The organism is Nocardioides agariphilus (assembly GCF_015352445.1).
Lineage (GTDB): Bacteria > Actinomycetota > Actinomycetes > Propionibacteriales > Nocardioidaceae > Nocardioides > Nocardioides agariphilus.
In genome coordinates this window covers 1-111891 of the sequence record NZ_JADKPO010000012.1, presented here as the reverse complement: position 1 = coordinate 111891, position 111891 = coordinate 1, and the positions used below count along the sequence as shown (strand labels likewise).

Annotated in this window: 114 protein-coding genes (1 of these 114 only partly in view); 32 read left to right on the top strand and 82 right to left on the bottom strand. The window is 70.1% G+C overall.

What is annotated here, in order from left to right; genetic code table 11:
• The 15 genes from nuoN to ISU10_RS10795 all read right to left on the bottom strand — a co-directional run.
• Nucleotides 1-738, bottom strand: partial view of an NADH-quinone oxidoreductase subunit NuoN gene (gene nuoN, locus ISU10_RS10865; protein ID WP_194696407.1) — the start only. It extends 852 nt beyond the left edge of the window; the window shows 738 of its 1590 coding nt (coding positions 1-738); the start codon lies at nt 736-738; its stop codon lies off the left edge, out of view.
• 1 nt (nt 739) lies between these two features.
• Nucleotides 740-2263 carry an NADH-quinone oxidoreductase subunit M gene (locus ISU10_RS10860; protein ID WP_194696406.1) on the bottom strand — a complete coding sequence of 508 codons (1524 nt, stop codon included), beginning with the start codon at nt 2261-2263 and terminating at the stop codon, nt 740-742.
• Nucleotides 2260-4194 (bottom strand): NADH-quinone oxidoreductase subunit L, encoded by a 1935-nt coding sequence (nuoL, locus tag ISU10_RS10855; protein ID WP_194696444.1) that lies wholly within the window; start codon nt 4192-4194, stop codon nt 2260-2262. The genes ISU10_RS10860 and nuoL overlap by 4 nt, the downstream gene beginning before the upstream one ends.
• Before the next feature lie 34 nt (nt 4195-4228).
• Nucleotides 4229-4522 carry an NADH-quinone oxidoreductase subunit NuoK gene (gene nuoK / locus ISU10_RS10850; protein ID WP_194696405.1) on the bottom strand — a complete coding sequence of 98 codons (294 nt, stop codon included), beginning with the start codon at nt 4520-4522 and terminating at the stop codon, nt 4229-4231.
• Nucleotides 4519-5313 carry an NADH-quinone oxidoreductase subunit J gene (locus ISU10_RS10845; protein WP_370865151.1) on the bottom strand — a complete coding sequence of 265 codons (795 nt, stop codon included), beginning with the start codon at nt 5311-5313 and terminating at the stop codon, nt 4519-4521. Before ISU10_RS10845 ends, nuoK begins: the two co-directional genes overlap by 4 nt.
• A complete protein-coding gene (gene nuoI / locus ISU10_RS10840; RefSeq protein ID WP_194696404.1) occupies nt 5310-5888 on the bottom strand; it encodes an NADH-quinone oxidoreductase subunit NuoI in 579 nt (192 codons plus the stop codon). Before nuoI ends, ISU10_RS10845 begins: the two co-directional genes overlap by 4 nt.
• The gene (gene nuoH / locus ISU10_RS10835; protein ID WP_370865159.1) at nt 5881-7263 is read right to left on the bottom strand and encodes an NADH-quinone oxidoreductase subunit NuoH; all 1383 of its coding nucleotides are present in this window, start codon (nt 7261-7263) and stop codon (nt 5881-5883) included. The genes nuoI and nuoH overlap by 8 nt, the downstream gene beginning before the upstream one ends.
• Entirely contained in the window at nt 7263-9659 is a 2397-nt protein-coding gene (locus tag ISU10_RS10830) for an NADH-quinone oxidoreductase subunit G (protein ID WP_194696403.1), read from the bottom strand. The genes nuoH and ISU10_RS10830 overlap by 1 nt, the downstream gene beginning before the upstream one ends.
• A 142-nt stretch (nt 9660-9801) precedes the next feature.
• A complete protein-coding gene (gene nuoF, locus ISU10_RS10825) occupies nt 9802-11112 on the bottom strand; it encodes an NADH-quinone oxidoreductase subunit NuoF (RefSeq protein ID WP_194696402.1) in 1311 nt (436 codons plus the stop codon).
• The gene (gene nuoE / locus ISU10_RS10820) at nt 11109-11813 is read right to left on the bottom strand and encodes an NADH-quinone oxidoreductase subunit NuoE (RefSeq protein WP_194696401.1); all 705 of its coding nucleotides are present in this window, start codon (nt 11811-11813) and stop codon (nt 11109-11111) included. The genes nuoF and nuoE overlap by 4 nt, the downstream gene beginning before the upstream one ends.
• Nucleotides 11810-13162, bottom strand: coding sequence for an NADH-quinone oxidoreductase subunit D (locus ISU10_RS10815; protein WP_194696400.1), 1353 nt, complete (start codon nt 13160-13162; stop codon nt 11810-11812). Before ISU10_RS10815 ends, nuoE begins: the two co-directional genes overlap by 4 nt.
• Complete coding sequence (locus tag ISU10_RS10810) at nt 13159-13848, bottom strand: NADH-quinone oxidoreductase subunit C (protein WP_194696399.1); 690 nt, start codon at nt 13846-13848, stop codon at nt 13159-13161. The genes ISU10_RS10815 and ISU10_RS10810 overlap by 4 nt, the downstream gene beginning before the upstream one ends.
• Entirely contained in the window at nt 13845-14399 is a 555-nt protein-coding gene (locus ISU10_RS10805) for a NuoB/complex I 20 kDa subunit family protein (RefSeq protein WP_194696398.1), read from the bottom strand. Before ISU10_RS10805 ends, ISU10_RS10810 begins: the two co-directional genes overlap by 4 nt.
• A gap of 8 nt (nt 14400-14407) precedes the next feature.
• Nucleotides 14408-14767 carry an NADH-quinone oxidoreductase subunit A gene (locus ISU10_RS10800; protein ID WP_194696397.1) on the bottom strand — a complete coding sequence of 120 codons (360 nt, stop codon included), beginning with the start codon at nt 14765-14767 and terminating at the stop codon, nt 14408-14410.
• 159 nt (nt 14768-14926) lie between these two features.
• A complete protein-coding gene (locus ISU10_RS10795) occupies nt 14927-15625 on the bottom strand; it encodes a demethylmenaquinone methyltransferase (protein WP_194696396.1) in 699 nt (232 codons plus the stop codon).
• 135 nt (nt 15626-15760) lie between these two features.
• On the opposite strand from ISU10_RS10795, the gene ISU10_RS10790 reads away from it, so the two are divergent.
• Complete coding sequence (locus ISU10_RS10790) at nt 15761-16909, top strand: L,D-transpeptidase family protein (RefSeq protein WP_228500472.1); 1149 nt, start codon at nt 15761-15763, stop codon at nt 16907-16909.
• 21 nt (nt 16910-16930) lie between these two features.
• On the opposite strand, the gene ISU10_RS10785 is transcribed toward ISU10_RS10790, so the two are convergent.
• Nucleotides 16931-17131, bottom strand: coding sequence for a hypothetical protein (locus ISU10_RS10785; RefSeq protein ID WP_194696395.1), 201 nt, complete (start codon nt 17129-17131; stop codon nt 16931-16933).
• A 204-nt stretch (nt 17132-17335) separates the two neighbouring features.
• Between ISU10_RS10785 and ISU10_RS10780 the strand changes: the two genes are divergently transcribed.
• Together ISU10_RS10780 and ISU10_RS10775 are read left to right on the top strand one after the other, a co-directional pair.
• Nucleotides 17336-17905 (top strand): hypothetical protein, encoded by a 570-nt coding sequence (locus tag ISU10_RS10780; RefSeq protein ID WP_194696394.1) that lies wholly within the window; start codon nt 17336-17338, stop codon nt 17903-17905.
• Nucleotides 17906-17999: 94 nt separating this feature from the next.
• The gene (locus ISU10_RS10775; RefSeq protein ID WP_370865146.1) at nt 18000-19250 is read left to right on the top strand and encodes an isochorismate synthase; all 1251 of its coding nucleotides are present in this window, start codon (nt 18000-18002) and stop codon (nt 19248-19250) included.
• 78 nt (nt 19251-19328) lie between these two features.
• Here ISU10_RS10775 and ISU10_RS10770 read toward each other — a convergent pair whose 3' ends face one another.
• Both ISU10_RS10770 and ISU10_RS10765 read right to left on the bottom strand, forming a co-directional pair.
• Nucleotides 19329-19979, bottom strand: coding sequence for an MBL fold metallo-hydrolase (locus tag ISU10_RS10770; protein WP_194696393.1), 651 nt, complete (start codon nt 19977-19979; stop codon nt 19329-19331).
• A gap of 10 nt (nt 19980-19989) precedes the next feature.
• The gene (locus ISU10_RS10765) at nt 19990-20901 is read right to left on the bottom strand and encodes a MerR family transcriptional regulator (protein WP_194696392.1); all 912 of its coding nucleotides are present in this window, start codon (nt 20899-20901) and stop codon (nt 19990-19992) included.
• Between the two features lie 125 nt (nt 20902-21026).
• Between ISU10_RS10765 and ISU10_RS10760 the strand changes: the two genes are divergently transcribed.
• The 3 genes from ISU10_RS10760 (at nt 21027) to ISU10_RS10750 (ending at nt 22466) form a co-directional block, all read left to right on the top strand.
• Nucleotides 21027-21347: a hypothetical protein gene (locus tag ISU10_RS10760; RefSeq protein WP_194696391.1), complete on the top strand. Its 321-nt coding sequence runs from the start codon at nt 21027-21029 to the stop codon at nt 21345-21347.
• Nucleotides 21348-21447: 100 nt separating this feature from the next.
• Nucleotides 21448-22068, top strand: a complete 621-nt coding sequence (locus ISU10_RS10755) for a LysE family transporter (protein ID WP_194696390.1) — start codon at nt 21448-21450, stop codon at nt 22066-22068.
• Between the two features lie 104 nt (nt 22069-22172).
• Nucleotides 22173-22466: a hypothetical protein gene (locus ISU10_RS10750; RefSeq protein ID WP_194696389.1), complete on the top strand. Its 294-nt coding sequence runs from the start codon at nt 22173-22175 to the stop codon at nt 22464-22466.
• Nucleotides 22467-22563: 97 nt separating this feature from the next.
• Here the strand turns inward: ISU10_RS10750 and ISU10_RS10745 are convergent, their stop codons facing one another.
• The 5 genes from ISU10_RS10745 to ISU10_RS10725 form a co-directional block, all read right to left on the bottom strand.
• Nucleotides 22564-24450, bottom strand: a complete 1887-nt coding sequence (locus ISU10_RS10745) for a Na+/H+ antiporter (protein ID WP_194696388.1) — start codon at nt 24448-24450, stop codon at nt 22564-22566.
• A 72-nt stretch (nt 24451-24522) separates the two neighbouring features.
• Complete coding sequence (locus ISU10_RS10740) at nt 24523-25455, bottom strand: helix-turn-helix domain-containing protein (protein ID WP_228500468.1); 933 nt, start codon at nt 25453-25455, stop codon at nt 24523-24525.
• 37 nt (nt 25456-25492) lie between these two features.
• Nucleotides 25493-27151: a 2-succinyl-5-enolpyruvyl-6-hydroxy-3-cyclohexene-1-carboxylic-acid synthase gene (gene menD, locus ISU10_RS10735; RefSeq protein WP_194696387.1), complete on the bottom strand. Its 1659-nt coding sequence runs from the start codon at nt 27149-27151 to the stop codon at nt 25493-25495.
• Nucleotides 27148-28104, bottom strand: a complete 957-nt coding sequence (locus ISU10_RS10730; protein ID WP_194696386.1) for an o-succinylbenzoate synthase — start codon at nt 28102-28104, stop codon at nt 27148-27150. Before ISU10_RS10730 ends, menD begins: the two co-directional genes overlap by 4 nt.
• Nucleotides 28097-29098 (bottom strand): AMP-binding protein, encoded by a 1002-nt coding sequence (locus ISU10_RS10725; RefSeq protein ID WP_194696385.1) that lies wholly within the window; start codon nt 29096-29098, stop codon nt 28097-28099. Before ISU10_RS10725 ends, ISU10_RS10730 begins: the two co-directional genes overlap by 8 nt.
• A 37-nt stretch (nt 29099-29135) precedes the next feature.
• Here ISU10_RS10725 and ISU10_RS10720 point away from each other — a divergent pair, with 37 nt between their 5' ends.
• From ISU10_RS10720 to ISU10_RS23535, 3 genes are read left to right on the top strand one after another with little or no spacing between them, the layout of a single operon-like run.
• Complete coding sequence (locus ISU10_RS10720; RefSeq protein ID WP_194696384.1) at nt 29136-30401, top strand: MFS transporter; 1266 nt, start codon at nt 29136-29138, stop codon at nt 30399-30401.
• Nucleotides 30402-30411: 10 nt separating this feature from the next.
• On the top strand, nt 30412-31305 hold the full coding sequence (locus tag ISU10_RS10715) for a 1,4-dihydroxy-2-naphthoate polyprenyltransferase (protein WP_194696383.1): 894 nt from the start codon (nt 30412-30414) through the stop codon (nt 31303-31305).
• Between the two features lie 43 nt (nt 31306-31348).
• Entirely contained in the window at nt 31349-31480 is a 132-nt protein-coding gene (locus ISU10_RS23535; protein ID WP_267239144.1) for a hypothetical protein, read from the top strand.
• Nucleotides 31481-31499: 19 nt separating this feature from the next.
• On the opposite strand, the gene ISU10_RS10710 is transcribed toward ISU10_RS23535, so the two are convergent.
• Entirely contained in the window at nt 31500-31760 is a 261-nt protein-coding gene (locus tag ISU10_RS10710; protein WP_194696382.1) for a DUF4229 domain-containing protein, read from the bottom strand.
• Between the two features lie 44 nt (nt 31761-31804).
• Between ISU10_RS10710 and ISU10_RS10705 the strand changes: the two genes are divergently transcribed.
• Nucleotides 31805-32035, top strand: coding sequence for a hypothetical protein (locus ISU10_RS10705; RefSeq protein WP_194696381.1), 231 nt, complete (start codon nt 31805-31807; stop codon nt 32033-32035).
• A 58-nt stretch (nt 32036-32093) separates the two neighbouring features.
• Here ISU10_RS10705 and ISU10_RS10700 read toward each other — a convergent pair whose 3' ends face one another.
• The 7 genes from ISU10_RS10700 to hemL are packed head-to-tail and all read right to left on the bottom strand — an operon-like array spanning nt 32094 to nt 39789.
• On the bottom strand, nt 32094-33770 hold the full coding sequence (locus ISU10_RS10700; protein WP_194696380.1) for a sulfatase family protein: 1677 nt from the start codon (nt 33768-33770) through the stop codon (nt 32094-32096).
• Nucleotides 33767-34777 (bottom strand): c-type cytochrome biogenesis protein CcsB, encoded by a 1011-nt coding sequence (ccsB, locus tag ISU10_RS10695; RefSeq protein WP_194696379.1) that lies wholly within the window; start codon nt 34775-34777, stop codon nt 33767-33769. Before ccsB ends, ISU10_RS10700 begins: the two co-directional genes overlap by 4 nt.
• The gene (gene resB / locus ISU10_RS10690; protein WP_370865138.1) at nt 34774-36417 is read right to left on the bottom strand and encodes a cytochrome c biogenesis protein ResB; all 1644 of its coding nucleotides are present in this window, start codon (nt 36415-36417) and stop codon (nt 34774-34776) included. The genes ccsB and resB overlap by 4 nt, the downstream gene beginning before the upstream one ends.
• 22 nt (nt 36418-36439) lie before the next feature.
• The gene (locus ISU10_RS10685) at nt 36440-37192 is read right to left on the bottom strand and encodes a cytochrome c biogenesis CcdA family protein (protein ID WP_194696378.1); all 753 of its coding nucleotides are present in this window, start codon (nt 37190-37192) and stop codon (nt 36440-36442) included.
• Nucleotides 37185-37790 (bottom strand): TlpA family protein disulfide reductase, encoded by a 606-nt coding sequence (locus ISU10_RS10680; protein WP_228500466.1) that lies wholly within the window; start codon nt 37788-37790, stop codon nt 37185-37187. Before ISU10_RS10680 ends, ISU10_RS10685 begins: the two co-directional genes overlap by 8 nt.
• Nucleotides 37787-38467, bottom strand: a complete 681-nt coding sequence (locus ISU10_RS10675) for a histidine phosphatase family protein (RefSeq protein ID WP_228500464.1) — start codon at nt 38465-38467, stop codon at nt 37787-37789. Before ISU10_RS10675 ends, ISU10_RS10680 begins: the two co-directional genes overlap by 4 nt.
• Nucleotides 38468-38472: 5 nt before the next feature.
• Nucleotides 38473-39789 carry a glutamate-1-semialdehyde 2,1-aminomutase gene (hemL, locus tag ISU10_RS10670; protein WP_194696377.1) on the bottom strand — a complete coding sequence of 439 codons (1317 nt, stop codon included), beginning with the start codon at nt 39787-39789 and terminating at the stop codon, nt 38473-38475.
• A 164-nt stretch (nt 39790-39953) separates the two neighbouring features.
• On the opposite strand from hemL, the gene ISU10_RS10665 reads away from it, so the two are divergent.
• Complete coding sequence (locus ISU10_RS10665) at nt 39954-41177, top strand: lytic transglycosylase domain-containing protein (RefSeq protein WP_194696376.1); 1224 nt, start codon at nt 39954-39956, stop codon at nt 41175-41177.
• Between the two features lie 114 nt (nt 41178-41291).
• On the opposite strand, the gene hemB is transcribed toward ISU10_RS10665, so the two are convergent.
• From hemB to ISU10_RS10630, 7 genes are all read right to left on the bottom strand, one after another.
• Nucleotides 41292-42308, bottom strand: coding sequence for a porphobilinogen synthase (gene hemB, locus ISU10_RS10660; protein WP_228500462.1), 1017 nt, complete (start codon nt 42306-42308; stop codon nt 41292-41294).
• A 2-nt stretch (nt 42309-42310) separates the two neighbouring features.
• Nucleotides 42311-43990: a bifunctional uroporphyrinogen-III C-methyltransferase/uroporphyrinogen-III synthase gene (locus ISU10_RS10655; RefSeq protein ID WP_194696375.1), complete on the bottom strand. Its 1680-nt coding sequence runs from the start codon at nt 43988-43990 to the stop codon at nt 42311-42313.
• Between the two features lie 3 nt (nt 43991-43993).
• Entirely contained in the window at nt 43994-44974 is a 981-nt protein-coding gene (gene hemC / locus ISU10_RS10650) for a hydroxymethylbilane synthase (RefSeq protein WP_194696434.1), read from the bottom strand.
• An 8-nt stretch (nt 44975-44982) separates the two neighbouring features.
• Nucleotides 44983-46281, bottom strand: coding sequence for a glutamyl-tRNA reductase (locus ISU10_RS10645; RefSeq protein ID WP_194696374.1), 1299 nt, complete (start codon nt 46279-46281; stop codon nt 44983-44985).
• A 70-nt stretch (nt 46282-46351) separates the two neighbouring features.
• Nucleotides 46352-47011 carry a redox-sensing transcriptional repressor Rex gene (locus ISU10_RS10640; protein WP_194696373.1) on the bottom strand — a complete coding sequence of 220 codons (660 nt, stop codon included), beginning with the start codon at nt 47009-47011 and terminating at the stop codon, nt 46352-46354.
• Between the two features lie 126 nt (nt 47012-47137).
• On the bottom strand, nt 47138-47392 hold the full coding sequence (locus ISU10_RS10635) for a glutaredoxin family protein (protein WP_370865134.1): 255 nt from the start codon (nt 47390-47392) through the stop codon (nt 47138-47140).
• Entirely contained in the window at nt 47389-49041 is a 1653-nt protein-coding gene (locus ISU10_RS10630; protein WP_194696372.1) for an AMP-binding protein, read from the bottom strand. Before ISU10_RS10630 ends, ISU10_RS10635 begins: the two co-directional genes overlap by 4 nt.
• Nucleotides 49042-49222: 181 nt before the next feature.
• Here ISU10_RS10630 and ISU10_RS10625 point away from each other — a divergent pair, with 181 nt between their 5' ends.
• From ISU10_RS10625 to ISU10_RS10615, 3 genes are all read left to right on the top strand, one after another.
• Complete coding sequence (locus tag ISU10_RS10625) at nt 49223-50098, top strand: HAD family hydrolase (RefSeq protein WP_370865133.1); 876 nt, start codon at nt 49223-49225, stop codon at nt 50096-50098.
• A 97-nt stretch (nt 50099-50195) separates the two neighbouring features.
• A complete protein-coding gene (locus ISU10_RS10620) occupies nt 50196-50981 on the top strand; it encodes a sigma-70 family RNA polymerase sigma factor (protein ID WP_370865131.1) in 786 nt (261 codons plus the stop codon).
• Nucleotides 50982-51128: 147 nt separating this feature from the next.
• The gene (locus tag ISU10_RS10615) at nt 51129-52307 is read left to right on the top strand and encodes a DUF5667 domain-containing protein (protein ID WP_194696369.1); all 1179 of its coding nucleotides are present in this window, start codon (nt 51129-51131) and stop codon (nt 52305-52307) included.
• A 2-nt stretch (nt 52308-52309) separates the two neighbouring features.
• Here the strand turns inward: ISU10_RS10615 and ISU10_RS10610 are convergent, their stop codons facing one another.
• The 5 genes from ISU10_RS10610 to ISU10_RS10590 form a co-directional block, all read right to left on the bottom strand.
• Nucleotides 52310-53479, bottom strand: coding sequence for a lysophospholipid acyltransferase family protein (locus ISU10_RS10610; RefSeq protein ID WP_194696368.1), 1170 nt, complete (start codon nt 53477-53479; stop codon nt 52310-52312).
• Nucleotides 53472-54515, bottom strand: a complete 1044-nt coding sequence (locus ISU10_RS10605) for an NAD-dependent epimerase/dehydratase family protein (RefSeq protein WP_194696367.1) — start codon at nt 54513-54515, stop codon at nt 53472-53474. Before ISU10_RS10605 ends, ISU10_RS10610 begins: the two co-directional genes overlap by 8 nt.
• Before the next feature lie 48 nt (nt 54516-54563).
• Nucleotides 54564-54665 (bottom strand): 30S ribosomal protein bS22, encoded by a 102-nt coding sequence (locus tag ISU10_RS10600; RefSeq protein ID WP_008356322.1) that lies wholly within the window; start codon nt 54663-54665, stop codon nt 54564-54566.
• Nucleotides 54666-54900: 235 nt separating this feature from the next.
• The gene (locus ISU10_RS10595) at nt 54901-55113 is read right to left on the bottom strand and encodes a helix-turn-helix domain-containing protein (RefSeq protein ID WP_194696366.1); all 213 of its coding nucleotides are present in this window, start codon (nt 55111-55113) and stop codon (nt 54901-54903) included.
• A 187-nt stretch (nt 55114-55300) separates the two neighbouring features.
• On the bottom strand, nt 55301-56485 hold the full coding sequence (locus ISU10_RS10590; RefSeq protein ID WP_194696365.1) for an acetoin utilization protein AcuC: 1185 nt from the start codon (nt 56483-56485) through the stop codon (nt 55301-55303).
• Between the two features lie 220 nt (nt 56486-56705).
• Between ISU10_RS10590 and trpS the strand changes: the two genes are divergently transcribed.
• Both trpS and ISU10_RS10580 read left to right on the top strand, forming a co-directional pair.
• The gene (trpS, locus tag ISU10_RS10585; RefSeq protein WP_194696364.1) at nt 56706-57686 is read left to right on the top strand and encodes a tryptophan--tRNA ligase; all 981 of its coding nucleotides are present in this window, start codon (nt 56706-56708) and stop codon (nt 57684-57686) included.
• A 17-nt stretch (nt 57687-57703) separates the two neighbouring features.
• Complete coding sequence (locus ISU10_RS10580) at nt 57704-58699, top strand: methyltransferase (protein WP_194696363.1); 996 nt, start codon at nt 57704-57706, stop codon at nt 58697-58699.
• A 3-nt stretch (nt 58700-58702) separates the two neighbouring features.
• On the opposite strand, the gene ISU10_RS24110 is transcribed toward ISU10_RS10580, so the two are convergent.
• Genes ISU10_RS24110 through ISU10_RS10560 form a run of 4 tightly spaced genes read right to left on the bottom strand, consistent with a single transcriptional unit; the run spans nt 58703 to nt 61870 of the window.
• The gene (locus tag ISU10_RS24110) at nt 58703-59419 is read right to left on the bottom strand and encodes an HPr family phosphocarrier protein (RefSeq protein ID WP_194696362.1); all 717 of its coding nucleotides are present in this window, start codon (nt 59417-59419) and stop codon (nt 58703-58705) included.
• A 10-nt stretch (nt 59420-59429) separates the two neighbouring features.
• A complete protein-coding gene (gene dhaL / locus ISU10_RS10570; RefSeq protein WP_194696361.1) occupies nt 59430-60107 on the bottom strand; it encodes a dihydroxyacetone kinase subunit DhaL in 678 nt (225 codons plus the stop codon).
• The gene (gene dhaK / locus ISU10_RS10565) at nt 60095-61093 is read right to left on the bottom strand and encodes a dihydroxyacetone kinase subunit DhaK (RefSeq protein ID WP_194696360.1); all 999 of its coding nucleotides are present in this window, start codon (nt 61091-61093) and stop codon (nt 60095-60097) included. Before dhaK ends, dhaL begins: the two co-directional genes overlap by 13 nt.
• Nucleotides 61094-61096: 3 nt before the next feature.
• Nucleotides 61097-61870, bottom strand: coding sequence for an MIP/aquaporin family protein (locus ISU10_RS10560; protein WP_194696359.1), 774 nt, complete (start codon nt 61868-61870; stop codon nt 61097-61099).
• Between the two features lie 179 nt (nt 61871-62049).
• On the opposite strand from ISU10_RS10560, the gene ISU10_RS10555 reads away from it, so the two are divergent.
• Entirely contained in the window at nt 62050-62817 is a 768-nt protein-coding gene (locus tag ISU10_RS10555; RefSeq protein ID WP_194696358.1) for an IclR family transcriptional regulator, read from the top strand.
• A gap of 166 nt (nt 62818-62983) precedes the next feature.
• Here ISU10_RS10555 and proC read toward each other — a convergent pair whose 3' ends face one another.
• Genes proC through ISU10_RS10535 form a run of 4 tightly spaced genes read right to left on the bottom strand, consistent with a single transcriptional unit; the run spans nt 62984 to nt 66239 of the window.
• The gene (proC, locus tag ISU10_RS10550; RefSeq protein WP_194696357.1) at nt 62984-63787 is read right to left on the bottom strand and encodes a pyrroline-5-carboxylate reductase; all 804 of its coding nucleotides are present in this window, start codon (nt 63785-63787) and stop codon (nt 62984-62986) included.
• 27 nt (nt 63788-63814) lie between these two features.
• Entirely contained in the window at nt 63815-64750 is a 936-nt protein-coding gene (locus ISU10_RS10545; RefSeq protein WP_194696356.1) for a proline dehydrogenase family protein, read from the bottom strand.
• Between the two features lie 35 nt (nt 64751-64785).
• Nucleotides 64786-65520, bottom strand: a complete 735-nt coding sequence (locus ISU10_RS10540; protein ID WP_194696355.1) for an ABC transporter permease — start codon at nt 65518-65520, stop codon at nt 64786-64788.
• Nucleotides 65517-66239 (bottom strand): ABC transporter ATP-binding protein, encoded by a 723-nt coding sequence (locus ISU10_RS10535; protein ID WP_194696354.1) that lies wholly within the window; start codon nt 66237-66239, stop codon nt 65517-65519. Before ISU10_RS10535 ends, ISU10_RS10540 begins: the two co-directional genes overlap by 4 nt.
• Nucleotides 66240-66399: 160 nt before the next feature.
• On the opposite strand from ISU10_RS10535, the gene ISU10_RS24105 reads away from it, so the two are divergent.
• Both ISU10_RS24105 and ISU10_RS10530 read left to right on the top strand, forming a co-directional pair.
• Entirely contained in the window at nt 66400-66921 is a 522-nt protein-coding gene (locus ISU10_RS24105; RefSeq protein ID WP_370865126.1) for a DUF6318 family protein, read from the top strand.
• Nucleotides 66922-66953: 32 nt separating this feature from the next.
• Nucleotides 66954-67730, top strand: a complete 777-nt coding sequence (locus ISU10_RS10530; protein ID WP_194696353.1) for a PKD domain-containing protein — start codon at nt 66954-66956, stop codon at nt 67728-67730.
• Between the two features lie 60 nt (nt 67731-67790).
• Here the strand turns inward: ISU10_RS10530 and ISU10_RS10525 are convergent, their stop codons facing one another.
• The 4 genes from ISU10_RS10525 to ISU10_RS10510 form a co-directional block, all read right to left on the bottom strand.
• Nucleotides 67791-68597: a DUF6299 family protein gene (locus ISU10_RS10525; protein ID WP_194696352.1), complete on the bottom strand. Its 807-nt coding sequence runs from the start codon at nt 68595-68597 to the stop codon at nt 67791-67793.
• Nucleotides 68598-68690: 93 nt separating this feature from the next.
• Nucleotides 68691-69296: a TetR/AcrR family transcriptional regulator gene (locus ISU10_RS10520; RefSeq protein ID WP_194696351.1), complete on the bottom strand. Its 606-nt coding sequence runs from the start codon at nt 69294-69296 to the stop codon at nt 68691-68693.
• A complete protein-coding gene (locus ISU10_RS10515; protein ID WP_370865123.1) occupies nt 69289-70107 on the bottom strand; it encodes a sugar phosphate isomerase/epimerase family protein in 819 nt (272 codons plus the stop codon). Before ISU10_RS10515 ends, ISU10_RS10520 begins: the two co-directional genes overlap by 8 nt.
• 5 nt (nt 70108-70112) lie before the next feature.
• Nucleotides 70113-71072 (bottom strand): Ppx/GppA family phosphatase, encoded by a 960-nt coding sequence (locus ISU10_RS10510; RefSeq protein WP_194696350.1) that lies wholly within the window; start codon nt 71070-71072, stop codon nt 70113-70115.
• Between the two features lie 57 nt (nt 71073-71129).
• Here ISU10_RS10510 and ISU10_RS10505 point away from each other — a divergent pair, with 57 nt between their 5' ends.
• The 3 genes from ISU10_RS10505 (at nt 71130) to ISU10_RS10495 (ending at nt 73383) form a co-directional block, all read left to right on the top strand.
• Nucleotides 71130-71891 (top strand): DUF3109 family protein, encoded by a 762-nt coding sequence (locus ISU10_RS10505; RefSeq protein WP_194696349.1) that lies wholly within the window; start codon nt 71130-71132, stop codon nt 71889-71891.
• 149 nt (nt 71892-72040) lie between these two features.
• Nucleotides 72041-72679 (top strand): VOC family protein, encoded by a 639-nt coding sequence (locus ISU10_RS10500; RefSeq protein ID WP_194696348.1) that lies wholly within the window; start codon nt 72041-72043, stop codon nt 72677-72679.
• Nucleotides 72680-72783: 104 nt separating this feature from the next.
• Nucleotides 72784-73383: a class I SAM-dependent methyltransferase gene (locus tag ISU10_RS10495; protein ID WP_228500458.1), complete on the top strand. Its 600-nt coding sequence runs from the start codon at nt 72784-72786 to the stop codon at nt 73381-73383.
• A 59-nt stretch (nt 73384-73442) separates the two neighbouring features.
• Here the strand turns inward: ISU10_RS10495 and ISU10_RS10490 are convergent, their stop codons facing one another.
• Nucleotides 73443-74468 (bottom strand): LacI family DNA-binding transcriptional regulator, encoded by a 1026-nt coding sequence (locus tag ISU10_RS10490; RefSeq protein ID WP_370865121.1) that lies wholly within the window; start codon nt 74466-74468, stop codon nt 73443-73445.
• Between the two features lie 152 nt (nt 74469-74620).
• Here ISU10_RS10490 and radA point away from each other — a divergent pair, with 152 nt between their 5' ends.
• Nucleotides 74621-76027 carry a DNA repair protein RadA gene (gene radA, locus ISU10_RS10485; RefSeq protein ID WP_194696347.1) on the top strand — a complete coding sequence of 469 codons (1407 nt, stop codon included), beginning with the start codon at nt 74621-74623 and terminating at the stop codon, nt 76025-76027.
• 27 nt (nt 76028-76054) lie between these two features.
• The gene (gene disA / locus ISU10_RS10480; RefSeq protein WP_194696346.1) at nt 76055-77134 is read left to right on the top strand and encodes a DNA integrity scanning diadenylate cyclase DisA; all 1080 of its coding nucleotides are present in this window, start codon (nt 76055-76057) and stop codon (nt 77132-77134) included.
• Nucleotides 77135-77221: 87 nt separating this feature from the next.
• On the opposite strand, the gene ISU10_RS10475 is transcribed toward disA, so the two are convergent.
• A complete protein-coding gene (locus tag ISU10_RS10475) occupies nt 77222-77986 on the bottom strand; it encodes a hypothetical protein (protein WP_194696345.1) in 765 nt (254 codons plus the stop codon).
• A gap of 68 nt (nt 77987-78054) precedes the next feature.
• Between ISU10_RS10475 and ISU10_RS10470 the strand changes: the two genes are divergently transcribed.
• Nucleotides 78055-78921, top strand: coding sequence for an HhH-GPD family protein (locus ISU10_RS10470; RefSeq protein WP_194696344.1), 867 nt, complete (start codon nt 78055-78057; stop codon nt 78919-78921).
• 63 nt (nt 78922-78984) lie between these two features.
• Here the strand turns inward: ISU10_RS10470 and ISU10_RS10465 are convergent, their stop codons facing one another.
• The 10 genes from ISU10_RS10465 to ISU10_RS10420 all read right to left on the bottom strand — a co-directional run bounded on the left by ISU10_RS10465 (nt 78985) and on the right by ISU10_RS10420 (nt 90891).
• Nucleotides 78985-80052: a glycosyltransferase family protein gene (locus ISU10_RS10465; RefSeq protein WP_194696343.1), complete on the bottom strand. Its 1068-nt coding sequence runs from the start codon at nt 80050-80052 to the stop codon at nt 78985-78987.
• A 35-nt stretch (nt 80053-80087) separates the two neighbouring features.
• Nucleotides 80088-82688: an ATP-dependent Clp protease ATP-binding subunit gene (locus ISU10_RS10460; RefSeq protein ID WP_228500491.1), complete on the bottom strand. Its 2601-nt coding sequence runs from the start codon at nt 82686-82688 to the stop codon at nt 80088-80090.
• Nucleotides 82689-83000: 312 nt separating this feature from the next.
• Entirely contained in the window at nt 83001-83324 is a 324-nt protein-coding gene (locus tag ISU10_RS10455) for a histone-like nucleoid-structuring protein Lsr2 (protein WP_194696342.1), read from the bottom strand.
• 111 nt (nt 83325-83435) lie between these two features.
• A complete protein-coding gene (locus ISU10_RS10450) occupies nt 83436-84209 on the bottom strand; it encodes a type III pantothenate kinase (RefSeq protein WP_194696341.1) in 774 nt (257 codons plus the stop codon).
• The gene (gene nadC / locus ISU10_RS10445; protein WP_194696340.1) at nt 84209-85105 is read right to left on the bottom strand and encodes a carboxylating nicotinate-nucleotide diphosphorylase; all 897 of its coding nucleotides are present in this window, start codon (nt 85103-85105) and stop codon (nt 84209-84211) included. Before nadC ends, ISU10_RS10450 begins: the two co-directional genes overlap by 1 nt.
• A complete protein-coding gene (locus ISU10_RS10440) occupies nt 85102-86751 on the bottom strand; it encodes an L-aspartate oxidase (protein ID WP_194696339.1) in 1650 nt (549 codons plus the stop codon). The genes nadC and ISU10_RS10440 overlap by 4 nt, the downstream gene beginning before the upstream one ends.
• Before the next feature lie 100 nt (nt 86752-86851).
• A complete protein-coding gene (gene panC, locus ISU10_RS10435) occupies nt 86852-87739 on the bottom strand; it encodes a pantoate--beta-alanine ligase (protein WP_370865117.1) in 888 nt (295 codons plus the stop codon).
• 17 nt (nt 87740-87756) lie between these two features.
• Nucleotides 87757-88677: a Rossmann-like and DUF2520 domain-containing protein gene (locus tag ISU10_RS10430; protein ID WP_194696337.1), complete on the bottom strand. Its 921-nt coding sequence runs from the start codon at nt 88675-88677 to the stop codon at nt 87757-87759.
• Nucleotides 88678-88861: 184 nt separating this feature from the next.
• Complete coding sequence (locus tag ISU10_RS10425; RefSeq protein WP_194696336.1) at nt 88862-89776, bottom strand: glycosyltransferase; 915 nt, start codon at nt 89774-89776, stop codon at nt 88862-88864.
• Nucleotides 89773-90891 (bottom strand): sulfotransferase family protein, encoded by a 1119-nt coding sequence (locus tag ISU10_RS10420; protein ID WP_370865114.1) that lies wholly within the window; start codon nt 90889-90891, stop codon nt 89773-89775. The genes ISU10_RS10425 and ISU10_RS10420 overlap by 4 nt, the downstream gene beginning before the upstream one ends.
• A gap of 41 nt (nt 90892-90932) precedes the next feature.
• Between ISU10_RS10420 and ISU10_RS10415 the strand changes: the two genes are divergently transcribed.
• The 5 genes from ISU10_RS10415 (at nt 90933) to ISU10_RS10395 (ending at nt 95725) form a co-directional block, all read left to right on the top strand.
• Nucleotides 90933-92045, top strand: a complete 1113-nt coding sequence (locus ISU10_RS10415) for a glycosyltransferase family 2 protein (protein ID WP_370865113.1) — start codon at nt 90933-90935, stop codon at nt 92043-92045.
• 121 nt (nt 92046-92166) lie between these two features.
• Entirely contained in the window at nt 92167-92862 is a 696-nt protein-coding gene (locus ISU10_RS10410; protein WP_370865111.1) for an ABC transporter permease, read from the top strand.
• Nucleotides 92852-93598: an ABC transporter permease gene (locus ISU10_RS10405; RefSeq protein WP_194696335.1), complete on the top strand. Its 747-nt coding sequence runs from the start codon at nt 92852-92854 to the stop codon at nt 93596-93598. Before ISU10_RS10410 ends, ISU10_RS10405 begins: the two co-directional genes overlap by 11 nt.
• Before the next feature lie 169 nt (nt 93599-93767).
• Nucleotides 93768-94721 (top strand): ABC transporter substrate-binding protein, encoded by a 954-nt coding sequence (locus ISU10_RS10400; RefSeq protein WP_194696334.1) that lies wholly within the window; start codon nt 93768-93770, stop codon nt 94719-94721.
• A 44-nt stretch (nt 94722-94765) separates the two neighbouring features.
• Complete coding sequence (locus ISU10_RS10395) at nt 94766-95725, top strand: ABC transporter ATP-binding protein (protein WP_194696333.1); 960 nt, start codon at nt 94766-94768, stop codon at nt 95723-95725.
• 18 nt (nt 95726-95743) lie between these two features.
• On the opposite strand, the gene ISU10_RS10390 is transcribed toward ISU10_RS10395, so the two are convergent.
• The 13 genes from ISU10_RS10390 to dacB all read right to left on the bottom strand — a co-directional run bounded on the left by ISU10_RS10390 (nt 95744) and on the right by dacB (nt 107054).
• Nucleotides 95744-96187, bottom strand: coding sequence for a hypothetical protein (locus ISU10_RS10390; protein WP_194696332.1), 444 nt, complete (start codon nt 96185-96187; stop codon nt 95744-95746).
• Nucleotides 96184-96927: a class I SAM-dependent methyltransferase gene (locus ISU10_RS10385; protein WP_194696331.1), complete on the bottom strand. Its 744-nt coding sequence runs from the start codon at nt 96925-96927 to the stop codon at nt 96184-96186. Before ISU10_RS10385 ends, ISU10_RS10390 begins: the two co-directional genes overlap by 4 nt.
• Nucleotides 96928-96997: 70 nt before the next feature.
• Nucleotides 96998-97561, bottom strand: coding sequence for a hypothetical protein (locus tag ISU10_RS10380; protein WP_228500456.1), 564 nt, complete (start codon nt 97559-97561; stop codon nt 96998-97000).
• Nucleotides 97562-97606: 45 nt separating this feature from the next.
• Nucleotides 97607-98107: a DUF3180 domain-containing protein gene (locus tag ISU10_RS10375; protein ID WP_194696329.1), complete on the bottom strand. Its 501-nt coding sequence runs from the start codon at nt 98105-98107 to the stop codon at nt 97607-97609.
• A gap of 22 nt (nt 98108-98129) precedes the next feature.
• A complete protein-coding gene (gene folK, locus ISU10_RS10370; protein WP_194696328.1) occupies nt 98130-98705 on the bottom strand; it encodes a 2-amino-4-hydroxy-6-hydroxymethyldihydropteridine diphosphokinase in 576 nt (191 codons plus the stop codon).
• 82 nt (nt 98706-98787) lie between these two features.
• Nucleotides 98788-99153: a dihydroneopterin aldolase gene (folB, locus tag ISU10_RS10365; RefSeq protein ID WP_194696327.1), complete on the bottom strand. Its 366-nt coding sequence runs from the start codon at nt 99151-99153 to the stop codon at nt 98788-98790.
• On the bottom strand, nt 99150-100034 hold the full coding sequence (gene folP / locus ISU10_RS10360; RefSeq protein WP_228500454.1) for a dihydropteroate synthase: 885 nt from the start codon (nt 100032-100034) through the stop codon (nt 99150-99152). Before folP ends, folB begins: the two co-directional genes overlap by 4 nt.
• Nucleotides 100034-100660, bottom strand: a complete 627-nt coding sequence (gene folE / locus ISU10_RS10355; RefSeq protein ID WP_194696326.1) for a GTP cyclohydrolase I FolE — start codon at nt 100658-100660, stop codon at nt 100034-100036. The genes folP and folE overlap by 1 nt, the downstream gene beginning before the upstream one ends.
• Nucleotides 100661-100670: 10 nt before the next feature.
• Nucleotides 100671-102728, bottom strand: a complete 2058-nt coding sequence (gene ftsH, locus ISU10_RS10350; protein WP_194696325.1) for an ATP-dependent zinc metalloprotease FtsH — start codon at nt 102726-102728, stop codon at nt 100671-100673.
• Between the two features lie 222 nt (nt 102729-102950).
• Entirely contained in the window at nt 102951-103502 is a 552-nt protein-coding gene (gene hpt, locus ISU10_RS10345) for a hypoxanthine phosphoribosyltransferase (protein WP_194696324.1), read from the bottom strand.
• Nucleotides 103503-103522: 20 nt separating this feature from the next.
• Nucleotides 103523-104494: a tRNA lysidine(34) synthetase TilS gene (gene tilS / locus ISU10_RS10340; RefSeq protein WP_194696323.1), complete on the bottom strand. Its 972-nt coding sequence runs from the start codon at nt 104492-104494 to the stop codon at nt 103523-103525.
• A gap of 19 nt (nt 104495-104513) precedes the next feature.
• Entirely contained in the window at nt 104514-105566 is a 1053-nt protein-coding gene (locus tag ISU10_RS10335; RefSeq protein WP_228500452.1) for an Rv3626c family coenzyme F420 biosynthesis-associated protein, read from the bottom strand.
• A gap of 9 nt (nt 105567-105575) precedes the next feature.
• Nucleotides 105576-107054: a D-alanyl-D-alanine carboxypeptidase/D-alanyl-D-alanine endopeptidase gene (gene dacB / locus ISU10_RS10330; RefSeq protein WP_194696322.1), complete on the bottom strand. Its 1479-nt coding sequence runs from the start codon at nt 107052-107054 to the stop codon at nt 105576-105578.
• A 76-nt stretch (nt 107055-107130) separates the two neighbouring features.
• Between dacB and ISU10_RS10325 the strand changes: the two genes are divergently transcribed.
• On the top strand, nt 107131-107673 hold the full coding sequence (locus ISU10_RS10325) for an inorganic diphosphatase (protein WP_194696321.1): 543 nt from the start codon (nt 107131-107133) through the stop codon (nt 107671-107673).
• 7 nt (nt 107674-107680) lie between these two features.
• On the opposite strand, the gene ISU10_RS10320 is transcribed toward ISU10_RS10325, so the two are convergent.
• Together ISU10_RS10320 and ISU10_RS10315 are read right to left on the bottom strand one after the other, a co-directional pair.
• Nucleotides 107681-108340 carry a class I SAM-dependent methyltransferase gene (locus tag ISU10_RS10320; protein ID WP_194696320.1) on the bottom strand — a complete coding sequence of 220 codons (660 nt, stop codon included), beginning with the start codon at nt 108338-108340 and terminating at the stop codon, nt 107681-107683.
• Nucleotides 108337-110331, bottom strand: a complete 1995-nt coding sequence (locus tag ISU10_RS10315; RefSeq protein ID WP_194696319.1) for an acyl-CoA dehydrogenase family protein — start codon at nt 110329-110331, stop codon at nt 108337-108339. Before ISU10_RS10315 ends, ISU10_RS10320 begins: the two co-directional genes overlap by 4 nt.
• 72 nt (nt 110332-110403) lie before the next feature.
• Between ISU10_RS10315 and ISU10_RS10310 the strand changes: the two genes are divergently transcribed.
• On the top strand, nt 110404-111360 hold the full coding sequence (locus ISU10_RS10310; protein WP_194696318.1) for a sulfotransferase domain-containing protein: 957 nt from the start codon (nt 110404-110406) through the stop codon (nt 111358-111360).
• Nucleotides 111361-111891 lie beyond the last annotated feature (531 nt).

Sequence of the window (111891 nt, the reverse complement as noted above, 5' to 3'; positions counted from 1 at the left end):
CATGCCGATGAGCAGGAGGGTCTGGTTGGAGGCGTCGTTGCGGACGGCGTCGTTGATGGCGCCGAGGTTCATCGAACCGGCGTAGCCGTAGATCAGCGCCACCCCGTAGAGGAAGAAGCCGGAGGAGAACGCGCCGAGCACGAAGTACTTCAGTGCCGCTTCCTGGCTGAGCAGGCGACGCCGCCGGGCCAGCCCACACAGCAGGTAGAGGGGCAGCGAGAGCACCTCGAGGGCGACGAACATGGTCAGCAGGTCGCCCGAGGCGGGGAACAGCATCATGCCCATCAGCGCGAACATCAGCAGCGGGTAGACCTCGGTGTGGTCCAGGCCTGCGGCTTGGCGCTCAGCCTCGGTGCCAGGCAGTGCGGCGGCCTGGCCGGCGAAGGCGGAGACGCCGCCCTCGAGCTGGCGCTCGGCGAACAGCAGGCAGCCGGCCAGCCCGAACAGGAGGATCAGCCCCCACAAGAAGACCGCCGGGCCGTCGACCACGACGGTGCCCATCGAGCCGACGATGCCGCGCGCGGCCCCATCTCCGTGCTCCTTGAGCCGGTTGGCGACCGCGATCACCGCGGCCAGCGTCAGGACGACGCCGCCGATCGCCAGCGTCGACTGCACGAGGTAGCGGTGCTTGCGCGGGACGAAGGCCTCGACGAGGACACCCAGGCAGGCGATGCCGAAGACGATGAACAGCGGCGAGAGCTCGGCGTACTCGAGGGTGGGCTTGACGAAGTCGTCCATGTCAGCGACCTTCCTCGGCGCCGACCACGGTCGGGGCAGGGTCTTGGACGCCGACCTGGTTGAGGATCGCGGTGGCGGCAGGGTTGATCACGTTGAGCAGCGGCATCGGGTAGAAGCCGAACAGCACCAGCGCGACGAGCAGCGGCGCGAGGGTGCCGACCTCTCGCCGGTCGAGGTCGGCCACCGGCTCGGCGGCCGTCACCCCCGGACCGGTGAAGGTGCGTTGGTACATCCAGAGGATGTACCAGGCGGCCAGCACGATGGCGCTGACCGCGATGGCACCGACCCACCAGTGGTGCTGGAAGGCCGCGATGATGACCATGATCTCGGAGACGAACTGCGAGAGTCCCGGCAGCCCGAGCACCGCGAGACCCGCGACCAGGAAGACACCGGCCAGGATCGGCGCGGACTTCTCCACGCCGGTGATGGCCGCGATCGAGGCCGTGCCCTTGCGACGCACCAGGTAGCCGGCTGCCAGGAACAGGGCGGCCGTCGCGACCCCGTGGTTGACCATGTAGAGGATCGAGCCCGACGTGCCTTGGCTGGTGAACACGAAGATGCCCAGCACGATGAAGCCGAAGTGGCTCAGCGAGGTCAGGCCGATCAGCCGCAGCATGTCGTCCTGGCCGATGGCGACCAGCGCGCCGTAGACGATCGAGATCAGCGCGAGCGTGACCACGAACGGCGTGGCCCACTGCGAGGCGTCGGGGAACAGCCCCAGGCAGTAGCGCAGCATGGCGTAGGTGCCGATCTTGTCGAGCACGCACACCAGCAGCACGCTCGTGCCCGGGGTGGCCTTCTCGGTCGCATCGGCCAGCCAGGTGTGCACCGGGAAGAGCGGCGCCTTGACCGCGAAGGCGAAGAAGAACCCGGCGAACAGCCACTTCTGGGTGTCGGGGTCGATCTGGATCTGGGACAGCTCGCTGAGCAGGTACGTCGGGTGGCCGGCGTCCGCCGAGACGGCATAGAGACCGACCACGGCTGCCAGCATGACCAGCCCGCCGAACAGCTGGAAGATCAAGAACTTGATCGCGGCCTTCTGGCGGCCCTCGCGACCGAAGTGGCCGATCAGGAAGTAGCCGGGGACCAGCGAGGCCTCGAAGAGCACGTAGAAGAGGAAGACGTCGGTCGCGGTGAACACACCGAGCGACGCTGCCTCCAGCGCCAGCGCCCAGGCGAAGAACGCCTTGGTGTTGCCGTGGTCGGCGTCGAACCACGACGCGCCGATCACGACCGGCACCAGCACGGTCGTCAGCAGCACCAGCACCAGCGCCATGCCGTCGACGCCGAGCGCGTAGTGGGCGCCGAAGACGTTGATCCACTCGTGGGTCTCGGTGAACTGGAAGCCGCCATCAGCGTCGTACTGGGTGGCCATCACGACCGCGAGCACCAGCGTGAGCAGCGAGAAGCCCAGCGAGATCTGCTTGGGGCGCGACTTGTCGCCTTCGTAGGGCATGGCAGCCGTGACCACCGCGCCGACGAGCGGCACGACGATCAGGACAGTCAGCCAGGGGAAATCGCTCATGCCAGGTTCACCGCCAGGAGGGCAAGGACGACGAGCAGGGCGCCGCCGAGCAGGGACAGGGCATAGGAGCGGACGTAGCCGTTCTGCGTGCGGCGCAGGATCATCCCGATGCCGCTGATGCCGAGCGAGCCGTTCTCGACGACGCCGTCGACGCCCACCTTGTCGATGGCCACCAAGGTGTTGACCAGCGCACCGCCGGGCTTCACGACCACCGAGTCGTTGATGGCGTCGCCGTAGAGGTCGGCGCGGGCTGCGCGCGTCGCGAACGAGACGTCGGTCGGGGCGGTCCGCGGCACGTCACGCTTGCCGACGAGGTACCACGCGGTCGCGACACCGATCGCCACGACGACCACCACCATGGCCGTGACGCCCAGTGCAGGGATCGGCGGCTCCTCGTGCTCGGCCGTGCCGGTGACCGGGGCGAGGAACTCCACGATCCAGTCGCCGGCCAGCATCAGGCCGCCGAGCACCGACAGCGCGGCGAGCACGATGAGGGGCACGGTCATCACCGAGGGTGACTCGTGGGGATGCACGCCCTTCTCCCATCGCTTCTTGGTGAAGAAGGTCATCAGCATCAGCCGGGTCATGTAGAAGCCGGTGATGCCGGCACCGAGCATCGCCAGCAGACCGACCAACCAGCTGTCGGCCAGGGCGGTCTCGATGATCTTGTCCTTGGACCAGAAGCCGGAGAAGCCGGGGAACCCGATGATCGCGAGGTAACCCATCGCGAAGGTCAAGAACGTGACGGGCATGGCCTTCTGGAGCGCGCCGTAGTGGCGCATGTCGACGTCGTCGTCCATGCCGTGCATGACCGAGCCGGCACCGAGGAACATGTTGGCCTTGAAGAAGCCGTGGGTCAGCAGGTGGAAGATCGCGAAGGCGTAGCCCGCGACGCCGAGACCGGCGCCGAGCATCATGTAGCCGATCTGGCTCATCGTCGAGCCGGCCAGCGCCTTCTTGATGTCGTCCTTGGCGCAACCGATGATCGCACCCCACAGCAGCGTGACGGTCGCGACGACCACGACGGCGGTCTGCGCGTGAGGTGCCAGCTCGAAGATGAAGTTGCTGCGCACGATCAGGTAGACGCCCGCGGTCACCATGGTCGCTGCGTGGATCAGGGCCGAGACCGGGGTCGGGCCCTCCATCGCGTCGAGCAGCCACGACTGCAGGGGCACCTGGGCCGACTTGCCGCAGGCCGCCAACAGCAGCAGCAGGCCCAAGATGGTCAAGGTCGTGTCGGACGCGCCGCTGGCCACGTGGCTGATGGTGGAGAAGTCGGTGGTGCCGAACGTCGCGAACATCAACGAGATGCCCATCGACAAGCCGATGTCGCCGACCCGGTTGACGATGAAGGCCTTCTTGGCTGCCGCAGCCGCGGAATCCTTGTGCTGCCAGAAGCCAATCAGCAGGTAGGACGCCAGGCCGACGCCCTCCCAGCCGAGGAACAGGCCGAGGAAGTTGCCCGAGAGAACCAGCACGAGCATCGCCGCGACGAACAGGTTGAGGTAGCCGAAGAACCGACGACGCCTCGGGTCGTGCTCCATGTAGCCGATCGAGTAGATGTGGATCAGGGAGCCGACACCGGTGATCAGCAGCAAGAACAGCGCCGACAGCGGGTCGTAGAGCAGGTCGAAGCCGACCTTCAGCCCGCCCGCCTCGAACCAGGTCCAGAGGTGCTGGGAGACCTGGCGGTCCTCGGCATCACGGCCCAGCAGCTGGAAGAACAACAGCAGGCTGACCAGGAACGAGCCGACCGGCAGCGCGGCGCCCAGCAGGTGACCCCATCGGTCGATGGCACCGCGCGCGAAGGGCGCGACCGCCAGGAGGACGAACGCACCCAGGGCGGGCAGCGCGACGATCAGCCACAGCAGACCGAACGCACCGTCGGCGGCACTCGGGTCGACGACGGGTATGCCGCCGGTCTCGTGCATTGGCAGGGCCATCAGGCTCGACATGGTGTGGTCCTCAGAACTTCAGCAGGCTCGCGTCGTCGACCGAGGCCGAACGACGGGTGCGGAAGATGGTCATGATGATCGCCAGCCCGACGACGACCTCGGCGGCAGCGACGACCATCACGAAGAAGGCCGCGACCTGTCCGTCGAGGTTGCCGTGCTGCTTGGCGAAGGCGACGAGCGCGAGGTTGCTGGCGTTGAGCATCAGCTCGACGCACATGAAGACGACCAGCGCGTTGCGCCGGGTCAGTACTCCCACGCACCCGATCGTGAACAGGATCGAGGAGAGCACGACGTACTGCGTCACGACCGGTCTCCTTCCGGCTCGTCGTCGACACGGTTGACCGGTTGGTCGCCGGCGAGCTGGCGTTCGACGCCCTGCACGTCGTCGGCCATGGCCGGCGCGGAGCGTACGGTGCCGCGCGCCGCCAGCACCCGGGAGACCGAGGCCTCGGCGGGAGTGCCGTCGGGCAGCAGCGCCGGGGTGTCGACCGCGTTGTGCCGGGCGTAGACACCGGGCGGAGGCAGCGCACCGAGGTGGAGGCCGTGCTCGGCGTAGTCGCGCACGCGCTGGTCTGCCAGCATCGCCTGCGTGGGCTTGGGCACCAGGCGCTCACGGTGGGCCAGCACCATCGCGCCCACGGCGGCCGTGATCAACAGGGCGCTGGTGGTCTCGAAGGCGAAGACGTAGCGGGAGAACAAGATGTCGGCGACGGCCGGCACGTTCCCGCCCTTGTTGGCGTCGTCGAGCCCGACCACGGTGCCGAGGGCGAGCTGGCTGAGCCCCACGACCAGGACCAGTCCGAGCAGCAGTCCGCCGACCGTGGCCAGCAGGCGCTGGCCGCGGATGGTCTCGACGACCGAGTCGGAGGCGTCGACGCCGACGAGCATCACCACGAAGAGGAACAGCATCAAGATCGCGCCGGTGTAGACGATGATCTGCACCGCGAACAAGAACGGCGCGTCGAGCACGGCGTAGAGCATCGCCAGGCTGATCATCACGACAGCCAGCAGGAGCGCGGCGTGCACCGCCTTGCGGACGAACAGGATGCCGAGGGCAGCCAGGACCATGACCGGCGCGAGGATCCAGAAGGTCACTGTCCAGCCTCCTGTCGCTGTGAGCCTTCCTGGCCGGACCGGTAGTCGCCGCGGTAGTAGGCGCCCTCGTCGTCGCCGAGGCGCATCGGGTGCGGCGGCTGCTCCATGCCGGGCAGCAGCGGAGCCAGCAGGTCGGACTTCTCATAGATCAGGTCGGCGCGCGAGCTGTCGGCCAGCTCGTACTCGTTGGTCATCGTCAGTGCTCGGGTCGGGCAGGCCTCGATGCACAGGCCGCACAGGATGCAGCGCAGGTAGTTGATCTGGTAGACGCGGCCGTAGCGCTCGCCGGGGCTGAAGCGTTCCTCGTCGGTGTTGGAGGCACCTTCGACGTAGATCGCGTCCGCCGGGCAGGCCCAGGCGCACAGCTCGCACCCGATGCACTTCTCCAGCCCGTCGGGCCAGCGGTTGAGCTGGTGGCGCCCATGGAACCGCGGGGCGGTCGGCAGCTTCTCGAAGGGGTACTGCTCGGTGACGACCTTCTTGAACATCGTCCGGAACGTGACGCCGAAGCCGGCGACAGGATCGATGAACTGCTCCTTGAAGCTCCTGGGCTGGTCACTGTGGCGGTCAGCCATCGATCTGCTCCTCTGTGGTCACGCTCTCGGGCTCCTCGACTGCGACCGCGCCTGCCACGGACTGACCGGCAGCCGACGCGAGGCCGAAGACCAGCGGAGCGGCCGCCCCGCGAGCCGCGCCACCCACCGGCATCGCCGGCACCGGGTAGCCGCCTGCCTCGACCTGGCCGTCCTCGACCACCGGGCCGGCCTTCTCCTCGGCCGCGCGCTCCTCGTCGACGCCCACGAAGAACATCAGCAGGAAGATCACGGCCAGGACGCCGATGCCGATCAGGAGGTACTGACGGTCGATCTGGCCCTCGAGCGAGATCGAGCGGATGGTGCCGACGGCGATGATCCACACCAGCGCGATCGGGATCAGCCGCTTCCAGCCGAACGCCATGAACTGGTCGTAGCGCAGTCGGGGCAGCGAGCCGCGCAGCCAGATGAACATGAAGATGAAGAACAAGACCTTGCCGAAGAACCACAGCACCGGCCAGTAGCCCTGGTTCGCGCCCTCCCAGACCCGGTCGATCCAGAACGGCGCGTGCCAGCCACCGAGGAACAGCGTCGTGGCGAGGGCGGAGACGGTGGCCATGTTGATGTACTCGGCGAGGAAGAACAGCGCGAACTTCAGCGAGCTGTACTCGGTGTGGAACCCACCGACCAGCTCGCCCTCGGCCTCGGGGAGGTCAAAGGGCGCACGGTTGGTCTCGCCGACCATCGAGATGGTGTAGATGGCGAAGGACGGCAGGAGGATCAGCCCGAACCACAGGTCGTCTTGTGCCGCGACGATCTCGGAGGTCGACATCGAGCCGGCGTAGAGGAACACCGCGACCAGCGCCAGGCCCATCGCGACCTCGTAGGAGATCATCTGGGCACTGGAGCGCAAGCCGCCGAGCAGGGAGTACGTCGACCCGCTGGACCACCCGCCGAGCACGATGCCGTAGATCCCCATCGAGGCGACAGCCAGCACGAACAGCACGGCGACCGGCATGTCGGTCAGCTGGAGCGGGGTCCGGTGGCCGAAGAAGTTGACGACCGGCCCGAACGGGATCACCGAGAAGGCGATGAACGCCGGCACCGTCGCGATCACCGGCGCCAGGACGAAGACCACCTTGTCGGCGGCCTTGGGGGTGATGTCCTCCTTGAGCGCCAGCTTCACACCGTCGGCCAACGACTGCAGCAGGCCGAACGGGCCGTGCACGTTGGGGCCGATGCGGTGCTGCATCCGAGCGACGACCCGCCGCTCCCACCAGATGTTGAACAACGTGAGCAGCACCAGGACCAAGAAGACGAGCACGACCTTGATCAGGATCACCCACCAGGGATCCTTGCCGAAGTCGCTCAGGTCGGGGTTGTCGATCGCCAGCAAGGTGATCGAGCTTGTCGAGATCACTCGTCGGCTCCCTTCAGGGTGACCGTGCTGCCGGGCAGGCCGACCTCGGCCAGCAGTCCGCGACCGCTGGAGTTGGCCGGCAGCCACACGACGTCGTCGGCGATCTCGGCGATCGCGGCCGGCACCGTGACCGAGCCGCGCTCACCCGTCACGGTGATGCTGGGGCCGAGGGCGTCATAGACGTTGGCGCTCACCCGGGCCACAGCGACGCGGGCGGTGGCGCGGAGGTTGTCGTCGCCGTCTTGCATCCGGCCGTTGTCGAGCATCTGCTTCCAGGTCGCCAAGGTGACACCCGGGTCGGAGACGTCGTGGGCCTGGACAGGCTCGGGTGCGGCACGTTCGCCGTCCCACGGGCCCATCTCCTCCATCTGCGCCCTGGCCTCGGCCACCGTCCGGAACCCGAGGCTGGTGCCGAGCTCCTCGGCGATGCCGGCCAGGATCCTCAGGTCGGGCAGTGACGACGGCACGCTGAGCACGGCCTCGAAGGGCCGCGGGCGGCCCTCCCAGGTCACGAAGGTGCCGGCCTTGTCGCTCACCGGCGCCACCGGGAAGACCACGTCGGCCACCCGCGTCACGTCGCTCTCGCGCAGCTCGAGGGCCACCACGAACGACGCCCGGTCCAGAGCCGCGCGGAACGCTGCCGGGTCGGCGGTGTCGTCGGGGTCGACGCCACCGACGACGAGTCCGCCGACCTGGCCGGCGTTGACGGCGGCCACGATCTGGTCGGCGTCGCGGCCAGCGGTCTCGGGAAGACCGGAGACGCCCCACGTCGTGGCGGCATCGACCCGGGCAGCTGCGTCGGCCACGGGCCGCCCGCCGGGCAGCAGGTTGGGCAGGCAACCGGCCTCGACGGCACCGCGGTCACCCGCGCGCCGGGGCACCCAGGCAAGCTTGGCGCCGCTCTTACGGGCCACCTCGACCGCTGCGCTCAACGCGCCGGGCGCGGTCGCCAGGCGCTCGCCGACCAGGATCACCGAGCTGGAGTCGATGCCGTAGTCGCCGTGACCGAGCAGGTCTTGGAGGGCGAGGGCCTCGCGTCCGGGCTTGGTGGCGATGAGCTGGCCACCGAGCTTCTGGAGTCCGCGCGACTCGAAGGGCGCGATGGAGATGACGCGGGTGCGGCTGGCTCGGGTCGCCTTGCGCAGGCGCAGGAAGATCGCCCCGGCCTCGTCCTCGGGCTCGAGGCCGGCCAGGACGACGGTCGCGGCGCTCTCGAGGTCGGAGTAGGTCGCACCCTGGCGCAACACGACCTCGGATGCGAGGAAGGAGGTCTCCTCGGCCGAGAGCGGGCGGGCTCGGAAGTCGATGTCGTTGGTGCCGAGCGCGACGCGAGCGAACTTGCTGTAGGCGAAGGCGTCCTCGGCCGTGACTCGTCCGCCGGTCAGCACCGCCGAGGCACCGGCCTCGGCCAGTCCGCGCGCGGCGACGGCGAACGCCTCCGGCCACGAGGCCGGGCGCAGGCTGCCGTCGTCGTCGCGCACCTGGGGGTAGGTCAGGCGATCGGCCGCGTCCGCGTAGTGGAACGCGAAGCGGTCCTTGTCGGTGATCCACTCCTCGTTGACCTCGGGGTCGTTGCCCGAGAGGCGACGCATCACCTTGCCGCGCCGGTGGTCGACGCGGATCGCGGAGCCGCACGCGTCGTGCTCGGCGACCGACGGCGAGGAGACCAGGTCGAACGGCCGGGAGCGGAAGCGGTACTCGGCGGAGGTCAGCGCGCCGACCGGGCAGATCTGGATCGTGTTGCCCGAGAAGTAGGACTCGAAGGGCTCCTTCTCGTAGATCCCGACCTGCTGCAGAGCGCCGCGCTCGAGCAGGGCGATGAACGGGTCGCCCGCGATCTCCTCGGAGAAGCGGGTGCAGCGGGCGCAGAGCACGCAGCGCTCGCGGTCGAGCAGCACCTGGGCCGAGATGCTGATCGGCTTGGGGAAGGTGCGCTTCACGCCGCCTGTCGCGGAGAACCGGGACTCGCCGCGGCCGTTGGACATCGCCTGGTTCTGCAGGGGGCACTCGCCACCCTTGTCGCAGACCGGACAGTCGAGCGGGTGGTTGATCAGCAGGAACTCCATGATCCCCTGCTGCGCCTTGTCGGCGACCGGAGACGTGGCCTGGGTGTTGACCACCATGCCCTCGGCCACCGGCAGCGTGCACGATGCCTGCGGCTTGGGGAACGGGCGGCCGTTGCCGGCGTCCGGGATGTCGACCAGGCACTGGCGGCACGCGCCGACCGGCGCGAGCAGCGGGTGGTCGCAGAACCGCGGGATCTGTACGCCGACCTGCTCGGCCGCGCGGATCAGCAGGGTGTCCTTGGGCACCGACACGGCGATGCCGTCGATCGTCAGGTTGACCAGATCGGTCGTCGCCGCCTCGGTGGTCGAGCCTGTCGAGACCGTCATTTCGGGGTCCCCTCGGAGGCGTGAGCCGGGGGAGCCGCTTGGGGTCCCCGCGGCGTTGTGCGCTGGAGGAGCGAAGCGGGGGAAGTCACAACGTCGTGGGGTGAAGCGTTGCGGAGGAGGCGAACGGCTTCGTGGGGTGAAGTCATGCCAGGGCTCCTGAGGTGGCGAAGAGGGTCGAGGCGGCCGGGTCGAACGGGCAGCCGCCGTGGGTCAGGTGCGCGATGTACTCGTCGCGGAAGAACTTGATCGAGCTCTGGATCGGCGCGGCAGCGCCGTCGGCGAGCGCGCAGAACGACCGTCCCGCGATGTTGTCGCACTGGTCCAGCAGCAGGTCCAGGTCGGACTCCGAGCCGACGCCCTGCTCCAGCCTGGACAGCACCTGCACCAGCCACCAGGTGCCCTCGCGGCACGGCGTGCACTTGCCGCACGACTCGTGCTTGTAGAACTCGGTCCAGCGCAGGGTGGCGCGGACGACGCAGGTGGTCTCGTCGAAGATCTGCAGCGCGCGGGTGCCGAGCATCGAGCCCACGCCCGCGACGCCCTCGAAGTCGAGGGGCACGTCGAGGTGCTCGTCGGTGAGCAGCGGGGTGGAGGAGCCCCCGGGGGTCCAGAACTTCAGCTGGTGCCCGTCGCGGATGCCGCCGGCCAGGTCGATCAGCTCGCGCAAGGTGATGCCGAGCGGCGCCTCGAACTGGCCGGGGTTGGCGACGTGACCCGACAGCGAGAAGATGCCGTAGCCCTTGGACTTCTCGGTGCCCATCGAGGCGAACCACTCGTGGCCGTGCTCGATGATGCTGGGCACCGAGGCGATCGACTCGACGTTGTTGATCACCGTCGGGCTGGCGTAGAGGCCGGCCACGGCCGGGAACGGCGGCCGGAGGCGAGGCTGCCCGCGGCGGCCCTCGAGGCCCTCGAGCAGCGCCGTCTCCTCGCCGCAGATGTAGGCCCCGGCGCCGGCGTGCACGATCACGTCGAGGTCGTAGCCCGAACCGTGGATGTCCTGGCCGAGGTGGCCGGCGGCGTAGGCCTCGGCCACCGCCGCCTGCACCCGTCGGATCACGTGGAGCACCTCGCCGCGGATGTAGATGAAGGCCTTGTTGGCGCGGATCGCGAACGAGCTGATGATCACTCCCTCCACGAGCACGTGGGGGTTGGCCATCATCAGCGGGATGTCCTTGCAGGTGCCAGGCTCCGACTCGTCGGCGTTGACCACGAGGTACTTCGGCTTGGGGTTGTCCTGCGGGATGAACGACCACTTCATGCCGGTCGGGAAGCCCGCGCCTCCACGACCGCGAAGCCCGGACTCCTTGACCGCCTCGACGATCGCGCCCGGCTCCATGCCGAGTGCCTTCCTGAGGGCGCCGTAGCCGCCGCGGCTCTCGTAGGCCGGGAGGGTCCAGGCGCGCTCGGTGTCCCAGCTGTCGGTGAGGACGGGGGTGAGGGTGTCGGTCACTTGCCCTCCTCCGCTTCGCTGGTCGAGGAAGGCGCGCCAGCGCCTGTCTCGAGACCCGGTGAGTCAGGAGCCTTCCAGTCGTTCTCGCGCGCGAGCCGCAGGCCCACCAGCGAGGCCGGACCGGCGGCCGGGCCTTCGTCGACCAGACCGTCGGGGTACCCGGCGAGCACCCGCTCCGCCTGGCGCCAGGTGACGATGCGCGGGCCACGGGTGGAGCGGACCTCGTTGCCCGAACGCAGGTCATCGACGAGCTGGGTCGCCGACTCCGGCGTCTGGTTGTCCATGAACTCCCAGTTGACCATCATCACCGGCGCGTAGTCGCAGGCCGCGTTGCACTCGATGTGCTCGAGGGTGATCTTGCCGTCGGGCGTGGTCTCGTCGTTGCCCACGTCGAGGTGGTCCTTGAGTCGCGAGAAGATCGCGTCGCCGCCCATCACCGCGCACAGCGTGTTGGTGCAGACCCCGACGTGGTAGTCGCCGACCGGGCGGCGCTTGTACATCGTGTAGAAGGTCGCCACGCCGCTGACGTCGGCGGCACTGATCCCGAGGATGTCGGCGCACGCCTCGATGCCCTCCGGCGTGATCCGGCCGTGAGCCGACTGCACCAGGTGGAGCATCGGCAGCAGTCCCGACCGTGGCTCCGGGTAGCGCGCCGCGATCTGCTCCAGCTCGGCGTAGGTCTTGTCGTCGACCTGGGTCACCGGTCAACCCCTCCCATGACTGGGTCGATGCTGGCGATGGCCACGATCACGTCGGCGATCTGCCCACCCTCGCTCATCACGCTGGTGGCCTGCAGGTTGGTGAACGACGGGTCGCGGAAGTGAGCGCGGAACGGTCGCGTGCCGCCGTCGGAGACGACGTGGGCGCCGAGCTCGCCGCGCGGCGACTCGACCGGCACGTAGGCCTGGCCCGCCGGCACCCGGAAGCCCTCGGTCACCAGCTTGAAGTGGTGGATCAGCGCCTCCATCGACTCGCCCATGATGTGGCGGATGTGGTCGAGGGAGTTGCCCATGCCATCGCTACCGATCGCCAGCTGCGACGGCCAGGCGATCTTCTTGTCGGCGACCATCACCGGCGCGCCCTCGAGGTTGCGCAGCCGAGCAGCCGCCTGCTCGACGATGCGCAGCGACTCCCACATCTCGTTGAGGCGCACCCGGAACCGCCCGTAGGAGTCGCAGGTGTCCCACGTCTGCACGTCGAACTCGTAGTCCTCGTAGCCGGAGTAGGGCTGGGTCTTGCGGAGGTCCCACGCGTAGCCGGTCGAGCGGAGCACCGGTCCCGACATGCCGAGCGCCAGGCAGCCCTCGAGGTCGAGGTGGCCGACGCCCTCGAGGCGGCCCTTGAAGATCGGGTTGGCGTTGCAGAGCGCGGCGTACTCGGGCAGCCGCTTCTTCATCAAGGCGATGAAGTCCTTGATCTGGTCGAGCGCGCCGGGGGGCAGGTCCTGTGCCACACCGCCGGGACGGATGAACGCGTGGTTCATCCGCAGGCCGGTGATCAGCTCGAACAGGTCGAGCACCAGCTCGCGCTCGCGGAAGCCGATCGTCATCACCGTCAGCGCGCCGATCTCCATGCCGCCGGTGGCGATGCAGACCAGGTGGGAGGAGATGCGGTTGAGCTCCATGAGGAGGACCCGCATGACCTGGGCCTTCTCGGGGATGTCATCTGTGATGCCCAGGAGCCGCTCGACCCCGAAGACGTAGGTCATCTCGTTGTAGAAGGGGCTCAGGTAGTCCATGCGGGTGCAGAAGGTGACGCCCTGCACCCAGGAGCGGTACTCCATGTTCTTCTCGATGCCCGTGTGGAGATAGCCGATGCCGCAGCGGGCCTCGGTGACCGTCTCCCCCTCGATCTCGAGGATGAGCCGGAGCACGCCGTGGGTCGAGGGGTGCTGCGGACCCATGTTGACGACGACCCGCTCCTCGCCGATCTCGTCGCCCAGTCCGTCAGCCAGACCCTGGGTGATGGAGTCCCAGTCCTGGCCCGTGACGGTGAAGACCCTGCCCTCGTTGGTCTCGGCACCGGGCCCGGCGTAGACGTCGCTGGTCATGAGTAAGACCTCCGCTCGTCAGGCGGCGGGATGGTGCCGCCCTTGTACTCGACGGGGATGCCCCCGAGTGGGTAGTCCTTGCGCTGCGGGTGGCCCGGCCAGTCGTCGGGCATCAGGATCCGGGTCAGCGCCGGGTGGCCGTCGAAGACGATGCCGAACATGTCGAACGTCTCGCGCTCGTGCCAGTCGTTGGTCGGGTAGGTGTCGACGATGCTGGGGATGTGGGGGTCGGCGTCGGGGGCGGTGACCTCGACGCGGATCCGGCGGTTGTAGGTCATCGACAGCAGGTGGTAGACCGCGTGCAGCTCGCGGCCGGAGTCGCCGGGGTAGTGCACGCCGCTGACGCCCGAGCAGAACTCGAAGCGCAGAGCCGGGTCGTCGCGCAGGGTGCGGGCCACCACCGGGAGGTCCTCGCGCCGCACGTGGAAGGTGATCTCGCCACGGTCGATCACGACGCGGTCGAGCGGGATGGTCGACTCGAGCGCGTCGGCCACCTCGTCGTACCAGCCGCCGAAGGGCCGCTGGGCGGCGCCGGGGAGTACGACGGGCGCCACCAGGCCGCCGTACCCGCTGGTGTCGCCTGAGTCGCCAGCGCCGAACATGCCACGGCGCAGCCCGACCGCCTGCTCGACCTGCGCGTCATCACGGACGATGTCGGTGGAGGGGTCCTGCGTGTTGTCGCTCACCGCAGCAGGCCTTTCAGGTCGCTGGTCGGCAGGGCCTTGAGAGCGCTGGCCTCCTGGGCCTCGATCTCCTTGCGGCGGTTGGGACCGAGCTTGGCGTGCTGGACCTGGTCGTGGAGCTTGAGGATCGCGTCGATGAGCATCTCGGGACGCGGCGGGCAACCGGGGAGGTACATGTCGACCGGGACGACGTGGTCGACGCCCTGCACGATCGCGTAGTTGTTGAACATGCCGCCGGAGCTCGCGCACACGCCCATCGCCAGCACCCACTTGGGCTCGGCCATCTGGTCGTAGATCTGGCGCAGCACCGGAGCCATCTTCTGGCTGACCCGGCCGGCCACGATCATCAGGTCGGCCTGGCGCGGGCTGGCCCGGAACACCTCCATGCCGAAGCGGGCCAGGTCGTACTTGGGACCACCGCTGGTCATCATCTCGATCGCGCAGCACGCCAGGCCGAAGGTCGCCGGCCAGAACGACGCCTTGCGCATGTAGCCCGCGACGCCTTCGACGGTCGTCAGCAGCACGCCGCTGGGCAGCTTCTCCTCAAGACCCATCAGTCAGCTCAATCCCACTCGAGGCCGCCGCGGCGCCATACGTACACGTAGGCGACGAACACGGTGGCGATGAAGATGACCATCTCGACCAGCCCGAAGAACGCCATCGCGTCGAAGCGCACGGCCCAGGGGTAGAGGAAGACGATCTCGATGTCGAAGACGATGAAGAGCATCGCGGTGATGAAGTACTTGACCGGGAACCGGCCGCCTCCCACGGGCTGGGGCGTGGGCTCGATGCCGCATTCGTAGGAGTCGAGCTTGGCCCGGTTGTAGCGCTTGGGTCCCGTCAGGCTGCTGACCACCACCGAGAAGACCGCGAATCCGGTCGCCAGGAGGGCCAACGCCAAGACCGGCGTGTACAGCTCCATGCCGTGTGCGTCCTTCCAGCCTCGTTCGGCTCCGCTCCGGCTGTGATCCTGGTCACGAGATTGTGCCCTTGTGAACAGGTTCACGAGCGAAGCCGCGGCACAGTCTAGGACTCACCGCGACCCCTCCGAAACCCGGGGTTCGGCAGGTCGAGACGCCGCCTACCTGGTTCCGGCGAAGGCGCGGTGCAGCGCGACGATGCCGCCGGAAAGGTTCTTCCACTGCGTACGACGCCAGCCGGCGTCGGTGATCACGGCCGCGAGGCCGGCCTGGTCGGGCCACGCGCGGATCGACTCGGCGAGGTAGACGTAGGCGTCGGGCGAGGACGAGACGCCGCGGGCGATGGTGGGCAGCGCCTTCATCAGGTACTCGAGGTAGGCGGTGCGCAACGGGGGCCACGTCGGGTGGCTGAACTCGCAGACGACCAGACGCCCTCCGGGCTTGGTCACCCGGAGCATCTCGCGCAGCCCGGCGCCGGGGTCGACGACGTTGCGCAGCCCGAAGGAGATGGTGACCGCGTCGAAGGTGTCATCGCCGAACGGGAGCCGCGTGGCGTCACCGGCGGTGAACAGCAGCTGCGGACGCGCACGCTTGCCGACAGCCAGCATGCCCAGGGAGAAGTCGCACGGCACGACCAACGCACCCGCCTCGGCGAACGGCACGCTCGATGTGCCGGTGCCGGCCGCGAGGTCGAGCACCCGCTCCCCCGGTCTCGCACCGACTGCGTCGAGAACTGCCTTGCGCCACCGGCGGTCCTGACCCATCGAGAGCACGTCGTTGGTCACGTCGTAGCGCCGGGCCACCGCGTCGAACATCCGCTGGACGTCGGACGGCTGCTTGTCCAGGTCGGCACGCGTCACCGGACGAGCGTATTGCGGCCCAGGACACAGCAACCAAATGCCGGGGTTCTGCGTCTTCTGCACACAGACTCAAAGGCGTCGGGCGCTTCCCCAACGACATGGCCCCGTACTGCCCGACAAAGAAAGGCAACACCCATGACCCCGACGCGCTCCCGGGCTCGCGTCTTCGCGATCTCAGTCGTCAGCACGCTCCTCCTCGCCGCCACCGCGTACGGCGTCGGTGTGGCAGTCGCGAACTCCACCTCCGCCGGTCCCGAGCTCGGGCCGCGCATCGCGCGGCCCGCCGGCCAGGCTCCGGACGACAACACCGGCAAGCCGACCCCGCAGTCGCCCAGCCCCTCGACGGACCCCGAGCCCGGACCCGTCGAGCCCGCCGTCGACGAGCCCACCCTGCCGTGGATCGTGCTGCGCCCCGGCGACAAGGGCGAGCAGGTGCGCGAGCTCCAGCAGCGGCTCTACCAGCTCGAGTGGCTGCCCGAGGTCACCACCGGTGTCTACGACGCCGCCACCAAGCAGGCCGTCACCGGCTTCCAGGTCAAGCGCCACCTCAAGGGCACGGGCGTGCTCGACCGCGTCACCTGGCGGCGACTGCAGGCCCGCACCGAGACGCCGACGCACGATGCGAAGTACAACGTCTTCCACCCCGGTCCGGCGATCCTCCAGGCCGGCGACAGCGGCGACGACGTGCGCGATGCTCAAGCAAGGTTGAAGCAGATCGCCTGGATCTACGGCGACGTCACGGGCACCTACGACAAGGGCACTGTCGAGGCGGTGCGCGGCTTCCAGGGCAAGCGGCAGATCCCTGTCACCGGTGTCATCGACGAGCGCACGCTCGACCGGCTGCACGCGATGACGGTGACGCCGTCCCACGAGGAGCTGTTCAACATCGAGCCCAAGCCTGGTGCCCTCGACCCGCGCTGCCGCACCGGACGCGTGCTCTGCATCGACAAGACCAGCCGCACCCTGCGCTGGGTCATCGAGGGCAAGGTCCAGCTCACGATGGACGCGCGCTTCGGCTCGACGCTCAACGACACCCCCACGCGCGAGGGCCTGTTCCACGTCTACTTCATGAACGCCGACCACGTGTCCAAGCTCTACGGCTCGTCCATGCCCTATGCGATGTTCTTCTCCGGCGGCCAGGCCGTGCACTACTCCTCGGACTTCGCGACCGTCGGCTACTACGGCGCCTCGCACGGGTGCGTCAACATCCGCGACTACGACGGCATCAAGTGGCTGTTCTCGCAGGTGCGCGTCGGCGACGCAGTGGTCGTCTACTGGTCCTAGCCACACCCGCGCTGCTGTGCGTCAGGCGGCCCACCCCTGCGAGGACACCTCCGCCAGACGGCTCGTCGCCAGGGTCGTGGTCGCCGGCATCGTGCCCGGCCACTGTGGGACACATGCGCACTCGTCGGAGCACGGCAGGTAGGTGTGCCGCGGGTGGGCACACCCGGGGCAGGGCATGTCGTGACTGAGGTGGGTCGAGCCCAGCTCGGCGGTGTCCCACATGGCTTCTCCTCGTGCGATGGACCGTGCTGATCCGGTCGATGTGGTCACCGTGCACCCGCCCGCTGAGGTGACGCCGAGGGCGAGCAAGCCACACCAGCACGGCCTCGCTCGCGCTGACTCGCCTCAGTTCCTCCTCAGTGCGAGGACGCACCGTTCGGTCCCACGAGCCGCCCACCCGGGCGGCAGATGATCCGGAGGAACGACATGGACCACACTCCCGCCACCACCCGCGCCGCCTCGCCCGCGGTCGCCGACCATGGCCACGAAGGGCGCACCCGCCGCAAGCGCCGGATCGTCCTGCGGGCCCTGGTGCCCGTGCTCATGGCACTCACGATGCTGTTCGGATCGGCCACCAGCGCATCGGCGGCGTACACCTACTCGCACACCGACACCTTCGCCCAATGGGACAGCACGGGCTCGAGGGTCTACATGAAGGGCGGGGTGAACTGGTACAAGGACGGATGGCTGACCCCGGTGTATCGAGGGGAGTACCGGAACCCGAGCTACGTCATCTTGAACACGACGGGCTGCCTGTGGGTGAAGGTGACCTGGAACACGCTCACCGGCACCGCTTCGTGGCCTCCCTCCGCGAGCAGCAACGCCGTCTCGGACGGCTACTACCGGGCTTGCGGGCCCAGGGGGACCTACGTCTACCTCAACGGCATCGCCTACGCCTCGCACGCTCTGTACGGGTCGAAGGTCTGCATCGGCTACTCGTACTACGCGACGTACACCCTGCGCCGCTACGACAGCTGCCACAGCATGCACAACTGACCGCGCGGTCGTCGACGCCCCTGTCGGGGGGAGGGGCGTCGACGCACGCGCCGGCGATGCGGGACGCCGCAGGCCGTCCGAGTACGGTGTGAGCGTGTCGAGCACGCCCCTTGTCGACCCGGCGCTCACTGCCCGCACTGTCGCTCTCGACCTGCCGGTCACCGATCTGCTCGACCTGCTGCCGCTGGACTCCCCGGTCGCCTGGCTGCGCCGCGGTGAGGGAATGGTCGCGTGGGGCGTCGCCGCCGAGCTGCGCAGCCGCGGAACGACACGCTTCGCCGATGCGAACAAGTGGTGGGACGAGACCACCAGCCGAGCGATCGTCCACGACGAGGTCGGCGAGCCCGGCACCGGCCTGGTCTGCTTCGGCACGTTCGCGTTCGCCGACGAGCCCGGCGAGTCCGTGCTCGTGGTCCCGGAGGTCGTCGTCGGTCGGCGCGGCGGCGTGACCTGGGTGACGACCATCGGCGCCGGCACCCTGACGGCGCCGACGGTCCGGGTGGCCGAGCCGCCGGCCCCGCCGGTCGACGTGGCCTTCGCCGACGGGGCTCTCGACAGCGAGCGCTGGATGGGCGTGGTCGCCGACGCCGTCGCGCGCATCAACGCGGGCGACCTCGAGAAGGTCGTCTTGGCTCGCGACCTGGTCGCGACTGCCGACGCACCCGTCGACGTACGTTGGCCGCTGCACCGCTTGGCCGATGACTACCCGATGTGCTGGACCTTCCACGTCGACGGGCTGTTCGGCGCGACGCCCGAGATGCTCGTCCGCCGTGAGCGCGGCCTGGTCACCTCGCGCGTCCTCGCCGGCACCATCCGACGCACGGGCGACGACACTGCCGACCTGGCTCTTGCCGCCACCTTGGCCCGCTCCTCGAAGGACCTCGAGGAGCACGAGTACGCCGTACGGTCGGTCGCCGAGGCGCTCGAGCCCCACTGCTCTTCGATGAACGTGCCGGAGGCGCCGTTCGTCCTGCACCTGCCCAACGTGATGCACCTGGCCACCGACGTCGCCGGTGTCGTCCACGACGCAGCAACGGTCTCCTCGCTCGAGCTGGCGGCCTCGCTGCACCCGAGCGCAGCAGTGGGCGGCACTCCGACGGCGGTCGCCACGCGGCTGATCTCCGAGATCGAGAACATGGACCGAGGCCGCTACGCCGGCCCGGTCGGCTGGATGGACGCCAACGGCGACGGCGAATGGGCACTGGCCCTGCGCTCCGCCGAGGTGCGGGGCTCGACCGTGCGGCTGTTCGCCGGCTGCGGCATCGTCGCCGACTCCGACCCCGAGGCCGAGCTGGCCGAGGCGCAGGCGAAGTTCCTGCCGGTGCGCGACGCGCTCACCGACTGAACGGGAAGGCTGACTCCATCTCGGCGAGCTACTTCGAGTGCGGGGCCACGTCCTCCCCGCTGTGAGCCGTCTGGGCAGTCAGACGAGATCGGCGCCGTCGGGCACCCGGGCGTAGGCCTGGGTGTCCGGCAGCAGCCGGCTCAGATGTCCGTCGACGATGCCGAGGCCGGCCTCGGAGTAGACCCGGTCATGGATGGCCAGGTTGCGTGGTGCGCCGACCAGTCGTGCGAAGTCGACGGCCTCGGAGACCTTCATCCACGGCGCCGACACCACCACGCAGAGCAGGTCGACGGGCTCTCCCGGCGGGGTGAGCGCGTCGCCGGGATGGAACACCTTCTGGTCGCCCGATGGGGTGGCCAGCGTGACGACGTACCCGCTGTTGTCGAACCGTGGCAGGTCGGGATGGATCACGGCGTGCTGCTCACCGACAGCTCGCACCGGCAGTCCGGCGGCCTCGAAGGTCTGCTCCGGGGACACCACGGTGAGCTGCTCGGCGACCTCGGGTGAGTCCTCGCGGATCCGCTGGGCGACCGCGTCGATGGTGAACACCGGCGCCGAGGCCCGCACCAGGTGGGCCGGGTGATAGTGGTCGGGGTGCTCGTGGGTGACCAGCACGGCGTCGGCGCCGTCGACCGCCTCCGGCTGGGTGAAGCCACCGGGGTCGATGACCAGCGTGTGGCCGTCGTGCTCGATCCGGATGCAGGAGTGGCCGAACTTCGTGATCCGCATGCTCCCCAAACTAGGCCGTCGCGGCTTGACCGACGACGCCGAGCACGCGGGCGACCTCCTCGGCGGCCTCGCCCAGTCGATGCCCCAGCGGCAGCGCTGCTCCGCCGACGCGGCTCTGATGGCCGCCGCCCACGAACACCTTCAGGTCCGGCCGCGCGGCGATCAGCGCTGCAACGGTGTCGCGCACGGCGGGGACGTCGTCGGAGGAGGGTACGCCGACCACCACCGCCGCCGGTCGCTGGTCGGTGGCCGTCACCACCCAGGTCTCGGCCGGCAGGTCGCTGCCGACGTAGAGCACGGCCAGCCCCGCCCTGCGCAGCGCCACCGCGAACGCCAGCACGCCGAGCTCGTGTCGAGAGCCGCGCGCGAGTCCGACGACCACGCGCGGCCCGTCGGGGTTGGTCGGCGCCGCGTCGTAGGCGGCCGCCAGTCGTCGCTGCACGGCGGCGCTGACGAAGTGCTCACCGGCGACCGTCACCTTGCCGCGGTGCCAGGCCGAGCCCAACGAGATCAGGGCCGGCATCAGCCAGGTGTCGACGACGTGCTCGAAGTCGTCGCGCTCGAACATCTCCGCGAGCACGGTCTCGAGGGCGTGTGCGTCGAAGTCGGTGGCCATGGCGACGAGCACAGCGACGTCGCCCGCCGGGTCATCGACGGCGACGGGGACCTCGTCGCCGGTCGGCGGGCTGGCAAGCGGCCCTGCCGTCGTACCGGATCGCACCTGCTCTGCCGCCAGTCGAGGTGGCCAACCGGCCTCCACGAGAGCGCGCATCGCCGAGAGACGACTGATGGCGGCGTCGTCGTAGAGCCGGTAGCCGCCCTCGGTGCGTACGGGCGCGACAACGCCGTAGCGGCGTTCCCACATCCGGAGGGTGTCGGGCGGGATGCCGGTCATCGCGGCGGCGTGCTTGACCGAGTACACGGGCGACAGCGTACGCCCATACCTTCGACAAAGACTGGACAAATCTCAATGGGCGAGGCAGACTCCTCAACGTAGGACAAACCTTGGACACTCTGTCCAGCCACCTTGACCAGGAGTTGATCGCCATGCAGCACACGACCACCCGCATCGGACTCGGCATCGCGGCCTTCGGCCTCGCAGCCGCGGGAGCCGTCGTCACCGCGCAGCCGGCCTCAGCCGCACCGGACACTGCCTGCCAGCGAGCCGGCCTCAAGGTGCTCAAGGACGCCGGGCTGCTCCCGACCGTTGCCAGCAGCGGCCTCCCCATCAGCCTCGCTGTCTCGGTCGGCGTCGTCCCCCGCGAGGGCACCGACGTCAGCGCGTTGCCCGACCCGCTGCCGCTCAGCGTCGTCCTCGCCGACCACCGGGCCGGGGACAACAGCCTGTTCCTCTACCCCTGGTGCTGAGCGCCGACTGAACTCCGCCGGGGACCGGTCAAGGCCCGACGCGGTCCCCGGCGGGCTTACGGATTGGCGCTGACCGCCTCACGTTCACCACAATCCACCCGTGCTCGAGGTGGTCATCGCCGGTCTCGTCACCGGCTGGGCCATCGCCATCCCGATCGGCGCCGTCGGGGCGCTGCTCGTCGCCCTGACCGCCCGCACCTCGATACGCACGGGCTCGGCTGCTGCGCTCGGCGTAGCGACCGTCGACGGTGCGTATGCCGCAGTGGCGGTGGTCGGCGGCGCGGCGCTGTCGACCAGGCTCGAGCCGTACGCCGGGTGGCTGCGCGCCGCGTCTGCCCTGGTGCTGCTCGGCATCGCCGTGCTCACGGTGTGGATGGGCCGACGCAGCAGCGGCCGCAGCTCTGCGGCCCCTGCCTCGGCCCGCGACCTGCTGCCGTGGCAGGCGTTCCTGGCGTTCGTGGCCCTCACGGCCGTCAACCCGACCACGGTCGTCTACTTCGCCGCCGTCGTGATCGGCAACCCGCACCTGGCCGATGGCTGGGCCCAGGGCATCGTGTTCGTACTGGCCGCCTTCGTCGCCAGTGCCTCGTGGCAGCTGGCCCTCGCAGGCCTCGGCGCCGTCTTGGGCCGCCAGGTGACCAGCAAGCGCGGCCGGGTCGTCACCGCCTGGGTCTCGGGCGTGGTCATCGCTGCTCTCGCGGTACGTACGCTCCTGGGGTGACGGCGGGACGTCATACGAAGTGGTCGCTATGGCGACCAGAACGTATGACGTCCTGGGTCTCGGCGCACAGGCCCGGCACAGTCAGGACGGCTAGTGTCCGACGCATGGGTTTCATGGACAGGGCCAAGGAGGCCGTGGACGACCTCCGGGCGAGCTTCGCCACCAACGAGGTGCGCGACTCCGAGCAGGCCTACCGCGACCTGGGCATGCTCGCCTACCTGACGACGACCGGACGGCCGATCGACGATGCCGACCGGCAGCGACTGGTCAACACGATCTGGGCGGTCGAGCAGCAGGGCAAGCTCCCACCGTTCCGCCTGGTGACGCCCTCGCCCACACCGCCGCCACCACACGGCTCCGCCCCCACTCCATCTCAGCAGCAGCCTCCGCCCGGCTGACCCCGCGCGCGTGCTTGTAACGCGGGGTCAGCCCATCTGCCCACGTGTCCGGACGCTGGGGCAGATGGGATAACCCCGCGTTACATGGGGGCTGGGCCTACGCGGTCACGTGGTGCACGAAGCACCAGCGCCAGTCCTCGAGGGGCTCGGCGGACTGGATGACGGGATGGGTGGTCTCGCGGAAGTGGGCGGTGGCGTGCCGGCGTACGGACGAGTCGCAGCAGCCGATGTGCCCGCAGTCCAGGCACAGCCGCAACGACACCCAGGTGATGCCCTCCTCGACGCACTTCTGGCAGACCGGGCCGGGGTCCTGGTCGACCTCCTGCACCGGCCGGGCGTCGAGGTGGTCGCAGGAGGCGCCGGTGCTTCGCAACCGTGAGTACTCCGTCTTGAGCTCCTCGCGGCTGGTCTGCGCGACGTCGATCATCGACTCCTCGACGTCGAGCATCGCCAGCACCTCGGTGACCACGTCGCTGGCGACCTGGCCCGCGTCGCGCACCTCCAGGACCCGCCGGCGCTCGGCCTCGATCATCGCCAGCCTGACGCGGGCATACAGCTCGCTCGGGGTCTCGACGTCCGCCTGGGTGCCGAGTCGCTCCCAGGCGGCGAAGTTGCGCTGCTCGATGCGCTGCTTGACCAGCTTGACCACGCCCTGGGTGTCGTCGTACTCGATGTCCTGCAGCACCTTGAAGCCGGCCTTCGATGCCTGCTGGAGCAAGGTGGCGCGGGCCAGTGCGTCCTCCATCGGGTCGGGCGCCGGTACGCGCAGACGACGCGCCAGCACGGGAAGGGTCAGGCCCTGGACGAACAACGTGCCGGCCACGACGGTGAACGCGATCAGCAGCAGCACTTCGCGGTACTCCGTGCCGGGCTCGATCACGAAGGCCGCCGCCAGCGTGACCACGCCGCGCATCCCCGCCCAGCCCAGGATGAAGGTGAACGTCCACGGCGGTCGCATGCCGGTGATCGGATCGCGCCCGGGACGCACCAGCAGGTAGCGCGCGAAGAACACCCACACCAGCCGCATCACCACGCAGCCCAGCAGTACGGCGGCGCACACGGCGACGATCCGACCGGTCGAGAGCGAGCTGTTGGAGACGTCGTCGATGATCCAGCCGGCCTGGAGGCCGATCAGCAGGAAGACGGTGTTCTCGAGGACGAAGGCGATCGTGCGCCAGTTCATCCGCTCGGCGATCCGCGACTGGGCGGTCTGCACGATCGGCGCCTTGTGTCCGAGCAGCAGACCGGCGACGACGACGGCGATCACGCCGGAGGCCTCGATCTTCTCCGCCGCGATGTAGGCGCCGAAGGGCACCACGAACGAGATCGCGGTGTCCAAGACCGGATCGCTGATCAGCTTGCGCAGCTTGGCCACGATCACGAACACGACGAACCCGACCAGGCCGCCACCGAGGGAGGCGACCAGGAAGTCCGCTCCCACGTGCATCGCGTCGACGCCCTGGTGGTCGACGCCGACGCCCGTGGCCGCGAGGGCGGTCCGCAGCGCGACCAGCGCCGTGGCGTCGTTCAACAGCGACTCGCCCTCGAGGATCGTCACCACGCGCCGTGGCAGCCCGATGCGTCGTGCCACCGCTGTCGCGGCGACCGCGTCGGGGGGCGCCACCACCGCACCGATCGCGATCGAGATCGCCCAGGAGATGCCTGGGATCATCGAGTGCACGATGACGCCGACGCCCAGCGTGGTGAACACGACCAGCCCTACGGACAGCAGCAGGATCGGCCGGCGGTTGGCGTTGAAGTCGACCAAGGAGGTCTGGATCGCCGCGGCGTAGAGCAGCGGCGGCAGCAGTCCCAGCAGCACGACCTCGGACTCGAGGTGGATCTCGGGAACGCCCGGCACGTAGGACCCGACCACTCCCGCCGCGATCAGCAGGAGCGGCGCCGGGAAGTCCAGCCGATCAGCCAGTGCCGTGAAGGCGAGCACCGAGACAGCCAGCACGACGAGCAGTACCGCGACTTCCACGGCCCCATCTTGTCCGATTCGTCAGTACTTCCTACGAGGCGCCCACCCGCAGGACCACTGACGAATCGCGGGTCAGGCTGGTTCCGCGACCCAACGCATCGGGTCGCCCCAGCCAAGCCCCTCGATGCCGTGCTTGGCGAAGGCCAGCACCACCAGGGTGCGGCGGTGGGCGGCGAAGGTCAGCACGTGCGCGATCATCCCGCCGTAGGTGAACACCTCGGCCGGCTCGCACAGCGCGTCGACGAACGTGTCCCCGATCCGGCCGGCGTCGGCGACGTCGCGGACGTGGGAGAGGTACGTCGGGCCCTCGACCGCCAGACGCTCGCGCATCGAGCTCAGCGACTCGTGCTCCTCGACCGACCAGTCGTAGTCGCGGGTGGCCATCGCGGCGTTCCACATGCCCATCTGGCCGATCAGCCTGCTGAGCAGGGAGCGGATCGACTGCCGGTCCTCGTCGACGTTCAGCTCGATCGCCTCGTCGAGCTGGTCGTCGGAGAGGCGTTCGGCGAGCCGAACCATCTCTCCGGTGAGCCAGATGTGGTGCTCGACCATCTTCGTGAGCAGTTCCATGGGAGTGACCTCGTCTCGTGCGGGCAGGCGGATGCTGCCGGGTGGGTGGAAGTGGACGCCGCTGGGCGCGGCGATCTGGAGGTGGCCGGGCTTCTTGCGCCAGGTGGCCGGGGTCTCGCCGTACGCCTGCTTGAACGCCCGGGTGAATGCCTCGTGCGAGCCGTACCCCGCCTCGACGGCGACGTCGAGGAGCGGAGCGCGGGTGGTGATCATCCGGTACGCCGCCCGCTCCAGCAGGATGCGCCGGCGGAAGGCCGCAGGTGGCTCGCCCGCGACCGCCTTGATCATCCGGTCGAAGTGGAAGCGCGAGAAGTGCAGCCGCATCGCGAGCTCGTCGCCCGATGCCCAGCCGTTCGTCTCGTGGTCGTCGAGCACCTCGGCAAGCGTGTCGACGAAGGCCACGAAGGTGTCCCGAGCGATCGTCATCGTGGCCATGCCCCCATCGTGCTGGCGCGCCTCGCGGGCGGCTTGATCACTGTTGCGCGAGTGCCCTGATCCGCTGGTCGAGCTCGCGTCGGTTGTCGCGACGCACCCTGACCTCGACCACCTCGATGCCGCCGTTGGGCGAGGCCAGCGCCTGCTCGAGCTCGGGCAGTGACTCGACCCGCCAGTGCGGGGTGCGGGTCGCGGCGCAGAGCGCGGCCAGGTCGACGCCGTGAGGAGTCCCGAACAGCCGGTCGAACCGGTCGGCGTGGGCGGACGCGCCCTGCTCCAAGGTGGCGAAGATCGAGCCGCCGTCGTCGTTGACGACCACGATCGTCAGGTCGGGCTCGGGGTCGTGCGCGTCGTGGACCAGCCCGTTGACGTCGTGGAGGAAAGTGACGTCTCCCAGCAGGGCGAAGCTCCGGGTCGAGTCGCGGCCGAGCGCAGCTCCGATCGCCGTGGAGACCGTGCCGTCGATCCCCGAGAGACCGCGGTTGGCGATGGTCTTGCGACGCGTGCCGACGTCGTAGCGCGGCACCATCAGGTCGAGGTCTCGCACCGGGTTGGAGGCGCCGACGACCAGCAGTCCGCCGGCCGGGAGCGCGCGGGCCACCGCGCCCGCGACGGCGTACGGCGTGACCTCGCCCTCGGCGGCCAGCAAGCGGTCGAGCGCGTTGCCCGTCTCCGCGTCGGCGGCCTTCCAGCGGTCGAACCAGTCGCTGTCGTCTGCGTCCTCCACCTCCGGCCAGGCATCGAGACGGGCATCGAGACGGGCATCGAGACGGGCATCGAGATGGGCAGCGACCGGGAACGGGCGCTCTCGCCACGCGCCGCGGCTCGCCACCGACAACACCTCGACCTGCTCGCGCTGGAGCAACCGTGTCACCGGCCGGCTCAGGGTCGGGTGCCCGAAGACGACCACTCGCTCGATCTCCTCGCCGAGTGGTCCGCCGAGGAGCAGCCGGTAGGTACGGATCGCCGCGTCCCCCGTCCTGCTCCCGCTCGTCGGTTCGGCCAGCAGCGGCCACCGCCCCTGCTCGGCCAGCACTCGCGCCGGTGGCCCCGCGTCGTCGCCGGCTACGACGACGGTTCGCGGGCCTTGGACGATCACCGCACCGGAAATTTCTGGTGCTCGAGGCCCCTTTCTCGAAGCCGTCTCGACAAGCTCGACCACCGAGGAGGGATCCCATCGATCACTCGGAACCAACGGCTCGTCGAGCTGGACGTTCAGGTGCAGCGGACCTCCGCCGAGGCCAAGGGCGGTGCGGGCCACGTCGCGGTCGGCGGGGCCCAGGTCGACGTACGGCACCAGCGGACCGAAGATGCCGACCTGGTCGGTCGTCTGGTTGGCGCCCGTACCTCGCAGGCGGGCAGGACGGTCGGCCGTGACGGCCACCAGCCGCACACCAGCATGGGCGGCCTCGAGCATCGCCGGGTGCAGGTTGGCGACGGCCGTGCCCGATGTGCAGATGACGGCGGCCTGGCTGCCGACCTTGGTCAGGCCGAGGGCGAGGAAGCCGGCCGAGCGCTCGTCGATCCGGGTGTGCAAGCGCACCAGGCCGGCCTCCGCCGCGTCGAACGCCGCAAACGACAGGGGCGCGTTGCGCGACCCGGGCGCGACCACCACCTCGCGGACGCCCGCGCCAACCAGCGCCGAGACCACGGCGCGGGCCAGCTCGGTGGAGGTCATGTCCGCGGGGTGGGTCATGACGACTGATCCTGTACGTCGAGCAGCCGGGCCCGCCAGTGCGCCTCGCGATCCGCGGCAGCAGCCGCCCGCCCGAGGCGCGTCCGGCTGACGGCGGGGACGCGCACCGGCAGATGACCGTCGACGGGGACGAGCGGCTCGTCGACCAGGTCGTCGGCGAGCATGCCCGAGGTGGCCAGACCGCAGGCAAGGTCCAGCTCGGGCAGTGCCGCCGCCAGGGCCACCCCCGCGGCGAGCCCGACCGAGGTCTCCAGCGCAGACGACACCACGACCGGCAGGCCGATCTCCTCGGCGATCCGCAGGCAGGCGCGCACGCCGCCGAGTGGCTGCACCTTCAGCACCGCTACGTCGGCCGCCTCGAGATCGCGCACCCGGTAAGGATCCTCGACCCGGCGAATCGACTCGTCGGCGGCGATCCGCACCGACGTACGTCGCCGCACGACGACCAGGTCCTCGACGGCGGCGCACGGCTGCTCGACGTACTCGAGCCCGCCGGCGGCGCGGTCGAGCACGGCGATCGACGACACGGCCTCGTCGATGTCCCAGGCACCGTTGGCATCGACGCGGATGCGGCCCTGGGGCCCGAGCGCGTCCCGCACGGCCTCCAGGCGGGCCTGGTCGTCGGCCAGGCGAGCACCCGGATCGGCGACCTTGACCTTGGCGGTGCGGCACCCCGACCGACTCACTAGTGCATGGGCGTCCTCGGGGGAGACGACCGGCACGGTGACGTTGACCGGAACCCGATCCCGCACCGGCTCAGGCCAGTCGCCGGCGGCCGCCTCGAGAGCACAGCGCAGCCATGGGAGTGCCTCTGTGGAGTCGTACTCCAAGAACGGGCTCCACTCACCCCAGCCGGCCTCGCCGCGCAGCAGCAGCCCTTCGCGCACGGTGATCCCACGGAACCGCACCCGCATCGGGATCGACCACACGACGACGTCGGCGAGCTCAGGCATCGGCGCCCCGCAGCGTTCGCCGGTCGACCTTTCCGTTGCGCAGCAAGGGCATCTCGTCGAGCAGCCGCAGCTCGCGCGGTGCCCACGACCGCGGATGCACCGCGGAGACCCAGTCGCGAAGGTCGTCGAGCGTCACGTCACCGACGACCCAGGCCACGACGCGCTCACCCCACTCGTCGTCGGGCAGGCGGCCGACGTCGACGGCGGTGACCCCAGGGTGCTCGCGCAGGCGCGCCGCGACGACCCCCGTAGGCACCTTCACGCCCCCGGAGATCACCATGTCGTCGAGCCGGCCCAGGACGTGCAGGCGGCCGTCCTCGTCGAAGCGCCCCGCGTCCGCCGTGAGGAACCACCCACCGACCAGGACCTCGTCGGTCAGCTCCGGGTCGCCGTCGTAGCTGTCGAACAACGTCGGCCCGCCTATCCGGATCCGTCCGTTGGGCCCGATGGCGACCGCCACACCGTCGAGCGGCAGCCCGTCGTACACGCAGCCACCTGCTGTCTCGGCCGAACCGTAGGTCGCGATGGCACGGATCCCCGCCTCGCGCGCCCGGACGCGCAGCTCCTTGTCCACGGGACCACCGCCGACGAGCACGGCCGCGCAGTCGGCCAGCGCCCGCAGGTCCTCCGGTGATTGCAGGGCACGGCTGAGCTGGGTCGGCACCAGCGAGACGTACGGCGAGCCGCCAGCCGCAGCCACAGCGGCGGCGAGCGTGCCGTGGTCCTCGAGCAACACGGGCCGATGCCCTGCCACCAGTGACCGGCACACGACCTGGAGTCCCGCGACGTACGTCGGCGGTAGCGCCAGCACCCACGGCCCTGCACCGCCGACCCGAGCGACCGTCCCACGGACAGAGGCCAGCACCGCGCGACGGGAGAGCACGACGCGTTTGGGCTGCCCCGTCGAGCCCGACGTCTCGACGACGACCGGCGCCGGCTCGGTGGCCGCAGCGAGCCAGGCGTCGAGCTCGTCGACGGTCGGAGCGAAAAGCATGTGACGAACGCTAGCGACGCTTGCCAGACTCGAAGCGATGCCCACCTGGATCGAGCGCCTCCTCCCCCCGAACCCGATCGCGCGCCGACTCTCCTTCCAGTCGATCCTCTTCGCGATCGGCCAAGGCGCCTTCCTCACCGGCAGCGCTGTGTTCTTCACCCACATCGTCGGTCTCAGCGCGGCCCAGGTCGGCTTGGGCCTGACGATCGCGGGCCTGGCGTCCTTCGCGCTCGCCGTCCCGTCGGGGCGGCTCGCAGACAAGGTCGGCACCAAGCGGCTATGGGCGATCACGTCGTCCATCGACGCCGCGCTGTTCCTCGTCTGGCCCTGGCTCGAGGGCTTCGGCCAGTTCGTCGCGATGGTCGTGGTCCTCGAGGTGGTCGGCACTGCGGGCTACACGGCGTTCGGTGCCTACAGCCTCAACGTCTTCTCGCGCGAGGACCGGGTGCGGTCGCAGGCGTTCATGCGCAGCGCCCTCAACATCGGGTTCACCATCGGTGCGCTGATCGGCGGCCTGGCGCTGGCGACCAACAGCGACTCGGTCATCCGCTGGATGCCGGTCCTGCCGGCCTTGGTGCTCGCGGTCAACGCGTTCCTGATCACCCGCCTGCCCGATGCGGAGGGCGAGGTCGAGGCGACGAGCGACGTGGAGGCACTCGCGGACGCGCCCAAGCGCACCAGCGTGCTGCGCAACCGCGGCTACGTCGCGATGTCGTTCTTCGACGGAGTCCTCGGCACCAACCAGGTCCTCCTCAACGTGGTGATCCCGCTGTGGCTGGTGCAGGAGACCGACGCTCCGCGCGTGTTGCTGGCCTGGCTGTTCGGCACGAACACGGTGCTCGCCGTACTCCTGCAGGTCCCGGCCTCACGCGGCTCCGAGACCGTGAACGGGGCGCTGCGCGCGGCCCGCATCAGCACCGGCTTCATGGTGCTGTCGTGCTTCGTGGTGATGGTCACCCACGACACGCTCGGGTGGACGACCATCGTGCTGGTGTGGCTGGGGCACGTGACGGTCACTGGTGCCGAGCTGTTCGAGTCGGCCAGCCACTGGGGGCTCAGCTCCGAGCTGTCGGAGCCGGCGCGACGCGCCGAGTACCAGGGAGCCGGGCACGTCGGCGGCACGCTGGGCTCGGTCTGGGCACCGGCGCTGTTCACGTTCCTGGCGATGGAGTGGGGCACCTCGGGGTGGCTGGTCATCGCCGCCATCGTCACGGTCGCGGGCATCGGCATCCATCCGGCTGCCCGAGCCGCCGAGCGCTACCTGGTGACCCGCGCCCCGCAGTCCGCCGAGAGGCCTGCTTGAATCCCTGGTCGTGACGACTCCCGGCCCGACTCCCGGCCCGACCCCGGGCCAGTGGCTGGCCGGCGCACGACCCCGGACCCTGCCAGCAGCGGTCGCGCCGGTGCTCGCGGGCACCGGTGTCGCGGCCTACGACGGTGACGCGGTGTGGTGGAAGGCGGCACTGGCCCTGGTGGTCAGCCTCGCCCTGCAGGTCGGGGTGAACTACGCCAACGACTACTCCGACGGCGTGCGCGGCACCGATGCGGACCGGGTCGGCCCGATGCGCCTGGTGGGCTCCGGCGTCGCCACCCCGTCGTCGGTGAAGACGGCTGCCCTCGCGGCGTTCGGTGTGGCCGCGGTCGCGGGGCTCGTGCTGGCGGCGACCACCGCGTGGTGGCTGGTCCTCATCGGCGCCGTCTCGGTCGCTGCCGCCTGGTTCTACACCGGTGGCTCGAAGCCCTATGGCTACCTCGGCCTCGGCGAGATCATGGTCTTCGTCTTCTTCGGCCTCGTCGCGGTGCTGGGCACGCAGTACGTCCAGGCCGAGACGCTGACCCTCGGCGGCCTCTACGCCGCGTGCGGCATCGGCGCGCTGGCCTGCGCCATCTTGGTGGCCAACAACCTGCGCGACATCCCGACCGACCGCGTCGCCGGAAAGCTGACGCTCGCCGTGCGGCTGGGTGACGCACGCACGCGTGCCCTCTACGTGCTCCTGGTGCTGGCCGCTCTCGTCGCCCTCCTCGGCATCGCCCTCGAGACCTCGTGGTGGGCCCTGCTCGCCGTGGCCTACCTACTGCCTGCCGCACGAGCGACGACGGTCGTACGCCGTGCGACCGGCCGCGACCTCGTGCCGGCCCTGCAGCTGACGGGAGTCGCCGAGCTGGTCTACGGCCTCGGACTGTTCGTCGGCCTTGTCGCTGGTTGAGGTTCGAGCTTGCGAGCCTCGAAACCCCCCGTAGTCTCGGACCATGTTCTGGTTCCTCGTGCTCCTCGTCATCGCCGGCGTGGTCGCCTATCGCTACCGTGCGCAGCTGATGGCCAAGATCCTCGGCCAGCCGCAGTCGCGGATCGAGCGGCGGCTCAACCAGCGCAAGCGGTAGGCACCAGCCACCCGACGCGTCAGTCGGCGTCCTCGCGCGCCTTGTGCGCCTCGAAGGCCGCCGCCGCACGACGAGCACGCTCATCGACGCGCCGCGCGAACGACTCGCGTTGACGGTTGAGCAGGAAGTACGACGCGACGCCCGAGAGCGCCAGCGAGATCACCATCACCCACATCAGCGGAGCGTCGTCGGTGAACGCCAGCCAGATGCCGGCGACCACCGCCACGGAGGCCAAGAAGAGCAGCGCACGCAGCCCGGTGTAGATGACGAACTCCTTCACGGGATCAGCGTAGATGCCGACCACCCGGGTCCTACTCTTGAGTCGTGTTCAAGGTCCTGGTCCTCGTCGCCCTCTTCGCGCTCGCGACCTACTGGGTCGTGCGGACCATCCAACGGACCGGCGGCCCCTCTGCGGGTCGGCTGCCCGGGCGCCCCCAGGGCCGCTCCCACCGTCCCCCGGCGCGTCCCGTCGCCCCCGACGACGACATCGACTTCCTGCGCGACCTCGACCGCAGGCGCAAGCACCCCGACGACCCCGACGCGCTCGGCGGTTGAGGCTCGGATCTCGGTTTCGAGGCTCGCTCCGCTCGCACCTGAACCACCGAGCCACACCTCACCCGTAGTAGCGCTTCCGGGCAGCGACTGCGTTGGCGTGGATCGCTCTGAGCTGGGCGACGGAGACCTCGTAGGCCGGGGGCAGCGGAGTGCGGCCCGCGTCACCGGCGCAGGTCCGGTAGGTCCGCCACAACGCGGCGAGGTCGTCGCGCACGGCGGCGTAGGCGGGGTCGTCGTACACCGAGCGCAGCTCGAGCGGATCCTTGGCCAGGTCGTAGAGCTCGCTCTCGCCCGTGGAGTAGCGGAAGTAGGCGTATCGGCCGGTGCGCAGCCCCATCTCGGTCAGCGCGCCCGGGAAGCCGCCGAGCTGGTGCGGCAGCTTCTGCGCACCTTCGGTGACGACCGGCACCTGCCACGGCCGGTCCTCGGCGAACAGCGGGACCATCGAGGAGCCGTCGACGTCGGGCAACGTCGCGGAGCCGAGCTCGAGGATCGTCGCCGTCACGTCGATCGTGGTCGCCGGCGACTGCCGCACACCGTGCGGGATGCCGGGTCCGGCCATCACGAGGGGCACCCGTAGCGACTCCTCGTGGGGCTTGATCTTCCCCAAGCGCTGGCGGTGCTCGCCCATGAAGTAGCCGTTGTCGGAGGTGAACACGATGACGGTGTGGCGGAACTGGCCGGTCTGCTTCAGCGTCCGGACGATCTTGGCGAACTGCCTGTCCCACGCGAACAGCGCCTCGGCGCGCTGCCGCTGCACCTCCAGCAGTCGTGGTCGCTCGGGCCGCTCGAGATCGGGCAGCTCCCTGAAGAACTCCGGCTTGTCGCTGATGTTGCGCTCGCTGGGCCGCCGGCCCGGGCGAACCCCGAGGGATCGCGTGATCACGTCGTCGAACCGGCCCTTGACCCAGCGCGGTCGGGCGGGAGTCTTGAACAGGGACTTGGTGCCGCGTGAGGTCCGGTACGACGGGGGGTCGTCGCTCTCGGCCGGCCCGCCGAAGTGCGGTGCCACGGGTGTGGCCCAGATGAACCACGGCCGGCCCGCGCCGTCGTACTTCCGCACCAAGCCGCTGACCTCGTCGCCGACGACGACCGAGGAGTAGGTGCCCCGGTTGCCGGTGACCTTCCCGTTCACGTTCTGGGTGAACGCGTTGTAGTTGTAGGTGCCGCCGCGGTAGGGCGAGCCGGCCGGCCAGCGCTTCTCGATGCTGACCATCCAGTCGGTCCAGCCGTCGGGGACGTAGGTCGCCGAGGGGCCGCCGGTGACCTTCGAGAGCTGCTTGCCGTAGCCGTTGAGGTACTTGCCGACCAGGGCTGTCTGGTAGCCGGCCTCGTTGAGCGCCGTGCCGACGGTGAGGTGGTCGTCGAAGGCCCCGAACCCGTAAGGCGCCTCATGGGTGTAGACGCCGTGGTTGTGGGAGTACTTCCCCGTGAGGAAGGACGCCCTCGAGGGGCAGCACAGCGGGTTGGGCGCGAAGGAGTTGGTGAAGCGCAGGCCCCGGCTGGTGACGTACTTGCGCACGTTGGGGGTGAAGCGCAGCTCGTCCCAGCGCATGTCGTCGGTCGTGACGACCAGGATGTTGGGCCCGTCGTTGGCCGGCAGGTCGGCAAGGGCGACCACGGCCGGGGTGCGCGTCGAGGCGGCCCGCGCCGCGCGGTCTCCCCCGCCAGGTGATCCCGAGCAAGCGGTCAGGAGAGCCGCCGCAGCGAGCGTTGCGGCGAGCCCCCGGATCACTTGGCCAGTCTGCCTGAGGGGGTCACACCCGGCTGGGAGATCGAGGCGTAGCCGTGCTGGGTGTTGGTGGAGAAGTAGTTGATGCCGATGAAGTTGAACCACAACGTGGCCACGCCGAGCAGCGCCAGGTAGGCGGCGTTGCGGCCCCGCCAGCCGGCTGTCGCTCGCGCGTGGAGGTAGGCGGCGTAGACGACCCAGGTGATGAACGCCCACACCTCCTTGGGGTCCCAGTTCCAGTAGGACGACCAGGCCTGGTGCGCCCAGATCGGTCCGGTGATCAGCACCGCGAAGGTCCACACCGGGAACGCGAAGGCGTGCAGGCGGTAGGCGGCGCGGTCCAGAGCCGGCGGCTGCGGCACGCGGGACAAGAAGCCGACGCGCGTGTCGGGCCGGCGCTCCTTGACCAGGTAGAGCACCGAGCAGAGACCGCCGAGGGTGAAGGTGCCGGTGGCGATGATCGCCGAGACGACGTGGATCACCAGCCAGTAGGAGTTCAGGGCCTCGGTCAGCGGCGCGACCGGGTCGTAGAGCCAGATCACCGCGACCATCAGCAGGGTCAGCACGATCGCGACGACCAGGGGCGCCGCCCAGGCGAGCCCGAGCCGGCGCCGCGTCAGCAGGAACATCGCGGCGACCACGAAGGTGCCGGCGAGCGTGAACTCGTACATGTTGCCCCACGGCACCCGGTTGGGATCGGCGGCCATGCCGCGTCCGACGAGGGAGACGAGGTGGAGAGCACACGCCAGCGCGAGCAGCAGGAGCCCGAGTCGTCCGGTCATCTCCGCGCGGTACGACGGAGCCTCGGCGGCCGGTGGCTCCTGCGGGGCAGCCGGGGCACCTGCTCCGACAGCGACCCGGCTGGACGTCGTACGTTCCACCGGGACGTAGCCGGGTACGTGTCGCAGCGACGCCCACTGCACGAGGTAGGACAGCAGGGACAGGAAGTAGACGACGCCGGCGGCAGCGACGGCCTGGTTGCTGAGCGTCTCCCACGCCTGGTTGGTCACGAGTTCTCCTTCTCCGGTGCTAGGCCGGGCTGTGCTGGTCCGTGGGCCTGCTCGTCGAACTGTCGCAGACCGGCCACGACCTGCGACACCTCGGCCTCGACGTCACCCGCGGTCGACCGGTCCAGGCCGCCGACGTCGACGTGGGTGACGCCGCCCTCGGACACGTCCGCGCGCACCCACACACGTCGCGGCCGGATGAACAGGGACAGGAGCAGCCCGATCAGGGCGAGCACGACACCGCCCAAGGTGACGTGCATGCCAGGAGTGCGGCTGATCTGCAAGCGGGTCCACTCCGTGACGCCCTCGAAGGTGACGGTGCCGGCGCCGTTGGGCAGGTCGACGGTCATGCCGGGCTGGAGGTCGACGCGGAACATCGAGCCGTCGGCCTTCTTCAGCTGGGTCAGCTTGGACTTGTCGAGCTCGTAGATCGACTGGCCGTCACCGTCGTCCATGCCGAGGTCGCCGGTGTAGGCGAGCATCGAGATGGTGGGGTTCTTGGCCTCGCCCATCACGTTGACCGGGTCGCCGTTGACCTCGAGGTAGGTCGGGAAGAACAGCCCCTCGAGCCCGATCGGCTGGGGCCGGGCGTCAGGAACCTTGACCACGCCGAAGGAGCGGAAGCCCGCGTCCTCGGGCAGGAACGGCGTCGGCCCGCCGTAGACGAGGTCGCCGTTGCCGTCGCGGACCGTGATGACCGGTGCGTAGCCGTGGCCGATCAGGAAGACCTGGGTGCCACCGATGCTCAGCGGATGGTTGACCCTGAGGTCGTAGGTCTTGGCCGGTGCGTCGAGGTCCTCGTAGTAGGTCAGGTGGGCGTTGAAGCCGCGCGCCATGCCCTGACGCGGCCCCGAGTCGATCCAGTCGATGTCGAAGCGGTCGAGGGTGAACCTGAACGGCTCCATGGCGTCGGCGTCGAACAGCGATCCCGGGTCGAGGTCGTCGTACTGGGTCGGGTTGTTGGTGAACCCCGTGCCCACCGGCACGATGACGCCGCCCTTGTAGCCGAACAGGCCGCCGGTCGCGAACCCCATCAGTACGACGACCACGGCGAGGTGGAACAGCAGGTTGCCGGCCTCGCGCAGGTAGCCCCGCTCGGCGGCGACCCACGACTCTCCGGCGGTCGAGCCGGTCGAGACCCGTAGGCGGTAGCCGCGCTCCTTCAGCACGGCCGCCGCGCGGGCGAGCACCTCGCCCGGCGCCTCGTCGGTCTTGTAGTAGACGTGGACGGGCAGTCGCGACAGGTGCCGAGGCGCCGCTGGTGGCTGGGCGCGCAGCGCGCGCCAGTAGACGAGCAGCCGCGGGATGATGCAGCCGACCAGCGAGATCATCAGCAGCATGTAGATGGCCGCGAACCAGGCGGAGTCATAGACCGAGAACAGGCCGAGGCGGTCGTAGATCGGCGTCAGGTCGGGATGCTGGGCCTGCCACCGCGAGGTCTTGAGCGAGTCCACGCCCTCCTGCGGGATCACCGAGCCCGGGATGGCGGCCAGCGCCAGCAGCAGGAGCAGCACCAGCGCCGTGCGCATCGAGGTGAGCTGCCGCCAGCCCCAGCGGCCGAGCTCACGGGCGGTCAGCTCGCCCGTGCGCCGGTCGGGCGGCTCGGGTGCGTCGGCGTGGGCCTCGGGCAGGGTGGCGGTCACTGGTTCATCACCTGGGCTGTGCTCATACGGGCGTCTCCGTGCCGAGGATCAGGTGAATCTGCAGCCACTGCACCAGCGAGGTCCAGTAGCCGGTCACCAGCAGGAGGCCGACGGCGATGAGCATCAGCCCGCCGGCTCGCATCACCCACAGCTGGTGACGGCGTACCCAGCCGAAGGCGCGCAGGGCGCGGCGGTACATCAGGGCCGCGACGACGAACGGGATGCCCAGCCCGAGGGCGTAGACGCCGGAGAGCACGGCGCCACGGGCGGCGGTCGCCTCGTTCATCGACAGCGCCGTGATGGCAGCGAGCGTGGGACCTGTGCAGGGCAGCCAGCCCAGCCCGAACAGGAAGCCGATCACCGGGGCTGCGGCCAGCCCGACAGCGGGGATCTTGTGGATGCGCCACTCGCGCTGGGAGAAGTACGGCAGCCAGCCGGCGAAGGCCAGGCCCAGCAGGATCGTCAGGACGCCGAGGCCGAAGGCCAGCTCGTCGTTCCAGCGCACCAGCCAGGCGCCGAGGGCACCGGTCGCAGCACCGAGGATCACGAAGATGACGGCGAAGCCGAGGACGAACAGCAGCGATCCGGCGAGCATCCGGCCGCGGCGCTCGGCACCGAGGTCGGCACCCGACAACCCCGTCGCGTAGGACAGGTAGCCGGGCAGCAACGGGATCACGCACGGCGAGAAGAAGGAGACCAGGCCGGCGACCAGGGCCACGGGGAGGGCCAGCAGCAGCGACCCGGCCAGCGCCTGCTCCTGGAACCACTCAGCCATCGCCGGCTCCGTTCGCGGCCTCGTCGACCACGCCCTGGGCGAGGTCGACCAGGGTCTGCTGGGAGGGCAGCTGGCCGACGATGCTGGCCGCCACCCGGCCCTCGCGGTCGAGCACGACGAACGACGGGATCGATCGCAGTCCGAGTACTCCGGGGAAGGCGAGCAGTGCCTCGCCGTCGGGTTCGTAGAGCGAGGGGAAGTCCAAGCCGGCCCCGCGCGCGAACGCAGAGGCCTGGGCGGTGCTCGAGTCGCGCAGGTTGATGCCGACGAACTGGACGCCGTCACCCAGCGCCTCGGCGGCGCCGGCCACCCACGGAGCCTCCTTGCGGCAGGGCGTGCACCACGAGCCCCACACCGAGACGACGACCGGCGTGCCGCGGTAGTCCTCGATGGCCAGCGGGCTGCCATCGAGGTCCTCGCCCTGGTAGCTGATCGCATCGCCGCGCTCGGCGGCATCGACGGTCCTGACGACGCCATCGGTAGTGATGTAGCCCTTGTCGCCGGTGCCCTGGAGACCGTTGAGCCCGTCGCAGGCGGTGACGCCCATCAGGACGGGCAGACAGGCAGCCACCGCGAGCAGTCGTCGTCGCCAGCTCATCGTCCGGGCCGGAGCTCCTCGGGAGCACCACCGGCACTGAACGTGGCGTGCTTGTCGCCCACGGGGATCAGGTCACCGGCCGGCTCGGAGTAGGACACGCGGACCAGCCCGCGCTCGTCGAAGTGGAGGGAGGTCAGCGAGCACAGCGTGCACTGGCGCTTGCGCGGGTCGTGGAGGAACGGCCTGCGCTCCGCCGACAGCCGCGTCACCCAGATCGGCAGCTGGTGGGAGACCAGGACCGCTTCGTGCCCATGAGCTGCCACGCGGGCGTCGAGGACGGCCTCCTGCATGCGGGCGGCCACCTCGGCGTAGGGCTCGCCCCACGACGGCCTCAGCGGGTTGAGCAGGTGCACCCACATGGTCGGGTCGCCGAGGATGGCAGCGGCCCCACCGCCGAAGGACTTGCCCTCGAAGACGTTGGTCGACTCGATCAGCCGGGGGTCGGTCTGGACGCTGAGTCCGGTCAGCCCCGCCAACGGCTCGGCGGTCTCCTGCGCGCGCTCGAGCGGCGAGGAGACCAGGTGCACGACGTCGCGGTCCTGCAAGGTCTGCGCGACGCGCTCGGCCATCGCGCGCCCGAGCTCGGAGAGGTGGTAGCCCGGGCGGCGCCCGTAGAGCACGCCCTCGGGGTTGTGCACCTCGCCATGGCGCAACAGGTGGACGATCGTCTCGACCAAGGGGCTCAGCCTGCCTTCCGGGTCGCGGCGGCCGCCGCGGCGGCGGCCGGGAGCGCGTCGAGCACGGCCTGGACCGCACGGTCGTCATGGGCGCTGGAGACGAACCAGGCTTCGTACGCCGACGGCGGCAGGTGGACGCCCCGGTCGAGCATCGCGTGGAAGAACGCGGCGAACGCGGCCGTGTCCTGGCTGCTCGCCGCCGCGAAGTCGAGGACCTGCTCGTCGGTGAAGAAGACGGAGAACATCGTGCCGGCGGACTGCACGACGTGGGGGACGCCGGCCTCGGTCAGGGCCTTGCCGGCGGCCGTACGGATGGTCTCGGCGACCAGCGAGATCCGGTCGTAGACCTCGTCGGTGGCCAGCTTGAGCGTGGCGAGCCCGGCGGTGGTGGCGACCGGGTTGCCGGAGAGCGTGCCGGCTTGGTAGACGGGACCCTCGGGGGCGAGGTGGGCCATCACGTCGGCGCGCCCGCCGAACGCCGCGGCCGGCAGGCCGCCACCCATCACCTTGCCGAAGGTCATCAGGTCGGGCTTCCAACCCTCGCTGGCGCCGTCGAGGCCCCACTGGCCGAGCCTGCTGGCGCGGAAGCCGGTCATCACCTCGTCGCTGATGAACAGCGCGCCGTGGGCGGTGCAGGTCTCGGCGAGGTAGGCGTTGAAGCCGGGCAGCGGCGAGACCACGCCCATGTTGCCGGGTGCCGCCTCGGTGATGACGCACGCGATGCGGTCGCCGTGCTCGGCGAAGGCCGCGGCGACCTCCTCGCGGTCGTTGTAGGGCAGCACCAGGGTCAGGGCGGTCGAGGAGGCGGGTACGCCGGGAGTGCCGGGGAGGGCAAAGGTGGCCAGCCCGGAGCCCGCCGCGGCGAGCAGGGAGTCGACGTGCCCGTGGTAGCAGCCGGCGAACTTCACCACGACGTCGCGGCCGGTGAAGCCGCGGGCCAGCCGGATGGCCGACATGGTGGCCTCGGTGCCGGATGAGACGAAGCGGACCTTGTCGACCGGAGTACGACGGACGATCTCCTCGGCGAGCTCGACCTCGGGCTCGGTCGGGGTGCCGTAGGACGTGCCCCGGGAGACGGCTGCCGCGATGGCGGCCTGCACCTCGGGGTGGGCGTGCCCGAGCAGCAGTGCGCCCCAGGAGCAGACGAGGTCGACGTAGCGGTTGCCGTCGACGTCGGTGAGCCACGCGCCCTGCCCGGAGGCGATGAACCGGGGCGTGCCGCCGACCGCGTTGAAGGCCCGGACCGGGGAGTTGACGCCCCCGGGGGTGACCGCGCGGGCCCGCTCGAACAGGGCCTCGGAGCGGGTCGTCCGGTCGGTCACCGGCTCATTGTCCCCAACGTTCCTGAGGAGTTCACATCGGCCTCGCGACGGCTGAATCCGTCTTATCGTGTTCGAGCACGTAACCCGTGGGCAACTTCCCTCGTTGGGGAGGGTGCCACGGGGTGAGGGAAGCACTCCGGGTGGAAGACAGGAGGAGGGACGAGATGGGCACCGCCACGACCCCTGGCCAGCGGCCAGCACAGCTGCCGGCTCGGCTCAGCCGCCTCCAGAAGGTCGCCACCCTGGTCCCCCTGGCCGTGCTCTCCACCGCCGCGAGCATCGCCGTCGCCGGCGCCGGCTCGGCCGGCAACGCGGCAGCCGACGGCACCCTGCCCGACGGCAGCACCGTGCCCGCCCAGGCCATCGAGGCACCGGCCAGCGTGTCCACCCGTGCTCAGCTCGCACCCGGCGTGACCGGAGACCCCGACGATGCCCTCAGCAGCGCGGCCGTCAACGGGATCCCGAGCGCTGCCCTGATCGCCTACCAGCGTGCCGAGACCGTCATCAACGCCGCCGACACCTCCTGCCACCTGCCCTGGCAGCTGGTCGCCGCGATCGGCCGGGTCGAGTCCGACCACGGACGCATCAACGGCAGCCTGCTCGACGACTCGGGCGTCGCGACGCCGGCGATCTACGGCCTCCCCCTCGACGGGAGCAACGGCACGTCGGTGGTGGCCGACACCGATGACGGCCTGCTCGACGGCGACACCGCCTTCGACCGCGCGGTCGGCCCGATGCAGTTCATCCCGTCGACCTGGTCAGTGGTCGGCGTCGACGCCGACGGCGACTCCCAGCGCGACCCGCAAGACGTCGACGACGCGGCCCTGGCCACCGCGGTCTACCTCTGCTCCGGCGACGACGACCTGGCCACCGATGCCGGTCGGCGGTCGTCGGTCTACCGCTACAACCACAGCCAGGAGTACGTCGACCTGGTGCTGGCCTTCTACGCGGCGTACGTCTCGGGCGTCTACACCGAGGTGCCCAACGACGCCGGCGGCTGGCAACCACCTGTCGGTGGCCCGGGCTCCGGTGGGGGCGGCGGTGGCGGTGGCGCGAACCCGACCAAGGGTCCGCGGCCCTCCGGCGGTCCGTCGTCCGGGCCGACCTCAGGCCCGACCGACGGGCCGACCGGCGCCGGACCCACGGGCGCGCCCGACCCCACCGAGGACCCGACGCAGCTCCCGACACAGGAGACGACCTCGGCGCTGCCCACGATCCTGCCGACCGTGCTCCCCACGATCCTGCCGACCGACCTGCCGACCACGTTGTTGACCCCGATCCTGTCGCTGGCCGACGCGGTCGTTCAGTGCACGCTCCAGGGTCTGGTCGACAACCCGCTCAACAACAACGACGCCTTCGACCGCTGCGTCGACAACCTCACGTCCTAGCCGCTTGTTGAGGAAGGCGCGCAGCACCTGTCTCGAAACCCGGTGACGGGCCAGGCAACCTGCTCACTCACGAGGTTTCGAGACGGTTGCCAGCGCAACCTCCTCAACCAGCGATCAGGCGAGCAGACCCGCGGCCTCGGCGGCCCAGTAGGTGAGGATCACGTCGGCGCCGGCGCGGTGGATGGAGGTGAGGGTCTCCACGATGGCGGCCTCTCGGTCGATCCAGCCGTTGGCGGCGGCGGCCTCGACCATGGCGTACTCGCCCGAGACGTTGTAGGCAGCGACCGGCACGGGGACCGCGTCGCGGACCCGGCGTACGACGTCGAGGTAGCCGAGCGCGGGCTTGACCATCACCACGTCGGCACCCTGCTCCACGTCGAGGAGCGCCTCGCGCACGCCTTCGAGACCGTTGGCGGGGTCTTGCTGGTAGGTACGCCGGTCGCCGACCAACGACGACGCGACGGCCTCGCGGAAGGGACCGAAGAAGGCCGAGGCGTACTTCGCGGAGTAGGCCAGGATTCCGACGTCTTGGTGCTCGGAGGAGTCGAGGGCGGCTCGGATCACCGCGACCTGGCCGTCCATCATGCCGCTGGGCCCGACCATGTCGACGCCGGCGGCAGCCTGGGCTCGGGCCATCTCGGCGTACGCGGCAAGCGTGCGGTCGTTGTCGACGCGGCCATCGGGCGTGAGCACGCCGCAGTGACCGTGGTCGGTGAACTCGTCGAGGCACAGGTCGCTCATCACCGTCAGCGCGTCGCCGACCTCGGCGACGACGTCGGTGATGGCCAGGTTGAGGATGCCTGCCGGGTCGATGCCACCGGAGCCCTCGGCGTCCTTGGACTCCGGGATGCCGAACAGCATCACCCCGCCCAGGCCGAGCTCGGCCGCCTCGTGGGCTGCCTTCACCAAGGTGGAGCGGGTGTGCTGGACGACGCCGGGCATGGAGGAGACCGGCACCGGCTCGGTGGCGCCCTCGCGGACGAACAGCGGCAGCACCAGCTGGCGCGCCTCCACGCAGGTCTCGGCGACCATCCGCCGCAGCGCCGGCGTGGTGCGCAGGCGCCGCGGCCGGACCAGCGGACCCGTCACAGGGCCGACGACCCCGGTCACTTCCGGCGACGCCTCGCTCATGACTACTTGGCCGAGGCCTTGGTGCGACGTGAGGCGGGCTTGCGCTCCGACGGCTTGGCCACCGGCTGGCCGGCCTCGATCATGGCCAGCCGACGCGACGAGCCGAAGTCGGCGAGCGCGTCAACCAGCAGCTCGACGTCGGGCTTGGGCGCGAGTACGTCGACGCGCAGGCCGTGCTCCTCGGCGGTCTTGGCGGTGGCCGGACCGATCACCGCGATCACCGTCGAGGGGTGCGGCTTGCCGGCGATGCCGACCAGGTTGCGCACCGTCGAGGACGAGGTGAACACCACGGCGTCGAACTTGCCGGCCTTGATCGCGTCGCGGGTCGCCGCCGGCGGCGGCGCGGCACGCACGGTGCGGTAGGCCGTGACGTCGTCGCACTCCCAGCCCAGGTCGATCAGGCCGGCGACGAGGTTCTCGGTGGCGATGTCGGCGCGCGGCAGGAAGACCCGGTTGATGGGGTCGAGCAGCTCGTCGTACTCGGGCCAGTCGGCCAGCAGCCCGGCCGCGGACTGCTCCCCCGACGGCACCAGGTCGGCACGCAGACCCCAGGCCGCGATGGCCTGGGCGGTCTTGTCGCCGACCGCTGCGATCTTGAGCCCGGAGAAGGCACGCGCGTCGAGGCCGTAGTCCTCGAACTTCTCGCGGACCGCCTTGACCGCGTTGACCGAGGTGAAGGCGATCCACTCGTAGCGGCCCTCGACCAGGCCGCGCACGGCCTTGTCCATCTGGAGGGGGTTGCGCGGCGGCTCGACCGAGATCGTCGGCACCTCCTCGGGCACCGCGCCGTAGCCGCGCAGCCGCTGACCGAGAGCGCCCGCCTGCTCCTTGGTGCGCGGGACCAGCACCCGCCAGCCGAACAGCGGCTTGGTCTCGAACCACGACAGCGTCTCGCGCAGGTCGACGACCTCGCCGACGACGGTGATGGCCGGCGGGCTCATCCGCGCGGCGCGGGCGTCGGAGGCGATGCGGTCCAGCGTCGAGACGACAGTGGTCTGGTCGGTCGTGGTGCCGGCGCGGGTCATCAGCACCGGCGTCTCGGGCGAACGCCCGGCAGCCATCAGCTGCTTGGCGATGTCGCCGATGGAGGCCACGGCAGAGAGCAGCACGAGGGTGTCGCGGTCGGCGTAGTGGGCCCAGTCGACCTTGTCGCGGCAGGACACCACGGTCAGCTCGCGGTGGTTCTTGGTGGTCAGCGGGATGCCGGCGTAGGCGGGTACCGAGCCCAGCGAGGAGACGCCGGGCACGACCTCGAAGGCGAGGTCGGCCTTGGCGCAGGCCAGTGCCTCCTCGGGGCCGGAGGCGTAGAGGAAGGGGTCGCCGGTCATCAGGCGCACCACCCGCAGGCCGCGCTTGGCCTGCTTGACCACGACCTTGGCGCGGGCCGCGTGGGTCAGCGGCTGACCGTCCTCGCCGAACCCGCCGTCGACCAGCTCGGGGCCGGCCTCGCTCGAGGTCTGGCCGGTGCGCTCGCGGCGTAGGGAGTGGACCAGCCCCTCGTGGTCGGGGGACTCGGTGATCACCACGTCGGCCTCGCACAGGAGGTCGGCTGCCCGCACTGTCAGGAGGCCGGGGTCACCCGGCCCGCTGCCCACGAACGCCAGCCAGCCGCGCTTGACGGGCGCCTCGATCGGGCGGGCCTTCGACGTGGCGGCCTCGGAAGTGGTCTTGCCTCGAGTCATGCGCTACTGCCTTCTCACGTGTCCGCTGGTTGAGGAGGGGCTGATAGCGCCCGTCTCGAAACCTGCTGGCATTACTGGGGGTTCGGACAGGTCCGCGGCTCCCTCGGCGAGCATGTCGCGTGCGAGCCGTACGCCCAAATCGGCGGCGCCTTCTGGTGTCCCGGTGGCCGACATCCGCACCGAGAGGGCGCCATCGGGCGAGAGCGCGACGGCCCGGACCCACAGCTCGTCGCCGTCCTCGCCCTCGGCGATCTCGCCCAAGGCTCCGATCGGGGCGGAGCAGCCACCCTCGAGAGTCGCCAGGACCGCACGCTCGGCCGTCACGCAGGCGCGCGACGCGGCGTCGTCGAGGGCGGCGAGGGTCGCCACCAGGTCGTCGTCGGCTCGACACTCGACAGCCAGTGCACCCTGGCCCGGCGCCGGCAGGACCTGGAGCGGGTCGAGCACCTCGGTGACCTCGTCGAGCCGGCCGATCCTGGCCAGACCCGCGCGGGCCAGCACCACGGCGTCGTACTCCCCCGAGGCGACCTTGCCCAGCCGGGTGTCGATGTTGCCGCGGATGTCGACGATGTCGAGTCCGAGCCCGAGTGCGTGCAGCTGGGCGGCACGGCGTGGCGAGCCGGTGCCGAGACGGCTGCCGACGGGGAGCTCGCCCAGGGTCAGGCCGTCGCGAGCCACGACGACGTCGCGGGGGTCCTCGCGCAGGGGTACGGCGGCCAGGGCGATGCCCGGAGACGGTGCGGTCGGCAGGTCCTTGAGGGAGTGGACGGCGACGTCGACGCGCCCGTCGAGCAGGGCCTCGCGCAGGGCCGTGACGAACACGCCCGTGCCACCCATCGACGCGAGCGGCTGGGCGCTGCGGTCGCCCTCAGTGGTGACCTCGACCAGCTCGACGTCCTCACCGAGCAGCCGGGTGACGAGGTCGGCGACCAGGCGCGACTGGGTGGTGGCGAGCAGGGAGGCCCGGGTGCCGATGCGGATCATGGCGCGAGTCACGGGGCCAGGCCTCCCGGCCGGGTCACCGCGTCGACGGCATCGGGGTCGAGAGCGAACAGCTCGGCGAGCGCAGCGGCGTAGGACACCGCGCCCGTCTCGTTGGCCAGCTCCTTGACCCGGACCGTGGGCTGGTGGAGGAGCTTGTCGGCCACGCGCCGCAGACTCTGCAGCACCTCGTCGCGCGACGCGTCGTCGAGGTCGGGCAGCCGGGTGAGCAGGCGCGCCAGCTCGGCGTCGACGACCTCGGTCGCCATCGAGCGCAGCGCCACGACGGTCGGCGTGACGCTGGCTTGGCGACGAGCGTTGAGGAAGGCCGCGACCTCCTGGGTGACGATCTCGCGGACGGCGTCGACCTCGGCGCCGGCGTCGCTGCCGGCCAGGTCGTCGGCGAGATCGGCCAGGGTCACCAGGGTCACGCCCGGGAGCTCACCGACGCCCGGCTCGACGTCGTGGGGCAGGGCCAGGTCGACCACGTCGAGCGGGCGGGCCAGCGAGGCCACCATGTCGGTCGTCAGGAGCACACCGGTCGAGCCGGTGCAGGCGACGACCAGGTCGGCATCTTGGATCTCCTCGGCGAGGTCGGCCAGCGCTGCGGCCCGGACCCCGTGCTCGGTCGCCAGCCGGACAGCCCGGTCGGGGGTGCGGTTGACCACGACGATGTCGGTGGCACCGCGACGGGTGAGGGTCGCCGTGGCCAGCGAGGCCATCGAGCCCGCTCCGACGACGACGGCCTTGCGGTCCGTGGCGCCGTCGAACAGGTGCCCGGACACCTCCTCGACGCGGTCGAGGGCAGCCGAGACCAACGTGGGTGCGGCCTGGTCGATGGCCGTCTCGGCGTGGACCCGCTTGCCGACGCGAAGCGCCTGCTGGAACAGCACGTTGAGCGACGGCCCGATGGTGCCGTGCTCCTGGCCGCGGGCCAGCGCCTCGCGGGCCTGCCCCAGGATCTGGCCCTCGCCGACCGCCATGGAGTCGAGGCCAGCAGCCACCTGGAACAGGTGGGACACCGCGCCGTCGTCGTAGTGGACGTAGAGGTGGGGAAGCAGGTCCTCGGTCGCTCGACCGGCGCGCTCGACCAGCAACGAGGAGAGCTCCTCGACGCTGCCGTGGAAGCGGTCGACGTCGGCGTAGATCTCGAGCCGGTTGCAGGTGGCGATCACGGCAGCTTCGGTGACGTGCTCGCCGGCAGCGACGTCGCGCGTCAGCTTGGCGGCTCCGTCGGGGTCGACGGCCACGCGCTCGAGCAGCGACACGGGGGCGGAGCGGTGGGAGATGCCGACCACCAGAACACTCATGCCGGGGTCCCCGCGCAAGCGTGGGCGGAAGGAGCGAAGCGGAGGGACACCGCGGTCTCGTGGGGATGGCTCATGACGCGTTGGCCTTCCGCTGCTCGTGGTAGGCCAGGATCTGCAGCTCGATGGAGAGGTCGACCTTGCGTACGTCGACATCGTCGGGCACCGCGAGCACGACCGGTGCGAAGTTGAGGATGCTGCGGATGCCGGCGGCCACCATCCGGTTGGCGACGTCTTGGGCGGCCACCGCCGGGGTGGCGATGACGCCGATGGCCACGCCCTGCTCGGCCACGATCTGCTCGAGGTCGTCGAAGGGCCGCACGTCGACCCCGGCCACGACCTCCTGGTGGCGCTCGGGATCGGCGTCGAGCAGGGCCACGACGCGGAAGCCGCGGCTGCGGAACCCGGAGTAGTTGGCCAAGGCGTGCCCGAGGTTGCCGATGCCGACGATGACCACGGGCCAGTCCTGGGTGACCCCGATCTCGCGGGCGATCTGGTAGCGCAGGTAGTCGACGTCGTACCCGACGCCGCGAGTGCCGTAGCTGCCGAGGTAGGAGAGGTCCTTGCGCAGCTTGGCGCTGTTGACACCGGCAGCCGTGGCGAGCTCCTCGCTGGAGCAGGTCTCGGTGCCGGCATCGCTGAGGGTGACGAGGGCCCGCAGATAGACGGGGAGTCGCGCCACGGTCGCCTCGGGGATCTCCCGGGCGCTGTCGCTAGACGCTTTGGCGGTCACGGTGCTCTCTCCAGCCGGCGAGTTGACGCGCTCGCACGACCCGAACACTTTAAGCACTTTGTGAACGTGCGAACAAACCAGAAGAAGGGCGTGAGACAAGGCTCACTAGTGGGCTCAGTAGTGAGCTCACGCTCGGCGTGCGAGGGCGGCTCGCAGCCGACCTTCGTCGACCCGCCAGAAGTCATGGCGACGTCCGTCGACAAGCGTCACCGGTATCTCCTCGCCGTACTCCTCGCGCAGCGCGGGGTCGTCGTCGATCGAGATCTCGGCCCACTCCTCGCCGAGGTCGGCGCAGACGCGCGCGATGGTCTCGGCCGCGACCTCGCAGAGGTGACAGCCGGGTCGGCCGTACATGACGACGCGAGCCGTCACCTCGCTCACTCCAAGACCCCCAGAGCCTGCCGGCGCTCCTGCTGACGCAGGGCGCCCTTGCGCACCCGGCCGGCCAGGGTCGTCGGCAGCTCCTCGACGACCTCCACGCGAGAGGGCCGCTTGAACCCGGCAAGGGAGGTAGCGCAGCGCTCGCGGACCGCGTCGACGACGGCCGCCGTCTGGTCGAGGTCGGTGACCCTCAGGTAGGCCACGACGGCGCTCCCGGTCGCATCGTCGGGTACGCCGATCACGGCAACGTCCTCGACGCCGCGGACGTCGGCGACCACCGCCTCCACCTCGTGCGGGTAGACGCGGAAGCCGGCCACCACGACCACCTCGTCGAGGCGGTCGGCGAGGAACAGGTCGCCACCCTCGTCGAGGAACCCGACGTCGCCGGTCGCCCACCAGCCGTCTGCTGCGGGGCCGTCCGCGCCGTCGGGCCAGTACCCGCTGAAGAGGTTGCTGCCGCGAACGAGGATCTCGCCGGGGTCACCCTGCTCCGGCTCGAGGCCGAGGTCGTCGACCAGACGCAGTCCGACGCCGGGCAGCGCAGCCCCGAGCGAGCCGGGTACCTGCGCGGAGGAGGCCAGCGTGCTGGTCACGACCGGCGCGGCCTCGGTCAGGCCGTAGCCCTGGTGCACCGGCACCCCTGTCACCGCCGTGAAGTCCTCGCTGTCCGCCTGGCTCAGAGGCGCCGAGCCCGACAGCACGAGACGCACTCCGGAGAAGCCGTCCGCCAGGTGCTCGAGGCCGCGCCAGTGCGGGAAGACAGCCGGTGCGACGGGCACGACGGTGACGTGGTGGGCGGTGATGGCGTCGAGGGTGCCGCGCGGGTCGAAGTGGTCGACGAGGACGAGCGTGGCGCCGTTGCGGAGCACGCCGCCGAGCACGGCGTTGAGACCGTAGACGTGGAACAGCGGCAGCACCCCGAGCACCACGTCGGCGGCTCCGATCAGCGCCGTGCCGTCGGAGTGGCGGACGGCGGAGGTCTGCTCGACGTTGGCGAGCAGTGCCCGGTGGGTGAGCATCGCCGCGCGCGGCCGGTCGTCGCTGCTGCCGGCGTAGAGGAGGCAGGCCAGGGTCTCGGGGTCACGACGAGCGTGGACCGGCCGCGGCCGATCGGCACGCAGCGCACCGTAGGTCAGCTCGCCGGCCTGCGCGTCGCTGTCGACCACCACGAGGCGGGGCTGGTGAGCGCGCGTCACGACCTCGTCGTCGAGCACGTCGCGAGATCCCGCCAGCGCCTCGCGCACCAGCTGGGCCGCGGCCCTGGCCTCTGCCACGGACGCCTGGTCGGCGACGACCAGCCGCGCCCCGGAGTCGGCGATCATCCAGGCCAGGTCGTCGACCTTGGCGCGCGGGTTCACGGGTACGGCGACCAGCTGGGCCCGCAGTGCGCCGAGGTACGTCGTGACCAGCTCGACCCGGTTGCCCAGCACGAGCATCACCCGCTGCCCGGCGACCAGGCCCGCATCGCCGAGTCCGGTGGCCACCCGCCCGACCTCGTGGTCCAGCTCCGCCCAGGTCAACGTGCGTCCGGACGTCTCGATCAACGCGTCGCGCGACCCGTCGCGCGCGGCCGCGAGCCCCACCAGGTCGGCGACCAGGGTGGGCTCGAGCGGCGCCGCAAGACCAGCCTCACGGATGTCCAAGGACATCCATCCATGGTTCCACGCCCTCCCGTACCCCGAAGCGGAACCCCACATCCCCCGCGCGCCCATCCGCTTGTAACGCGGGGTTATGGCATCTTCCCCAGTGCCGCGACCCTTGGTGAGGGGCCATAACCCCGCGTTACAAGCGCGGGGGCGCGGCGGGGGCGGCGGGGACTACCCTCGAACCGTGGCCGCACCACGTCGTATCGACCTCCAACGCCGCTCCAAGCTGGCGGGCGAGGCGGCAGCGGCGGAGGCGGATCTCGAGATCGCACTGGCGACTCCGGCGGACCCTGAGGCGGCGGCGTTCTTCGACGTCGACAACACCCTGATGCAGGGCGCGAGCATCTTCCACCTCGCCCGGGGGCTCTACCGACGGCGGTTCTTCACCACGCGCGAGATCGCCTCGGCGGCCTGGAAGCAGGCCAAGTTCCGCATCGTCGGGTCCGAGGATCCCGACCACGTCGCCGACGCACAGGCCTCGGCACTGGCCTTCATCGAGGGCCACACCGTGCTCGAGCTCGAGCAGCTCGGCGAGGAGATCTTCGACGAGGCGATGGCTGCCCGTATCTGGCCGGGCACCCGGGCCCTGGCCCAGTTGCACCTCGACCAGGGACAGCGGGTCTGGCTGGTCACCGCGGCCCCCGTCGAGATCGCCGGCATCATCGCGCGCCGACTCGGCCTCACCGGCGCTCTCGGCACCGTTGCCGAGCACGTCGACGGCGTCTACACCGGCCGCCTGGTCGGCGGCATGCTGCACGGCCCGGCCAAGGCGGAGGCGGTGGCCGCTCTGGCCGAGCGCGAGGGGCTCGACCTGGCCCGCTGCTCGGCGTACTCCGACTCCGCCAACGACCTGCCGATGCTCTCGATCGTGGGGCACGCGTTCGCGATCAACCCCGACGTACGTCTGCGGGCGCACGCCAGACGGGAGGGCTGGCGCGTCTACGACTACCGCACGGGACGCAAGGCGGCCCGCGCCGGGCTGCTCACCGGGACCGTCGCCGGGGGTGTCGCCGGGGCGGTCGCTGCGGCGCTCGCGGTGCGCGGCAAGCGGACCTCGTGAGCAACGTGGACTAGGACACGTAGCCTTTCGGGCGGTTCACATGCGCGAAAGGGCCACTTACCCTTGGGTAGCTAGGGGTACGAGGGAGGTATCCGGCGTGAAGCCAGTCCCGGGCACTGTGGCATCGCGTGGGCCAGGAGCCCAGTTCGATGTACTGCGGTCGCTGGTGCTTGCCGTCATCCGTGACGACCCGGCCCTCAACGGCCGCCTCCTGATGGCGGGCGAGGCCGGCGCGACCGGACTGGCCGCGGGTGGCCCAGGCGACCACGGCGGCGCCGGAGGGGACAGCGACCACGGCCTGGCGACCTCCAACGAGGAGTCCGAGGCCGACCGCGACCGGCTGATCGCCCTGGTCGAGCTCGCCCGTGGCGGCGACGCCGAGGCGTTCGGGATGCTGTTCGACCACTACCACGGGTCGGTCTACCGGTTTCTCTTCCACCGCACCCGCTCGCAGATCCTCGCCGAGGACCTGACGTCCGAGACGTTCTTCCGCGCCCTGCGCGGCATGGGCAGCTTCCGGTGGCAGGGCAAGGACTTCGGCGCGTGGCTGATGACGATCGCGCGCAACCTGGCCACCGACCACTTCAAGGCCGGCCGGACTCGTCTCGAGCTGACCACCGAGGACATGGGGCTGCACGACGACCGCACCAGCGAGGGTCCCGAGGACGCCGTGCTCGCCAGCATCACCAACGAGGTGCTCCTCGAGGCGCTGAGCGAGCTGCCGGCCGAGCAGCGCGACTGCCTGGTGATGCGCTTCCTGCAGGGCATGAGCATCGCCGAGACGGCCGGCGTACTCGGTCGCACCGAGGGCGCGGTCAAACAGCTCCAGCTACGAGGGGTTCGCAACCTCGCCAAGCTGATGCCCGACGGGATCCGTGGTTGAGATGGCCGCCTCGATGCTGATTTCGATGGACTGGACCAGTCCACCTTCTACTACTCGCCAGTACGCCGTAACCACGCCGTACGACGCCTCGTTGAGGTCAGTGTCCGGCGGGGGCGCCGGAGCTGCTGACCTGACAGGACTTCTGTGATGAGCCCGTTCGCGACACGTCGTCGCGCCGAGGTGTTCGCAGCGGTCGTCGACGGGACTTCGTCGCCGGTGGGGGCGGCGGACACCCGCTACGACGACCTGCTCGAGCTGGTCGGCGCGATGCGAGCCGTGCCTGCACCGCCGGTGCGGCCGGAGTTCGCGGCCGACCTGCGTGCCCGGCTCGTCGCCGAGGCGGCCACCGTCCTGACGCAGCAGCCGACCGAGACCGACCGGCTGCGGTTGCGCACCCCCGACCCCGGCCGGGTCCGCAACCCGCGCGAGCGCCGGCTCGCGGTTGCGATGGGCGGGCTCGCCCTGGTCGGCGCGACGGCGACTCTCTCGGTGGTGGCCCAGGCCGCGCTGCCCGGCGACGTGCTCTACCCGCTCAAGCGCGGCATCGAGTCGGCCCACGCCGGCCTGACGACCGACGATGAGGCCAAGGGCTCGGTCCTGCTGGCCAGCGCCTCGACGCGGCTCGACGAGGTCTCGCGTCTCGGAGAGATGGGCGCCGAGAGTCGGGAGACCGAGATCGCCGAGACCCTCGACGACTTCACGGCCCAGTCGATCGAGGCCTCCGACCTGCTCCTGCGGTCCGCGACCGACCAGGGCGGCGACCAGACGGTCACCGAGCTGCGGACCTTCACCGCCGCGTCGATGCAGTCCCTCGCCGATCTCGATGGCGAGATCCCCGAGAGCGCCGAGGACGAGTACGTGCAGGCGGTCACCGCACTGGTTCGCATCGACGACGAGGCCAAGCTGGCCTGCCCGTCGTGCGAGGGCATCGACGTGGAGCAGCTCGCACCCGAGCTGCCCGTCGTCGGCACCGGGTTCGGCAGCGGCTCGCTGCCCGGGCTCGGACTTGCCGATGCGGGCCTGCCGGCGATCGCGCTGCCCTCACTGGACGGCGAGCTGCCGCCCGGCAGTGTGAACCAGCCCAGCCCTGGCGCCGGTCCCGGTGACGGTCCTGGCGCTGGGCCTTCGGGCTCGCCGACCGGGCTGCCGACCGCACTGCCCACGGGCGACCCGACCGCAGGCTTGCCGCTTCCGACGATCGACGTCACCGAGATCATCAACGACCTGACCAGCGGGCCGTTGCCGCTGCCGTCCGTCGACGTCACCCAGCTCCTCGGTGGCGTCGGCACCCTCCTTGACGACACCGTCGACGGCCTCCTGCCCTGAGGTCAGTGCCAGACCGACTCGCGCTTGACCAGCAGGTCGTAGAGCGTCTGCTGGATCGTCTCGCGCACCTGGTCGGTGACGTTGAAGACCAGCATCGGGTCGTCGGCGGCTGCTCCGTCGAGCTCGTCGGTGCGGATCGGCTCGCCGAACTCCAGCAGCCACTTCGAGGGCAGCGGCACCATGCCGAGCGGGCCCAGCCACGGAAAGAACGGCGTGATCGGGACGTAGGGGACGCCCAGCAACCGCGCCAGCGAGGGGAGGTTGCCGACGAGCGGGTAGATCTCCTCGGCGCCGACCACGGATAGAGGCACGATGGGGACGCCGGTGCGCAGCGCGGCGCTGACGAACCCGCCGCGGCCGAAGCGCTGCAGCTTGTAGCGTTGCGCGAAGGGCTTCCCGATGCCCTTGAAGCCCTCCGGCCACACCCCGACCAGGTCGCCGCGGCCCAGCATGCGCTCGGCGTCCTCGTTGCACGCCAGGGTCGCGCCCCCTCGTCGCGCCATCTCGCCGACGAACGGCATCCGGAAGACCAGGTCGGCACCCAGCAGGCGCAGGAAGCGGCCGGTGTGGTCGTGGACGGCGACCATGGTCATCAAGGCGTCGACGGGCACGGTGCCGGAGTGGTTGGACACGATCAGCGCGCCACCCTCGGCGGGGATGTTCTCGACGCCGCGCACCTCGACGCGGAACCACTTCTCCGCGATCGGCCGCAGCAGCGCCAGCGTGAGCTTCTCGGTGATCTCGGGGTCGAAGCCGAACTCGTCGACCTCGTAGTCGCCGGTCAGCCGGCGGCGCAGCAGCGCCAGCAGCTGGGCCAGCTGCGGCTCCCACTGCTCGCCCCAGACCTCCTGGGCCGCGGACTGCAGCATCGATAACCAGGCCTCCGGCGAGATGCCCGCCAGCGGACCGCGGTCGCGGGTGGTCGTCGGCGGCCGCACCTCCTCCTCAGCCGTGGCCGGCGGCACGGCCTCGGTGGTGGTCTGCTCGACGACCTCCTCAGGAGCAGCGCTGACATGAGGACGCCGCGTGGTCGACGTACGTCGTGGCGTGGCGGCCTTCGTGGCCGCCGGCTTGCCTGCCAGCCCGCGCGCAGCGGACGACGGCCTGGCCTGGCCGCTGCCACGACCTGGCCGGCCACGGGTGCCGATCGGGATGATCTCGGCGTCAGCCACGAGGGGCTCCCGCCGGGTCGGGCTCGTGGGCAGAGTCGGGCAGCAGGTCGGCGAGGCCGGCGACGGCGCGCTCGGAGATGCGCGAGCTGCTCGGCATCGACGAGGCGAAGTCGGCGAACGCCTCGGCAGTCGTGTAGTCGGGCTCGAAGCCGAGCTCCGTGCGCATCCGCGTGGTGTCGATGCCGCGGCCGAAGGTCAAGAAGCTGAGCTGCTCGGGCGAGAAGTCGGCGAGCCGCATCTGCCTGAGCACGGAGCCGAGCTGGCCGACCGCGAAGCCGGGCAGCGGAAGCGTGGCGCGCTGAAGTCGGCGCAGGGCCTGCGACAGCATCAAGATGCCGTCACCCGCGATGTTGAAGGTGCCGTCGACGTCGCTGAGGACTCCGTGGGTGAGCACCCGGTCGAGGTCGCTCTCGTGCACGAACTGCATGCGGGCGTCGAACCCGAGCACGGTCGGCACCACGGGCAGCCGGAAGTACGACGCCATCGGGCTGACCACGTGGGGGCCGACCACGTTGGCCAGGCGCAGCATCAGCACGCGCACGTCGGGGCGGCGACGGGCGAACCCGCGGACGTACCCCTCGATCTCGGCAGCATCCTTGCTGTAGCCGGATCGTGGGTTGCGGCGTGGCTGCATGTCCTCGGTGAACATCGCCGGGTCTCGCGAGCTCGCGCCGTAGACGGTCGAGGTGGACTTCACGACCAGGTGCTGCACCGACCGCGCCTGCTGGCACGCAGCGAGAAGCTGCATGGTGCCGATGACGTTGAGCTCCTTCATCGTGCCCCGCCCGCCGGCACTGCCGGGGGTGGCGATGACGCTCATGTGGACGACCGTGTCGACGTCCTCCTTGGCGATCACCTTGGCGATCACCGGGGTACGGATGTCGGCGCGGATGAACGACATCGCGCCGATGTCACCACGAGGCGGGACGACGTCGACGCCGATCACCCGGTCGATGCCCTCAGTGGCCGCGAGCAGGCGCGCGAACCGCCGCCCGAGGTCACGAGAGACCCCGGTGACGAGTGCGACCCTGCCCATGCGGCTCCCTCGACTCCCTAGACAGAGGGCAACGATCCTGGGTGGGACCTACTTGCCGAGCTTGCGACGCTGGACGCGCGTCTTCTTCAGCAGCTTGCGGTGCTTCTTCTTGGCCATGCGCTTGCGCCGCTTCTTGATGACTGAACCCACGTGTTGACCCTTCACCTGCTGGAACGAGCCCCAGCGGTCGCTCCGTGGGACCACGACAGCCTAACGGGCACCGCTGAGCCGGGTTAATCGCTGGGGCCAGGAGTGGGACCCGGCCCACCTACCCTGTCCGGTGCGCGGTTGCTCCTGCACGACGAGCGAGGCGAGCGCCAGCGAGCCAGCGAGGAGGAAGGAGCAACCTCATGGCGCGCCGGACAGCCGAGCGGAGCGAGGCAGTTCAACCCGCGTTGTAGAAGGACTTGCGCAGGTAGTCGTTGACGTCGTCCTCGGTGACCCGGAACGAGCGCCCCACCCGCACGGCCGGCAGGTCGCCGCCGTGTACGAGGCGGTAGACCGTCATCTTCGAGACCCGCATGGTGGCGGCGACCTCGGCGATGGTCAGGAACTTGACTTCCGAGATGTCTCCACGACTGTCAGGAGAGGGGGTCATGGCGCACCGTTTCTTTCCTGCGGCGACTCCATCGGCTTCCCCGCCGATGACTCCACGTCCCGCGCTTGTGGTGAAGATAGCGTCGCCTGTGACTCGTGGGGAAGAGTTTGATTAGAGAAACCTAAGAGACTCGGCGTGTCGGCTTGCCATGTCTAAACCAGTCCTACTCGGGCTACACCCATGTCATTCAGTAGTGCAGGTCCAGGCCGTGGTGGGCGAAGACCGCCTCGCGGGTCTGCTGGATGGTGCGGTCCAGCCAGGAGTCGGGGTCGTAGCCCTGCGACCAGTCGCGCCAGTGGGGCGTCCGGCCGTCGGTCATCCGCGAGGGCGCACTGCGCCCGAGGGCCGTCGTGACGTAGTCGCGCCAGGCCTGAGGGGTGTCGGTCGACGGGTCGAGCGGGGCGCCCGCGACCACAGCGAGCAGGTGCGTCCAGGCGCGAGGGACGACGTCGACGATGGCGTAGCCTCCGCCGCCGGTCACCACCCACCGGCCACCACACACCTCGTGGGCCAGCTCGTGCAGCGCCAGGTACGACGCCCGCTGACCGTCCACCGACAGCATCAGGTGGGCGAGCGGGTCCTCCATGTGGGAGTCGCAGCCGTGCTGGGTGACGAGGAACTCGGGGGCGAAGGCGCGTACGACGGGAGGCACGATCGCGTGGAACGCACGCAGCCAGCCCGCGTCGGCCGTGCCCGGCGGCAGGGCCACGTTGACCGCCGTACCCTCCGCACCGACGCCGCCGCTGTCGGTCGCGAACCCCGTGCCCGGGAACAGCATCTGCCCGGTCTCGTGCAAGGAGATCGTGAGCACGCGCGGGTCGTCGTAGAAGATCGCCTCGACCCCGTCACCGTGATGGACGTCGACGTCGACGTAGGCGACGCGCTGGGCGCCCTGGTCGAGCAGCCACTGGATGCCGATCGCCACGTCGTTGTAGATGCAGAACCCGCTCGACCGGTCGCGCATCGCGTGGTGGAGGCCGCCCGCGATGTTGGCGCTGTGCAGGCTCTCACCGGACTGCACCTGCCGGAAGGCCTCGAGGCTGGCGCCGACCACGTGGGCCGCAGCCCGGTGCATGTCGGCGAACACCGGGTTGTCGTCGGTGGCCAGGCCGTGGTCGTCGTACTCGATCGAGCCGGGGTCCTTGCCCGCGCGCGTCACCGCATCGATGAGCCCCGCGCCGTGCACGGTCGCGATCTGGGCGTCGTCGGCGAAGGGCGCCGCAACCATCCGGAGCCGGTCGAGCACCCCGAGCTCGCGGGCCAGCCTGATGGTGAGATCGACGCGGATCGGCGACATCGGGTGGGAGGGACCGAAGCTGTAGTCGGTCAGCGACGGGTCGAAGACGACCGAGGCCGGGCCGGCGCACTCCATGAGGCCGAACGTACCGGCTAGTGTGGTGCCGTGCGTCACATGGCTCTCCCGATCACCGCTTCGGTCACCTGGTGGTCCGCCTCCTAGGCGGACCCATCGTTGACGCACACCTCAACCCACGGCCGCCTCCGGGCGGCCGTTGTCGTTGGTCGAGCTTGTCGAGACCATCTGCCGCTGGTCGAGCGAGACCCCCGGAGGCTCCACACGACAAGGAGCACCGATGAACCGCAACCTCTCTCTCGTCACCCCGTCGGGTCGGCTGACCCTCGGCAACTACCTCGGCGCGTTCCGCGGGATGGTCGCCTCGCAGGACCCTGCCATCGACAGGGCTGACTGCTTCTACGGCGTCTCGGACCTGCACGCGATGACCACGGCGCACGACCCGCGGGTACTGCGCGACACGATCGCCGAGGTGATGACGGTCTTCCTCGCGGTCGGCCTCGACCCTGACCGGGCCGTGCTGTTCCGGCAGTCCGCCGTGCCAGCACACCGCGAGCTGGCCTACCTGCTGGAGTGCACGGCGTACACCGGCGAGCTGGTCCGGATGATCCAGTACAAGGAGAAGGGCAAGGGCCAGCCCTCGACGCGGGTCTCGCTCTACACCTACCCCGTGCTGATGGCGGCCGACATCCTGCTCTACCGGCCCACGCGGGTGCCGGTCGGCAACGACCAGCGCCAGCACGTCGAGCTGACGCGCGACCTGGCGACGCGCTTCAACAACGCCTACGGCGCGGTGTTCACGGTCCCCGAGATCGTGACGCCCGCCGCCGGCGCGCGGGTGATGGACCTGCAGGAACCCGCGCGGAAGATGAGTAAGTCCGCAGCACCCGGCGCGGATGGCGGCGTGATCCGGCTGCTCGACCCGCCCGATGTCGTGCGTCGCAAGGTCGCCCGGGCGGTGACCGACTCGGACACCGGACCCGACGCCGTACGCTCGGCCGGCCACAAGGCCGGTGTCACCAACCTCCTCGACGTGCTGGCTGCCTGCGGCGGCTCGGCCGAGGGCATCACGACGTACGGCGCCCTCAAGGCCGCCGTCACGGACGCGGCGGTCTCGGTGCTCGAGCCGATCCAGAAGAGGTACGCCGACCTGGCCGGCGACCCGGCGTACGTAGCGCAAGTCTTCGACGCGGGCTCTGCCCGTTGCCGCGAGGTCACCGCGCCCGTGCTGGCTGCGGCCGAGGCCGCGATCGGCCTGTGACCTGGGAGGATCGCCACGTGAGCGATCGCGAGGATCTCCAGTGGCTGTTGACCGCACATCGAGCAACCGCGGCGGTGTCCGCGGCGGTGGCCCTGGGGCTGATCGACGGGCTGGCTGACGGCCCTCGGTCCGCCGAGGATGTGGCCGCCGAGTCGGCGACCGACCCCGATGCGACGCACCGGCTGTTCCGGGCGCTGGCCACGATCGGGGTGCTCGAGGAGGTCGACGGCGACTACGGGCTGACCGACTTCGGCAGGCCGCTGCTCTCCGACGCTCCCGGGTCGGTGGCCCCCCAGGCCCGGCTCAACCTCGATCCGGCCGTGTGGTCGGCATGGGGCCACCTTGCCCACAGCGTGCGGACGGGCGACAGCGCGTTCGAGGACCTGCACGGGACCGACCTGTGGAGCCACCGCCTCGCGCACCCCGAGCACAGCCGCAACTTCGACGACCTGATGACGGCGATCAGCGCGACGGCCGTCGACGCCGTCGCGGCGGCCTACGACTTCGCCGGACGCTCACACGTCGTCGACGTCGGCGGCGGCCAGGGGACCCTGGTCGCAGCGGTCCTGCGACGCAACGCTCACCTCACCGGCGAGGTGCTCGACCAGCAGCATGTCGTGGCTGCCGCCGGGCCTGCCGACCTCGCCGGCCGATGGACCGGCACCGCAGGGTCCTTCTTCGAGAGGGTGCCGCCGGCCGACTGCTACCTGCTCAAGTGGATCCTGCACGACTGGGACGACGACGAGTGCGTGACGATCCTCAGCAGGTGCCGCGAGTCCCTCGCCCTCGGCGGCGTCGTGCTCGTCGTGGAGATGGTGCTCGACCGCCCCGGCCACGCCCGCCTGGCCGCCTTCATGGACCTCAACATGATGGTGCAGCTGGGCGGCCGCGAACGCACCGAGGCCGCCTACGCCGACCTCTTCGACCGCGCCGGCCTCCACCTCACCCGCGTCCTCGACACCGGCACCCCGTTCGCGGTGCTGGAGGCGGTGGGTGCCGACAAGACAGCCTGACCTTCAGCTCGCCTCGAGCTCCCCGAACCCCGCCAGTACCAGCTCGCTCACCGTGGCGATCGCCTGCTCGGCGTCGGCCCCGGTAGCGGAGACGGTGATCTCCGTACCCTGCCCGGCCGCCAGCGTCATCAGCTCCAGGGAGCTGGCCGCGTCGGCCCGCCGTCCCCCGGCCTCGACCGCGACCTCGGCAGCCAGGGCCCCCACCGCCGTGGCGATCTGGGCGGCCGGCCGCGCGTGCAGCCCCTGCGGGTTGACCAGGGTGAGCCGCACGGACGCGCCCGGTACGGCGACCAGTGCGGGCGCGGGAGCCGCTGACAGGCCGTGCTCGGCAAGGGCGGTGGCCTTCGGCAGCAGCGCCGCCTCGGCCTCGCGCGCCACGGTCTCGAGGTCCGCGCCCCCCGCAGCCCGGACCACGGCAGCGACCAGGCCCTCCACGAGGGGCGCGGAGCTGAGTCGCACGGGATGGGTGGGAGACGAGAGCTCCAGGGCCAGCTCGGAGCTCAAGACCGCGGACCCGAGGTCCATGAGGACCAGTACGCCGTCCGGCGAGGCCGCACGGGCGAGTGCGGCCGATACCTCGGTGGCGTCGGTGCCGAAGCCGCCCGCGGCCCCTGCCGCCACCGCGACGACGGGTCCCGATCCGTGCACCATCTCCTCGGCCAGTGCCACGGCTGCTGCCGCAAGGGCAGCACTGTGGGAGACCACGACGATCCCGATCACGTCGTCCTCCTCAGCCCGCAGCAGCCAGGGCGTCCGCGAGCGCGCGGAGCAACAGTGCCGACGACGCAGCGCCCGGGTCGATGTGGCCGACGCTGCGCTCGCCGAGGTACGACGCCCGCCCCTTGAGAGCGATCAGCGGCTCGGTGGCGTCGCGACCGTCAGCAGCCGCATCGGCGGCCGCCTCCGCGGCACCGAGGACATCGCGACCCGACTCGAGGGCCGACGCGAAGGCGTCCAGGCCAGGTGCGAGCGCGTCGTACATCGTCTTGTCGCCCGCCTCGGCCTTGCCGCGCGCCACGATCCCCTCGAGCCCTGCCCGCAGCATCGCCAGCACCGCAGCAGCGTCGAGCGAGGTCGCATCACCTGTCGCTGTCGCGGCGCGCAGGAAGAACGTGCCGTACAGCGGCCCGCTCGCACCCCCGACCGAGGTCACCAGCGTCATGCCGACCTTCTTGAGCAGGTCGCCCGCCGACCCAACAGTCGACACCTCGCCCGCGACTGCCCCCATCACCGCGTCCATGCCGCGGATCAGGTTGGCACCGTGGTCGGCGTCGCCGATCGCGGAGTCGAGCTCGGTGAGGTACGTGCCCTGCTCGTGGACCGCGTCCCGGAACGACGACAGCCAGTCGACCAGCGTCGCAACGGATACGGATTCGGTCACGGCCACAGTTCCTGTCAGAGTCCCCATCGCAGGCCCGCTGTCTTCACCGGAGCATCCCACAGGCGAAGGATCTCGTCGTCGGCCTTGAGCACGGTCACCGAGGCGCCGGCCATGTCGAGCGAGGTGATGTAGTCGCCCACCAGCGTCCGGGCCACCTGGACGCCGGCCTTCTCGAGCAGCACCGCGACCTCGCCGTACAGCAGGTAGAGCTCGATGAGCGGCGTGCCACCCAGACCGCTGAGCATGACGATGCTCGGGCCGCCTTGGAAGTCGAGGTCGGACAGGATCGGGTCGACGAGCTGCTCGGCGATCTCGGCCGCGCCGGCGAGCGGCACGCGCTTGCGCCCGGGCTCACCGTGGATGCCGACGCCCATCTCCATCTGGTCCTCGGGCAGGTCGAACGTCGGCTTGCCGGCGGCAGGCACGGTGCACGACGTCAGCGCCATGCCCATCGAGCGCCCCTGCGCGTTGATCCGCTTCGAGAGGTCAAGGACGGCGTCGAGGTCGCGCCCTTCCTCGGCTGCGGCACCGACGATCTTCTCCAGGAGCACCGTGACGCCGACGCCGCGGCGTCCTGCGGTCCACGTGGAGTCCTGCACGGCGACGTCGTCATCGGTGACGACGGTCTCCACGCGTACGCCGGAGTCGGCGGCCGCCATCTCGCCCGCCATCTCGAAGTTCATCACGTCGCCCGTGTAGTTCTTCACGATGTGCAGCACGCCGGCGCCCTGGTCGACGACGGTGGTGGCCTCGACCATCTGGTCGGGCGTGGGCGAGGTGAACACCTCCCCGCAGCACGCCGCGTCGAGCATCCCGACCCCGACGAACCCGCCGTGCAGTGGCTCGTGGCCGGAGCCGCCGCCGGAGATCAGCGCGACCTTGCCGTGGTCCTTGGGCTGCGCCCGGTAGATCACGCGGTGCTGGTGGTCGACGCGGAGCTCGGGGTGAGCCTCGGAGACTCCCTTGAGCGCGTCGGCGAGGACATCCTCGGGCTTGTTGATCAGCTTCTTCATGACTCAGACCTCCGCTGGGACGGCCGCGGGGACAGTGGCCCGCTCGCTGGCGGGCGCGGTGTCCTGACGCGTGTGGGCAATGAAACCGAACGCCAGTGCTGCTGCGACACCCGCGAGGAGCTCGGCGCCGACGTACACCGGCCACTGCTCCCACGAGATGTCACCGCCGAGGAGCTGCTGGACGATCATCGGGCCGGTCGTGCGGGCCGGGTTGATCGAGGCGCCGGTGGTCGGCGCGACGGGGATGATCGCAGCGAAGACGACCATGCCGATGGCCAGACCGGCCCAGCCTGGCGCTGCCTTGCGGTAGATCACGCCGAAGACCGCGAACACCAGCAAGAACGTACCGATGAACTCGGCGAACGCCGCCTGGTACCACGCGATCGTCTCGCCGTACGCCGCGACGCCGAGCCCCACGTCGCTCGCCTTGTCACCGAGCACGCCCACGATCGTGAAGGCGCCCGCGATGGCACCAGCCACCTGGGCCACGACGTACGCCGGCACCTCGGACCACGGGAACTTGCCGGTCGCCGCCAGGCCGAAGGTGACCGCCGGGTTGATGTGGTTGCCGCTGATGTAGCCGAAGACGTACACCGTGACGATCACGATCGTGGCGAACGCCAGCGAGATGATCCCCAGGTCGGAGCCACTGAAGGTGGAGCCGTTGGCGTCGTTGACGATCAGCAGAGCCGGGACCGAGCCGACACCCACGAAGACCAGGAAGGCGGTACCCAGGAACTCTGCCGCGAGCTTCTGCCACCGCGTGTTTTCATCCATCTCAGTGCCCTTCCGTGTGATGCGAACCACTTTCGACAATGTCGAATAGTTCACAGAAACTGGGCACCAAGTCAAGAGGTTCGCGAAAATCGTCGGGTTCGTGCCATGCTTCGGGCGTCAGAGGTGAGGCGCCCCACCACGGCGTCGGTGACCCATGGGCGGCCGGAAGGAGGTGCGCGATGATCCAAGCCATCGACCGTGCGGCCAAGATCCTCGCTGCCCTCCAGGGCTCACGGCACCTCGGCATCAGCGACCTCGGCGCGGTCCTCGACCTGCCGCCGTCGACCGTCCACGGCATCGTGAAGTCCCTGCAGGCACACGGCCTGGTGGTCAAGGAGCCGCACGGACAGCGCTACATGCTCGGTCCGACGTTGCTCCAGCTGTCCAACGTCTATCTCGACACCCTCGACGTACGCGCCCGCGCCATGCGCTGGACCGGTGACCTCGCCGAACGCACCGGACTGGCCGTGCGGATGGGCGTGGAGTTCTTCTCCGAGGTCATCGTGATCCACCACGAGCCGCGCCCGGACGGCACCCGACAGATGCCCGAGACCGGCCTGACGATCCCGGCCCACGCATCGGCGCTGGGCAAGGTGCTGCTGGCCTACCACCCGGCGTTCAAGGACTCCGTGGTGGCCAAGGGACCCCTGCGCAGCCTCACCGCCGAGACGATCACCGACGTCGACGAGCTCGACAAGGCACTCTCCGAAGTACTGGCGACGGGCTGGGCGCTCGAGGACGAGGAGGCCGTGCTCGGCGAGTCCTCGATCGCCGTACCCGTCGCCGACCGCGACGGCGAGGCAGTCGCTGCGATCGCGGTCGTGATGCCGGCCAGCGACTCGCCGATCCCCGAGACCGTGCTCACGCTCCTGCGCGAGGCCGCCCGCAACGTCTCGCGCGAGCTCGGCGCGCCGGGCTGGCCGCCGTCGGTCGCGCGAACCGACTAGTGCCGCGCGTCGGGAGTTGTTGAACGGTTGGCGTGCTCAGGGTGTGTGCGTCGCAAGGCGCCGGAGCGAAGCCATACCCGGTCGTCTCGCGAGCGACGGCAACGCCGGGAAGTGCGCGCCATGGGTGCGCGAAGCGCACAAGAACTTCCGACGCGCGGCGCCAGGGTCAGGTGCCCTCGGCCAGCGCCCGCGACCGATCGCGAGCTGCCTCCATCGCAGCCAGGAACGCCGCACGCACGCGGTGGGTCTCCAGCTCGCGCAAGGCGGCCGCTGTCGTGCCGCCAGGCGAGGTGACCTGCTCGCGCAGCACCACCGGGTGGGTGCCGGTCTCGCGCAGCATCTTGGCCGAGCCCACCACGGTCTGGATGACGAGGTCGGTCGCGGTCGCGCGTGGCAGGCCCAGGTGCACACCCGCCTCGATCATCGACTCGACGACGAAGAAGATGTACGCCGGGCCGGAGCCGCTGATCGCCGTCACGGCGTCCATCTGACGCTCGGGCACCCGCAGGACCCGACCGGTCGAGCCCATCAGCCCCTCGGCCTCGGCCAGGTGGCTGTCGTCGCAGTGGGAGCCGGGGGCGATCGCGGTCATGCCCTCGTCGACGAGCGCCGGGGTGTTGGGCATGACACGTACGACGGCGACACCGTCGGGCACTCGCGACTCGATGTAGGACGTCGTGATGCCGGCTGCGATCGAGACCAGCAGCTGGCCCGGTCGCAGTTCGGGAGCGATCTCCTCGAGGACGTCGTTCATGTCCTGCGGCTTGACCACGAGGGCGATGGTGTCGGCCTTGCGCGCGGCCTCGGCGTTGGAGACGACCGTGACGCCGTATCGCTCCTCGAGCTCCTTGGCACGGTCGGCACGCTTCTCGCCGACCATGAGGTCATCGACGCGGCGACCCGCCCGGACGAGCCCGGAGAGCAGGGCCTCGCCCATCACGCCGGCGCCGATGATGGCGGTCTGGGGCATCGACTTTTCCCTTTGTTTCTTGGAGAACTACGACTTCGAGATGAGGGACTTCAGGAAGAATGACAGGTTCTGCGGTCGCTCCGCGAGGCGTCTCATCAGATACCCGTACCACTCCTGCCCGTAGGGGATGTAGACCCGCACGGTCTCCCCCGCCCTCGCCAGGCGGCGCTGCTCGTCGGGGCGGATGCCGTAGAGCATCTGGAACTCGTAGGACCCCTGGGCCCGACCGAACCGGCTCGCCAGCGACGACGCGATCTCGACGATCCGCGGGTCGTGACTGGCGATCATCGGATAGCCCTGGCCGGCCAGCAGGACCTTCAGGCAGCGCACGTAGGACCGGTCGACGTCGATGCGGCTCTGGTAGGCGACCTCCTCCGGCTCGTTGTAGGCGCCCTTGCACAGTCGCACCCGCGAGCCCTCGTAGGCGAGTGCGCGACAGTCGGCCTCGGTGCGGTGCAGGTAGGCCTGCAACACGGCCCCCGTCTCGGGGAAGTCCTTGCGCAGCTCGCGCAGGATCGTCAGCGTCGAGTCGGTGGTGGTGTGGTCCTCCATGTCGAGCGTGACCGTCGTACCGGCGTTGCGGGCCGCACGGCAGATGGTGCGCGCGTTCTCGAGTGCGGTCTTGTGGCCCACGTCCTGCAGCGCCTGACCGATCGCCGACAGCTTGACCGAGACCTCGGCGCTGCGGCTCAGGCCCTGGGAGGAGAGCTCCCTGAGCAGCTCGACGTACGCCGCCACGGTTGCGTCGGCGTGCTCGACGTCGAGGGTGTCCTCGCCGAGGAAGTCGAGGGTGACCTTGAGGTCGTCATCAACCAGTCCGCGGGTCGCCTCGACCGCCGTCGCCGTCGTCTCGCCCGGCACGTAGCTCTTCACGATGCCGGCCGAGACAGGCATCGTGCTCACCAGCTTCTTGACCACGCCGCTGCGTGACAGGAGGAGCAGCGGTTCGCGCAGGAGAGCCATGGCCGTCAGATTACGCCGAGCGCCGCCCGTCGCATTCAGGGCGTACGGCGCCGCAAGGTCGCCGCACCGAGGCCGAGCGCCGCGATCGCGAAGGCTGCGACCACGAGTACGTCCTGCCAGACATCGCCCGTGGCGGCGGTGCGCGTCAGGGTCTGCATCGCGTCGGTCGCGTAGGACAGCGGCAGCACGTCGCTGATCTTCTCCAGCACCGTCGGCATCTGGTCGCGAGGCACGAACAGCCCGCACAGCAGGATCTGCGGCACCACGAACGCCGGCATGAACTGGACCGCCTGGAACTCCGTCGTCGCGAACGCGCTGACGAACAGACCGAGCGCACTGCCGAGCACGGCGTCGGCGATCGCCACGACAGTCAGGAGCCAGACCGGTCCCTGCACGTCGAGGTCGAGCAGTCCGACCGACAGCGCGACAGCCAGCGCCGACTGCACGGCGGCGACCACGCCGAACGCGATCGCATAGCCCACCAGGAAGTCGAGCTTGCCCATCGGCATCGCGAGGAGCCGTTCGAGGGTCCCGGAACTGCGCTCGCGCAGTGTGGTCACGCTCGTCACCAAGAACATGATGATGAACGGGAACATCGCCAGCAGTCCGGGACCGAGCCGGTCGAACACCGCGCCGCTCTCCTCGAACATCCACCACAGCAAGGTCATCAGCAGGCACGGCAGGACCAGCAACATGGCCGCGGTCCGGTGGTCGCGGCGTACCTGGGTGAGTACGCGGGTGGCGACCGCGAAGGTGATGCGCGGGTTCATGACTGGTCTCCAGCGCCTTCCACGAGCGCCAGGAACGCGCTCTCGATGTCGTCGGTGCGGGTCTTCTCGCAGATCCGCAGAGGCGTGTCGTCGGCGATGATCACGCCGTCGCGCATCAGCATCAAGCGGTCGCAACGGTCGGCCTCGTCCATCACGTGGCTGCTGACGAAGACGGCAGCGCCGCGGGCGGCGATGCGGTGGAACAGCTCCCACAGGTCGCGCCGGAGCACGGGGTCCAGGCCGACGGTCGGCTCGTCGAGCACCAGCAGGTCGGGGTCGCCGAGCAGAGCGACGGCGAGACTGGCTCGACTGCGCTGCCCGCCGCTGAGCTGGCCGACGACGACGTCCGCGTGGCTGCGCAGGTCGACGGCGTCGATCGCCTCGGCGACCTCGCCCTTGTTGACGCCGAGGACCTTGGCGAAGAAGTTCAGGTTCTCGGTCACGGTGAGGTCGTCGTAGACGCTCGCGGCCTGGGTGACGTAGCCGATCCGGCTGCGTAGCGCCTTGGCGCCCGCCTCCTCGCCGAACGCTTTCACGGTGCCGCTGGTGAGCTGCTGTACGCCGACCAGCGAGCGCATGAGCGTCGACTTGCCGCAGCCACTGGGACCGAGCAGACCGGTGACACTGCCCCGCTCGATGGTGAAGCCGATGCTCCTGAGCACCTCACGGCCACCGCGCCGCACGACGAGGTCCGCGACCTCAACCGCGTTTTTCATCATGTGATGAATTATGGGGACCGCGGGTACCCCGGGTCAAGCCACCGAGTCGTGACACCAAATCGGCAAGTTCATCCACAATCGCGAGACCAGCCCGTTCGAGGCGTCCAGATTTCGCTAGCGTCCCGCCGTCGGTCACCTCGTCTCGGGAGGGCAACTCGTCGTGACTCGTCTGTTGCTGGTGCTGTCGTGCATCGCGTCGCTGTGGGTATCGGGCTGCAGCGGCGACGCCTCCTCCACCGCCGGACCCACTCCCTCAGTCCCGACCTCTTCCGCGCCCACGTCGACCCCGACGCCCGAGCGGGAGACGCCGGAGGAGTTCGTTCGGCGGTGGGTGGAGGCAGACACGCACATGCAGAACACCGGCGATGGCACTGAGTATCGGGCGATGTCGGCGAAGTGCTCCGGTTGCGTCGAATACGCGGATCGGATCCGGGACATTTACGCAGCCGGCGGTTATGTGAGGACGCGCGGCTGGATGATTCTGCGCGTTCGAGACGCAAGGTCTGATGACGAGGGCCGAACGCAAGTCACGATCGACGTCAAGTCGACCCGCACTCGGTACAAGGAGAACAGGGAAAGTCAGCCGACGACCCTGCCAGGCGGACGTCTTACCTACTTAATCTCGATGCGTGGCGATGGTGATTCATGGGCGATCACCAACGCGGAGCAGGTCGCCAGATGAGGCGTCTACTCATCTTCATGACGCTTTCCACCATGAGCATCCCGATCCTATGGGGCTGGAGCCAACCGGCATCGGCGAGCTCAGGTTGTCTGGGAGGCGCCGACATGCACGGAAGCTATCTTGGCTGCTTCGTCGCGGGTGACGAGTTGCGGGCCATTTGGGCGTCTGCGCCTGCAAACGTGAAGTACATGCTGCGTCCGATCTGTGCCTCCGCACCCGATCACCCTGAGGAAATCTGCGCCACTCGCCAGGTCTCCTGCCTCAACCCGCCGGATTCCTTCAGGTACTGGGTCTTCCGCAGCATCGGCGAAGGACCGTTCGAGCCCGTTGCTTCCACATGTCTCGGCGACGCTGGCGGCTTCGAAGTCATCACCCCAGGCCGCGTCCTCCACGAGATGAAGCGGATGACCTGGCCAGCAGCCACCCTCTCCATCCAGCCACCCGATGGCCGAACGCTGGTGAACTTCAAAACCAACTTCTTCACCACCACCACCGAGCCGGACACCCAGACCATCACGCTGCTGGGCCAACGGGTGGAGATCGAGGCGAGCCCGGTGAGCTACACCTGGCACTTCGGAGACGGTGAGAAGCAGAGCGGCGCGGACCCCGGGGCGCCGTACCCGAACCTCGACGTCACCCACACCTACCGCAAGGCCGAGGTCACCGTGCGGCCAAGCGTCGACGTCACGTACCACGGCCGCTTCCGCGTCAACGGCGGCCAATGGCAAGACATCCCCGAGACCCTCACCGTCGCCGGCACACCGACCCAGCTCCAGGTCCTGACCGCCACCCCACACCTGGTCGGCTGACAAATCGGAGGATCGCAGCCACCAGGTGACTGCGATCCTCCGATTCGTTCAGCAGTCAGATCAGCCCCGGCGCAGCTGAACCGTCGCGTCCACCTCGTTGACCGAGCAGTCGAAGAGACCGCAGGCAAAGATCAGGCTGACGTTGGCTGCCTTGCCACCGCTGAAGAAGCCGTTGTCAGAGGTGACCAGGGCCTCCCAGGTGTGGACGTCGCCGTCGCACTCCAGCGGGTAGGCGAAGAAGTAGCCGGTGATCTTCACGCGCCCGACCTTCTGGACGAGCGAGCCCTCGATGTCGCTGTTGAAGCCATCGGCGTTCACGCACGAGTAGGTCCCGCTCAGCAGCGCGGACCCGTCCTTGAACGCCTTGCCCTTGGGGTTGATCGTCAGCGAGGACTCGGGCGGGGGTGGCAGCTCGGAGAACGTGACCGACAGGTTGCCGCCCACGACCTCGGAGTCGGAGAAGGCCACGATGTAGTACGTCGTACCGGGCGCGCCCAGGACGCCGACGGAGGTCGGCCCGCAGGCGACCACGGTGCCGTTGGCCGGATCGCCCTCGGTGACGATGAAGCCGCCGGTGTAGTCGGACGCCGACATGTCGGCCACGAAGCCGGTGCCGGCCGTGTCGGTGTAGGTGAACCAGACGCTCGCGTTGGTGAACGGAGCACCGCAGTCGGCGTTCAGCGACTCGTCGAGTACGTCGGTCGTGGCCTCGGTGGTGTCCTGCTCGAACGTCGCCGGCAGCGCGTTGATCGCGGTTGCCCCGGCAGCCGTGTCATTGGCTGGCGCGGCGGCCTGAGCGGGCGCAACCCCCACCAGGCTCAAGGCAGCCAAGGATGCGGCAGCGGCGAGAATGCGTACGGATTTCACGGGAACCCCCCGTCTCGATGGCACCCCCTGCGAGCGCCGTCATGCCCGTACGACGCCGCGATCGCTGGTCTGGTTGCGTGCGGTCGCAGATGGTTACGGCAGGTCGCCGGTGAGGTACCGCTGCAGCGTCGGCGCGTAGATCGTGATCAGCTGCTCGCGCGACATCGACGCGAGCGGCTCGACGGCGAGCACGTACCTCATCAGGATCAGCCCGATCACCTGCGAGGCGACCAGTGACATCCGGCGTTGCGGGTCATCGATGCCGAGAGCCGCCCCGATGGGCTCGATGACGACGGGCAGCACACCCTCGGTCAGGAGGCGGCTGCCAGCGGGGTCCATGATCCCGCGTGCGACGGCGATCAACGAGGGGCTCAGGTCGGGGTCGTCCCAGACGGACAGGAAGATCCCCAGGAACCGCTCTGCTGCCTGCTCGATCGGACCAGCGATGGCCGGGCCCATCAGCTTGCGCGGGTCGACGGGCAGCTCGAGCGCCGCGAGGAAGAGCTCGTCCTTGGTGCCGAAGTAGTGGTGTACCAACGCCGCGTCGACGCCGGCCGACGCGGCGACGGCGCGGATCGTCGTACCCGCGAAGCCCAACTCGGCGAACGATGAGCGGGCCGCCGCGAGGATGGCGGAGCGGGTGTCCGGGGATCCCTTGCGGCGACCGCGCGGGGAGCCGGGGGCTGCCTGCTCAGCCATGGGCGGAGGGTACGACGAAGTGCTCGCGCGCGAACTCCAGCGACTCGACGAGGTCGCGCTCGCGCTCCTCGCGGTTGGCGCTCTTGCGGGTGTTGATCTCGAGCACGATGTGGCCACCGAAGCCGGCAGCCGCCACATGGTGGAGGAACCCCGCCGCATCCATCGCGCCCCGACCGGGCACGAGGTGCTCGTCCTTGGCCGAGCCCGACCCGTCGGTCAGGTGCACGTGACGCAGCCGCGAGCCCATGCGCTGGGCCATCTCGACCACGTCCGAGCGCGCGATCGCGGCATGGGAGAGGTCGATCGTCTGGTTGGCGTAGGACTCCTCGGAGGGATCCCAGCCGGGCACGTACATCTCCACGCCGCGGTCGGCCCGGCGGCGCGAGGAGGCCCGCCAGGGGTACATGTTCTCGACGGCGAAGGCGATCCCTGTCTCCTGCTCCAGGGAGGCGATGCCCTCGACGAAGGTCGCGGCGTACTCGCGCTGCCAACGAAATGGCGGGTGTACGACGACCACCTCGGCGCCGACCTCCAGAGCCATGTCGGCCGAGCGCTGGAGCTTCCCCCAGGGCTCGGTGCCCCAGACCCGTTGCGTGAACAGCAGGCACGGCGAGTGGACGGCGACGATGGGCAGCTCGTGGTGGTTGCTGAGCTGCTTGACGGCGGAGACCTGCTGGCTGAGGGCGTCGATGCCGACCATCACCTCGATGCCGTCGTAGCCCAGCTTGGATCCGTAGGCGAAGGCGTGCGCCGTCGACTCCGGGTAGACGGAGGCGGTGGAGAGGGCGATGGACACCGATGTGCTGGTCACGAGGCTCAGGAGGCGCTGCCCGTAAGGGATCCGTCGACGAGCGCGATCTTGTCGATGCGCTCGAGGATGACGCCCTCGCGCAAGGCCCAGGGGCAGATCTCGAGCTCGTCGAGCCCGAAGATGTCCATGCACGCCTCGGCGACGAGGGCACCCGGGACGATCTGGTGGGTGCGCGACGGGGACACGCCAGGCAGGACGGACAGCTCCTCGCGGTCCATCGAGACCAGCAGCGGGATCCAGTAGACCAGCTCCTTCATCGGCAGGATCCGCGGAACCAGCGCCCCGTCCCCGGCGGCCGCCGCGCCGCAGATGCGGGCCAGCGAACGGAACGTCTTGGACGTCGCGGCCGCCTTGTCGGGCCGGCCTGCTCGGATGAGCTGGCCTGCGTCGCGCGCGATCTCGGCGCGGATCCTCTTGCGCAGCAGGCGAAGGTCCTCCTCCCCCGGATGGCCGTTGGCGAAGTACTCGCGGGCCAGACGTGCGGCGCCCAGCGGCACGGAGTACGCCACGTCGGGGGCCTCGTCGGCGCCACCCGCGAGCTCGAGCGAGCCGCCGCCGATGTCGAAGACCGACAGACGCCCGGCCGACCAGCCGAACCACCGGCGTACGGCCAGGAACGTCAGCCTCGCCTCGTCCTCGCCCGACAGCACCTCGATGCGGACGCCGGACTTCTCGTCGACGTGGTCGAGTACCTGCTGGCTGTTGCCGGCATCGCGGACCGCCGACGTGGCGAACCCGACGATCTCCTCGCACCCCTTGTCCTCGGCCACGGTCACGGACGACTCGACGAACGCCGTGAGCTTGTCGCGACCTTCCTCGGTGATGTTGCCGTCGTGGCCGAGGTGCTCGGCCAGCCGCAGCGGCTCCTTGTGGGAGTAGGCGGGAAGCGGGGCGGCACCGGCGTGCGCGTCGAACACCAACAGATGCCCCGTGTTCGAGCCGATGTCGAGGACGCCCAGCCGCATGGCCCCAACGATAGAGCGCCCTCGGGCAGGTCGGGGGGCGCCTCGTAGGCTTGGCCAGTGCCCGAGGTCGATCTGGTGTTTCCGCGAGCTTTCGTCGAGTTCGTCGACCCGGCCGACGCCGACCAGGTCTTCAAGTGCGACCTGACCTGGCTGACCTCCAACTTCTTGTGCATCTTCGGTCAAGGCTGCCAGGGCATCTACCAGGAGTCGCCCGACACGGGCTGCTGCACGCTGGGTGCGCACTTCGCCGACAAGGAGGACGAGAAGCGCGTCGAGGCGTACGTCGACCAGCTGACGCCGCAGGTGTGGCAGTTCCACCCCGGGGGCAAGGTGCGCAAGAAGCACTGGATCACCAAGGACGACGACGGCGCCAACAAGACTCCGGTGATCGAGGTCGACGGCCAGTCGGCGTGCATCTTCCACAACAGGCGCGACTTCCCCCTCGGCGCCGGCTGCGCCCTGCACGCACTGGCACTCCAGCAGGGGCGGCATCCCCTGGAGACCAAGCCCGACGTGTGCTGGCAGCTGCCGATCCGACGTACCTTCCGCACCGTCGAGCGACAGGACGAGACGTCCTACACCGAGATCAGCATCGGCGAGTACGACAGGCGCGGCTGGGGCCCGGGGGGCCACGACCTCGACTGGTACTGCTCGGGAAACACCGAGGCCCATGTCGGGGTCGAGCCGCTCTACGTCACCAACGCACCGGAGCTGACCGAGCTGATGGGAAGCGCGGCGTACGCCGAGCTGGTGCGGCACTGCGAGGCCCACCTGCGCTCGCGGTCGGCGCTGGCGATCCACCCGGCTGACCCTCGCTGACCCTGGCTGACGCGCGTCACTGACAGGCTTGACAAGGCCGGGTTCAGGCTCTGTTGAGCGGTTGTGAGGATCAACCAACCGATGGCTCGACATCAAGAGAACCCGACCCCGTGTCCGGCGCGATGTGGCCAGAGGTGAGAATGACCGGCATGCGCTTGGACCACCTCTCGTATGCCGCCGGACCCGACGGCCTCGCCGGAACAGCCCAGCGCATCGGGGGACTACTCGGGAAGTCGTTCACCGATGGGGGCATGCACCCGCGGTTCGGGACTCGCAACATGATCCTGCCGCTGGCCGACCACACCTACCTCGAGGTCGTCGAGGTACTCGACCACCCGGCGTCCGACAAGGCCCCGTTCGGCCAGGCCGTGCGGGCTCGTTCGGCGCTCGGCGGCGGCTGGCTCGGCTGGGTCGTGGCGGTCGACGACATCGAGACCGTCGAGCGCCGCCTGGGGCGTGAGTCGGCCCTCGGCAACCGCTACCTCCCCGACGGCACCGAGCTGACCTGGAAGCAGATCGGCGTCAACGGCCTGATCTCCGACCCGCAGCTGCCGTTCTTCATCGAGTGGTCGATTCCCGACTCCCTGCACCCCTCCACCGGTGCCGACGGCGACCTCTCACTTGCCTGCCTGGAGATCGCCGGCGACCCGCAGCGGGTCAGTGAGTGGCTCGGCGAGACCGTCGAGGCGCCCCTCGAGGACGTCAAGGTCGAGTGGGCCGCGCCCAACGGCACTCCGGGGATCATGGCGGCGCAGTTCCAGACGGCCAACGGTCTGGTGCGCATCTGAAGCTCCCTCGCGGAGTCGTCCCCAGCCCGAACATCTGGGAGCACCCCGCCACCTACGAGGTCGAGAACCACGCGTTCGACCCCGACGGGTTGGTGTTCGCGGCCATGGCAGCAAAGGCTTCCTGGGCGGATCGCGTCGTGCTCGACCTCGGGTGCGGCTCCGGGTACCACCTGCCGTACTTCGCACGTACGGCGTCGCGCGTCGTCGGCGTCGAACCTCATCCCAGGCTGGTGACGCTGGCCCGCCGACGTACCTCTGCGCTCTCGCAGATCTCGGTGCTCGCCGGCACCGCGCAGCAGCTCCCGCTCCCCGACGCGTCGGTCGACGTCGTCCACGTGCGCTGGGCCTACTTCTTCGGGCCCGGCTCAGAGCCCGGACTGCGCGAACTCGACCGCGTCGTACGTCGGGGCGCAACGGCCTTCGTGATCGACAACGACGCCAGCGCCTCTACGTTCGGCAGGTGGTTCGGGTGGGGCTACCCCAAGATCGACGCGGCTGCGGTCGAGAGGTTCTGGGCGCGCCACGGCTGGACCCGCACCCCGGTCACGACCCGCTGGTCGTTCGGCACCGAGTCCGACCTGGAGTCCGTGGTGCGGATCGAGTTCGACCCGGAGACGGCCGAGAAGGTGCTGGCCGACCACCGTGCCAACGGTGGCGGCACCGAGGTCGACTACGCCGTCAACGTCTGGTCGCGCGACTGGTAGGCCTCGCCGGACGTCATCCGAAGTGGTCGCCATAGCGACCAGAACGTATGACGTTGCGTTCAGCCCGTCTCGCGAACCGCAAGGGTCGGGGTCAGCAGGACACCAGGCGAGACGACGGCGGGAGTGCTCAGGAGGCCTTCGAGCGCGCGCACGATCTCGACCGCGACCTCCTCGAGGGGCTGACGCACGGAGGTCAGGCCCGGGTTGATGACCTGGGCGACCTGGGAGTCGTCGAAGCCGATGACCGAGACGTCGTGACCCGGGGTGAGTCCACGGTCGCGCAGGGTGTGCAGGACCCCCATGGCCAAGGTGTCGGACGCGCAGACGAAGGCCGAGGGCTGCGCCTCGTCGAGGAGCACGGCGGCGGCGTCGTGGCCCGACGAGACGGTGTCCTCGGTGCGTGAGGCGAGGCCCGTGGTGGACAGGTTGCGGCCGTGCATGGCACGCGTCCAGCCGGAGCGACGGTCCTCGCCGATGCGCGAATCCTTGTGCCAGCCGATCCAGGCGATCCGCTGGTGGCCACGGTCGAGTAGGTGGGTCGTGGCCAGGTCGACGCCGGCCGCCCCGTCGACGTCGACCCACGGGTGGTCGGCGGCATCGTCGTCCCACGGTCGGCCGAACGACACGAACGGCGCACGACGCTGCCGCAGCCACGCGGCCTGCGGGTTGCCGAGGTAGGTGTCGGTCACGATGAAGGCGTCGACGGCCGTGGCCCGCAGCAGGTCGTCGTACCCACGCAGGTGGTCCTCGTCCTCACCGACGGCGAACAGCAGGATGTGGTAGCCGGCGCCCCCCGCTGTCTCGACGAGCGAGTGGACGAAGCGGTCCATGGCCGCGTTGGCCGTGCCCTCCTGGGCCGGCTGGAACTTCAGGCCGATCAGGTGGGAGGAGCGCGTGCGGAGGTTGCGCGCTGCGCGGTTGGGCGAGTAGCCCAGCTCCTCGATGGCCTCCTGCACGCGGGCCAGGGTGTCGGCCCGCAGGAGGTCGGGGTTGTTGATCGCGTTGGAGACCGTCTGGCGCGAGACCCCCGCCCGCTCGGCGACATCGGCCAGGGTCGGCGGGGCGACGGGATAACGGATGGTCACCTCGCACCTCCCCACGGCATGGCCCGCATTGATCGATCCAAGTGCGCGGGGTCAGCATAAGTGAGGGGTACGGCGACGCGCGGTGCCACCTCCTCCACAGGCTGCAGCGCGGCGGCCGGGCGATGTCGGCGGCCTCGCCTAGCGTGACCGTCATGTCGAAGAGCCCCCGACCCGCCCACCGCTGCACCGAGTGCGGCTGGGAGACCGCCAAGTGGGTCGGTCGCTGCGGTGAGTGCCAGGCGTGGGGATCGATCGTGGAGGCCTCGGCGCCGACGATGAGGGCGACCGCGACAGCCGTCACCACTCCTGCGGTGCCCATCGGCCAGGTCGACGTCAGCGAGTCGACGTTCAGGTCCAGCGGGGTGCCCGAGCTCGACCGGGTGCTCGGCGGCGGCCTGGTCCCAGGAGCCGCGATCCTGCTGGCCGGCGAGCCCGGAGTCGGCAAGAGCACCCTGCTCCTCGAGGTGGCGGCCCAGACCGCACGGGTGCACCGCCGCACTCTCTACGTCACCGGCGAGGAGTCCGCGTCCCAGGTCCGCTTGCGGGCCGATCGCACCGGCGGCGTCCACGACGAGCTCTACCTCGCCGCCGAGACCGACCTCGGGGCCGTGCTGACCCACATCGAGGAGGTCCGGCCGGCCCTGCTGGTCGTCGACTCGATCCAGACCATCTCGGCGCCCGGCCTCGACTCGGCCCCCGGCGGCGTGAGTCACGTCAAGGAGGTGGCCGCCGCGCTGATCCGGGTCGCCAAGACCCGCAACATCACCACGGTCATCGTCGGCCACGTCACCAAGGACGGCACCATCGCCGGGCCCCGGGTCCTGGAGCACGTCGTGGACGTGGTGCTCCACTTCGAGGGCGACCGCAACTCGCGCTTTCGCATGGTGCGCGCGATGAAGAACCGCTTCGGTCCGGTCGACGAGGTCGGCTGCTTCGACCTCTCGGCCACCGGCATCGTGGCGGTCACCGACCCCACGGGCCTGTTCGTCGAGCACCACGGGCGCCAGGTGGCCGGCACCTGCGTCGCGGTGACGATGGAGGGGCGGCGCCCGATGCTGGCCGAGGTGCAGGGGCTGGTGACGCACTCGGCCGCTGAGCGCCCGCGACGCACGACGTCGGGGCTCGACGGTTCCCGGGTCGCCATGGTGCTGGCTGTGCTGGCCCAGCACTGCGGCGTGCGGCTCCACAGCCATGACGTGTTCGCCTCGACCGTGGGGGGCGCCCGGGTGACCGAGCCGGCCAGCGACCTCGCTGTGGCGGTGGCGCTGGCCTCGGCCACCCGCGACATGCCGGCCCCGCTCGGCGTGGTCGCGATGGGCGAGATCGGGCTCGCGGGGGAGCTACGACGCGTCCGTGACCTGCCGCAGCGCATCGCCGAGGCCGCCCGGCTCGGGTTCGCCGTCGCCGTCGTGCCTGCCGAGCGGCGCGAGGATGCCGAGCGGCCGGTCAGCGCCGTCCCACGCGTCGTCGACGGCATGCGGGTGATCGAGGTGTCCGACGTGGCCTCGGCCCTCCGGTTGCTCGGTGTCATCCGCGACACCACCGCAGAAGCGGTCTGACCTCCGCCTTCGCCCTAGACTCCCGCCGTGGCCGGCATCGAACGCACCGACGACGTCCTGCGCTTGCGCACGGCGCTGGCGCTGATCGCTCCCGGCACTCCCCTGCGTGACGGACTCGAACGCATCCTGCGCGGCCGCACCGGCGCGCTGATCGTGCTGGGCAACGACCGCACCGTCGAGTCGATCGCGACGGGCGGGTTCGTGCTCGACGTCCCGTTCACCGCGACCGGTCTGCGCGAGCTGGCCAAGATGGACGGCGCGATCATCGTCGACAAGGACCTCACCCGGATCCTGCGCGCCGCCGTACACCTGATGCCCGACCAGCGGATCCCCTCCGAGGAGACCGGCACGCGCCACCGCACCGCCGACCGCGTTGCCAAGCAGACCGGCTACCCGGTCATCTCGGTGTCGCAGTCAATGCAGATCATCGCGGCCTACGTCGGCGACACCCGCCACGTGCTCGAGGACTCCGGCCAGATCCTCTCCCGCGCCAACCAGGCGTTGGCAACGCTCGAGCGCTACAAGCTGCGGCTCGACGAGGTCTCCAGCACGTTGTCGGCCCTCGAGATCGAGGACCTCGTCACCGTGCGAGACGTCGCCGTCGTCGCCCAGCGGCTCGAGATGGTGATCCGGATCGCCCGCGAGATCGAGGACTACGTGCTCGAGCTCGGCACCGACGGTCGCCTGCTCTCCCTCCAGCTCGAGGAGCTGGTCACCGGGGTCGACGCCGACCGCGAGCTGGTCATCCGCGACTACGTGCCGACCGGGCGTCGCGCGCGCAGCCCCGAGGCGTTGCTCGCGCTGCTGGAGTCGCTGTCGCCCACCGACCTCGTCGACCCGCTGGCCGTCGCCAAGGCGCTGGGCCTCGGCGAGCACCTCGACGGCGCGGTCGCACCCCGCGGCTACCGCCTGCTGGCCAAGGTGCCCCGACTGCCCACGCCCGTGGTCGACCGGCTGGTCGAGCACTTCTCGACCCTGCAGAAGCTGCTCTCGGCCGGCGTCGATGACCTGCAGGCTGTCGACGGCGTCGGTGAGCTGCGTGCCCGCTCCGTACGCGAGGGTCTCTCACGCCTGGCGGAGTCGACGATCCTGGAGCGGTACGTCTAGAGCGGTCAGGCCTTCCTGTCGCATGTCAGGTGAAGTTCTCCCTGACCTGCGTCGGTTTCCCCGGATGTCCGGGGAAACCAACCGGGCCTACCGCAGGTCGGGCTTCGGCTTCTTGGTCTGCTTGGTGGGGGTCGGGGAGGGCTTGGGGGTGACGGTCTTGGTGATGGTTGCCGGAGTGGGAGCGGCCAGCTCGAACTGCTCGTCGGCGGGTTCGCCGCCGAGGACTGCGACGCGCACGTGGTACCAGCCGGGCATCGCCCACTCGGTCAGCCGCGAGCAGCTCTCGTCCGAGCGCTTGGCGTTCCAGGTGACGTAGACGTAGGTCGCCACGTCCTTGCGGGCGACGACGCTGGTGGTCGGCACCGCGCCCGGGCACTGACGGCTCGCCCAGATGAAGTCGTTGCCGGAGCTGATGGTCAGCGTCACGCTACGTGCCGACACGTCGAAGGTGCACGCCGGGGACTGCAGGGTTCGCAGCAGGAGCGCGATCACGACGTCGCCGCCGCCGATCGGGTCACGTACCTCCGGGGTGACGACCACGTCCTCGGGCACGCACGGGCCATCGGGCTGGGCCAGGGGCGTCACCGACGGCTTCGGCACGCGTGACTTGCGCGGCTTCTTCGTACCTCGCGGCAGCTGGATCTCAGGCCCGCTCGAGCTGGCCGGGGCCGTCTGCGTAGCGGCTGCCTGCACCGCGCCAGCACCTGCCGGGCCCGAGTCCGCGCCGTCGCTGGATCCCACCAGGAGCCGCCCGAGGGCGAACACCATCAAGGAGGCGGTGCCCAGGACCGCGACGCGGCGTACCCAGAACACCCGCGCAGGCGGACGCCGAGGTCGGCGCGGCTGGACCATGCGACGACGCTAGACAGCCGGGGGGCTCGCGCCGGGTTGCCACACCGGCCCACCTACGATCGCCGACGATGAACGACCTGGTTGCCCCCATGCTCGCGTGGTACGACGCCCACGCCCGCGAGCTGCCCTGGCGCGGCGAGCACGCGACGCCGTGGTCGGTGATGGTCTCGGAGTTCATGCTCCAGCAGACGCCCGTGGCCCGGGTCGAGCCGGTCCACCGCCTCTGGATGGAATCGTGGCCGACGCCCGCGGCCCTCGCCGCCGCACCCAGTGGTGAGGCCGTCCGAGCGTGGGGTCGCCTCGGCTACCCACGCCGCGCCCTGCGGCTGCACGCGGCCGCCACCGTGATCGTCGAGGCGTACGACGGCCAGGTGCCCTCGTCGTACGACGACCTGGTCGGCTTGCCCGGTGTCGGTCCGTACACCGCCGCCGCGATCGCGGTGTTCGGGTACGGCGAGCGCCACGCAGTACTCGACACGAACGTACGGCGCGTGCTCGCCCGCCTCGTCGTCGGCGACGAGCTCCCACCCGTTGCCGTCACCTCAGCAGAGCGCCGGCGCGCGGAGGACCTGCTCCCGCAGGACGATGCCGAAGCCGCCACCTGGTCGATCGCACTGATGGAGCTCGGGGCCCTGGTCTGCACGGCCGCCAAGCCGACGTGCAGCGGCTGCCCCGTCGCCGACCAGTGTGCGTGGCGCGCCGCCGGCTACCCGGCGTACGACGGTGCGCCCCGCAAGGCGCAGACCTGGGCAGGTACGGATCGTCAGTGCCGAGGCCGCCTGATGGCCGTCGTACGTGAGTCGCCTGATCCGGTGCCCAGCTCGCGCCTGGACCGTGCCTGGTCGGACGACGCCCAGCGTGCTCGCTGCCTGACGTCCCTGCTGACCGACGGGCTCCTGGTCGAGACCGCCGTGGGTTACGCGCTGCCGGGATAGTCCCGTGCAGTTGACGGGTCAGATCGCCGATTTCACCCGCTAACCGCACGGGAGTACCCCGGGTCAGCGCCGAAGGAGGCCGCGGCGGCCGCCAGAACCAGGGGCGATGCGGTCGAGGATCCGGCGTACCTTGTCGGCGGGGGTGCCGTGGTGGAAGGGGCGCTTGGGCTCGGGGCGTACGGCGTCGAGCAAGGTCGCCAAGGACCCGTCGGGCAGGTCGGCGGGCTGGTGGGTGCCCGCGCGGGGGTCGATGTGCTCGAGGAGGCCGAGGTCGCGCAGGGTGTCGAAGTCGTCCTCGGTGGTGCGCTCGAAGATGCGCATCAAGTAGGGCTCTGCCTGCTCGGGTGTCAGGCCCTTGCCGATCAGCGCTTGGAGGGCGACGGCCGTGGGCTCGCGGGCCGGCCGGAAGGCGGGAGTCGGACCGGCAGCCAGGATCGAGGTCCACTTCCGCACGAAGTCCTCACCGGAGTACGACTCGTAGTGCAGCACGCGCAGGCCGGGGTGCGTGAACGGCGCGACCTCGTGCTTGTCGGCGTCGACCACGTGGTGCAGCGCCAGCCAGAGATCGGTGGTGGGCCGCAGTCCCGACTTCCCCTCGACGTGGCCGTGGAACAGCGCGCCGTTGGCCGGTCGCTCGATCGCGCCGAGGGTCTTGAGCAGGGTCAGGTCCTCGGGCTCGAGCAGCCGTTTGAACCAGGTCGGGTCGCCGTCCCACTGCTTGCGGGACACCGCCTCGAGCGGCGCCAGGTTCACCGCCAGCTGCGAGGCCGGCACGGAGGACAGGGCCGGCCGCGAGATCTGCACGACCTCGTCGCCGTCGACGTGGAAGACCCAGTCTGCCCAGGAGACCGTCGAGAGCAGCGCCTTGACCACGTTGGCGTTGATCCGCTGGCGGGTGTTGAGCTGCTCGGGACGCTTGTCGACCCACCACGAGGAGTCGCACAGCACGTCGGTGGCGTGTGGGTGAGCGGCGAGGTAGGCACGGATGTCCGGCGTCGCGGGGTCCTCGGGCGCGTCGAGGAAGACCACCACGTGGTCGGCGCCACCGGCCAGGTTGCCCTCGACATAGCGCTGGACGTTGGCCAGCGTGTCCTTGACGGTGCTGGCCAGAACGACGAGGCCCCCGCTCATCGAGCGGGGGCCTCGCGTGATGTCATGCAGTGACCCTAGTCAGTGCCGGTCGACTTCTCGATGTCGGTCGGGCCGGGAGTGGCGTCCTCGCCCTCGCCGCGGATCGGGTCGTCGTGGCTGGGGTCGGCCACCACGTCGGCCGTCTCGAACGGCGGCAGGTCCGGCAGCACGCCGACCTTCTGACCCTTGAACGTGAACGTCCCGGTCGGACCCTCACCCTCGGCGTCCACGAGCACGATCTGGCCGGGGCCGACCTCGCCGTAGAGCATCTTCTCGGCGAGCACGTCCTCGATCTCGCGCTGGATCGTGCGCCGCAGCGGGCGAGCACCGAGCACCGGGTCGAAGCCACGCTCGGCAAGCAGGTCCTTGGCGGCCTGGGTGAGCTCGAGGCTCATGTCACGGTCCTTCAGGCGAAGCTCGACGCCCGCGATCATGTTGTCGACCATCGCGATGATCTGCTCACGCGACAGCGGCGGGAACACGATGATCTCGTCGACACGGTTGAGGAACTCGGGCCGGAAGTGCTGCTTGAGCTCCTCCTGGACCTTGGCCTTCATCCGGTCATAGGACCCAGCGGTGTCGCTGCCCTGGTTGAAGCCCAGGCTGACGCCCTTGGAGATGTCCTTGGTGCCGAGGTTGGTGGTCATGATGATCACCGTGTTCTTGAAGTCGACGACCCGACCCTGGGAGTCGGTGAGCCGGCCCTCTTCGAGGATCTGCAACAAGCTGTTGAAGATGTCGGGGTGGGCCTTCTCGACCTCGTCGAACAGCACCACGGAGAACGGCTTGCGACGCACCTTCTCGGTGAGCTGCCCGCCCTCTTCGTAGCCGACGTAGCCGGGAGGTGAGCCGAAGAGCCGCGAGACGGTGTGCTTCTCGCTGAACTCCGACATGTCGAGCTGGATGAGCGCGTCCTCGTCGCCGAACAAGAACTCCGCCAGCGTCTTGGACAGCCAGGTCTTACCGACGCCGGAGGGACCGGCGAAGATGAACGAGCCGCCGGGTCGCTTGGGGTCCTTCAGGCCGGCACGAGTACGACGGATGGCCCGGCTGAGCGCCTTGACGGCCTCCTCCTGGCCGATCACGCGCTTGTGGAGCTCGTCCTCCATCTTGAGCAGACGGGTCGACTCCTCCTCGCTGAGCTTGACGATCGGGATGCCGGTCGCCACGGCGAGCACCTCGGCGATCAACTCCTCGTCGACCTCGGCCACCTCGTCCATGTCGCCCGCGCGCCACTGCTTCTCGCGGTCGGCCTTCTTGAGGATCAGCTGCTTCTCCTCGTCACGCAGACGCGCAGCCGCCTCGAAGTCCTGGCCGTCGATCGCGGCCTCCTTGCGCTGGCGGACGTCGCTGATCTTGTCGTCGTACTCGCGCAGGTCGGCGGGTGCGGTCATCCGGCGGATGCGCAGCCGCGAGCCGGCCTCGTCGATCAGGTCGATGGCCTTGTCGGGCAGGAACCGGTCGGAGATGTAGCGGTCGGCCAGCGTGGCTGCGGAGACCAGCGCCTCGTCGGTGATCGTGACGCGGTGGTGGGCCTCGTAGCGGTCGCGCAGACCCTTGAGCATCTCGATGGTGTGGGCGATCGACGGCTCGGCGACCTGGATGGGCTGGAAGCGACGCTCGAGAGCGGCGTCCTTCTCGAGGTACTTGCGGTACTCGTCGAGCGTGGTCGCACCGATCGTCTGGAGCTCGCCACGGGCGAGCATCGGCTTGAGGATGCTGGCGGCGTCGATGGCGCCCTCTGCGGCACCCGCGCCGACGAGGGTGTGGATCTCGTCGATGAACAGCACGATGTCGCCGCGGCTGCGAATCTCCTTGAGCACCTTCTTCAAGCGCTCCTCGAAGTCGCCGCGGTAGCGGCTGCCGGCCACCAGCGCGCCGAGATCGAGGGTGTAGATCTGCTTGTCCTTGAGCGTCTCGGGCACGTTGCCGCGCACGATGTCTTGGGCCAGGCCCTCGACGATGGTCGTCTTGCCGACGCCGGGCTCGCCGATCAGGACCGGGTTGTTCTTCGTGCGGCGGGAGAGGATCTGCATGACGCGTTCCATCTCCTGCTCACGCCCGATGACCGGGTCGAGCTTGGACTCTCGCGCCTCCTGCGTGAGGTTGCGGCCGAACTGGTCGAGCACCAGCGACGACGACGGCGCGTCGCCGCCCGCACCCGAGGCGGCCGCGCCAGAGGACGCCGACTCCTTGCCCTGGAAGCCCGACAGCAGCTGGATGACCTGCTGGCGCACGCGGTTGAGGTCGGCGCCGAGCTTCTGCAGCACCTGTGCGGCGACGCCTTCACCCTCGCGGATCAGGCCGAGCAGGATGTGCTCGGTGCCGATGTAGGAGTGGCCCAGCTGCAGCGCCTCGCGCAGCGACAGCTCGAGGACCTTCTTGGCGCGCGGGGTGAACGGGATGTGGCCGCTCGGCGCCTGTTGCCCCTGGCCGATGATCTCCTCGACCTGGGCGCGGACGGCCTCCAGCGAGATGTCGAGGCTCTCGAGCGCCTTGGCGGCGACCCCCTCGCCCTCATGGATGAGACCGAGCAGGATGTGCTCGGTGCCGATGTAGTTGTGGGAGAGCATGCGGGCCTCTTCCTGGGCCAGCACGACCACCCGGCGAGCTCGGTCTGTGAACCGCTCGAACATGCTCATCGCTCCTGAAAATCCCTGAAACTCTCGGGCCCGACCCCCGGCTGTCTTTTCGCCGGAGCTCGGGGGCTACGGGGTTGCTAACCCCGCTGACAGCCTACGCGTTCCCCGTTGCGAGAAACGTCGGTCCGCTGACAGCGAACAAAGTCGGGTCGCGATGACACATCGGGCCGGCTCGACCCGTCGTGAGGGGTGAGGATGATCGACCGTCGTGGAGCCGGCCCAGCGACTGGACGCCTTCACCCGGAACGGACGGACACCACATGACGAACACGGGGTCCCGGTCGGGACCCCGTGTTCGTCGGTGGATCAGTGAGCAGCTTCGAACGCAGCGCGTACGTCGGCCGGGATCCGGCCTCGGTCGGGAACGTCGTGGCCGTTGGAACGGGCCCAGTCGCGGACCTCGCGGGCACTCGGGCCCAGGTTGGTGGTCGTGGCCTTGCGGCCGCCGCGGCGACCGCCCGTCGAACGACCGGCGGCCACATAGGCGGCCAGAGCGTCGCGCAGCTTGGCGGCGTTCTTGTCGTTCAGGTCGATCTCATAGGTCTTTCCGTCGAGCCCGAAGGAAACGGTCTCGGTGGCGGCACTGCCGTCAAGATCGTCTTCGAGGACGATGTGGACCTTTTGCGCCATGCGTGGAGCTCCCTCAATATGTCTGGATTGGCAGATTGGTCCCCGTAAACGAGAACATTAGCCCGGTCCTGGTCAATTCCGCCAACTCCCTCGGCCGTTTCCTGCATGAATTCAGGCGTTTCGGCGAAACACCAGTTCGAGTCCGCGAATGGTCAACCAGTTGTCGTTTTCGGTGAAGCACCTGCACTCCTCGACGACCACGGGTGCGAGGTAACCGGTGGCAATGACGGTCACGTCAGCCGGCCTTTCGCCGAGCTCCTCGATCATCCGCGCGACGATGCCCTCGACCTGGCTGGCGACACCGAAGAGCATTCCGGACTGCAGGGCTTCGACAGTGTTCTTGGCAATGACGGACCGGGGCCGGACGAGCTCGACCATCCGCAGCTGGGCACCTTGGCGAGCCAGCGCGTCGAGCGAGATCTCGATTCCGGGCGCGATGGCCCCACCGACGTACTGGCCGTTGCGGTTGACGACATCGAATGTCGTCGCCGTGCCACCGAAATCCACCACGATTGCGGGACCGCCGTACGTCGTGAGCGCCGCGAGCGCGTTGACAATGCGGTCGCTGCCGACCTCACGTGGATTGTCGGTCAGCACGGGGATACCGGTGCGCACCCCCGATTGCACGATGACATGCGGGATGTCGGAGAAATGGCTGGCCAACATCGTGCGCCATTCGGCGAGCACGGTCGGCACGGTCGCGCAGACAGCGATGCCATCGACATCGGCGAGCGTCTCGCCGAGCAGACCGCGCAACAACACCGCCCATTCGTCCGCGGTGCGATGAGCCGCGGTCGCAATGCGCCAGTCGTGGCTGACATCGCCGTCGGCTACCAGCCCCAGCACCGTGTAGCTGTTACCGATGTCGGCGGCCAGCAGGGTCATCAGAGATCCTGCAGATCCATGCCGATGTCGAAGACCGTGACCGAATGGGTCAGCGCACCGACCGAGATGAAGTCGACGCCCGTGACGGCCACCTCCCGGGCGCGCTCGAGGGTCAGTCCGCCGGACGCCTCCAGGCTCGCGCGCCCGGCCGTGATCCGCACGGCCTCGGCCATCGTCGCAGAGTCCATGTTGTCGAGCAGGATCCGATCGCATCCGGCGTCGAGGAGGTCACGTAGCTGGTCGAGATCGGTCACCTCGACCTCGACGGGGATGTCGGGATAGGCGGCACGCACGGCGTGGAAGGCCGGCACCACCCCACCCGCCGCGACGACGTGGTTGTCCTTGACCATCGCCATGTCACCCAGCGAGAACCTGTGGTTGACCCCGCCGCCGCACCGCACGGCGTACTTCTGCAGTGCGCGGAGTCCGGGCAGCGTCTTGCGGGTGTCGAGCACGCGGGCACGGGTGCCCTCCAGCGCCTCGACCCACAAGGCGGTCGCGGTCGCGACTCCGGAGAGGTGGCAGGCCAGGTTGAGCGCGGTGCGCTCGGCGGTCAGCAGGCCGCGGGTCGGACCGGCGACTCGCATCACCACTTCTCCCGCGGCGACGCGGCTGCCGTCGGCGACACGGTGCTCGACGGTCAGGTCGTCGCCCACGACCACGCGGAGAGCCAGCTCGGCGACTCCGAGGCCGGCGACGACACCGGCGCTGCGGGCGCCGAAGTCGGCGACCGCACGCGCCCCGGCTGCGATGGTGGCCTCACTCGTGACGTCGACGCCGGTCGGCAGGTCCTCCTCGAGCGCCTCGACCACGTGGCGGTAGACGTCGCCGGCGTCGAGACCGGCCGAGCCGAGCTCAGCTCGCAGCGAGACCGGGAGGTCCTCGAAGTCGATCATGTCGCCGCCAGGGAGGGGTCTGTCTGCGGTGCCGGCTGGAACCCGACCTCCACCCGGCCCCGCACCAGGACCGAGTCGAGGTGGCCGGCGAAGTGCTCGTCGTCGCGCTCGGGGAAGTCGTCGCGCCAGTGCGAGCCCCGGGTCTCCTCGCGCAGCGCGGCGGCCTGGCACATCGCGATGCTGATCGTCAGGAGGTTGGTCAGCTCCCAGGCGGCCTGGTCGGCCTGGTCGGTGGTGTGCGCGGCCAGCTCCTCGAGGCGCTCGCCGGCCTCGGCCAGCCCGGCGGCGGAGCGCAGCACGCCCACGCGCTCGGTCATCAGGGCCTCGAGCGAGTCGCGCAGGTCGCCGCTGACCAGCCCCGGCGTACGGCGGTCGGGGGCCGGGATCCGTTGCACCGGCAGCTCATCGGGCAGAACGTCGGAGATGCGCCGGGAGAACACCAGACCCTCGAGCAGCGAGTTGGACGCCAGCCGGTTGGCGCCGTGTACGCCCGAGCAGGCGACCTCGCCGGTCGCGTAGAGCCCAGGCACCGACGTACGTCCCCAGAGGTCCGTGGCCACGCCGCCCGAGGCGTAGTGGCAGGCCGGCGCGACCGGGATCAGGTCGGTGACGGGGTCGACGCCGTAGTGGCGGCAGGTGGCCAGGATGTTGGGGAACCGCTTCTCCCAGAAGTCCAGACCCAGGTGGCGCGCGTCGAGCCACATGTGCGGATGGCCGGTCTCGTGCATCCGCCGCGTGATCGCCTTGGCGACCACGTCACGAGGGGCGAGGTCGGCCAGCTCGTGGACGCCCTGCATGAAGCGGTTGCCCTCGAAGTCGACCAGGAAGCCGCCCTCGCCGCGCACCGCCTCGGAGATCAGCGGCTGCTGGCCGCGCGAGTCGGGCCCGAGGTACATCACGGTCGGGTGGAACTGCACGAACTCCAGGTCGCGTACGACGGCACCAGCGCGGAGTGCGAGTGCCGTGCCGTCGCCCGTGGCCACGGCTGGGTTGGTGGTCTGCGAGAACACCTGTCCGAGGCCGCCGCTGGCGAGCACCACAGCGCGGGCCTGGACCCCGCCGACGCCGTCGCGCTGGCCCTCGCCCATCACATGGAGGGTCAAGCCGGCGACCGCACCCTTGGCATCGAGGAGGAGGTCGACCGCCAGGGCATGCTCGATGACCTCGATCTCGGGCGCCGCCTGGACGGCCGCGATCAAGGCCCGCTGGATCTCGGCTCCCGTGGCGTCGCCGCCCGCGTGGGCGATGCGGTCGCGGCGATGGCCGCCCTCGCGGGTCAGGCTCAGGTCACCGGCGGAGTCGTGGTCGAAGTTGGTGCCGAGGCCGATCAGCTCACGTACGGCGGCCGGACCATCGGTGACCAGCACGCGTACGGCCTCCTCGTCGCACGCGCCGGCCCCCGCGACCAGGGTGTCGCGCTCGTGCTGCTCGGGGGTGTCGCCAGGTCCGAGTGCGGCCGCGATGCCACCCTGGGCCCACTGCGTCGACCCGGCGTTGAGCACGTCCTTGGTGACCACCAAGACCCTGCCCACCCGGTCCTTGAGCCGCAGCGCCGCCGTCAGCCCGGCGATGCCCGAGCCCACGACCACGACATCGCACGTCGTCGTCCACCCAGGTGCGGGAGCCAGCAGCCGGCCGGGAAGCATGACGAGAGGCTAGTGCCCGGTGTGGTGGACCGCCCGCGGGCGGGTAGTCCCGTGCGGTTGACGGGTACAAACGGCCTTTTGACCCGTCAACTGCACGGGACTACCCCGCCTGGGCGCCGAGGACGAGAGGCAGGTTGTCGATGAGGCGGGTGGTGCCGACCTTGGCGGCGACGAGGGCGCGGGCGTGGGTGCCGGCGTGGGTGCGGGGAGGTACGGCGGACTCGTCGGGCGCGAGCTCGGACAGGTCGGGGGCGCGGATCACGAGGTAGTCGAGGTCGACACCGGGTGAGCGACCGAGCTCCTCGTGAGCGGCGGCGAGGGCTGCGGCGTACCCGTCGGACGACGCTGCCTGGGCCGCGCGCAGGGCGCGGCTCAAGGCCGTCGCCGTGACGCGCTGCTCCTCGTCGAGGTAGCGGTTGCGACTCGAGAGGGCCAGTCCGTCCGGCTCGCGCACGGTCTCGCCACCGAGCACCTCGACGCCGAGGCACAGGTCCTCGCTCATCCGGCGCACGAGCGTGAGCTGCTGGTAGTCCTTCTCGCCGAACACCGTCACGTCAGGGCGCACGAGGCCGAACAGCTTGGCGACGACGGTGAGCACGCCGGCGTAGTGCCCGGGGCGGGTCTTGCCCTCCAGCACCGAGCCGAGCGGCCCGGGATCGACGGTGACCTGAGGAGTGCCACCGGGGTAGACCTCCTCGACCGAGGGTGCGAACAACACGTCGACGCCTTCGCTCGCGCAGAGCTCGCGGTCGGTCTCGAACGTCCGCGGGTAGCGATCGAGGTCCTCAGCCGGACCGAACTGGAGCGGGTTCACGAACAGCGACACCACGAGTGGGGCATCCGCGCCGATCTCGGCCCGAGTACGGCGCATCAGGCTCGCGTGGCCCTCGTGCATCGCTCCCATCGTGCAGACCAGGCCGACCCGCTCGTCGCGGGCGCGGCGAGGAGCGAGCAGCGCGGACAGGTCGGCGCGGGTGCTCGCGAGCACCAGGGGCACAGGGGGGCTCAGATCCGGTCGTCGATCGACTGGCCGGGCTCGACCATGACGTCAACAGCCGCGAGCGCCTCGTCGAGCACCTGGCGAATCCGGTTGGCCCGGATCGGCAGCACCCGCCCGTCGGTGACGACCCGGTCGAGGGTGGCGCGTGCCATCGCCACGTAGGACGGCAGCGTGTGAGGGGCGTTGGCCGCGATCTCGCCCAGGTGGCCGCGCACCGTGCCGGCATCTCCTCGCACGATCGGACCGGTCAAGGCCGCGTCGCCGTGGGCCAGCGCGTTGTCGAGGGCCGCGTTGAGGAGCGGCCGCAACGTCGCCGCAGGGTCGTCGGCGCCGGCCGCGCCGAGCAGCTCCATCGCCTGTGAGACGAGCGTGACCAGGTGGTTGGCGCCGTGGGCCAGACCCGCGTGGTAGAGCGTGCGCCTGCTCTCGGGCACGAACATCGGCAGGCCGCCCAGGTCGCCGACGAGACTCTCGGCCAGCTCGCGCTCGGCCGGGCCTGTGGTCACGCCGAAGACACAACCGCGCAGGCGGGGCAGGTCGAGCTCGGTGCCGGTGAAGGTCATCGCTGGGTGCATCGCGATCGCTCGCGCCCCGACGGCGATGGCAGGTGTCAGCACCGCGAGGCCGTGACGGCCGCTGGTGTGGATGACCACCTGGCCCTTGCGGATCGCTCCGGCGGCGCTCAGCATCGTCGCGACGTTGTCGAGCATGTCGTCGGGAACGGTCAGCAGCACGGCGTCGGCCGCACGCGCGACGGCAGTGGGCTTGAGCACGGGTACGCCGGGCAGCAGGTCGGCGGCGCGCCGACGCGAGGCGTCGGACTCACCTGCGACGGCGACGATCTCGTGGCCCGCGCGGCGAAGACCGGCGGCCAGGACGGCGCCGACACGGCCGGCACCGATCACACCCACACGCATGGGGGTCATGGGTTTCCTCGAACCTCTCGTTTCGGTCCCGCCGCCCACGCTCCCCTCGGTTGTGGGGAGGCCGGTCAGGTACCAGACGATCGCTCTTGGTTGCTTGCAACACCGAGGGTACGGCGAGGCCTTCCGCGCGCATACCGGAACCGGGCGTGACGAAGGCCACGCCCGCACGATGAGGAGTGGGGACTCAGCCGACCGCGAGGGGCCGCGGCACCCGCGGCAGCCACTGCTTGGTCACGTAGTCGACGATGTGCCTACCATCCGGCGCGACGATGTCATGGACGCCGGTCGGGACGACTCCCTGCTTGAGGGAGTTGAACACCTCCCACTCGCGGCGCTTGCGCTTGTTGCGGTAGGACGTCGCGAACGACTCCGGGTCGGTCCAGTGGGCGAACTCGTCGCCGTCGAGGTACTTCAGCTCCACGCACAGCCCATGGGGCAGGCCGATCGAGCGGACGCCGACCGGCGTCGTACGGATCTCCCATTCGAAGGCCTTGGTGAACACGAACTCCGGACCGATCGGGTAGCCCCACTCCTCGGCGTTGCGCAGCCCGAGGTCGAGATAGCCGTGACGGTCGTCGGCGAGGTAGAGGCCGTGCCGCGGCACCCGCAGGATCGAGGGCACGTCGCCGACCTGCCAGCCGAAGTCGGCGATCGACACCTCGCCCTCGGTGGTCAGCACCATGTCGCCGTCCCACTTGTAGGAGTAGCGGGTGCGGACCTGCGCGAAGCACCAGTTGTAGAAGTAGGCCAGCGAGTGCACCGAGAGCTCGTGCTGGGCAAGGTGCTCGGCCCCGGCGCGCGCGACATCGAAGGGGTACGTCGTCTGGCGGAACTTGTGGGCCAGCCCTGTCGCGGCGACGGTCGAGGCCGCGACCTCCGGGGTGCTGTCGGTCGAGCCGTTGTCGACCAGCAGCACCTCGTCACAGGCCCGCAGCAACGGCGGCAGCACCCAGGGCAGGGAGGGCGCCTCGTTCTTGACCCGGAGCACGGCCGTCGTGCCGGGACGGAGCCGCCCGGGGCGGGCCCACGGCCAGACGATGTCGAAGTCGCCGTGGCCCTCGAGGTTGCGCAGTCCGTCGCCGGAGGCGGGGAAGCTCACCGCGTGCGTCCGAGCACCTTGCGCATGCCCCGGCGTACGCCGGGCGGGATCGCGGCGCGCAAGCCGTGCGGGATGCGGTCGGCGATGCCCCGTTGCCCGACACCAGCAGGAGCGTCGGCGACTCGGCCTCTCTTGAGCCGTTGCTCCGCCGCGACCACCGAGGACCGCGAGATCGCCTCCGCCTCGGCGTAGAGGTCGACGTAGGCCTCCCGCAGCTGGTCGAGGGTCGCGTGCACCTCGCCGGTGTCGCCACCGGGGTCGGCGAGCTTGTTGAGCTCGGCCCAGGTCTGCTCGGTCAGGTCGTGCAGCTTGGGCGGCAGCTGGAGGTCGGCCAGGCTCTGCGTCACGCGGCGGAGTCCGGGGTCGACGAAGCGGTGGCCGTCGCGGATCTGCTCACTCTTGGCGTGCAGGACGTTCTGCAGCTGGAGGTGCTCACCGACGTGGGACACGGTCTTGACCCAGTCGTCGAGCAGGTCGCCGTAGCGCACGAAGACGCGACCACCGTCGGCCACGGACCCGCGGGTGGCGCGCTCGGTGTGCAGGAGCATGTTGAGCCAGCTGGCCGCGAGGTGTGCTGAGCCCAGCCGGTTGGCGTAGTACTTCTGCTTGCTGCCGACGACCTCGGCAGGTGGACGCAGCATCGTGGCGAACACCGGGACGGCGCCGTCACGAATGGCCGCGACCCGCCAGAGTCCGAGGAACCAGGACAGGCGCGGGTCCTTGACGACCAGCTCGTTGCCCTCGCAGAAGTGTCCGGCAAGCCACTCCGCCGTGAGGATCCGCTCGGGCTCGCGCGTCGCGATGCGACCGGCCTCGAACCACGCCTCGGGACGGGCGTCGCTGACCTGGACCCCGGCCTCCTTGAGCAACCGGTCGTGGTGCTCAACGACCCAGGCCGGCTCGCCGAACCCCTTGGGGTTGGTCTCGTCGGCGGCCACCTCGGGCTGGGGGACGTGCAGCCCCAGCAGCTGCATCAGCCCGGCCAGGGTGCTGGTGCCGCTGCGTCCGGCACCGGCGACGAACAGCACCTTGCGGGGGTAGTCGGCCGGGTCGAGATCGCCCGGCGCACTGCCACCCCGAGTGTCCTGGGGCGTGTCGGTGCTGGGGCTCGTCACGGCACGGAAGCCTAGCCGTTGACGCTCGATAGCCTCGCTTCGTGACGTTCCTGCGCCGACGACCGCGCGAGCTGCCGAGGGTCTCGGTCGTAGTGCCGGCGTACGGCGTGGAGGACTACCTCGCCGAGTCCCTCGACAGCGTGCTCGCCCAGCAGGGCGTGGACCTCGAGGTGGTCGTGGTCGACGACGGATCGCCGGACCGCTCGGGCGAGATCGCCGACGCCTACGCTGCGCGCGACGACCGCGTCCGGGTGCTGCACGTGACCAATGGCGGCCTGGGTGCGGCGCGCAACGTCGGCACCGAGCTGGTGACCGGCGACTACCTGGCGTTCCTCGACTCCGACGACGTACTTCCGTCAGAAGCCCTGTCCACACTGGCCTCCTCGCTCGTCGCGTCCGGCTCCGACTTCGTGACGGGGTCGATCGTGCGCTGGGAGGACGGCCGGCTCGACGAGCCCCCGTGGATGCGCCGGCTGCACCGCGAGCGTCGTACGCGCATCGAGGCCCGCGAGCACCCGGAGGTTCTCGGCGACGTGTTCGCCTGGAACAAGCTGTACAGACTGTCGTTCTGGCGACAGCAGGGCCTCGAGTGGCCCGAGGGCGTGAGGTACGAGGACCAGCCGACCACCACGCGCGCCTACCTCGCCGGCACCTTCGACGTGATCTCAGAGGTGGTCTACCACTGGCGGATCCGCCGCGACGGCACGTCGATCACCCAGCAGCGCGCGTCTCTCGCCGACCTCTCGGACCGACTACTGACCAAGCGGATGGCACTGGACGCCGTGCAGGAGTACGACGACCCGGGCACCTCGGCGTACTTCGTCGACCGCGTGATGGCCGGGGACCTGCACCGCTACTTCGTCGAGATCCCCGACGCGTCCGACGAGTGGTGGCTGCTGCTGCGACAGGGAATCGGTGACCTCTGGGGCGAGCACTCCCTCGTGCACAGCGGGCTGCTTCCCGTCCATCGCCTCGTCGGCTGGCTGGTCGAACAGGACCGCCGTGAAGACGCCGCATCGGTGGTGCGCTGGCTCGCCTCCCTGGGCGGCGCTGCTCCTCGTGCGGGCGACCGGCTCGCCGTACCTCCCGAGGTCCTCGACACGGCCACCGTCGACCCGGCGGCCCTGACGCTGCGTGACCACGAGCTCTCCTGACGCTGGTTGAGGAGGGCGCGCTAGCGCCCGTCTCGAAACCCGGTGAGTCTGATCGGCCGCAGGTTTCGAGACGGTTGCCGCGCAACCTCCTCAACCAACGGTTTCGGCTAACGTCTGGCTGGTGACGCTCTCGGCCGACGCGGCTCCCTCGGTGGCCCAGTGCTACGTCGACAACTCCTGGATCTGCGGGCAGTACTGGTCCGACTACCGGCCCGAGCTCACCGACGCGACCATCGAGCACCTCTGGATCACCGTGGTGTCGGTGCTCGTCGGGCTGGCGATCGCGGTGCCGCTGGCGTTGATCGCCCGTCGCAACCCGACCATCGAGTCGATCGTGGTGGGCAGCACCACGATCATCTACACGATCCCGTCGCTGGCGTTGTTCTCCCTGCTCCTGCCGTTCACGGGCCTCTCCCCGACGACGGTGATCATCGGCCTGGCGCTCTACTCCCTGACGATCCTCGTGCGCAACGTGCTGGCAGGTCTTCGTGCCGTCCCGGCAGACGTCGTCGAGTCGGCGCGCGGTGTGGGCTACTCCAACACCCGGCTGCTCACCCGAGTGGAGCTGCCGCTCGCCCTGCCGGTGATCATGGCGGGGCTGCGCGTGGCCACCGTCTCCACGGTCGCTCTGGCCACGATCGGCGCGATCGTGTCCTACGGCGGGCTCGGCAACCTCCTGCTGCAAGCGGTGGGCAACCAGTTCAAGGCGCAGATCTTCGCTGCGAGCGTGCTGTGCATCCTGCTGGCTGTCGCACTCGACCTCGTGCTCGTCGTCGCCCAACGACTCCTGACCCCCTGGACCCGCCATGCTCGGTGACGCACTCGCCTACCTCTTCGACGCTGACAACTGGTCCGGGCCGGCCGGCATCGGCACGTTCGCGATCCAGCAGTTGCTGCTGACGATCACGGCGCTCGCCGCCGCCATGCTTCTCGGGCTCCCGCTGGCGCTGTGGGCCGGCCACCGGCACCGCTACGGGTTCTTGGCCATCAACGTCTCCAACGTGGGCCGCGCGGTGCCGGTGTTCGCGGTGCTCCTGGTGCTCTCCCTCGGACCGGTCGGCTCCGAGACGTTCGGGCCCTACGGCCGCGCCGGCCTGGCGACCCTGATCTCGCTGGTGCTGTTCGCCCTGCCGCCCCTGATCACCAACGCCCACGTCGGCATCACCGAGGTCGACCGCGACATCGTCGAAGCTTCCCGCGGCATGGGGATGAGCGAGGGCAAGGTGTTCTCCTCGGTCGAGCTCCCCCTCGCGATGCCCGTGATCATGACCGGCGTGCGCCTGGCGCTCGTGCAGGTCTGGGCCACCGCGACCATCGCTGCCCTGGTCGCCGGCCCCGGCCTGGGCCGCATCATCACCCGCGGTTTCGCCAACCAGAGCACTTCGGTCGTGGTCGCAGGCGCCTTGCTCGTCGCGATCGGGGCACTGGTGCTCGAAGGGCTGATGGTCCTCGCCGAGCGCTACGCCGACCCGATGCGCAGGGCGAGGTCCGCACGCGGCAACGGGCCGACCACCGTTCGACCAGACGAATTGTTACCTGATGCAGTCGTCTGAATGAGTTTCGTCATCAAAGCGTCACTACGTGTTGTCGGTGGCACGGTCTAGGGTCTTCAGACGGGTACCGAGCGGTGCCCATCGGACACGCGTGGAGCTGGTCTCCACGGGACACAGAAGGTGGTGCACCACCGTGCATAACTCTTCCGGGCGGCTTCTGCCTGGGCGCATGTCTCGCGCCCTTGGCCTCGCTGCAGCATCACTCCTCCTGCTCGCGACTGCCGCGTGCGGCGGGGACTCCCTCGAGAGCTCGGGCAGCGACAACGGCGGTGACACCGGCAACGCCGACAAGGGCAGCGTGGTCGTCGGCGGTCAGGACTTCACCGAGAGCCAGGTGCTGGCCGCGATCTACGCCAAGATCCTCGAGAACGAGGGCTACTCCGTCGAGACCAAGCTGGTGACCACCCGCGACGTCTACCTGCCCGAGCTGAGCAACGGCGGGGTCGACATCGTCCCCGACTACCTGGCCGGCATCACCGACTACCTCAACACCGAGAAGAACGGCGCCGACGCGCCCCTGGTGTCGAGCAACGACGCCGACGCGACCCTCGAGGCGCTCAAGCCGCTGGCCGAGGAGAAGGGCATCTCGATCCTGCCGCCCTCCGACGCCACCGACCAGAACGCGTTCTTCGTGACCAAGGAGTTCGCCGAGGCCAACTCGCTGACGACGCTGTCCGACTTCGCCGGCCTCGGCAAGCCGATCAAGCTGGGCGCTCCGCCCGACTGCGAGGGCCGTGCCGACTGCGAGGGCGGTCTGACCGAGACCTACGGGTTCACGATCTCCGAGATCGTGCCGCTCGACTTCGGCAGCGCCCAGGTCAAGGACGCCGTCACCAAGGGCGAGGTCGACATGGGTGAGACCGGCACCACCGACGGCAGCCTCTCCGGCATGGGCCTGGTGCTGCTCGAGGACGACAAGGGCATCCAGCCCGCCCAGAACCTCACGCCGGCGGTCAACGCCGACTTCCTGGCGGCCAACCCCGACCTCGAAGACGTCTTCAACGCGCTGTCGGCAGCGCTGACCACCGATGACCTCGCCGCGATGAACCTCGCCGTCGACGTCGAGCGGCAAAAGCCCGAAGACGTGGCCGCGAAGTTCCTCTCCGACAAGGGCCTGCTCTGACATCGACCGAGCGACCGGTGAGCGGCGGGGCGGATGATCACCCGATGATTCGCCTCGCCGGCGTCGGCAAGACCTACGAGGACGGCACCGTGGCCGTCCACGAGCTCGACCTCGACGTCGCTGCGGGTGAGCTCGTGGTGCTGGTCGGGCCCTCGGGCTGCGGCAAGTCCACGACGCTCAAGATGATCAACCGGCTCATCGAGCCCACGACGGGTCACATCTTCATCGACGGAAGCGACGTGACCACGGTCGACCCCGTGCACCTGCGTCGCGGCATCGGCTACGTCATCCAGCAGATCGGGCTGTTCCCCCACCAGAAGATCCTGCGCAATGTGATGACCGTGCCCTTGCTCTACGGCGAGTCCACCGCCACGGCCAAGCAGCGCGCGAGCGAGCTGATGGACCTCGTCGGGCTCGACCCGGCGACCTACGGCGAGCGCTACCCCCACGAGCTGTCGGGAGGCCAGCAACAGCGGGTGGGTGTGGCACGAGCCCTGGCCGCCGATCCGCCGGTGCTGCTGATGGACGAGCCCTTCGGGGCAGTGGACCCGGTGGTCCGGATCCGCCTCCAGGAGGAGTTCCTGCGCCTCCAGCGCGACCTCGGCAAGACGGTCGTGCTCGTCACCCACGACATCGACGAGGCCGTCAAGATGGGCGACCGGGTGGCGGTGTTCGCCACCGGGGGCCGACTGGCCCAGTTCGGCACGCCGGCAGAGCTGCTGGCCCACCCCGCCGACGAGTTCGTCGAGGACTTCGTGGGCGCGACGCGCGGGCTGCGCCGCCTGACCGTGACCCCGATCGACCGCGACCACCTGGAGCCGCTCGAGGGGGTGACCACCGGCGATCTCGGCAGTGCTATCGACGTCGACGCCACGCTCGAGGAGGCCTTGGCAGCGATGTTGCGCGACGACAAGCCGGTGGTCGGCGTCAAGGACGGTAGCCAGTTCGTGGGAGTGCTCACTCCCGCGGGCATCCACCGACAGTTGCGCGAGTCCCTGCGCTGACCCCGGCCCGCCCGCGCCTCAGCGAGACGAGCGCACCTTGCGCAGCACTCGCCCGGCCATCGAACGCACCGACGCCGACCTCGACGGCGACCGTCGCGGCTCGGGCTCGGGCAGGCGCGTGCGCGGCGCGCGCCCGGGCAGCAGCGCGACCGGCTGGCCACGGGTGACCAGCAAGCGAGCCTCCACCCGGGTGAACTCATCGGCGTCGCCGATGCGCACGTCGATCCGCCACAGCCCACCGGCAAGGCGCCGAGCGAGCACCTCCGCCTCGATCATCGAGCCGCTCGCGGCCGGCGCGATCCGCCCCGGCACGCGCGCTCGCCGATCGGCGTCACGGAACCTGACCTCGACCGGGGTGTCGGCAGCGACCGGAGCGACCTCCGGCAGGTGCAGCGCCAGGTGCAGCTGGGCGTCGACTCGCCACGCCACGCTGTCGAGGAATCCGACCTCCAGAGCCGTCACAGCAGACCACCTGCCCGATAGGCCTCGACCACGGCGTCGCGACTGTCGCGGCCGGCGTCTCGCAGCCTTCTCACGCGCGCCCACGCCGACGACGCGAGCACCACCTCCGGGTCCAGAGCGTGCCGGCGCTCGATGACCTCCGACGGCACCTCCTGGGGGTCGGAGGTCACGAACGCGCGGGCCAAGGCGTCGTAGGCCCGCAACAGCGTGCGGTCGGCAGGGTCCGACAGCAGCACCAGGACCGTGCCGGTCGGCTCGGTGTCGACCTCGACGACCAGCAGGTCGGGGCGCAGCCGGCGCAGGGCTGCGGTGATCTTGTAGACGTCGCCCGCCCAAGCGCCGAGCTCGGCGGCACCGGTGCGGGCACGTCCGGCCTCTTCCACGGTGCGCGGCAGCATGTCGTCGAGCAGCACGACACTGCCCGGGCGGCACCAGTGCTCGGTGTTGATGAGGTCGCGCAGGGCGTACTCGGCCAGGTGCATGCCGTCGATGAAGGCCAGGTCGACGACGGGTTCGGCGAAGTGGGCGAACGGGTGCGCCCGAGCGAAGAACTCGTCGCTGGTCGTGCGCACCAGGTGGACGTCGCACTCGATCTCACGGGTGATCGCGAAGGCAGGGTCGACCGCGACACTGGGCACGCGGGAGTGGGTCAGGCTCATGCCGTCGCGCACGCCGATCTCGAAGTACGTGCGTGGTTGCAGCACGTCGTGCAGTCCGCGCAGGAATGCGTGCCTTCTCACCCGCTCACCCCATCACGCCGGAGTGAGCGGGTGCCAATCGTGATCGGCTCGTGAGAATGGGGTCGAGCGTTCAGGCGCGCTTGGCGACGGGTTGACTCTCCCAGGGGGCCAGCTCGGCACGCACCGCGTCGAGCTCGGCCTTGGCGACGTCCAGCTCTGCCTCGAGCTCGGCGACGCGCAAGATCGCCTCGGCGGCGCGGGTCTCGGCCTCGTCGAGACGGCGCGAGGTGAGCTCGGCACCGGCCTCGGCCAGGTCGGCACGCTTGGCCTCGGCGGAGCGTTTGCGCGAAGCGTCGGCGGCGCGCCGCTGAGCAGAGGTCAAGGCGACCTCGAGCTCCTCGATGGTGGTCTGGTGAGCGGTGAGCTTGTGCTCGATGCCCGCGACGAAGCCGGCATGCTCCTCGGCCCGCTCGGAGGCGAGCACTCGGTAGGCCTGCGCCTGCTCGGCCCGGTCGCGGTTGCCGTCGCGACGGGCCTGCAACAGCTCGGAGTGGGTGATGCGGACGGCGATCGCGCCGAGCGCGACACCGAGGAAGGCGGTAGCCGTGAGCAGCGCCCACGAACCCGCGAGGACGGCGCCGAGGACGGCGGCCGCCGCAACGATGACCAGGACGACAGCCACGGTGAGTCTCATGGAACGCTGACGCCGACGAGCCTTTGGGGAAGACATGTGGTCAGGCTAGGGGCCGTCCTGGTCATTCCGGACGCGACACGCTCGCTCGAGCACAAGCGCCCCAACAGTCACACAAGCCCCACCAAGCGCAGCGATCAGCGATCGTACGGCGCGCTGCTCGGCCAGCTCTGCGGAGTCGCCGAGCCAGCTGAGCGCGTAGCCCAGGTAGGCGCCGACGGCCAGGACACCGACGTAGGCACAGGCCCGCGCGAGCACCAGACGGTTGACGGCCTGGTGAGGTTGGAGCCGCTCGCCTCGCTGGTGGACCGTCCGCCAGGTCGCCCGGGCGGTCACCACGAGGATGGCGGCGACCAGGAACAAGGCGAGTGGCTGGGCCCAGGTGACCAGGGGCGCCGCGGTCATCTGACGGACGGAGTAGGCGTGGAACAGCCAGCCCCCCACCAGCCCGACCAGACCCCAGACGGTGAGCGCCTGAGGAGAGGTGGGTCGCAAGGTCCCCTCAGGACTGCGCTGGTCCTCGGGCGGCTCGGGGGGCGGGTCGATCATCCTTGGTGCGTCGTCGGGCCGGTCACTGGATCTGGAGCGAGGCGTCCTCGCGCAGCTTCAGCCCGCTGCGGTCGGTGGCTTCGAGCAGCTCGACGATGGGGCCGTGGTCGGGCAGCACGGCGTCGGGCTCGATGTCGTACCAGGGCTGCAGCACGAACGCGCGCTCGTGGGCCCGGGGGTGAGGCAGCTTGAGGTTGTCGTCGTCGGCGCGGCGGTCGCCGACCACGATGACGTCGACGTCGAGGGTGCGCGGTGCGTTGGTCTCGACCCCGTCACCACGCTCGCGCCCGAAGGCATCCTCGATGGCGTGGGCACGGTCGAGCAGCCGGCTGGCCGCCAGCGTCGTGTCGAGCAGGACGACGGCGTTGAAGAAGTTGTCGGACCCGGGCGGGCAGCCGACCGGCTCGGTCTCGTAGACCGGGGAGATCCCCGTGACCCAGACGTCCGGGGTGTCAGCAAGCGCGTTCACCGCGCCCTGCAGGCTGGGCAGGCGCTCACCGAGGTTGGCGCCCAGGGACAGCACCGCCCGGCGGATCGGCCGCATCTCGCCCGTGAGCGTGTCGGAGTCGACGATGTGGGGGTTGGGCGTCTCCGTCATGGGGGCCTCGCCTTCCGGGGGCTTGGTCTGGCGGTTGCTCGGACCCTCGGTCCGGGCTCTCAGTGGGGCTCTCAGTGGGGCTCTAGGTCGGGCGGCTGCGGGTGATTGTGAGCGTCACATCGCCGAAGGGCGCCTCGATCGGGGCGTCCGGCTTGTGCACCGTGACCCGGGCCCATTCAACACGACGCTCCCTGAGGCAGACGTCCGCGATTCGCTGGGCCAGGGTCTCGATGAGGTCGACCGGGTCGGCCTCCACGGCAGCCTTCACTGCCGCCACGAGACTCCCGTAGTCGACGGTGTGGCGCAAGTCGTCACTGGCCGCCGCAGGCGCGGTGTCGAGGCCGAGGGTGAGATCCACCACGAACACTTGACCCTCGCGCCGCTCGTGCTCGAAGACCCCGTGGTAGCCGTAGCACTCGATCCCGGTGACACTCAGCTGATCGCTCATGAGACTCCCGTGGCAGTGGGAGTGACCGGTGTGACAGGCGTCTGGTTCCAGCGCGCCAGGGCGCGGAGCGCGTCGTGGGCGGCGCGCACGTCGTGGGTGCGCAACCCCCACACTCCGTGCTGCGCCAGCAGCACGTGCAGGGCGGAGCTGGCGTGCTCGCGCTCCTCGACCCCACGGGCGACACCGTCGGGTCCGGCCAGCAGGCTGCCGAGGAACGACTTGCGCGACGCGCCCACCAGCACCGGGAAGCCGAGTTCGGCAATCGGTGCCAGCCCGCGCAGCAGCGCCCAGTTGTGGTCGGCCGTCTTGGCGAACCCCAGGCCGGGGTCCACGACGATCCGGTCGCGCGGCACGCCGGCCGCGAGGATCGCATCGACCCGCTCGGCCAGCTCGTCGCGCACGGCGGCCACCACGCCTCCGGGTCCGTCGTACGACGCGTGCTGCTGCATCGTGTCGCTGTGGGCGCGCCAGTGCATCGCGACGTAGGCCGCATCGGTGCTGGCGACTGCGGCAGCCATCTCGGGATCGGCGAGCCCGCCGGAGACGTCGTTGACGATGACGGCGCCTGCGCGGACCGCGGCGAGCGCGACCTCGCTGCGCATCGTGTCGACCGACACGGTGGCACCTTCGGCGGCCAGCGCCTCGATGACCGGCACCACGCGGGCCAGCTCGTCTTCGACCAATGGCCGGGTGGCGCCCGGGCGGGTGGACTCACCACCCACGTCGAGGATGTCAGCCCCGGCGACGAGCAGCTCACGGCCGTGGGCGATGGCTGCCTCGGGTGTGGCCCAGCGACCACCATCGGAGAAGGAGTCGGGAGTGACGTTGACGACTCCCATCAGGACCGGGCGGTCCGCGCGGGCCAGGGCCGCCGGGTGCATCAGCGTCTGCTGTGGATCAGGGCCATCGCTTCCGAGCGGGTGGCGGCGTTGTGCATCTGCCCGCGCACCGCGGAGGTGATGGTGCGGGCGCCGGCCTTGCGGACCCCGCGCATCGTCATGCAGAGGTGCTCGGCCTCGATCACCACGATCACGCCCCGCGCCTCGAGGATCCGCATCAGGGCGTCGGCGATCTGCGTGACCAGCCGCTCCTGGACCTGGGGTCGCTTCGCGTAGACGTCGACGAGCCGGGCGAGCTTGGACAGCCCGGTGATCTTGCCGGACTCCGCCGGGATGTAGCCGACGTGGGCCACGCCCGTGAACGGCACCAGGTGGTGCTCGCACATCGACCAGAGCTCGATGTCGCGAACCAGCACCATCTCGTCGTGCCCGATGTCGAAGGTCGTGGTGAGCACGTCCTCGGGCACCATCCGCAGGCCGGCGGTGAGCTCGGCGTAGGCGCGGGCGACGCGAGCGGGGGTGTCGTGCAGACCCTCGCGCGTGGGGTCCTCGCCGATGGCGATCAGCAGTTCGCGTACGGCGGCCTCGGCGCGGGCGTGGTCGAACGCTGGCACGTCTGCAGGCGACCGGTCGGGGCAGCTGACGCGGTCGACCTCGGGGCTGTTCATGAGGACCGGCTCATGTGGGGAGTTGGGTCCCGCTGTTGCTGGGCGGTTGCACGCCCGGGTCGCCGTGCACGTCGCCGCCCGAACCAGGCGGAGTCAGCACAGGGGCGGAGCGGTCCTGCTGGTTGGTGCCGTTGATCTTGGCGCGGTCGCGGATCTCCTGCGGGATCTCGATCGGCGGGATCGTCGAGGGGATCCGGTCCGGCGAGCCGGTCCACGCGGGCCGGGCCGAGCGACGCCGCAGCGGCACGAAGATCTCGGCGACCTCCTCCTTGTCGAGGGTCTCGCGGTCGAGCAGCGCGAGCACGAGCGCATCGAGGACGTCTCGGTTGTCCACGAGGATGTCGAAGGCCTCCTGGTGGGCGTTGGCCAGCAGCTTCTTGGTCTCCTCGTCGACCACGGCGGCGACCTCCTCGGAGTAGTTGCGGCTGTGGCCCATGTCGCGACCGAGGAAGGGCTCGCTGTTGTCCTTGCCGAGCTGGATCGCACCGAGGCGCTCGGTCATGCCGTACTGGGTCACCATCGCGCGGGCCAGAGCGGTGGCCTTCTCGATGTCGTTGCTGGCCCCGGTGGTCGGGTCGTGGAAGACCATCTCCTCGGCCGCGCGGCCACCCATCATGTAGGCCAGCTTGTCGAGGATCTCCGAGCGCGTCGTGGAGTACTTGTCCTGGTCGGGCAGCACCATCGTGTATCCGAGGGCGCGTCCGCGCGGCAGGATCGTCACCTTGTGCACCGGGTCGGTGCCGGGCAGCGCTGCGGCCACGAGCGCGTGGCCACCCTCGTGGTAGGCGGTGATGAGGACTTCCTGCTCGCTCATCAGGCGGGTGCGTCGCTGAGGTCCGGCGATCACGCGGTCGATGGCCTCGTCGAGCGACTCGTTGTTGATCAGCTTGAGGTTGGCGCGCGCGGTCAGCAGGGCGGCCTCGTTGAGGACGTTGGCCAGGTCGGCGCCGGTGAAGCCCGGAGTGCGGCGGGCGACCGAGAGCAGGTCGATGTCGGGAGCCATCGGCTTGCCGCGGGAGTGCACCTGGAGGATCTGGTGACGGCCGTTGAGGTCGGGGGCGTCGACCGCGATCTGGCGGTCGAAGCGGCCCGGGCGGAGCAGGGCGGGGTCGAGCACGTCGGGCCGGTTGGTGGCCGCGATCAGGATGACGCCGCCGCGCACGTCGAAGCCGTCCATCTCGACCAGCAGCTGGTTGAGGGTCTGCTCGCGCTCGTCGTGGCCGCCGCCCATGCCCGCGCCGCGGTGGCGACCGACCGCGTCGATCTCGTCGATGAAGACAATGGCGGGGGCGTTCTCCTTGGCCTGCTCGAACAGGTCGCGCACGCGGCTGGCACCGACACCGACGAACATCTCGACGAAGTCGGAGCCGGAGATCGAGTAGAACGGGACGCCCGCCTCGCCGGCCACCGCACGAGCCAGCAGCGTCTTGCCGGTGCCGGGCGGGCCGTAGAGCAGCACGCCCTTGGGGATCTTGGCGCCGACGGCCTGGAACTTGGCGGGCTCCTGGAGGAACTCCTTGATCTCGCCGAGCTCCTCGATGGCCTCTTCGCAGCCCGCGACGTCACTGAAGGTCGTCTTGGGCATGTCCTTGGTGATCAGCTTGGCTTTGGAGCGGGCGAACTGCATGATGCCCCGGCCGCCGCCGCCTTGGACCTGGTTCATCAAGAAGATGAACAAGAAGACGATCAGCGCGAACGGCAGGAGCGTCGCCAGGATCGAGCCGAGCAGGCTGGGCTGGGGGTTCTCGGAGTTGGACTTCTCGATGGTCTTGTCGGCGATCGCCGTCTTGACCTCCTCGAGGATGCCCTCCTGCTGCCCGAGGATGTAGTGCGCCTGCACCTCGCGGCCGCCATCACGCTTGACGTTGTCGTCGAGGGTGGCCTTGATGAGCTGGTCACCGTCGACGAAGGTGATCTCCTTGACCTGCCCCGAGGTGATGAAGGCCTCCATCTGGGAGGTGGTGACCTCGTCGTGACCATCACTGGGTGTGAGGTACTGCAGTGCTACGAGCACGCCCACGACGGCGACCACGATCCACAGCCAGGGACCCTTGAGCAAACGCTTCACGAGACTCTTTCCAGATTGCCTGCAGCGGCACTTGTATGAGGGGACGACGGTACAGGCCTACGGCGAACCCGCCCTCACCGACGATCTGTCTTCGGGGGCCATTGTCTCAGGCTCAACGCCCACGAGGTAACCGAACGTTCCCGCTCACCGGAGACGGGTTCCGGGTTCGCCGGGAGGCGCGGTGCGTACCAGCCGAGGTGCGCCGACGACGAGTAGACGCGACTACGAGTAGACGTGGGGCGCCAAGGTCCCGATGTCGCGCAGGTTGCGGTAGCGCTCGCGGTAGTCGAGGCCGTAGCCGACGACGAACTCGTTGGGGATGTCCCAGCCGACGTACTTGACCTCGACGGGCATCTGCAGAGCCTCGGGCTTGCGCAGCAGGGTGAGGATCTCGACGCTGGCGGGCTCGCGCGAGGAGAGGTTGGAGGTCAGCCACGAGAGCGTGAGGCCCGTGTCGATGATCTCGTCCACGATCAGGACGTGACGGCCGGTGATGTCGGTGTCGAGGTCCTTGAGGATCCGCACGACACCACTGGACTTGGTGCCGGAGCCGTAGGACGAGATCGCCATCCAGTCCATCTCGACATGACGCTCGAGCGACCGGGCGAGGTCGGCCATCACCATCACCGCGCCGCGCAGGATGCCGACGATCAGCAGGTCCTGGTCGGCGTAGTCGCGCTCGACCTCGCGCGCGAGCTCGGCCAACCGGTCCTGGATCTGCTTCTCGGTGAACAGCACGTTGACGAGGTCCTGATCGACGTGACTGGCGTCCATGTGCGCGACCCTAGCCGGGCTCAGGCCCGCTCGAACACCAGCACCCCGTCTCGGCGGAGGCCACGCACGTGGCCGGGCAGGTCGACCGGACCCTGGCCGTGCCAGTCGGTCAGCAAGGCGTCGAGGGCGCGCACGTGCTCGAGGAACAGCTCGGCGTCACGGGCCCCCGCCGACACGGCAGCCAGCCGCAGCACCCGGGTGCGCAGCGCAGGCGCCAGCGCAGTCAGCGCCTCGACGGCCAGCCGGCCGTCGAGAGCGGAGTACGACGACCGGGCCAGCTCGTCGAGCAGCTCGACGTCGGCGCGCAACAGGTCGGCAGTGCGAGCCAGGGTCGCCGCCACGCCCGGGCCGAGCTCGGACTCCAGCAGCGGCAGCACGGTGTGCCGGACCCGCGAGCGGGTGAAGCGCGGGTCGTCGTTGGCCGGGTCGTCCCACCACTCGATGCCCTGCGCCCGGCACGCCTGCTCGGTCTGGGCCCGGGTCAGGTCGAGGAGAGGCCGCCGGAAGACGCCGAACTCCCGCCGCATCCCGGCCAACGACCGCGCTCCGCTGCCCCGCGCCAGCCCGAGAAGTACGGTCTCGGCCTGGTCGTCGCGGGTGTGACCGAGCAGTACGACGCCGGCCGCGTAGCGCTCGGCGAGCTCCTCCAAGACGGCGTACCTGGCCTGGCGCGCCGCTGCCTCGAGACCCTGGCCCGCGCCCTCGACGCTGACGCGGATCGAGGCCGTCTCGTCGGCGCCGAGAGCCGCCATCTGGCCGACGACCTGGGTGGCCACCTCGGCCGAGGTGTCGTGCAGGCCGTGGTCGACGGTCACTCCGACGACGCGCCAGGGCGCATCGCGTGCCTCGAAGAGGGTTGCTGTCAGCAGGGCCAGGGAGTCCGCACCCCCGGAGCAGGCGACGAGCACGGGCGCCGAGCCCGGCCCGGCAGCCGCGAGCACCCGGCGTACGGCGACCCGCGTCGCCGCCACGGCGGGGTCGGGCCCGCTCATGCTCGACTCACACCTGGGCTCACAGCACCCGCGACACCCACGCTGCCGGATCGGCGATCTCGGCCTTGGTGGGCAGGTGGGCAGGCTCTTGCCAGACGGCGTTGAAGTCGGCCATGCCGACCTTGTCGACGACGCCGCGCACGAACTTCGCGCCGTCGCGGTACTGGGCCATCTTCGCGTCGAGCCCGAGAGCCCGGCGCAGCAGCTTGTCGAGGACGCCGAGACCTTGGCGGCGGCGCGTGAACTTCTTGCGGATCTCCTTGACCGACGGGATGACCGTGGGTCCGACGCCATCCATCACGACGTCGGCGTGACCCTCCAGCAGCGACATGACGCCCGTGAGGTGGTCCATGATCCCGCGTTGCTCGGGTGTGCTGAGCAGCTCCAGGAAGCTCCCGCGCTGGCCGGACTGACCAGACCCTTGGCCCCCCTTGAGCGACTCGGCGATCCGCTTGAACCCGTCGTCGAACAGCTTGGTCGGCTCGACGGTGTCGGAGAGCCTCTCGATCTGCTGGGCCAGGTGGTCGCGCATCCACGGCACGGCGGTGAACTGGACCCGGTGGGTCTCCTCGTGGAGGCAGACCCAGAGCCTGAAGTCGGTGGGGTCGGCGCCGAGCTCGCGCTCCACGTGCACGATGTTGGGAGCGACGAGCAGGAGGCGGCCTCGAGCTCCGTGGAAGGGGTCGAACTGGCCGAGCACCTTGCCGCCCAGGAAGCCGAGCACGGTGCCGACCTCGGCTCCGGTGACTCTCGAGCCGACCGCCCGGCTGATCCCCGTGGGCGCGCCCTTCTTGTCGGTGACCTTGTCGACGAAGGGGGAGAGCAGCACGTCGAAGCTCTCGGCGTTGGCCCGGATCCAGCCAGGCCGGTCGACGACGAGCAGGGGCGCCGTGGCCGCCTCGGCGACCAGACCCGTGAAGTCGGCGACGAGGGGGGTGGCACGGGTCGCACCCTCGCGTAGCTCGGCGACGACCTGACCCGCCTCGGCGGCGGACACCTGCGGGCCGGGTCCGGCGATCCGGGAGCCCACGCTGATCGCCAGCTCCCAGTCGATCATCGAGGCGGCTGTCATGGGGCGAACCTACCGACCGGCACCTACCGAGCAGTGGCAGCCGCCGATGGCCGCTGCTGCCGCGTCGAGTGCCTCCTGGGCGACCGTGGACCTCGCGAAGCGCACCCGGTCGGCCATCAGCACGAAGGCCACCGTCGTGCCGTCGAGGTCGGTGGCGATGCCCGCGAGGCTACGGGTGCCGCGCAGGGTGCCGGTCTTGGCGCGGACATGGCCACGGGCGTCGGGAGGGGTCGACTCGAAGCGGTACTCGAGCGAGCCGGTGAAGCCGGCCACCGGGAGGCCGGCGAGGACCGCCCGCAGGTCCGGCCGGTCGGCCGCGGCGGCGGCGCGCAGCACGCCCAGCAGCAGCCCCGGCGTCAGCACGTCGGCACGCGAGAGCCCGCTCCCGTCGTACCAGACGTCGTCGGGCCCGACCGGCACCCCGAGCTCCGTGAGCGCCTGCCGCACCCCGCGGACACCGCCGGCGAAGGAGCCCTCCCCCACCGCCGCGAGACCCACCTGGTGCGCGAGCACCTCGGCGGCCTCGTTGTCGGAGACCGTGAGCATCCTCTCGACGATCTCGGACAGCGGTGCGCTCTCGACCTCGGCGACGGGCTCGGCGCCGTCGCCCGCCACCCGGCGTGCGAGAGGACCGCGCACCAGCACACCGGCCGCACGCAGCTCGCGGGCGAAGTACGTCGCCGCGGTCAGTGACGGATCGCTGACCCGACCTGACCCGGACTCGGGACGACCCTCGTCGGCCCACAATGCCCGGATCCGGGAGACCACCCCGGTCGGAACGTACGACGGCTCCCACTGGGGGCTGGCGTCGGGACCGGTGAAAAGGCTGTCGTCGTAGGCCAGCCGGGTCGCTGAGACACCTGAAGCCGTCAGGGCTTCGGCCGTCTTCCGGGCGAGCGTCCTCAGGTCGGCGCGGTGCGGGTAGACGGGCTCGTCGGGGGGAGCGGGCTTGCCGGCGAGGTAGGGGTCGCCTCCACCGACGAGCACCAGCCGCCGCTGCTTGCCGGTGCCGTCGAGGACGACCCGCGTGACGAACCGGTGGTCGGGGCCGAGCACGTGGAGCGCCGCCAGCGCGGTCAGGAGCTTGGTCGTCGAGGCCGGCCGGGCCTTGGCGCCCTTGCTGTAGACGAGCCGGCCCGTGGACAGGTCGGCGACTGCCGCCACGACGTTGGCGCCGAGGTCGGGGTCGGCCAGGAGGGGATCCAGCAGGCGGGCCAGCTTGCGGGGCGCTGGTCGGCCCACGTCGGCGCCGGGCGAGGCCACGGCCGCCGGAGCGGTCGGCGCCGGAAGGGTGACGCCAGCGGGGGGAGGTACGGCGGCCGGCTCGGTGCCGGGATCCGGCGGGGTGCTCGATGACGAGGCCCCGAACCAGCGCTCGTCGAGATCCCAGCGATAGACCGCGAACCCGCTCGCCAGCAAGCCGAGCACCAGCGCGACGGGCAGCCAGGTGGTCAACAGGCGTCCACTCCGCCAGCCCGCCTGTCGCATGGCCGCCATTGTGCGCGAGACTGGCCGCGACGGCCCGATCGGGCCGGTGACGGTCGGCCATCGTGGAGGAAGCCGTATGGAGTTCGACGTGCTGGTGGAGATCCCCAAGGGAAGCCGCAACAAGTACGAGGTCGACCACGAGACCGGGCGCATCCGGCTGGACCGGACGCTGTTCACCTCGACCCAGTACCCCGCCGACTACGGCTACATCGAGAACACTCTCGGCCTCGACGGCGACCCTCTCGACGCCCTGGTGCTGCTCATCGGTGAGCCGACGTTCCCCGGCTGCCTGATCAAGTCGCGGGCGATCGGGATGTACCGGATGACCGACGAGGCCGGCGGCGACGACAAGGTGCTCTGCGTGCCCGTCTCCGACCCGCGCCTGGAGCACCTGCGCGACATCAACCACCTGCCGAAGTTCGACCGCCTCGAGATCGAGCACTTCTTCCAGGTCTACAAGGACCTCGAGCCCGGCAAGTCCGTCGAGGGCGCCAACTGGGTCGGCCGCGACGACGCCGAGAAGGAGGTCCAGGCGTCCTTCGAGCGGGCCAAGACCGAGGGCCACGGCTCCGACGTCGAGAACATCGCCGACGACTCGCTGGGCGAGAACAGGCACTGAGGCCGGCTCACGACTTCACACCGCGGAAGTACGCGATCGCCCCGCTCGTGGCGACCTCCAGGTCGGGGACGCCATGCTCGGCGAACCACGCGACCACTTCGGCGCGCGAGCACATCGGGCCGAGCACCTGGGCTCGCCTGCCGACGCGGCGCACCGGCTCGTAGCGGCGACCCGTGTCGGTGGCGAGCATGCTGCCGGTCACCGCGCCACCCGATCGCAGTACCCGCGCCATCTCCGTCACCGCCTGCCGCGGTGAGGGGAAGCAGTGCAGTCCGGTGAAGGTCACGACCAGGTCGACGGAGCCGGTCTGCCGCGGCAGCGCACCCACGTCGGCCAGCCTCGGCACCACCTGGTCGGCCACTCCGCGCCGCCTGGCCGCGGCGAGGGTCCGGTCGAGCATGGCCTGGGCGATGTCGACGGCGAGGTAGGTCAGACCCTGCCCGGGACGCAGCCCGCGCAGGGCAACCCCGCCACCGCAAGGTACGTCGAGCACGACCGAGCCCGCCTGCAGCGTGCCGATCTCTGCCGCGGCGTCGTACAGCAGGGTCAGGTCGCTGCCCAGGCCGAGTCGCCACCCGAGGCCACCCACGCCCGGGTGCTCGACGGTCCAGTCGTAGACGGTCGCCCACAGCGGGTCGTCGGCCCAGGGACCGATGGGCACCTTCATCCGACCAGCGCCGGTGAGCGCAGCATCTCGGGCGGGATGGCGAACGCGTCCACGAGGTCGACCGCGATCGGCCGCACCCGACGGCACAGACGGTTGACCTCGCGACTGATGGCCTTCGAGCGGGCGACGGTGAGCCGGCCGTGCTCCATGAACCAGGCCCGGTCAGCCTCGATCACCGACAGTGCGTGCAAGTCGCACAGCAGTGCGAGCGCGCGACGGTTGTCCGAATCGTCAATGGAGTTGACCTTCGTGACGAAGGCCTCCAGGACCAGGCGTTCGACGTGTGCCCGGGCAGCAGCGATGACGTGATCCTGCACGCGCGAGAACACCTCGCCCGGAGCACGGCCGCCGTCGATACCGCGTTTGAGGCGGCGCGCGACCCCGGCCAGCATGTGCTCCTCGCGGAACCGCAGCATCGCGAGGTGGTAGTCGGTCTCGAGGATCCCTGCCTCGTCGTCCCAGCGTTCGCCACCGGGGAGCACGTCCTTGATGCGCTCGAGCAGCTTGTGCGCGCTGGTCCGCTCGACCACGGTCTCGACCGCCATCGAGGCGACGAACCGGACCATGCCGAGCTGGTCGAGATCGCCGAAGTCGCTGGCGTAGTCGGTCAGCAGGCCCTTGGCGACCAGCTGCAGCAAGACGTGGTTGTCGCCCTCGAACGTGGTGAAGACATCGGTGTCTGCCTTGAGCGCCGCGAACCGGTTGACCGCGAGGTAGCCCGCACCGCCGCACGCCTCCCGGCACTCCTGGATCGTGCGCGTCGCGTGCCAGGTGCCGAGCGCCTTCGTGCCGGCTGCTCGCGACTCGAGCTCGCGCCGGGTCTTCTCGTCGTCGGCGACGCCCGAGAAGACCTCGTGCAGCTGGAGGGCGACGACCTCCTGGGCGAAGTGCAGCGCGTAGGTGCGTGCCAACAGCGGGAACAGCCGGCGCTGGTGCATCCCGTAGTCGAGGAGAAGCTGCTCCTCGGCGGCGTCACCTTCCTGACCCGTCTCGAACTGGCGCCGGCGCACGGCGTACTTCACCGCGATCGCCACGGCCACCTTGGCGGCGTTGATGCCGGCACCGCCGACACACACCCGGCCTTGGACGAGGGTGCCGAGCATGGTGAAGAAGCGGCGGTTGGGGTTGTCGATCGCGCTGGCATAGGTGCCGTCCTCGGCCACCGACGCGAACCTGTCGAGCAGCGCCTCCCGCGGCACCCGCACGCCGTCGAACCAGAGCCGGCCGTTGTCGACGCCGTTGAGACCGAGCTTGAGCCCGTCGTCCTCCATGCGTACGCCGGGCATCGGCGCCAAGCCCTCGTCACGGATCGGCACCACGAAGGCATGCACCCCGTGGGACCCATCCGCCGTCACCAGCTGGGCGAACACCACCGCCACCTGAGCATGCCGAGCCGCGTTGCCGATGTAGTCCTTGCGCGCGGCGTCGTCGGGAGTGGTGATGACGAACTCACCGGTCGCGACGTCGTAGGTCGCGGCCGTGCCGAGCGCCTGGACGTTGCTGCCGTGTCCCGTCTCGGTCATGGCGAAGCTGCCCATCAGCCTCCCGGTCACCAGGTCGTGGAGGTAGGCGTCGTGGTGGCGACGCGTGCCGAGCTGGAGGATCGCACCGCCGAACAAGCCGAACTGCACGCCTACCTTCACCAACACCGACAGGTCGCCGTACGCCAAGGTCTCGAAGGCCGCAACCGACGCCCCGATGTCGCCACCACCGCCGTACTCCTCCGGGAACCCCATCCCTGTCTGCCCGCTCGCCGCCATCTCGACGACCAGGTCGCGCACCCGGTCGCGGTAGTCGTCGAGCGACAGCGTCTCGGCCTCCTCGAGCACCGATGCGTACGTCGCCAGGTTGCGGCGCACCAGATCGCGAACGTCTGCGTAGCGGCCGTCGAGGAGCGCGGTGAGCGCGGGTACGTCGACCTCGGGCGGTGGTGGTGGGGATGCCGGCGCCGGGTCCAGGATCGGGTCCGGGGCTGAGGTCTCCGCGGCCATGGTTTTCACGCTACCGGGCCGATCCGTGAGCCCTCCCTTGGTACATTCGCCGTCGACCAAGGGTGGGGATGGATGTCGAGCGAGTCCAGCGGGTCCGGCGAGTCCGCGCCGATCGACCGGGGCGGCCGGCGCACCCAACACGGCCTGGACGACGTCCAGGACTGGCTGCCCTACACCTTCTCCATCGTCGGGGCGCAGAAGAGCGGCACCTCCACGCTGTCGGGCGCCTTGGACCGGCATCCCCAGGTGGCACGCGCCCCCCGCAAGGAGCTGCAGTTCTTCACCCGTGAGGACATGGACTGGTCGCGACCCGACTACAGCGAGTACCACGCGCCCCGTCGCAAGCCGCAGCACCTGATCGCTGGCGACGCCACCCCGGCGTACCTGTTCTGGCCACACGCGTTGGAGCGGATGCACGACTACAACCCGGACCTGCGCCTGATCGCGGTCTTCCGCGATCCGCTGGAGCGCTTGTTCTCGCACTGGACGATGCTGCGTGGACGCTGGACCTCGGCGCCGGACTGGCCGGAGTTCATCACCCAGTTCCGTCCGTCCTCGACACCGACCGACCTGCCCGAGGTACCCCTCATCACGTTCAAGCAGCGTTCGGGGGTCGCCCGTGGCTACTACGGCGAGCAGCTGCAGCGCGGGCTGACGATCTTCCCGCGCGAGCAGTGGCTATGGCTGGAGTTCCGGTCGATGCTGGCCGACTTCCCTGCCGCCATGGGCCAGCTCACCGACTTCCTCGGCCTCCACCGCTTCGCGCACCCGCCGGAGGCCGGCCAGCTGATGAGCGGTCCCGCGAAGGTCGTCGGCACCGCACCGACGGCGGCCGACCTGGCCGCTCTCGTCCAGCTCTACGCCGACGACCTGGCGCAGTTCCAGGCGCTGTCCGAGCTCGACATCGACGCCTGGCCGACCTCCCGGATCCTCTCCGGCCGCATGTCTCCCGCCGACCTCGCCGAACGCTTCGCCGCCCGGGTCGAACCGTCGGGCAGCTCACCGCAAAGAGCGGTCAAGGCCGGCTAGCACGTTGGTTGGTTGAGGAGCTTGCGCAGCAAGCGTCTCGAAACCATGGCGACGATCGCAGGCGCCTCACCGGGTTTCGAGACAGGCGCTGCGCGCCTTCCTCAACCACCGTGCGTGGTCGTTGGTTGAGGAGCTTGCGCAGCAAGCGTCTCGAAACCATGGCGACGATCGCAGGCACCTCACCGGGTCTCGAGACAGGCGCTGGCGCGCCTTCCTCAACCACCGTGCGTGGTCGTTGGTTGAGGAGCTTGCGCAGCAAGCGTCTCGAAACCATGGCGACGATCGCAGGCGCCTCACCGGGTTTCGAGACAGGCGCTGGCGCGCCTTCCTCAACCACCGTGGGTGGTCGTTGGTTGAGGAGCTTGCGCAGCAAGCGTCTCGAAACCATGGCCACGATCGCAGGCACCTCACCGGGTCTCGAGACAGGCGCTAGCGCGCCTTCCTCAACCACCGTGGGTGGTCGTTGGTTGAGGAGCTTGCGCAGCAAGCGTCTCGAAACCATGGCCACGATCGCAGGCACCTCACCGGGTC

Bases quoted from the DNA above. Each gene is read 5' to 3' on its own strand.
- ISU10_RS10860 (WP_194696406.1), bottom strand. From the start codon at position 2,263: ATGAGCGATTTCCCCTGGCTGACTGTCCTGATCGTCGTGCCGCTCGTC.
- nuoL (WP_194696444.1), bottom strand. From the start codon at position 4,194: ATGCACGAGACCGGCGGCATACCCGTCGTCGACCCGAGTGCCGCCGAC.
- nuoI (WP_194696404.1), bottom strand. From the start codon at position 5,888: ATGGCTGACCGCCACAGTGACCAGCCCAGGAGCTTCAAGGAGCAGTTC.
- ISU10_RS10830 (WP_194696403.1), bottom strand. From the start codon at position 9,659: ATGACGGTCTCGACAGGCTCGACCACCGAGGCGGCGACGACCGATCTG.
- ISU10_RS10815 (WP_194696400.1), bottom strand. From the start codon at position 13,162: ATGACCAGCGACGTCTACGCCGGGCCCGGTGCCGAGACCAACGAGGGC.
- ISU10_RS10805 (WP_194696398.1), bottom strand. From the start codon at position 14,399: ATGGGTCTTGAGGAGAAGCTGCCCAGCGGCGTGCTGCTGACGACCGTC.
- ISU10_RS10800 (WP_194696397.1), bottom strand. From the start codon at position 14,767: ATGGAGCTGTACACGCCGGTCTTGGCGTTGGCCCTCCTGGCGACCGGA.
- ISU10_RS10790 (WP_228500472.1), top strand. From the start codon at position 15,761: ATGACCCCGACGCGCTCCCGGGCTCGCGTCTTCGCGATCTCAGTCGTC.
- ISU10_RS10785 (WP_194696395.1), bottom strand. From the start codon at position 17,131: ATGTGGGACACCGCCGAGCTGGGCTCGACCCACCTCAGTCACGACATG.
- ISU10_RS10780 (WP_194696394.1), top strand. From the start codon at position 17,336: ATGGACCACACTCCCGCCACCACCCGCGCCGCCTCGCCCGCGGTCGCC.
- ISU10_RS10770 (WP_194696393.1), bottom strand. From the start codon at position 19,979: ATGCGGATCACGAAGTTCGGCCACTCCTGCATCCGGATCGAGCACGAC.
- ISU10_RS10760 (WP_194696391.1), top strand. From the start codon at position 21,027: ATGCAGCACACGACCACCCGCATCGGACTCGGCATCGCGGCCTTCGGC.
- ISU10_RS10750 (WP_194696389.1), top strand. From the start codon at position 22,173: ATGGGTTTCATGGACAGGGCCAAGGAGGCCGTGGACGACCTCCGGGCG.
- ISU10_RS10740 (WP_228500468.1), bottom strand. From the start codon at position 25,455: ATGGCCACGATGACGATCGCTCGGGACACCTTCGTGGCCTTCGTCGAC.
- menD (WP_194696387.1), bottom strand. From the start codon at position 27,151: ATGACCCACCCCGCGGACATGACCTCCACCGAGCTGGCCCGCGCCGTG.
- ISU10_RS10730 (WP_194696386.1), bottom strand. From the start codon at position 28,104: ATGCCTGAGCTCGCCGACGTCGTCGTGTGGTCGATCCCGATGCGGGTG.
- ISU10_RS10725 (WP_194696385.1), bottom strand. From the start codon at position 29,098: ATGCTTTTCGCTCCGACCGTCGACGAGCTCGACGCCTGGCTCGCTGCG.
- ISU10_RS10720 (WP_194696384.1), top strand. From the start codon at position 29,136: ATGCCCACCTGGATCGAGCGCCTCCTCCCCCCGAACCCGATCGCGCGC.
- ISU10_RS23535 (WP_267239144.1), top strand. From the start codon at position 31,349: ATGTTCTGGTTCCTCGTGCTCCTCGTCATCGCCGGCGTGGTCGCCTAT.
- ISU10_RS10685 (WP_194696378.1), bottom strand. From the start codon at position 37,192: ATGGCTGAGTGGTTCCAGGAGCAGGCGCTGGCCGGGTCGCTGCTGCTG.
- ISU10_RS10680 (WP_228500466.1), bottom strand. From the start codon at position 37,790: ATGAGCTGGCGACGACGACTGCTCGCGGTGGCTGCCTGTCTGCCCGTC.
- ISU10_RS10665 (WP_194696376.1), top strand. From the start codon at position 39,954: ATGGGCACCGCCACGACCCCTGGCCAGCGGCCAGCACAGCTGCCGGCT.
- hemB (WP_228500462.1), bottom strand. From the start codon at position 42,308: ATGAGCGAGGCGTCGCCGGAAGTGACCGGGGTCGTCGGCCCTGTGACG.
- ISU10_RS10655 (WP_194696375.1), bottom strand. From the start codon at position 43,990: ATGACTCGAGGCAAGACCACTTCCGAGGCCGCCACGTCGAAGGCCCGC.
- hemC (WP_194696434.1), bottom strand. From the start codon at position 44,974: ATGATCCGCATCGGCACCCGGGCCTCCCTGCTCGCCACCACCCAGTCG.
- ISU10_RS10645 (WP_194696374.1), bottom strand. From the start codon at position 46,281: ATGAGTGTTCTGGTGGTCGGCATCTCCCACCGCTCCGCCCCCGTGTCG.
- ISU10_RS10630 (WP_194696372.1), bottom strand. From the start codon at position 49,041: ATGTCCTTGGACATCCGTGAGGCTGGTCTTGCGGCGCCGCTCGAGCCC.
- ISU10_RS10615 (WP_194696369.1), top strand. From the start codon at position 51,129: ATGAGCCCGTTCGCGACACGTCGTCGCGCCGAGGTGTTCGCAGCGGTC.
- ISU10_RS10605 (WP_194696367.1), bottom strand. From the start codon at position 54,515: ATGGGCAGGGTCGCACTCGTCACCGGGGTCTCTCGTGACCTCGGGCGG.
- ISU10_RS10595 (WP_194696366.1), bottom strand. From the start codon at position 55,113: ATGACCCCCTCTCCTGACAGTCGTGGAGACATCTCGGAAGTCAAGTTC.
- ISU10_RS10590 (WP_194696365.1), bottom strand. From the start codon at position 56,485: ATGGAGTGCGCCGGCCCGGCCTCGGTCGTCTTCGACCCGTCGCTGACC.
- trpS (WP_194696364.1), top strand. From the start codon at position 56,706: ATGAACCGCAACCTCTCTCTCGTCACCCCGTCGGGTCGGCTGACCCTC.
- dhaL (WP_194696361.1), bottom strand. From the start codon at position 60,107: ATGGGGACTCTGACAGGAACTGTGGCCGTGACCGAATCCGTATCCGTT.
- dhaK (WP_194696360.1), bottom strand. From the start codon at position 61,093: ATGAAGAAGCTGATCAACAAGCCCGAGGATGTCCTCGCCGACGCGCTC.
- ISU10_RS10560 (WP_194696359.1), bottom strand. From the start codon at position 61,870: ATGGATGAAAACACGCGGTGGCAGAAGCTCGCGGCAGAGTTCCTGGGT.
- ISU10_RS10555 (WP_194696358.1), top strand. From the start codon at position 62,050: ATGATCCAAGCCATCGACCGTGCGGCCAAGATCCTCGCTGCCCTCCAG.
- proC (WP_194696357.1), bottom strand. From the start codon at position 63,787: ATGCCCCAGACCGCCATCATCGGCGCCGGCGTGATGGGCGAGGCCCTG.
- ISU10_RS10545 (WP_194696356.1), bottom strand. From the start codon at position 64,750: ATGGCTCTCCTGCGCGAACCGCTGCTCCTCCTGTCACGCAGCGGCGTG.
- ISU10_RS10540 (WP_194696355.1), bottom strand. From the start codon at position 65,520: ATGAACCCGCGCATCACCTTCGCGGTCGCCACCCGCGTACTCACCCAG.
- ISU10_RS10535 (WP_194696354.1), bottom strand. From the start codon at position 66,239: ATGATGAAAAACGCGGTTGAGGTCGCGGACCTCGTCGTGCGGCGCGGT.
- ISU10_RS10530 (WP_194696353.1), top strand. From the start codon at position 66,954: ATGAGCATCCCGATCCTATGGGGCTGGAGCCAACCGGCATCGGCGAGC.
- ISU10_RS10520 (WP_194696351.1), bottom strand. From the start codon at position 69,296: ATGGCTGAGCAGGCAGCCCCCGGCTCCCCGCGCGGTCGCCGCAAGGGA.
- ISU10_RS10510 (WP_194696350.1), bottom strand. From the start codon at position 71,072: ATGCGGCTGGGCGTCCTCGACATCGGCTCGAACACGGGGCATCTGTTG.
- ISU10_RS10500 (WP_194696348.1), top strand. From the start codon at position 72,041: ATGCGCTTGGACCACCTCTCGTATGCCGCCGGACCCGACGGCCTCGCC.
- ISU10_RS10495 (WP_228500458.1), top strand. From the start codon at position 72,784: ATGGCAGCAAAGGCTTCCTGGGCGGATCGCGTCGTGCTCGACCTCGGG.
- radA (WP_194696347.1), top strand. From the start codon at position 74,621: ATGTCGAAGAGCCCCCGACCCGCCCACCGCTGCACCGAGTGCGGCTGG.
- ISU10_RS10475 (WP_194696345.1), bottom strand. From the start codon at position 77,986: ATGGTCCAGCCGCGCCGACCTCGGCGTCCGCCTGCGCGGGTGTTCTGG.
- ISU10_RS10470 (WP_194696344.1), top strand. From the start codon at position 78,055: ATGAACGACCTGGTTGCCCCCATGCTCGCGTGGTACGACGCCCACGCC.
- ISU10_RS10465 (WP_194696343.1), bottom strand. From the start codon at position 80,052: ATGAGCGGGGGCCTCGTCGTTCTGGCCAGCACCGTCAAGGACACGCTG.
- ISU10_RS10460 (WP_228500491.1), bottom strand. From the start codon at position 82,688: ATGTTCGAGCGGTTCACAGACCGAGCTCGCCGGGTGGTCGTGCTGGCC.
- ISU10_RS10455 (WP_194696342.1), bottom strand. From the start codon at position 83,324: ATGGCGCAAAAGGTCCACATCGTCCTCGAAGACGATCTTGACGGCAGT.
- ISU10_RS10450 (WP_194696341.1), bottom strand. From the start codon at position 84,209: ATGACCCTGCTGGCCGCCGACATCGGTAACAGCTACACGGTGCTGGGG.
- nadC (WP_194696340.1), bottom strand. From the start codon at position 85,105: ATGATCGACTTCGAGGACCTCCCGGTCTCGCTGCGAGCTGAGCTCGGC.
- ISU10_RS10440 (WP_194696339.1), bottom strand. From the start codon at position 86,751: ATGCTTCCCGGCCGGCTGCTGGCTCCCGCACCTGGGTGGACGACGACG.
- ISU10_RS10430 (WP_194696337.1), bottom strand. From the start codon at position 88,677: ATGACCCCCATGCGTGTGGGTGTGATCGGTGCCGGCCGTGTCGGCGCC.
- ISU10_RS10405 (WP_194696335.1), top strand. From the start codon at position 92,852: ATGCTCGGTGACGCACTCGCCTACCTCTTCGACGCTGACAACTGGTCC.
- ISU10_RS10400 (WP_194696334.1), top strand. From the start codon at position 93,768: ATGTCTCGCGCCCTTGGCCTCGCTGCAGCATCACTCCTCCTGCTCGCG.
- ISU10_RS10395 (WP_194696333.1), top strand. From the start codon at position 94,766: ATGATTCGCCTCGCCGGCGTCGGCAAGACCTACGAGGACGGCACCGTG.
- ISU10_RS10380 (WP_228500456.1), bottom strand. From the start codon at position 97,561: ATGAGACTCACCGTGGCTGTCGTCCTGGTCATCGTTGCGGCGGCCGCC.
- ISU10_RS10375 (WP_194696329.1), bottom strand. From the start codon at position 98,107: ATGATCGACCCGCCCCCCGAGCCGCCCGAGGACCAGCGCAGTCCTGAG.
- folK (WP_194696328.1), bottom strand. From the start codon at position 98,705: ATGACGGAGACGCCCAACCCCCACATCGTCGACTCCGACACGCTCACG.
- folB (WP_194696327.1), bottom strand. From the start codon at position 99,153: ATGAGCGATCAGCTGAGTGTCACCGGGATCGAGTGCTACGGCTACCAC.
- folP (WP_228500454.1), bottom strand. From the start codon at position 100,034: ATGCACCCGGCGGCCCTGGCCCGCGCGGACCGCCCGGTCCTGATGGGA.
- folE (WP_194696326.1), bottom strand. From the start codon at position 100,660: ATGAACAGCCCCGAGGTCGACCGCGTCAGCTGCCCCGACCGGTCGCCT.
- hpt (WP_194696324.1), bottom strand. From the start codon at position 103,502: ATGGACGCCAGTCACGTCGATCAGGACCTCGTCAACGTGCTGTTCACC.
- tilS (WP_194696323.1), bottom strand. From the start codon at position 104,494: ATGAGCGGGCCCGACCCCGCCGTGGCGGCGACGCGGGTCGCCGTACGC.
- ISU10_RS10335 (WP_228500452.1), bottom strand. From the start codon at position 105,566: ATGACAGCCGCCTCGATGATCGACTGGGAGCTGGCGATCAGCGTGGGC.
- dacB (WP_194696322.1), bottom strand. From the start codon at position 107,054: ATGCGACAGGCGGGCTGGCGGAGTGGACGCCTGTTGACCACCTGGCTG.
- ISU10_RS10325 (WP_194696321.1), top strand. From the start codon at position 107,131: ATGGAGTTCGACGTGCTGGTGGAGATCCCCAAGGGAAGCCGCAACAAG.
- ISU10_RS10320 (WP_194696320.1), bottom strand. From the start codon at position 108,340: ATGAAGGTGCCCATCGGTCCCTGGGCCGACGACCCGCTGTGGGCGACC.
- ISU10_RS10315 (WP_194696319.1), bottom strand. From the start codon at position 110,331: ATGGCCGCGGAGACCTCAGCCCCGGACCCGATCCTGGACCCGGCGCCG.
- ISU10_RS10310 (WP_194696318.1), top strand. From the start codon at position 110,404: ATGTCGAGCGAGTCCAGCGGGTCCGGCGAGTCCGCGCCGATCGACCGG.